This window comes from Trichormus sp. NMC-1, assembly GCF_001858025.1.
Classification (GTDB): domain Bacteria; phylum Cyanobacteriota; class Cyanobacteriia; order Cyanobacteriales; family Nostocaceae; genus Anabaena.
Genome location: NZ_LZQD01000002.1, coordinates 400120 through 515462, shown reverse-complemented (window position 1 = coordinate 515462; position 115343 = coordinate 400120). Strand labels below are relative to the sequence as shown.

The window sequence follows — 115343 nt, the reverse complement described above, 5'->3', positions numbered from 1 at the left end:
GCAATGGTAAATCCTCCTTTATGACTATCAATATCTAGGCGAATACGTATTAATGTTCTCACATGGGCGCTTTGGACAACAATATTCAAATGGGGATATTTTTCCATCAAGATTTTCAGAAGTTTAATACCGTTATCCGGTCGTGCATTCATTCCCATATCTTCGGGAATAGAAAGATCCATAACTATTAGATCAGGTTGTAAACTAGTAACTTGCTCAAGTGTATTATTAGCATTTATAGCAGTTATAAACTCAGCCCTAGGATAGTTTTTTCGGAGGATATCAACCGTGCCACTTAAAACTGATTCATGGTCATCAATTACCAGAATTTTTAGCAATTCCTTTGCTGATAAAAGTTCTTGCATATTTAACAAATACCCTGATAAATAAACAGATCAGTATTTTTTAATTGACCGCTATGAATATCAATTAATTAGATTTTACTAGATTTTATTACTTCTGGATTATAGAATATGAGGTGTATCAACCTTAACCTATAAATTCGCACTAACCAACGTTATTATTACTGCATCTAGTACTTAGAAGACACAGTATTTTCAGTGAAAATTAGTTTAGTATTTATCATATATTTCACTGATATAAAATTTTGCATACTGTTAGTTAATTAGTCATGTAAAGTACCTACCAATAAAAATGCCAAGATGACCGAAGATTCCTTTTATAGTACAAGCATTTACCCGATATTAAAAATTTAAAGCTATGGTAAAGATATTCTAACTCTGGTAACTGAGAATGAAAAATAAGAGTAGATATATCAGGATAGGAAATTTTTACCACTAATTGCCCCATATTTCCTATTTGTCTTAATTTAATATACACAGAAAAAGCTATTAAAAGTTCTGATTCGGGTAAAGCTAGTATCAGTAATTCTTCTAAAATTCTTAAAATTATTAAGCTGTATTCAGTAGGTTCATGTCGCCAGTAATCTGGCATATCAATATGAAAATATAAATGGGGATGGGAGGATAGCCAAGGTTCTAATAAGTACTCTATAGATAAAGGTAAGCTATCTTGAATAAGTGTTGGACACAAGCGATCGCTCAATTGTACTAAAGAATGATGAAAATTATCGACTTTTTTGATATGTTCTTGAATTCCATCGATTGACAAACTCAAATTATCTATCATCAATACATCTAAACTACGACGAATGATGAATGATTCTTGTAATAAGCCATCTCGGATTCTTTCAGCTTCTAAAAATAGTTTTATAGATTGTCTATAAGACCACCACTGTAATGCTTTTTGAATCATTTCTTCAGATGTCATAAGCTTTAAAATGGTTATGCCTTGAATAATTCAGTAATACTTTATTTACATCTTGCACCTTTTTTACTAGTTGTTTAATCCAGAAATAATCATATTCTCTGGATTGATCAGGGAATAATCTACTTGTATTATAGGATTTGACAATACATAACACTGATAATTACTCATAAATCAGTAATTAACCTTGCCTTTCTCAGCATAAATTTCAATGCAGTTTCTTCTCTGGAAATAATGTCAGCTTTTACTTCCATTCCTGATTGAATACGACACTGATGATGCGTATTACCAAATTCAAGTCTTTCAGGTTGAATAGTTGCTTCAAAGTAGCTATTGGAAGTTGTTACAGTGGCATTTTTCCCCTGGGTTGTGATTACATCTGGAGAAATGCTTTTGACAACACCTTTAAGAGTGCCATAATCTGGATAAGGACAGGCATCAAAACGGAGTTGCACTTCTTGATTTACAGCAACCTTTTTAAGGTCAGCAGTAGGAATCATAGCTTTAATCACTAAAGAAGCATCATCAGGAACAATTTCAGCAATAGATTCGCTAGTACGCACTACTTGACCAGAGTTTCGTAAATTTAGCTTGAGAATGATCCCGTTACTAGTGGCAATAATAATACTTTTTTGTAATTGCTTTTCTAGTTGTTGGAGTTCTTTTTGAGATTGATTGAGTTGGGTTACAAATTCAACACGCCTCTCAATTAATGCTTGTTTTTCTTTCTTTAAAGTAGAGATACTGGCTTGGCCTTTAGCAGTTTCTTGAGCGATGCGTTCTTGTGCTATCGTCACCATTGCTTTAGTTGGATTAACCGCAACTTTAGCTGATTGAACTTGGATTTTAGCTATTTCAAAAGATTTTTGTTCTGCTCGCTGTGTTAATTTTGACTGCTTAACAAGCAGTAGTTTTTGCTCATATTCTCGCTGTCCAATAGCTCCTATTTGTGACAATTGCTTATAGCGATCGCTATCTATCTCGGCAAATGCTAAACCAGCTTCAGCCTTATCTAACTCTGTCTTGGCTTTTTGCAAACTTTCTTTAGCTGAAAGAAATTGATTTTGAGTATTAATTTGCTTTTCTTTATATTCCCTTTCGTTGCGTAAAAGATCGGCTTTTGCAGAAGCAATAGTCCGTTCTATAACTGTTTGTTCTGCTAAAATCTGACTTTCTAAAATCCGAATTTGGGCATCAATTTGGATTATTTGTAATTTACGTTGTTGGATATTAACTTGTAGTTGGCTCTTTTTGATTAGTAATTCGTCTGTATCCAGATTCGCAATGACATCTCCCATTTTAACAACCTGATTTTCTTTAACCAAAATACTTTTGATAGCACCTTCTATTTCTGGTTGCACCACACGAACTTCACCTGTAGGACGGACAGTAGCATTAGCTTTGACTGTGACATTATATTTCACCCATGAAGAGAGGGTAATCCCAGTAGCAACAGTTCCGACGAGGAACATTCCTGTTAATGATGTCCAACGACTAATAGGAGGAAGAAACTCATCATTTTTCACTGAAGAGATAAGTTTTTGATTATGGGTGTAGAGCATAATTACCTGATTATTATCAATAGTTAGGGAATTAAAAAATCTAAATGTTCCCCAGGTTTAGTTTTCAATTCCTCTAAAGAACCTTGTATTTTTAACCTTCCCTGATCTAGCAAAACTATCCAATCAGCACGATTAATTACCTTGGGACGGTGAGTAATTAAAATTGTGGTTTGACCCCGACGATGATGCAATAATTGGTCTAAAACTTGTGCCTCACTCACAGGGTCAAGTCCACCTGTAGATTCATCTAAAATCAAAATTGGTGGTTCTGTAATCATAGCTCTAGCTATGGCTAATCTTTGACGTTGACCACCGGAAATATTAGCGCCAAATTCACCTAAAATAGTTTGATATTTTTCTGGAAGTTTACTGATAAATTCATCAGCACCAGAAATTTGGCAAGCTCTGACAATCTCCTCAAATGTAACGTAAGGCGATCCTAACCGAAAATTTTCGACAATAGAACGACTCCAAAGATGAGCATCTTGAGGAACTAAAGTAACCTGTTGACGCAGACATTCTAAGGAAAGGTCTTGGAGGTTATAAAGTCCAATGCGAATATTTCCAGATTGGAGAGTATATAATCCAGCAATTAATTTAGCAAGGGTACTCTTACCACATCCAGATTTACCAATTAAAGCAACTACTTGACCACCGGGAATTGTTAAGGAAAAGTCTTCTAAAAGTTCAATTCTGCCTGCATAGTGAAAGTTAATATTGGTACAAACAATATCAGCATTTTCGGAAATTTTAGCAAAAGGCTTTTTTCCATCTCTTTCATTTTCTGGAGTAGCATCAATAACTTCTGTTAAGCGTTGTACAGAGGTTTTGGCACGAGTAAATTCTTCAACAAAGCTGATAACAGTACCAATTAAACCCAAGAAGTTACCGTTCATTGAGTTAAATGCAAGTAGCTTACCAATGCTAAGATTTTCAGCAGGTTCAATTACTAAATAGCCACCAAACCACAGCAAAATAACGCCACCAATACCAGAAACAAAACCAGAAAAAGTATTATTAATGATGCTAATTTGAATGGTGCGATATGTGAGATTAGCTAGACGACCAAAACGGCTTTCTAATTCATCCCAGAACTGTGGTCCTGCTGTAGTTGTTTTCAGAGTTAATGCACCTTTAAAGGTTTCAACTAAAACACCTTGATTTTCAGCATCTTGAACTAAAAGCTCACGAGTTTTTTGTTGTAATGTTGGCTGGAAGACAATAGTAGATAAAGTCATTATCACGGAAATCAATAAAGCTACTGTTGTCAGTTTCCAGCTATAAAAAATCATGAACCCTAGAGAAATCACCGCAATAAAAAATCGGCTGGGTAGACTGACAACTAATTGAGTAACTAATTGATTAATTTGCTGAATATCTTGCAAGCGGCTCACAATTTCGCCACTGCATCGAGCTTCGTAATAACTTAAAGGTAAGCGAAGAATTTGCCGCCCAAAATCTAAAACTAATCCTAATTGTAAGCGTTGAGCAAAGTGAGCAATTAAGTTAGATTGCACAAATGAAAGGCTATTAGAAATAAAGTTCATTACTACTACAGAAATTGCTACAGTAGTAAGTAACTTTGTGTCACCTCTAACTAATACATCATCGGTGAGAATTTGCAGTAAGAAAGGAGAAGCTAAAGATAGCAAACCCAAGACTAAATTGAGAGGTAAAGCTTGGACTAAAATAGCGCGATAAACCCAAACACGTTTGAAGAAACGCCAAAAGCCTCCAGTTTTATCACTTTTTTGTTCAAAAAAGCGGATGGGATCTGGTTCTAATAAAAGAATTAACCAATCTGTCCAACCATCAATTAAATCTTTTCTAGAAAGATGACGAACCCCGATTGCAGGATCTGCAATAAGAAAATTTTTGCCTTTTTTACCGTATAAAACAACCCAATGATTTCCTTTCCAGTGAATAATTGCTGGTAAGGGGGCTTCATTCATTCGGTCAAGCATTTCTACTGATGTTTTGACTGGATTAGCTTTAAAACCAAGTGTTTCTGCACCTCGTCTTAAGCCTAATAATGTAGTTCCAGTTTGTCCAGTTCCGACAGCTTCACGAATGCGGTTAAGGGTAAAAGTATGACCGTAATATTTAGCAATTGCAGCTAAACAAGCTGCACCACAGTCTTCTGCACTGTGCTGTTTAACAAATTGGAGTTTCATAAGTTAAGTAAAAAACTATAGAAAATAAGACAAATAATATATTTTTATTTTTTCCAAATAAGTAGGTTAACAGAAAAATTTAAAGGTATGTGAAGAAAAGTAAAATCGCCCAAAGCTCTCTTCCTGTTCCCTGTTCCCTTGCCCCAACGACAATTTTTAACGCCCACCTACTTAGGTGGTAAACACTGGTGAATATAAATAATCGGAATTTTATGCACAAAATTATGTGGTTATAATTCTGATTTTGTGTTATAAAAAACTCCAAATTCTGTATAACAAGCCACTACCTTGGATTTGGTTATTAAGCTGACCGCTACCACAACCAAAAAATGAAGCTAAAACAAAGGTTATCTGAGAGAATTGATATTCAGTTTCATTCGTCGCAGATTCGCTCAAGCTTCCTTGGGAAATATTCAAATCACTAATTCTGCTAGTGTATACATTCGTATGATCGTAGAACATATAAAACATTCCACAGGGTAGAGATAATATGCCCCCAGATACAGACTCTTGTTCCTTTTCTGATAAGTTTACGAATAAATTGGAGTTTTTGCTTGTCATATTATTAGACATTTTACAATCTTTTCTTACTTAAAAAATGATTTTACGGTGTGGAATTGTGCGGTAGATAAGTTAGACATGATAGAAATCTCCTTGATCTTGATCTGAGTTAGTTATCGCTTGGAGTTGGTTTAGTTTTGCGTGCTGCTCAACCCCTCACTTGTTAATATAATATCGAGAACTAACCTTTGGAGTCATGCTCAATTTCTGCAAACTTAATTACCAGATTTAGAAGTATCTATTTCACATTTATGTCAGCCCTATTTCCGAAAAATACACGCTCCAATTAACTGCCGAAACGTCCGCGCCATCTGCACATCAGCGGGAAAGGTTGATTGCAACGATTGCAGTAAAGCTTCTACTGCTTTTGTCACCGTGGGAGTGTCAACATCAGGCTGTTTGTTAATCATCATCACTACAGCCGGTTGCCCATTAAAACTAGCATCTCCCCGCTTCAGTGCTGCACCCATCAATTTCAACTGATAAATCGAGATGAAATTCTCAACAACTTTTTTGCCATCACTGCGTCTTCTACCTGATATTTCGTATTATTTCCAGGTTTCCTTTCATCAGGTAAGTCATGTAATGATGACCGTAAAAATTGTATTAATTCAGGAATTTATAGGGTCTCTGCCAAATGATCCATGTTTGAGTAATTTGACGCAAGTAAAGGATTTTTAACTCACCGAGTTTACATGATCTGACAACAATTATACATTTTTATTTCCCTTGAATTCCCTATTCTAAAAACCGAACGATGAACTGGATTTCCCCCGTTCCTTGTCAGGCAATCCCTCTATTTTATTGAGTATTTATACCTGTTTTTGCTCCATCTGTTTTTTCAGCCAGAGGCAATGGCTGAAAAACTAGTTACTTTGTACTATATTTTGAACTCCAAAATCGGGGTTAATACTCTATTGTTTTCAAAATGAGAATTGCTGGGTGGTAAGGCTGTGCGTAGCCCCCTTGATTAGAAATACTGGTGATTAGAAATACTGGCATATATTTTACATGAATTTTGAACACCTAAAATAGTACAAAGTTAACACCCTAGCTCATAGCCATAACACCACACAGCAGGCAAGTGGATTGCCGATGGGTATTCTGCTTCATCTTCCACCAGTAAAATTCGCATCACTTCAGGAAAATCAACCACGAGCTTGATCTTACAAAAACTTTTGCCATTTCACCTGGATTTCATCTGTCCTTTGGTAAACTATGGAAAACTTTTATTTAACCCCGTATTCATTGTGAGGAGTGATTATGAAACCTTTTATGCTAATGAGTTCCATTCTGGCAACCAGTCTAATGATCAGTGCGCCCACAGTTGTATTTGCTCACGTTGGGCATGGTGATGAATTTCAAGCAACAGGCGGCATTAATCGCGTCAAAGTCAACCCCCAAACCGATCAACTATTAGGCATTGTGGTAACACCGATCGCCTCCTCTGCCAAATCTGGATCTGCGGTGATGATTCCGGTGACGGCATTGGTTGATACTGATGGTAAGCAACTAGTCTTTGTGCAGTATGAGAATTTTTATGAGCCAGTGGAAGTCACCACCGGCGCGACAAAAGGCGAACTAATCACTGTTACCAAAGGATTGTCCGTTGGCGAAAAACTTGTTACCCAAGGTAGTTTGTCGCTCTATGCTGAATCGCGTAAAACTAAAACCGCCGATACAGCACCCAGTCCAGCAGCGAGTCCCACTCCTAAAACTGATACAGCCCATGCTCAGGCAGATGCTAAAGGAATACCTCATAGCCATGATACAAGCGGTAATCTCGTCTCACAGGCTGGTGAAACAACTCAGCAATCAGGCGGATTGCCAATGGGTATTTTAGCAGGAGTCGGTGGTGGAGTGGTGCTTGTGGGTGGAGCGATCGCTGTTGTCGTAGGTATGGGTAAAAAGAAAAGCGATTTATCTGAATAAAACAGGACTTACGCAAAATCATAAAAAAATGAACCACATTTTTATATCTCACGCAAAGGCGCAAAGGCGCAAAGAAAGAAATACAGATATCAGTGTGTGGTCTAAATACATGAAAACTGCTGTAAGTCCTATAAGAAAGGAGATTTTTAATTGAAATGTTTAATTCCATTCTGAATCAGATTCTCAAAAACTCAATTACCCAGCGTTGGTTCATAGTTATCTGTGCGATTTTAGTGACGGTGTGGGGAGTATTCACTGTCACTCAGATGCCACTGGACGTTTTTCCCGAATTTGCACCCCCCCAAGTGGATATTCAAACCGAAGTGTCAGGACTAGCTCCAGAGGAAGTAGAATCACAAATTACCGTGCCGATTGAAAGTGCGGTAAATGGTTTGCCGGGGGTGACTACGGTGCGTTCTTCCTCTAAAGTTGGGCTGTCTATGGTGCAGGTGGTGTTTGACCAGGAAGCGGACATTTATAAAGCTCGGCAATCAGTGACAGAACGACTCCAGCAGGTGACAAATCAGTTACCTGAAGGGGTGCATCCACCGGAAATTTCACCGTTGGCATCGCCCTTGGGTACGATTTTACAGTATGCCTTTACGGTGAATGGGCAGGGGAAAACCTCGCTGATGGATTTGCGTCGTCTAGTGGATACTACCCTGAGCAACCAAATTTTGTCCGTGCCAGGAGTCACTCAAGTTACGATCTACGGTGGGGATGAACGACAGGAACAGGTGTTAGTTGATCCAGCCAAATTGCGATCGCTCAATGTTTCCCTGACTGAAGTTACCAATGCTGCTAAGGGCGCAAGTTCTAACGCTCCTGGTGGATTCTTAATTGGTGGTGGTCAAGAACTTTTGGTACGCGGTATTGGGCAGGTAAAATCAGTTGCAGACTTACAGCAATCTGTGGTCAAGGTGCAAGATGGGAAACCAATTTTGCTCAAAGATGTGGCGGAAGTAAAAACGGGTGCAGCACTGAAGCGGGGAGATGCTAGTTTTAATGGGCAACCGGCTGTAGTGATGATGATTAACAAACAGCCTGATGTTGACACTCCCACGGTGACAAAAGCAGTAGAAGCTTTACTGCAATCGTTGCAATCAACCTTTCCCGCTGATGTGCAGATGGCGCGGACGTTTCGGCAGTCTAACTTTATTGATACTGCCATTGGTAATGTCGGCCGTTCTCTAATTGAAGGCATCATCATCGTGTCGGTGATTATGCTGTTATTTTTGATGAATTGGCGCACCGCCGTAATTACTCTGAGTGCAATTCCTCTTTCACTGTTAATTGGCTTAATGTTCATGAAAGCTTTTGGCTTGGGCATTAACACTATGACTTTGGGCGGTTTAGTTGTAGCCATTGGTTCAGTTGTGGATGACTCAATCGTGGACATGGAGAACTGCTATCGCGGACTCCGAACCAATCAGGCACAGGGCAACCCCAAGCATCCTTTTGAGGTGGTGTATGACACATCAGTGGAAGTGCGGTTAGCCGTAATTTTTTCCACGGTGATCATCGTAGTCGTGTTTGCACCAATTTTTAGTTTGACGGGTGTTGAGGGTAATATTTTTGCACCAATGGGTTTTGCATATTTGCTTTCTATCTGTGCGTCTACTTTGGTGGCTATGACCCTTTCACCTGCTTTGTGTGCCATTCTGCTGGCAAACCAAACCCTACCCCAAGAAGATACATTTATCTCACGTTGGGCAGAACGGTTATATCGTCCATTGTTAAATCTGTCGCTGCGATCGCCCCAAATTATTCTAGGTGTAGCACTTGCAGCTTTGGTTGCTGCAAGTGCCATCGTTCCCTCCCTGGGACGGGTGTTTCTGCCGGAATTTCAGGAGAAATCATTGGTCAATTCAATGGTTTTATTTCCAGGGGTTTCCCTCGATATGACCAATCGGGCAGGGATAGCACTGTCTAGTGCGCTTAAAGATAATCCTTTGTATGAGTGGGTGCAGATACGGGCAGGACGCACTCCAGGAGATGCAGATGGGGCGGGAGTGAGTATGGCTCATGTGGACGTAGAATTGAGCGATCGCGCCCTCGAAGACCGCGAAGCCAGTATTAAACAATTGCGGCAAGAGTTCAATAAACTGCCTGGTGTGGCATCTAACATTGGTGGATTTATTTCTCACCGTATGGATGAAGTGCTATCGGGGGTCAGAAGTGCGATCGCTGTGAAAATCTTTGGACCGGATTTAATCGAACTGCGAAAGATTGGCGAACAAGTACGAGATGTGATTGGTCCCATTGCAGGGGTTGTAGATTTGCAGCTTGAACCCCAACTACCCATTCGTCAAGTACAAATCCATTACGATCGCACGGCTGCGGCTACCTATGGATTGAGTATGGAGCAGTTATCAAACGTTGTCGAAACTGCTTTAAATGGTAGTGTGGTGTCCCAAGTGGCAGAAAATCAGCAGCTTATTGATATTTCTATCTCTTTGACGGATAAAGCCCGCAATAGTTTAGATGCCATTCGTGCTATTCCCATCACTACCCCTATTGGGCAAATTATCCAACTGGGTGCGGTTGCGAAAGTAGAGTACGGTATGGGAGCAAATGTTGTCAATCGGGAAGATGTCTCACGGCTGATTGTTGTTTCGGCAAATGTGGCCGAGCGTGATTTGGGCAGTGTCGTCGGCGATATTCAATCCCAAATTCAACAGAAAATCAAACTCCCTAATGGCTACTTTATCCAGTACGGTGGACAGTTTGAATCGGAGCAACGTGCTACTAATAATCTACTGGTATTTAGTATCTTGGCAGCGATCGCCATTGCGGTGTTGATGTTTTTCTCTGTTAAATCGCTTTCCGCGACAATCGCTATCATGCTCAATCTGCCTTTGGCTTTGGTGGGTGGCATTGTTTCCATTGCCTTGAGTGGTGGTGTGATGTCGATCGCTTCTTTGATTGGTTTTATTACCCTATTTGGCGTTGCTGTCCGCAATGGCTTGTTGTTGGTAGACAACTATAATAATAAGTTTGCTCAGGGAATGCCTCTTAAAGATGTGATTGTCAACGGTTCTCTAGAACGAGTGAACGCCATTCTGATGACTGCACTCACTTCCGCATTGGGGATGTTGCCTTTGGCGATCGCTAGTGGGGCTGGAAATGAAATTCTGCAACCCTTGGCAATTGTAGTTTTGGGTGGTTTGTTTACTTCTACAGCTTTGACTTTATTGGTTATTCCGGCTCTTTACGCTAAGTTTGGCAAACAGTTGATGCCTCAACAGAAACCTGTTTTGGTTAACCAAACATGGTCAAACTAATAACGATGATGTTGTGATTGGTACTATAAAAACATCTTTACGGTGAGTTAAAAATCCTTTACTTGCGTCAAATTACTCAAACATGGATCATTTGGCAGAGACCCTATAAATTCCTGAATTAATACAATTTTTACGGTCATCATTACATGACTTACCTGATGAAAGGAAACCTGGAAATAATACGAAATATCAGGTAGAAGACGCAGTGATGGCAAAAAAGTTGTTGAGAATTTCATCTCGATTTATCAGTTGAAATTGATTTTTCATGGACAAATTTCTTAAAACCTGTTTATCTCCAACGTTGGATGATAATTATCTGTCAAAAAATGATGCTTCGACACAACTTCTTTATTTAAATAACAGAATTTTCTCTGATTTTTTTCAAAATGAGAATTGCTGCAATGGGAGTTGTATTATTGGCATTTTTGGCATTATTTAATCAAAAACATCAGATGAAAGATGCTTTATCCAAACAAGTCTAGATAAAAAGATGACTCATGTAAGGGTTTAGCAATGGTAAACTTCTACTGAATTAAAAAACTTTTCTTGATTCCAAATGAGCCTTAATTTCCGGTTTTGTTCGCCACACAGGACGCAATTTTTTCTCAGCAAATAGTGGCAATTGGTCGCTAATATGAGATGAACCAGGTTGAGTTGCATTTCCGTAGCTGGTAAGTGCCATTGCACGGACTGGCTGAGAAAACTCAACTGCTGCGACAAAGGAATCACCACCCACAGCTTGAAAACGTCCCTCCGCTGGGGCAAAATTAACAACTTGAAATGTTCCTAAATATCCCTCAGCACCGTTAGCTGGTAAATCTAAATTACCAACTTTCAGGCGAAAAACTTCTCCCCAACTAACATCTAAGCTACCGTAGTTTGTTTTGATTTCTTGTGCAACTTTTTCTAATAGTTCTACAGCCGCTTTCGGATTAGCTAAACCATCGGGAGTTGTGCGTGGTTGGGTTTCACTCCAAGGTTGACTAAATGCTTGATCAAAGTCTAATTTATCTGCCCAAGCTGTAAATAAAACTGCACCTTTACTATTAGCATTGGCTTGTCTATCCCATTTTTTTAGAACCTCAGCCGCTTGTTTTGCTAATTCATTTCCTTGTTGTGCAACCGGAATTAAATCATCAAGAATTCTGTCTGCTAATTCCATTCGCGTGGAATGTTTGTAGGTAATCATTTCCTCAAAGGAAATACTTTCATCTTCAGCTAACATTCTGGCAGAATGCTGGGCGCGGAAATCCATTGGACCCCGTGGTGCTATATAAGCTGGATAATTATCTGCTTTGATAGCGGTGGGAAAAGTAGTTGTCCAAGGTGCATCATTAGCATTTTGCAACCAACCACTAGGCGGATCAATTACTTTTGGTAAATCTTGATAGGGGTGAAATTTAGTCCACAATGTTTTGGATGTATCCCCAGGAATCATGCCTTGCCAATATTTAAAATCTCCATCTTGCCGCACGGGAACTAGACCGTTAAATAGATGCATAATATGTCCTTTCCGGTCGGCATAAATGATGGTAAACATCGGTATCTGCAACCGTTGTACTACTTTCTGAAATGCGGTGAGATTTTTAGCGGTTGCCATATCCCACAACTGTTCTAATATGCCTGCACTATCTTGACCAACTACTCTTAATGCTACGGATTTACCATTTTTTTCCCTAATTACAGGACCGTGAATAGAGTTTTTAACTGTTAATAATTGCTCTCGGAAAGAGCCTTTTTTTTGTTTGACTTTTAGTAAAGATGTTGTTGTTTGAAAAGGGAGAATTTTGTCATCGAAAAGATAACCATCTTTTTGCAATTTCAGTTCGTAGGCATCCCAGCCATCATGGGTGTTAACGGTGTGAGTCCAACCTAAATTATCATTGAAGGCGATCGCTAATACGGGAATACCTACCAATGTTGACCCGTAAGCATCAATACCTGGTGCAGTAATTTGGGCTTCGTACCATAAAAATAAATTTCCCCAAGGGGTATGGGGATTCGCTAATAACATCGCTTTACCATCAGCAGAACGTTTTGGTGCGATCGCCCATCCATTAGAACCAGGCGCAGACTTGGTATCATTAATATCTGCCACTCTTCCTGGATCAACGACAAACGTATACAGCAGTACCCTTTGCAGGTGACTGAGTACATCCTGGGGTGTAACAGGTAATACTACTTTTACTTGTTCGTCAATTAAATCAGGATGTTCTTTAGCATAGGCATTAATTCCCGCTGCAAAAGCATCTAGATAACTGCGAAACGCAGAACTTTGTGCTTCATACCAAGAACTAGCACGTTTGGGTACACCCATTGTTAGTACCCACTTATCTGATTCTAAATACTTCTCTCCCCAATATTCAGCCGCCCTTCCTCGTGCTTGTCCATAGAGACGTAAAAGCAAGTTACCGTGACTTTGCATTTGCGCCCAACCAAAAGCTTTAAAAGCACCCTGATGGTTATTACCATAAATATGGGGAATACCATAAGTATCCCACAGGATTTCTGTTGATTTGGGAACAGCACTAAAACTTTGACTACTCACCACCAAAGTAAAGATGATGCTGAGTAAAAAAGGTAAAAATCTGCGTAATTTTTGTTGCCAGTCTAGAGAATAATCAAATTTAGTTTTTGCCGCAATAAACATTGTATTCATTTGTTATAAAAATCATAGACTTCTTCTGTACAGAAGAATTGATAAACTTGAAAATTAGATTTTATCATATCACTAAATAATAATTATTCTTAATAAGCAAATGTAAATTATCTGGATTTTGGTATAATTTTATGGTATGAATCCCAGACGTTCTATAGAACGTCTCCATATTCTTTTTCACCAAATGTCTAATACCCAAATTAATTAGCGGGACTTAAAGAAAAATCTGATCAAATTTACCTTGGGTTTCTACTCTCCCTGCTTTCATGACAATAATCTGGTCAGCGCGACGCAACACAGAAGGACGATGAGAAACAACAAGACAGGTTGGTGTCCAAGGATTTTCTCTCTGTTCTGTATTAACAAATATCTGCGACCATAAAGCCAATTCTGTCTCCACATCCAAGGCGCTAGAAAGGTCATCAAATACCATTAATTCGGTTTGACGGATAAACATCCGCGCGGCTGCTACTCGTTGCATTTGTCCACCAGAAAGCCGCACACCTTTAGAACCAACTAAAGTTTCTAGACTTTCATTCATAGTTGCTAAATCTTGGTCAAATACAGCCATGTTTAAAGCTGTGGCGATATCTTGATCATCTTTAGATAATCCTAATAAAATATTTTCCCGCAGGGTATAACTAAAAAGTTGGGGAATTTGAGAAGTATAAGCACTGCGAGGGGGAACAAAGAAAGTAGCAGGGTTTTCAACTATATCTCCATTCCAGTAAATTTCCCCGCTTTGCTTAGGTAATAATCCTAATAATAAACGCAGTAATGTAGTTTTGCCAGAACCAATCTGACCAGTAATTACAGTCAAACTACCGCGCTGAATTTCAAAGCTAATATCTGTAATTCCTTGGTTAGTACCAGGATAAATATAAGTGAGATGAGAAACTTTCAAAGATTGAAGATGATCTTTTTGATTCCGCAAAGGTTGTTCTATTTTTGGTAAATCTTTTTGAGAACCATTCAAATCATTTAGATGCGTTTCCCCTGGTTCTGATGGTGTAGGTGTTTGTGTTGTTGAGACAGCAGGTGTAAAGCTAAAAATCAAACCCTCATCACTATCAAATAATTCCAGTGTGGGAACTCCTGACTCTCCTTGTATCTTTATCTGAATAGTATTAGCAGTAGCTTGGGTAACATTAACAGAAATAATCCCCGCTACAGGATTAGCTATATTAACATCTTTACCATCTGGTAGTGCTAGTACCGCATTAGGAATATCTGCAATATAATTATTTGCCTCAGTTTTAGTTACAGGTTGTAATGCGTCGGTCTATTTTTTAGCTGTAATTTATTGCCTAAATTGATCAATTAGGAATCTATATTTACTTTACCTTTACGTCCTATTGGCACACACATCGGTGTTCCCACAACTGGATCAGCAACAACACGACAATCTAAGCCAAAAACCTCTTTTACCATTTCCTCATTCATGACTTCTTGTGGTTCTCCAGCAGTAAAAATCCTACCTTCTTTAACTGCTACTAAATAATCAGCATAACGACAAGCGTGATTTAAATCATGCAACACCATGACAATAGTTCTGCCCTGAAGTTTGTTCAACTCATACAACAAATCTAAAACTTCTATTTGGTGTGTCAAATCTAAAAAAGTAGTCGGTTCATCTAATAGTAGAATATCCGTATCTTGAGCCAATGCCATAGCAATCCAAGCTCGTTGTCTTTGTCCACCAGATAAAGTATCTAATGCTCGTTCTGAAAACTTGACTAAATTGGTAATTTCTAACGCCTGTTGCACAATTTTTTCATCTTTTTCTGACCATTGTTGTAACCAACTTTGATAAGGATAACGACCTTGAGCAACTAAATCTTTAACTGTTAAACCTTCTGGTGCTACTGGACTTTGAGGTAAAATTCCTAATTGTTGAGCTACCTCTTTTGTAGAGAGTTTAAAAATTGATTCTCCATCCAAATATACAGCACCATTGCTAGGTTTCAGTAATCTGGCTAAACCTCTTAATAATGTGGATTTTCCACAACCATTAGCACCAACTAAAACACTAATTTTACCCGTAGGAATAGCTAAATTTAAGTCCCGGATGATGGTGTTACCATCATAAGCTAAAGATAAGCTTTTTGTTGATAATCCTTTCATAACAATTTTGGATTTTGGATTTTAGATTTTAGATTTTGGATTTTAGATTGGTAATAGGTAATTGGTAATGGGTAATGGGTAATTGGTAATTGGTGATTAGGAAAATACAAATAATTTCCCCCTGCTCCCTGCTCCCTGCTCCCCTGCTTCTTCCCCAGTCACCAGTCACCAATCACCAATCACCTATTTTTTCTGATTCCGAATTAACAAATCGAGAAAATAAGGCGCACCGACAGCAGCAGTCACTACACCGCAGGGAATACTGATTAGTAAATATTTGCAACTGTTGTCCAAGCTGTGGCACTCAAAAATCCCATCAGCTTACTGAGTCGGTTTCTGCTTTTGAGTCTCAAACCCAGTTATGGGAGTAGTAAGTTTAGCACAAAGGACACAGTCTAATGCGATGTATTCTCTATTGTAAATCACCTCATAATTGTTGTAAATTAAACATTAATCTTTTTCTTAGTTAAGAACTAATTGCAATTAGTTTAGCAGAATTGCCGTTAAAATATGACAAATATCCTGACGGAAGAGCAAGTTAGTCAAATTGAACAGGAAACTCTAGAGATTTTAGAGGTATCCTACAATACTCATGGATTTGATGAAATTCGGAGAATCCGTAATAGTTTATACAAAAATAATTATCAATTAGTTGAATTTTGCCCGGGATTAAGTCTAGAAATTTTTGATGATTATTACTACCAGCACGTAAACAGTAAAATTAATCACTATGGATTATACGCGCTAACAGCCAAATTTTATTTAGCAGGTAATCATAGTGTGATTTGTCCGGGTATTACAGGGGTGAAGAGCAATTACCAAGAAACAGTAGGAAATAATTACTTATTTTACTTACCAGATATTGAGGAAATCGAACAATATTTTGCAGGCGATCGCATCTATATAATTAAAATATGTATAGATTTAGACTTCCTGAAAACTTTCATAGATGGACTAGAACATTTACCAAAACAATTACAGCCTTTCTTAGAAAGCGACTCTCCACCAAGGTTTCACACTCCAGTCGGTAAAATTACCCTTTCCATGCAGACAGCATTACAGCAAATTCTCAATGCCCCCTATCAAGGAATGATACAAAAAATGTATCTTGAAGGCAAGGTACTAGAATTACTAGCTTTGCAACTTGCACAAATCATAGAAGTTGAGGGAGATAAACAACCCTTGATTAATCTCAAAGCAGCTGATATTGAGAGAATTTATCAAGCTAAGGATATTTTAACCAAAAACTATGATCATCCACCGTCATTAATTGAATTAGCAAAAAAAGTTGGTATTAACGACAACAAACTCAAGTATGGGTTTCGGGAAATATTCGGTACTACAGTATTTGGTTATTTGCGTGATTATCGCCTAGAAATAGCGCGAAAGTTGTTACAGGAACAAAAACAAAATGTGAGAACTGTTGTCAACACTGTTGGTTATGCCAATCAAAGCCATTTTGCAGCCGCATTTAAGCGTAAATTTGGGATGACTCCCCAAGATTGTCGTTTAGGTAAAAAAGCTATCTAAACCTATGCAGCTAATTCTAGCCTACTTGCAGGTTATTATCAACAATTAATCATACTCTCCGTTAAGGGTTCAAAACTCTCCCTCTACTATATAGACTTACACTGTAGAAATTACATAAACTCATTCCACAGACAGTTGCAAATTATTTGCAATATTGAGCTTATTTTTGTGGAGTGAAGGGTATGGTGTATCGGCAATCAAAAGAGATAATTTCCGCAGGAATCGTGTTTGCATTCGCATCATTGCTTATCCAACCTGCTGCGGCAGAAACTAAATTACATAATTCTACCAATACAGCAAAGTTACTACTGGTACAACAAAATAATAAGGCATCAGTAAAAGTTACAGGTGTCAAAGTCAATAAGACAGATAAGGGTATCGAAATTATTTTAGAAAGTGCAAACCCAGATGCACTTCAACCCACTAATAAAAGTACAGAAAATAGTTTTATTGTTGATATCCCTAATGCAGTATTAGCACTACCAGAAGGCAAAGATTTTAACATTGCTAATCCAGTACAGGGGATTATTTCTGTGAGTGTTACTCAAGCTGATAATAACACTGTAAAGTTAACAGTAAAAGGTGAATCTGGTTTACCAGCAGCAGAATTATTTGATGGTGAAGAAGGTTTAATTTTTGAAGTTGTACCTAAAGCTGCAACGACACCACCACCAGAACAACCAGAAGAACCGGAACAACCAGAAGAACCGGAACAACCAAGAAGCGAAACACCGCCAGAACAACCTATTGAATTGGTAGTTACAGGTCAACAAGACACCTACCGAATACCTAACGCCTCCACTGGTACAAAAACTGACACCCCAATCCGCGATATTCCTCAAGCAATTCAAGTCATCCCGAAGCAAGTCCTTCAAGAACAGCAAGTACAACGTTTAAGTGACGCATTAAAAAATACTGCTGGTGTAATTACTAACTCTTCAGAACGGAATGTATTTGATGGTTTCAATATTCGAGGATTCACAAATCGTACTATTATCCGTAATGGATTGAGAGATGACACCAACACTACTGCTGGTTCTGGAATTGCCAACATTGAGCAAATAGAAGTTCTCAGAGGTCCGGCTTCGGTTCTCTTTGGTCAAGGTGGAGCAGGGGGTACAGTAAATATTGTTACTAAAAAACCTCTGGAAACACCCTTCTATTCAGTAGAAGGATCAATTGGTAACTACAATTCATATAGTGGTTCAGTTGATTTTACAGGTCCTCTGAATGATAGTAAAACTTTGTTGTATCGTTTCAATGCTTCCGCTTCTAGTACAGATACCTTTGTAGATTTTGTTGACATTCAACGTTACTTTATTGCTCCAGCTTTAACTTGGAAAATTGGTCAAAACACAACATTAAATTTAGAAGCAGAATATTTCGATACACAACAACGAAACGACCGGGGTATTCCAGTATTGGGTACTATCTTACCCAACCCCAACGGCAAGATACCAAGAAATCGGTTTACCAATGAGCCTTCTATTGATAAAAACAATCGCCAAGTATGGCGAGTAGGCTATAATTTAGAACATCGTTTTAATGAAGATTGGCAAATACAAAATAGCTTCCGTTCTTCCTTTCAAACAAATCAGCAAAATTCTGGCGCTCCCAGATCATTAGCAGCTGATAATCGCACTTTAAACCGTAATCTAAATACCTCTGATGCAAGCGTCACTAGCTACATTCTAGATACTAACTTGATTGGTAACTTTAATACTGGAAATATCAAGCATAAACTGTTATTTGGCTTTGATTTATCTAGAGAGATATTTGAAGGTACTGGTCAGCGTGTTGCAGTTAGTCCTCTAGATTTATTTAATCCTATATACGGTTCACAAAACATCGGTGATGTACTTGCTGAATTTCCTAATGAGCCATTTACTCAAGAAGGTTTAGGATTGTATTTACAAGACCAAATTTCCCTATCTGATAATTTTAAAGTAGTCATTGGGGGACGTTTCGATATTGTTAATCAAAAGTATGACGCATCTGATGATGAATTTGATTCTTTTCAGGAAGATACAGCATTTAGCCCCCGCATTGGTATGGTTTATCAGCCAAGCAAATTAGTTTCACTGTATGCTAACTACAGCCGTTCATTTGAGCAGGTAACAGGAACAACTTTTGATACTGCTTTATTTACCCCAGAACGAGGTACTCAATATGAAGTAGGTGCTAAGTTTGATTGGACAGATAAACTTTCATCAACAGTTTCTCTGTATCAAATTACCCGTTCAAATGTTCTCACATCTGATCCCAGAGATGCGGATTTCTCTATCCAAACTGGTGAACAAAGAAGTCGTGGCTTTGAAGTAGATATTGTTGGTGAAATACTACCTGGATGGAAAATAATTGGTGGCTATGCTTACACTGATGCACAAGTAACTAAAGACAATGATATTCCAGTTGGAAACCGCATTAATAACGTTCCAGAACACGCTATTAGTTTGTGGAATACCTATGAAATTCAAAAAGGAAATCTACAAGGTTTAGGTTTAGGTTTAGGTCTTTTTTATGTAGGAGAAAGGGAAGGAGATTTAGACAATACCTTTAGTTTACCCAGTTATTTACGCACTGATGCAGCATTATTTTATCGCCGAAATAACTTCCGAGCCGCTCTTAACTTACAAAATTTGTTTGATACTGAGTATTTTGAATTGGCTGAAAACCGCTTGCGTGTTTTTTATGGCGCACCTCGATCTATAAAATTTACTTTGGGCTGGCAATTGTAATTTTTAAATTACTCAAATGGGTAGTTTTTAAAACTGCGCGTTATGACAAATTACATACAGCCCTTGAATGTTATAAGGGCTGTTTTATTACCCAATTCATCACCCAGATATTCAATGATTAGAAAATGTTTGTATTACCTCAAATTATTTTTGATAATAACGCTGTCTGTGATATTTATAAAGGGTTGTTATAACTTTCCTAATCAAAAAATTTTATCCTCTAAATCCCAAGTAATCAAATCCAAATGTCGAATTATTAAGCATGAATTAGGTGAAAGCTGTATTCCTTTACAACCTCAACGCATTATCGCATTAGATGAAACTTCTATGGAAGCGTTGTTAGCACTGGACTTAAAACCAATAGCAGCAACACAGCCGAATATTGCAGGTAGTATTATACCCAAGTTGGGTAAAAAGGCTGAGGGAATAATTTCTTTAGGAAAAAATAGTCAACCAAATATAGAAAAAATGGTACAGTTAAATCCAGATTTAATTTTGGGTTTTTCTCTCAGTTCAGAACAATATAAATTATTTTCACAAATAGCACCAACAGTCACATTTAATTATATTCAATTCGGTTGGAAAGATGCTTTATCACGTATTGCTGAAATCATAGAAAAAAGGGAACAGGCAAAAAAATTACTTGAGGAATATCAGCAACGAGTTGAAAAATTACGCGCATTTACAAATCATAACCTCAAAGGAAAAACAGTTTCTATTAGTCGTTTTTATGCTGGTAATCAATTTACAGAATTTCGCACTAAATATTCGTTTCCTGGCAGTGTAATTACAGAGGTGGGAATACCTCTGCCAGAAATTCAAAATCAACTTACTACTAATGAAAATCAGCCCCTAGTTTCAGTGAGTTTAGAACGTCTGGATTTAATCAATGCTGATATTTTATTTATAGTTTTAGATCCGGGTGCAGAAGAAAATTTTAAAAAATATCAGAATAGTCCACTTTGGCAAAACCTGAAAGCTGTTCAAAATCAACGAGTTTATACTGTTAATTCAAGTTACTGGATTTTCGGAAATATCCTGTCAGCAAATGCCATATTAGATGATTTATTTAAATACCTGGAGACAAATTAATGCTAGTTAATTATCATCAAAAAACATTGCCAATATCTCAAAAATTAGATAACACAATTGTGATCAATTTTTTAAAAGAAATATTTACTCTTGCTCAAACAAATTTAGATAATTTCTATACAAATCTGATAATTGTGACTCAACCTCCTGATGATGTTGAGGTGATTTCAGTTAATGATTATCTACAACCAGATAGACTTTTATATCAATGGCAAACCAGCGACATATACCAAAAAACTCAAGACATTCGCATTGCTGCATCCATCTGGAACAAAGTTTATAGCTGGAAAACATTACCAGGTGTGTTAGCTTTGATGACTTGGGCAGGAATTGGATTAAATTCAGAGATTGATAATGTGAGTTTTGTGTTAGAAAATGGTGAACCCAAGGCGTTATATTTTCATGATTTAAGTGGTACTGTAATTTATCCGCCAAGATCACCTATACCCATTCCCCAAGATTATCCAGGTAAAATAGTTGATAGTGTAGAAGATTTATATCAAGCAGTATTTACTAGCTTATTCCAGCGCAATTTTGCCCCGATGATAGAACGGGTTCATAGTTTAACTAAACTTTCTCAAAAAACTATGTGGGGTAATGCGGTAAATGCTTCAGAATGGCAGTTTGCGGAAATTAGTAAATGTACAAATTTAGAATCAATAAAAACAGATTATTCCGTTTTATATGAACAACCCGATAGTTTAGTTATGCCAGGACGTAACCCACTTTATAATTTAGTCCGTACTGAAGAAATTAACGAACCTGGTTTGCCAGCTAAAACTACAGTCCGTCTTACCTGTTGTTTATATGCTTTTATTCCTCCTGGTGATGAAAAATGTACAAACTGTCCTTTATTAAAACCAGAGGAAAGAATTGCCCAAATTAAAGAATATATGACAGAAACCGACTGAAATCATTATTAGTAAGGTTGTAGAAAAATGCTAGAAGAACAACAACCAGCCAGTATGCGTAATTTTCTCATTGTGTGGCTTGGTCAATTAGTGTCTACTATTGGTAGCAGCATGACCAGCTTTGCAATTGAAATTTGGGCATGGGAAATTACAGGACAAGCAACAACTCTAACTCTGGTAGGGTTTTTTAGTTTACTTCCCAGCATTATTATTACTCCCATCAGTGGTGTCATTGTCGATAGATTTAACCGCAAATTTTTAATGATGGTGGGTGATACAGTTGCCGTTTTCAGCACAATTATAATTTTGTTGTTACATCTGACGAATAATTTACAAATTTGGCATTTTTATTTGACAGGTGCAATAGTCGGAACTTTTAATCAATTTCAGTCTTTGGCGTTTGAGTCATCAATATCATTAATGATTCCCAAACAACACTATACCCGTGCTAGTAGTTTGGGATTTGTATCTAGTTATGGTAGTCAAATTATTGCACCTGCTTTAGCAGGATATCTTTACACAATCATTGGTTTTTCAGGAATTTGGTTAATTGATATTTCGACGTTTGTTGTTGCTATTAGCAGTTTACTGTTAGTTAGTATTCCGCAACCACCAACTACAAACAACGAAAATATAGTTAATATTTGGCAAGATTTGGGATTTGGTTGGAACTACATCACTACCAACAAAAGTTTATTAGCATTGCTATTAGTTAACTTATTATTTTGGCTACCCCATGACATTGGTAATTCACTATATACACCAATGATTTTTTCACGTACTAATAATAATACTGTAGTGCTAGGTAGTTTAGCTGCTGCTGCTGGTTTTGGTGGCGTGACAGGGGCGATCATTGTTAGTATTTGGGGCGGTTTTAAACGCAAAATTAAAGGCGTTTTACTGGGAATGATAGGTGCTGGTATCAGTAAAATTGTTTTTGGTTTGGGTAGAACACCTTTAATTTGGATTCCTGCACAATTTTGTTCTTCTGTTAATTTCCCTTTAAATGGCAGTTCTGATAATGCTATTTGGTTAGCGAAAGTACCAGCAAATGTGCAAGGAAGAGTTTTTGCAGCGCGATCGCTACTTTTACAAATAGCTTCTGCTGTAGGTTATTTAATAGCAGGTCCTTTGGCAGATCGTGTTTTTACTCCTGCTTTACAATCAGGGGGTATTTTGGTTGGTATTTTCGGAGGATTATTGGGAACTGATACTGGTGCAGGAATCGCGTTTTTATATGTGATTTGTGCAGTATGTATGTTGCTGGTTGGTTTACTTGGTTTCTTGATACCTGTACTATGGTATCAGGATTAGTGATTTTATTTTTCAATAAATACCAAACAGCTATTAACTCTAATTTAGCAACCGCCTTGCCATGATCCGTTTACCCAATCACCAGTCCCCTATTTTTTCCGATTACGAATTAATAAATACAAAAAATAAGGAGCGCCGACAGCAGCAGTAACGACTCCACAGGGAATTTCAATAGGTGCAAATAGAGTTCTTCCTAATAAGTCTGCAACAGTAACAATCATTCCTCCTAACAGTGCTGAAGTGGGAATCAAACCTTGATTATTTGTACCTACTAATTGCCTTCCTAAATGGGGTGCAATTAAACCTACAAAACCGATCATTCCCGCAGTCGCCACTGATGCACCTGCTAAAGCTACTGCTACCAACAGCAATAAACTACGTTGAATGTCTACGGAAATTCCTAAACTTCTCGCTACATCATCTCCTAAATTTAAAGCATCCAAATGTCTAGCTAATGTCAACGCCATTGGGACAAAAATAATTAACCAAGGTAAAAATGAAAATACCTGTTCCCAAGTACGTCCGTACACACTACCAGCCAACCACACCAAAGCATCACTGACGCTGTAAATTTCGCCGAACGTAATCATTAAACTGGTAAAGGCGCTGGCGATCGCAGATAAACCCACACCCATTAAAATTAATAAAATCGGCGAACTGCCATTATTCCAAGCTAACCAGTAAATTAAAGCCGCCATCAACAAAGCACCGCAAAAAGCTGATAAAGGCAAGATGTAAACTGGTGCGGCAGGAAATAAAACAATAACTGTAACTGCGGCTAGACTTGCCCCAGAATTGATCCCAATAATACCAGGATCAGCCAAGGGATTGCGTGTTAAACCTTGGAAGATAGTTCCAGAAATAGCCAGCGCCATTCCCACCATAAAAGCCACAACGGTACGAGGTAGACGCAGGGTATTAATAACGAATAAATGGTCAGGGTTTCCCGTATTTACACCCAAGAGAGTTTTAATAATATCTAAAGGAGAGATAGGATATTCACCTCTGCCCACATTTAACACCATTGCCACCCCAATCACTGCGAGTAAAAATAACAGCATTACTGGTACACGCCGATCTATGCGAAAAGATATTGTTGAGGAACGAATAACCAACCAATCAACCTTCATTTTTTCACCTTTGATTTAGCCAGGTAGACAAAAAAGGGAGCGCCAACCAGTGCAGTCATCACACCTACAGGTAATTCTTGGGGTTTGAGGAGGATACGGGCAGTAATATCTGCTACTAACAGCAAAGTTGCCCCGACAACGGCGGAATAAGGCAAAATCCAGCGATAATCGGTTTTAATGAAAAATCGGACTATGTGAGGAACAACTAAACCAATAAAACCGATAGGTCCAGCCAGGGCTACGGAACTTCCTGCTAGTAAAACTACGCTGATGGCAGTCAAAATTTTTATCCAGGCTGTTTTTTGACCTAAACCTTTGGCTACATCGTCACCTAGACTCATGGTAGTAATTTGTCTACCTAAAGCCAGGGCAATTACTAAGCCGATAAGGACAAAAGGTAGTGCGGAAAGCAGGATAGGCGCATCTCTACCAGATAATGAACCAGCTAACCAAAATCTAATTTCTTCTAATGTGCGTTGACTGATGATCAAAATGGCAGTGGTGAGGGAAGAAATTAAAGCTGTTAGGGCTGCACCTGCTACTGTGAGATTAAGCGGGGTTGCACCTCCCTTTCCTAGTGAACCCAGGAAGTAGACTAAAATCGCTGTGACTCCCGCACCCAAAAAAGCCGCAATTGTTAAAGTAGTAATTGATGTACTACCAAATATAAAAATTGTCACAACTACGGTGAGTGCAGCACCGGATTCAATGCCCAAAATACCTGGATCTGCTAAGGGGTTGCGCGTTAAACCTTGCATCAATGCCCCGGAAACCGCTAGGGATGCACCAACTAAAATGGCAATGAGCGATCGCGGTAATCTGACTGTTTGAATAATTAGGTGTTGATATGAACCATCAAAGCTAACAAAAGATGTCAAAATCTCATCTATTGGTATTTCTGCTGCTCCTAATGTGACACTAGATACTAAACAAACTAGCAGCAGCATCAAACACCCAACTAAGCTAAATACAGGTTTAGCTGCTAAATTTATCAAAATTCCGAACTCCTGAACTCCTCAATTATTTGCGTGTAGCTATCCCTAACTTCACTCCTTCTACCTGTCGCACTTTATCCATCACTGCTACTACTTGTCCGTGATTAACAGCTTCATCTGCATTTAGTATCACCATCAAAGGTTTTTCTGGTTCTACTTTTTCTCTTACCTGGGCTGCTAATTGCTCTAAACTAACTGCTTCTTTATTCAAAAATATCTGTCCAGTATTATTAATAGTTAATGTTACCTGTGCAGGACGATCTGTTTTTCCCGTAGCAGCTTGAGGTAAATTAACTGGTAAACCCTCAGAACGAGTGAGATACAAAGTTGACATAATAAAAAATGTCAAAATCGCAAAAATCACATCAATCATTGGCACAATATTAATCTGTGCTGGCAATTCCGGCTCATCTTGTAGACGCATAGGTTTTTTCTCCTCTTTCGTAGCGACGACGGTATAGTAGTTCTAAGTGACCACCATATTCTTGAATCAAAGCAATTTGCGTTTGATAAAATCCCCGGAAAGTATTAGCAAAAACCAGGGTAAAAATTGCCACAATTAAACCTGTAGCGGTAGAAACCAACGCCTCACTAATACCGCTAGTTACACCGGCGGCTTTAGTTCCGCCAACATCACCAATATTTAGAGAAGCAAAAGAACCAATTAATCCCAATACAGTTCCCAGTAATCCTAACAAGGGTGCGAGGGCAATAATAGTATCAAAGATTGTATTAAACCTTTTGAATAAAGGTATTTCTGCCTGAGCTTCACTTTCTAACGCCAAACGAAATTCTTCTGGATTTGGTTCTTCTAACTCTAAAGCCGTCAAAAAAATCCGTGCAATTGGTAGATCTGCATTTTTTCGCAGTGTATCAATTGTACTTACCACATTATCCTGACGATAGAGATTTAATACATTTCTAACTACCCGTTGCTGACGGCTACTGATTGTTACCCAAAACTTGATCCGTTCAATAATTAGCCCTACCGCCAATACAGAAGACAGTAGCAGCGGCCACATCACCACACCACCTGCTGTAAACAGATTTTTGATATCCATGTCCGATTTTCAAGCCTTTCAATAAAATTTCTTAACTAGTTCAGCAAGAATAGCTGATATAAGTTCTCAACTTAAATTAGAGCAAATGAGAATATATGTCAATCTTTTGCTACATCTGAGCGTCAGAATAAGTTCTAGATTAGGGTTAAAATCGCTGTAATTATTTGCCAGGAAAAGATTTGGGCTAAAATCTGCAAATACAAGAAGTCAAAATTATTGATTGACATTCGCATATAATTTCTGTTATTCTACCGGAGTTACTAAAAATTACTAGCAATAAACTAAATAATAAGAAATATAACCATGAGTTTTTCCAGCATAGCCATAGAGCAGCGAGAAAAAGAATTAAAGACACTGACAACCTTTTTGACTTATAGCTTGATTGGCTCTTTGGCTATACATATTGGGTTGCTGGCTTCTGGTATTGGTAGTGTACTTACAAAAGTCCCGGAAGAAGAGCCAGTAGAAATCACTTTTGTGGAGACTCCAGTAGAAGAAATAAAACCAATAGAAGAACCGGAAGAGGAAACAAAACCTAAAGTTATTGATAATTCGCGGATTTTTACCAGTACAAATAATTTTGATACATCTCCATCAGTATTTGTACCGCAACCACAAAAAAGCACAGTAGTTCCGGCTCAAACTGCTGTAATCCAAAAACAGCAAGTTCCATCTCCTGTGATTCCTGAGCCAAAAATACAACCCCTGAAACCTTTACCGACGATTACAAAGGCAAATGTATCACCAAAGACAGTAGATACTCAGCCGCAAAAAGTCTCTCCGTTAACTACAAAGCTATCAGCACAGCAAGTAGATACTCAACCCTCATCTACTGATGCTACTGCTATTCAAACATCTTCAGAATCCGGTTCTAATTTAAGTAAGTTGTTAGCAGGAATCAGAGATGGGAGAGCAAATCAAGCAGGTTCACAACCATCTCAAGCTACTGCCGATAATGGTGGAAATACTGTAGGAAGAACCACAGGCTTACGTGTTCGTCGTGATCTGGGCGATATTGGTAGTGTAAATAATGAACAATCAAATACTGCCAAAGTTGCCACAGCACCCACACAGCCCAAAATAAATACTAATACTAATACTGGTAGCGGTAATGGTCGTGCTGCTTGCCGAGAATGTAATACAAATTATCCAGATTGGGCAAGAAGAAGAGGAGTAGAAGGCAGGGTTGAAGTAGCTGTTGATACGGATAATAATGGTAATGTTACTAAGGTTCGGTTGTTGAGATCCAGTGGTAACGAAAAATTAGATGCTGAACATTTAGAAAGAGCGCAAAAATGGAAACTCAAACCCAGTTCAGAGGGTAGACAAGGTGTTAGTATTGGGACTGAATATGCGATCGCAGGTTCTCAAAGATATCGCCAACTCCAAAAACGCAAGAAACAAAGAGAAACTGAACAAAGAAATAGTGAATCTACTAACAAAGCGAGTAATTCTGCAAGCGAAACACCCAGACGCAGACGAAGATTGGTAACATCTGTTAGTGAAAATATTCCCAGAGAGTCGAATACAGAAACCAGAAGAATTCGCCGCAGAAGAAATGTAGCAGCATCAACAGAATCTACTTCCACTTCATCAGCAACAAAAGGACAGCGTTTGGGAGAAGCTATTAGAAGAAGAAGAAGAACTGATCAAGCTGTAACTTCATCTTCAGGAGAAACAAGGAAAAGAAGACGAAGACGAGAAATAACCCCAGCTTCTTCAGTGAACAGCAATAATGAAAGTAGTCCTAAACCTACCAGACGGCGGCGACGTTTGGAACAACCTACGCCTTCAGAGCAAAATTAACAACCATCTTGGCATTGAGCCGAGATCCTGGTAATTTCCTGCAAGATGGTCTAAAATGCCTTATTCCGTCTGTTTTTGATAATTTGTTACATTATGGTTAAAAAGTTGTGTTTGGTAACGAGAAAACAAGCATTTTGAGGTCATCTTGCAAGTTTTTACAGCCATTTCGGTGCAATACCTTCATCACATTGAATTTTTTCTACTCCTTCATAAATAAAATTATTGTAGAGAAGTTAAACCTCTCTACAAATAGTAATTGAGAAATTATTTATGATTAATTTTTACTAGCAGCTTCCTCCATTTGCTTTCTTAAACTCAGAGGTCGCATATCAGTCCACACTTCCTTAATATATTCTAGACATTCTGATTTCAAACCAGTTTTACCTGCATCCTTCCATCCCAAAGCATTTTCTCTATCAGCAGGCCAGATAGAATATTGTTCTTCATGGTTAACTACAACTTTATAAATTGTGGTGTCTTCTCTATTTTCTCTACTCATTGGTAACTCCGAATTTTCTATTTATTGACAAACTTAGAACCAGCAAAAATAGCAAACTGATTACATTGATCATCGGCTAAATTTCCCTGCCGATCATAAACATTGATATTTGTAAACCCGACGTTTTTTAGTGCCGTGATTATTTCTGTTTGAGCATAAGGTTTTACCGAATTAATAATATCTAAACGCTGCCAGATATTTTCTACTAACTCAAAGATAGTGATTTTAAATTGCGCTGTTTTCTCATTTGCATTATAACTATCACAACAAGCCCAAGCATAATTATCTTGTACATCTCCATCTGTGAGAGAACCATTCCAAGATTTATAACCATCTTCCAAATTTAAGCCAAACAGAAAAACACCATTATCCAACAGTGCATCATACACCCTCAGAAAAACCTCCTTGAGTTCTTCAATATTCATAATATGGTTAAGGCTACCACTAGGAGAAATCACCGCATTAAAACTAGATGGTAAATTAAAAAACCTGGCATCATCATGGATAAATTTAGCATTTGGGGCATTTTTGTGAGCATATTGCAACATAGATTTAGAAAAATCAAGCCCCGTTACTTGATAGTCTTGTTCAATTAAATGTTGAGCCATTTGTCCAGTACCGCAACATAAATCAAGAAGTTTTGCACTAGGTAGAATATTATATTGCTTTAATAGCTTTTCAAAAGGAGGTAAATTTTGTTGGCAATATTCTAACCCCCAATATTGATTGTAAATTTTTGCCCAAGAATCATATTTTGAATCAATTTCTACTGTGATCATGAAAGTATCTCCTATTTATTTTCAACTTAATTATTGGCAGAATAATCAATTTATGGTAAAAAGCCACCACCTCTTAATTCTTTTACACTTTCTTTAATTGCTTGAATGACAAAATCTAAATCTTTATCAGTATGTGCAGTGGATAATAACCCACCACCAGGACGAAGAAACACTCCTTTATAGATGAGATGATAGTAAATCAAATCCTTATTTTCTGATATTACTGATTTAGGAGCATTACCAGAATTTCCAAAAGGAATAGCATTAAAAATTGAGCCACAGTTAGCCATTTTAATGGGTACACCATCCTCTTGAAAATAGGAATTTATTTCTTGAATTAACTCAGAAGATCGTTGATTTAATTTGTCTTGCAGAGCCGAACCTTGTGTTTTTAGATATTGCAAAACTGCCTTAGCTGCTACCATAGATAAAGGATGTTTACAATAAGTACCAGCAAAAAAAGTTGTTGCTACTTGTGGTGAAGAATCATCTCCAAAATTCCACATTCCCCCATCAATTCTATCCATATATTTAGCTTTACCAGCAATTACACCAATGGGCATTCCACCACCAATAATTTTTCCATAGGTGGCAATATCAGCTTCTACGCCAAACCATGCTTGCGCTCCACCTGGATGTAAACGAAAACCAGTCAGCATTTCATCAAAAATTAATACTATTCCTGCATCTTCAGTTAATTTTCTCAACTGATGTAAAAACTCTTTTGGTTGAATATCAGGACGACTATTTTGTACAGGTTCAACAATGACAGCAGCTAATTCTTCTTGATGCTGTTTGATGATTTCTAAAGATTGAGGATCACCATAGTTTAAAACTAACACATCTGCCAAAATACTGGTTGATACTCCAGGAAACATTGGCACTATTTCTGTAATTTCATTTTGAATTTTTGCTTGTACTAAAGTTGCATCAGAATGACCATGATAAGAGCCAGAAAACATAGCTATTTTATAACGCCCTGTTGTCGCTCGCGCTAGTCGTAAGGCTGTTATTACTGCTTCTGTTCCGGTATTACTAAATGTTACTCGCTCCATTCCTGTAACTTCAGAAAATAATTCTGCAACTTCACCAGCTAAATCTGATTGTGGTCCGATATGAATACCTTGCTCTAATCTTTCGCTAATAGCTTCTTTGATAAATTCAGGATTATAGCCAAATAAATTGACACCAAAACCCATTATTAAATCTACATATTCATTGCCATCAATATCCGTCATCCGCGCACCAGAGGCATATTTACCCACGATAGGATAAACAATTTCTTTAATAGGAGAACGAAAGCCGGCTGAACCGCGAACATCAGCTAAAACATGACGATAGGTTTGAGATTGTTGTTTAGATTTTGCTGTTTTCTGGTTATAGCGAGTAATAAAATCATTGAGATATTGTTGTTGATGATTGTTGAGACTAAGTTGATCAGATGGTTGTTCTTTTTTCAATTCTTGTGTTTGCATGATTTTGATTTTTTAGGGTAATTATTGTTAGTAGATGTTGCGATTAAGATTAGTTGATAAATCCCTGATTAGCTAAATAAGAAATGTAAGTAGCTAGTAACTTATCATCAATATCTGGACAGATAATAGAAGAATCAGCAAGTCCAGTAATTACATTTTGAGAATCAAACTGTAAAGTACCTGATTGCTCAGATTTACCTGGAGAAGTTTTAGCGGAAAACAATGGTATAAGTGGATATAAAGGATGTTTTGGCAAATCTCCAACAGTATTAATTAATTGCGATCGCCAATCTTGATATGGAACTTGTTTAACTTGATAACCATAGGAGTGAATTACCCTCAATAAATTATCTGTATGTAAAACTTGATTGTTGAATAAATGAAAGGCTTTATCCAAAGATTTCTCCTGTGTTGATAGATAAACTATGGCTTTACTGACATAATCAACAGGCATAATATCTTCCTGAATATCCCGATTGGGAACACTACCAAGTTGAATACAGCCAATGATTAATTTATATAGCAAGTCATTAATATTAAAAACTCCCGTTTGGCTATGTCCAGAAACACGACCTATTCTATAAATACTAATAGGAATACCTTTATTTCTAGCAGTAGCTAATAGTTTTTCACTCACCCATTTAGTTTGTACATAGCCATTAGTGTTGACTGGATAAGTATCACTATTATCTGCTTCAGTGATTATCTGAACCCCAGAAATACCTGATTGAGAAAAAATACTCGTAGTGGAAACAAAATGAACTGGTTTTGTTTTTCCTAAACAAGCTAATCTTAATATTTCTTGTGTGCCTAAAACATTAGCAGATTTTAAAACTGAATAGGGATAAATATGATTTACCCAAGCACCATTATGATAAATGACATCAACTTGATGAGCTAAATCTTGAAATTCACTTTTATTAAGTCCTAAATAGGGTTGAGATAAATCTCCAATTACCGGAATAATTCTCTGGTAAAAACTCTCATTTCCAATTAAATAAGATTCTAGGGTTTCTTGTATTTTCTTTTTACCTGCTACTATATCTCTAGCTCTAACTAAACAGTAAATATTAGCTTGAGTTTGTTGTAAAAGTTCCCACAGTAAAAAAGCACCTAAAAACCCGGTAGCACCTGTTAATAATATAGCTTGAGGTGTTTTTGCAGATTTTTGATAAGGATTTACTGGGTAAATTTGCGGGTCTAAAATAGTTTCTTGATCCCAATCTATTAGATTTTCTGGAATTAATGTATCAATAGATTCGGATTTGATAATTTTATCTAAATAAACTGCCAAACTCCCAATAGTGGGTGATTCAAACAGAAGCCGCAAAGGAAAATCTATTTGCAAAGTTGACCGAATTTTGAGCATTAATTTAGTTGTTAATAAAGAATTTCCTCCTAGTTCAAAGAAATTATCATTAATACCCACTTTTTCCACTTTCAGAATTTCAGCCCAAATTTGCGCTAATGTTAATTCTGTCTGAGTTTGAGGTGCAACGAAAGCTGTTTGTAGTTCTTGATATTCAGGCTTAGGTAAAGCACGACGATCAATTTTACCGTTAGGTGTCAGGGGAAAAGATTCCAGAATCACAAAAGCAGAAGGTATCATGTAGTTGGGTAACTGCTGTTTTAAAAATTCCTGGAATATGGTGGAATTTATATGATTAAAATCTGCCAATTCTGACACAATATAAGCAACTAATTGTTGTCGTTTAGGGTTATCTTCTCTAACTATCACAACAGATTCTTTTACTATTGGGTGTTTACTAAGTATGGCTTCAATTTCACCCAATTCAATCCGGAAACCTCTTAATTTAACTTGGTTATCAGTTCTACCAATCAATTCAATATTTCCATCTTTAAGCCAGCGTCCTAAATCACCCGTTTTATAAATAAAACTTCCTATTTCTTCACAAAAATGATTCGGTATAAATTTACTAGCTGTTAATTCTGGTTTATGTAAATAACCCCGTGCTAAACCAGCACCACCAATATAGATTTCACCAGGAATACCTACAGGTAAAGGTTGTAAATATTGGTCTAAAATATAAATTTGGGTATTACTGAAAGGTTTTCCTATCGGGACTAATTGATCTTTAGATAATTGAGATAAATTAATTGTATCTGTTTCAAAATAGGTACTATCAATAGTTGCTTCTGTTAAGCCAAAAGAATTAATTAATCTAGTTTTATCACCGCAATATTGACGGAATTTATCATATTCTTGAATATACCAACTATCAGAACCACAAATTAGTAATTTTAGAAAATCAAGACGTTTTTGAGTTTGTTCTAAATATTGAATTAAGTTTCTTAATACTCCCGGAACAAATTCTGCACAGTCTACTTTTTCCCGCAGCATCAGGTGATAAAGTTTATCAGGTTCAAGTAGCAGTTGACGAGGAGAAATTACTAATTTAGCACCAGAACAAAGAGTGCGAACTAAGTCACCTGAGAAAACATCAAAGGAGAAACTTGCCATTTGTAAATGTGCGGTAATGGCTGTTAATTTATAAGCTTCTTCCCAAGCAAAATAAGCATTTACTAAATTGCAATGTTCAATCATGACTCCTTTGGATTTACCTGTAGAACCAGAGGTATAAATCACATAAGCTAAATGATTTATATTTACCTGATTCACAGGATTTTCTAGAGATTCGTTAGTAATTTTTTGCCAATCAGAATCAATGCAAATAATTTGTTTATTTTCATTTGGTAAAACTGCTAATAGTTGTTTTTGCGTGAGAATAATTGATACTTGAGCATCTGTTAACATATATGTTAACCGCTCTTGGGGATACGCTGGATCAATTGGTAGATATGCTCCACCTGCTTTGAGAATTCCCAGCACTCCCACCACTAATTCTAGGGAACGTTCTAAGCAAATTCCTACTAAAATTTCTGGTTTAACTCCTTGTTTTTGTAAGTAATTTGCTAGTTGGTTAGCACGCTGGTTAAGTTCTTGATAAGTTAGTTGTTTTTCCTCAAAAACTACTGCTATTGCATCAGGATTTTTAGCTACTTGTGCTTCAAATAGTTGATGAATACACGTTTTAGGAATAGAAATTTGATGAGTATTTCCAGTCAAGAAAATTTGCTGCTGTTCTGATGTTGTTAATAGGGATAATTCAGAAATATTTTGTTGAGGATAAAGCACAATCCCCGCTAATAATGTTTGGAAATGTGCCAACATTCGGGTAATTCTGTCATCATCAAATAAATCAGTATTATATTCTAATGAACCTCTTAGTCCTGTTTCTGTTTCAACCATTGAGAGAGTTAAATCAAAGTTTGCTGTTTTCTTTTCTACTTGCAAAGGTTTGATGGTTAAATCTGGTAAATGTAAAACTTCTGTGGGTGCATTTTGCAGAATAAACATGACTTGAAATAGAGAACTATGACTTAAATCTCTTTCTGGTTGTAGTTCTTCTACTAATTGTTCAAAGGGTAAATCTTGATGATTATAAGCTGCTAAGGTTGTTTTTTTAACTTGGTTTAAAAGTTGTTGAAAAGTAGGATTTTCTTCTAAGTTACTTTTGAGAACTAAAGTATTAACAAAAAAACCAATTAATCCTTCTATTTCCGAACGATTACGGTTAGCAATGGGAGTACCAATAAGAATATCATTTTGCTGAGTATACCGATATAATAATACTTTAAATGCTGCCAGCAATATCATAAATAAAGTAACTTCTTCCTGCTGGGAAATATTTTTTAATGCTGCTGTTAAGGATGGAGAAAGGATAAAAGATTGGCTTGTACCTCTATCAGTTTGAATTGCTGGACGTGGACGATCTGTAGGTAATTCTAATATAGGTAAATTACCACTTAACTGTTGTTTCCAATAGTTTAATTGAGTTTGTAAAATGTCTCTTTGTAAATATTGACGTTGCCAAACTGCAAAATCTACATATTGAATAGATAATTCAGGTAAATTGCATTGTTGGTTACTATCAAACGCTTTATAAAAACTTGTTAATTCCCGGATAAGTATTCCTGTTGACCAACCATCTGAAATGATGTGGTGCATGGTGAATAAAATTACATTATCTGTTTCACCAAGACGTAATAAATTAACCCGCAGAAGTAAATCTTTTTCTAGATTAAAAGTTCTTTCTGATTCGAGTTTGGCTAAACGGATAGCTTCTGTTTCTCTTATGTTTTCAGGAATATTTTCTAAGTCAATTACTGGTATTTGTAGGTTTGTTTCTGCACGAATTACCTGGACTGGTTCGCCGTTTATAACTTGAAAGTTAGTGCGTAATATGTGATGACGACGCAATATTTGATTAATGCTATTTTCTAAGGCTGATACATTCAGATTTCCTGTTAATTGGATAGCAGCAGGAATATTATAGGCACTACTTTCTGGTTCTAATTGACTAAAAAACCATAGCCTTTGTTGGGCAAAAGATAAAGGAAATGTCTGAATATCTCGACTTTGAGGTTGAATTTTAGCAGGTGCAGTTTTTCCTTTTTGTTGATTAAGTTTTTGCAGCAGTAGTTGACGTTTTTCGGGAGAAAGTTCTGCAATTTTTTGTAGTAGGTTACTCATATAATTTTTAACCTTAGTTAATTAATTGGATATCTGCGTTAGATAATTCTTCTAATTCTGCAAGCGATCGCGCTAAAATGTCTTCATCTATATCTTGGGCTAATTTTTGGGTGATAATCACGGCTAAATCAGCTACAGTGGGATAATTAAAAACATCCTGTATCACTAATTCCACACCAATATCATCACGCATTCTAGATATTAACTGTGTCACTAGCAGGGAATGTCCACCTAAGCTAAAAAAGTTATTGTATATACCCACTTTTTCTATTTTCAGCACTTCTGCCCATATATTTGTTAACTGTTCTTCAAGAGAATTACGGGGAGCAATAAAAGATTCTTTCACCTCTGTATTTAGCTGATCTGGTCCAGGAAGTATCTTTCTATTTACTTTGCCATTGCTTGTTAAAGGTAAGGTTTCTAAAGGTACAAAAGCTGTAGGAATCATATAATCTGGAAGTTTTTCTTGCAAGAAACTCCGCAAACTCTGAATAGATAAAGAAGCATCTTTTCTAATAACCAAATAAGCAACTAGACGTTGATCTCCAGCTACATCTTCTCTTACCATCACTACTGCATCTTGAACAGTTTGATGTAAGGAAAGTAAAGATTCTATTTCTCCTAATTCGATACGAAAACCTCTTAATTTAACTTGATCATCCAAGCGTCCCAAAAATTCTAAATTTCCATCAATTCGGAAGCGCACTTGATCACCAGTTTTATATAAACGCGCTCCTAGTTCATTACTAAAAGGATGGGGAATAAACTTTTGGGCTGTTAATTCTGGTTGGTTGAGATAACCCCGCGCTAGTCCTGCACCACCAATATATAATTCACCTATTACCCCTTTTGGTACTGGTTGTAAATATTGGTCTAAAACATAAAGTTCGGTATTAGCTATGGGATAACCAATAGGAATAGAACCTAAATAATTATCTTGTTGTGATACTTGATAAATGCAGCAACCCACAACGGTTTCTGTCGGTCCATATTCATTGATTAAAATTGTTTTTGGGGCAAACTTTCGCCAAAAATTAATATGTTGTGTGGTTAGATTTTCTCCACCAATAATAAAAGCATTAGTCCGATCTGATACTTCCTCTGGTGATAGTTGTTGACTGAGTAATTCTAAATGAGCAGGAGTGATTTTGACTAAGCTTAAATTATTTCTTTGAATGAGAGTTTGAGCAAGATTTTCTATGCTTTGATTTTCTGGTAATAGTTCTACTTGACTACCTACCACCAAAGGAGAAAATAAACTGGTAATAGTTAAGTCAAATCCTAAAGAAGAATGTACCAAAGTTCCCGAACCTTGATCAACTTTATATGCCTTTGTACACCAATGCAAATAATTAACTAAACCCGAATGAGAAATTAATGTTCCCTTGGGTTTACCAGTAGAACCAGAAGTATAAATTACATAAGCGACATTCTGACTATTAGTGTTATGAATTGGGTTGTTTTGCAGTTGTTTGTTGATGATATACCAATCATTATCTAAACAAATAGTTCTAATATTATTTGTCTGTAAATCTGCTGCTAAACTGGCTTGAGTTAGCAATAATGGCATTTGTGTATCTGCTAAAATAAACGCTTTTCTTTCTGGGGGATAATTGGGGTCAATGGGTACATAAGCTGCACCAGCCTTGAGAATTCCTAAAACAGCAATCACCATTAAAGGAGAACGTTCTATACATATTCCGATCAGGGTTTCTGTTCCTACTCCTAAACTTTGTAAATAATGCGCTAGTTGGTTAGCACTGTTATTTAATTCTTGATATGTGAGTTTTTGATTTTCATAAACAACTGCAATATTATCTGGTGTCTGCTGACATTGAACTGCAAACCAATCATGAATACAATTATATGGTAATTCTGGTGTTTTGGTATAGTTGAAATTAATTACAAGTTGCTGTTTTTGTAATTCTGAAAGAAGATTGAGACGGAAAATGTTTAGTTGAGGATTTTCAACGGAACTTGCTAACAAAGTTGCAAATTGATCAGCAATATTTTCTATATTAGCTTTTGTGAATAAGTTGCTATCATAGTGAAATTCAACTTTTAGCTGTTCATTAAATCCACAAACACCAGCAAGTTTAACCTCAAAGGGTTCTAAATCAACACGATGCTGATAAAGTGACAGTGATATTTCCCCAGATATATGCTTTTCTGGTGTTTCTATAAACTCAAAACAGAAGGGGAAGAATGGTTTTTCAATTTCTTGACTCTGGTTATTTCCAGCAGTTTTCCAAGTAAAAGTTTCCTGGTAATCTGACATTTTGCTAGTAATTTCTTTAACTAAATTCAATATATCACAAAAGCATTTTTCGTCTTCTAGTTGGCAATTTAGAGGTAAATATTTAGCAAACAAACCTAAGCTAGATTTTAATTCATCATAATTGCGACCATCAAAGGAAGTACCAATAATTAAGTCACAATTCCCAGTTAAACGCCGCAGGAGAATTAACCAACAAGTTAATAGAAATACAGAAGTTGTAGTTTGATAAGTATTAGCAATTTGTTTTATTTGTCCAGTTAATTGTTGATCAATTTGTAAGTTGATCAATTGCGGTTGAAATTTCGCTGTTTCATCTGGTTGCTTTTCATGAATAATTTGGCAATTTCTACTTGTGGAAATATCTATTTTTTGCCAATACTTTCTTCCTGAATTTGTTTCTTCTGCTGCTAATAATTCATTTAGCCATGCTGCAATATCAGCATATTGTAAAGGTTCATCTAAAAGATTATCACCTTGTAAAACGGCAGTATAGCAATTACTAATTTCTGCAACTAAATTATTTAAAGTCTTTGTATCGGCACATAAAGACGGTAAACTCAGAAATAAAATATATTGATTATTGTCAGTTTTGACTAATTTTGTAGAAAATAAGTAGCCTGATTCTAAGTCCCAAGGCTGATTTTTTGCTTCAAGTAATAACTCGTCTATTACTTGCTCTAAATTGTGATTTGTTAGAAATTCATACTCGGTAAATAAGAAAGAATTATTACTATCTATCACCTGACTAGGAATTTTAATTCCTTGGGGACGATAAAAGCGAGTACGGAGTATTTCATTTCTATCTACAACTTTTTGCAGGGCTTGTTTAAAGACATCAATTTGTAAATTCCCCTCAATGAGAACTGCACCTAAAGCCCGATAAACAGAACTATCTTGTTGTAATTTCCACAAATGTTGTTGCTGTGGTGAAAGTTGAAATCCTTGAATTTGACTGAGCATTTTTCGCTATCCTTTTTTAAATATCCTTAATATCCAATTTGTGTATAATTTGTCATTTCGCCCATTGCTACTAATAATTTTCTTTCACCCACAAAGGAGTTTCTAGCATGGGCTGCTAAAATATTATCTAGTAGTAAAACATCTCCTTTTTCCCAAGGAAAAGTTACTTCTAATTGTTGATAAACACCACAAATTTCTTCCATGATTGAATCTTCAATGGGAGTACCATCACCGTAGTAACAGTTTCTTGGTAAATCTTCTGGTTTAAAAGATGCAAATAGTGTTTCTCTAGTTATCGAATCTAAACAAGCAGGATGCCAATGTTGAGCTTGATTAAACCAAGATAATTCTCCGGTTTGAGGATGTTTAATTACAGCCGGACGAATAGAAAGAGTTCTCAGCCGATTTTTTGATTTCCATGCAAATTTGATTGCATTTTTGGAGAATCTTTTTTCAACTTCTGCTTGATTTTGGGTTTGAAATACTGTTTGCCAATCTAACCCTAATCCATCCCCATAATTGCGAACATACATCACTTGTTTCTCAATAAATATATCACGGATTTTGGAATCTATTAATTGAAAAACTTTGCGGCTATCAACAATTGGTGTTTCCCCTCCCTGCTGTGCTGGTTGACGACAACCAAACATAATTTTTAAGGGGAATTGATGATTAAAAGAGTTTTCATTATGCCATAACAGTTTTCTATCGGCGGGATAAAATACTGGAGTGTAAACTTTTCCGCTGACTGTTTCGCGGGGATGTTCGCCATTTTCCTGGAAAAGTTCTTGACAAATAGCTAAACCAAATTTTTCAAATATAGCTGGTGTATCAATATTAAAGCCACGAAAAAGGATAGCACCATATTTGAGTAGTTGTTTATGAATAAAATCCTGATTGACAATTAACCAATGTGGTAAATAAATCTGATCAATTGTGGGTTTAATTACTAAAGGTAGACTTTCACTATGATTAAAAGTTTCCGTTGTAATTAATGCTTGTGTTTCTAAGTTGACAGTTTTTCTTTGTAGATTGGTGATTTCTAATTTCTTCATATTCTTATCTAGGATGTATGATTAATTGCTTTCCGCTTGATGGTTTGAATTTTTTGTTGAGTATCTTGTTTATGTTTGATTTTGACAAGATTTTTTTGTTCTTTGTCTACTGTTGCGATCGCATCAACTAATTCTTGTAATCTAGCAGTAGAATTATTTACAACTTGATTTAGAAATATTTCCCAAAATGCAAGCATTTGAGTAATAGTTACAGAGGTAAATATATCTGTGTTGTATTCTAAATTAGCAATAATACCTTGTGATGTTTCTGTTAACCTCAAAATTAAATCAAGCTGAGTTGAGATTTTAGCCATTTGGATCGAACTGATTGTTAAACCAGGAAATTCTAATGTTGGTGTTTGTGTATTATCGAAAATGAATTTGGCTTGGAATAAGGGTGACAGATTTAGATTACGTTCTGGATTGAGAGTATTTACTAAAACATCGAAAGGTAAATCTTGATGGGAATATGCACCTAAAGTAACTTCTCTTACTCTTTGTAAGAATTCTGAAAATGTTGGGTTACCGCTAACAGAAGTGCGTAAGACTAATTGATTTACAAAAAATCCAATTAACCCTTCAGTTTCCGATACATTTCTATTGGCAACATCAGTACCAACTACAATATCTTCTTGACCACTGTAGTAGTGCAGTACAGCTTTAAAAGCTGCTAATAGGGTCATAAAAATAGTAGTTTTTTCTCGCAAGCTCAGGCTTTTAATAGCTTCAATTAATGTTAGATTGAGCGTTAAAGTTTGTTTTGCACCCCGATACATAGCAATATCAGGTCGAGGATAATCTGTGGGTAATTTGAGGATTGGTACGTTTTTTAGTTGCTGTTTCCAATAACTTAATTGATTTTCTAATAACTCTTCTTTGAAACAGTGATTTTGCCAAATTGCAAAGTCTGCATATTGAATTGATAACTCTGGAAATGGAGAAGATTTACCTAGAGAGAAGGCTTCATATAATCCTACTAATTCTTTAATTAAAACTCCTGTAGACCAACCATCAGAGATAATGTGGTGCATAGTCAAAAGCAGTATATAATCTGCTTCATTTAAACGGACAAGAGTAACTCTTAGCAATGATTCTTTATCTAAATAAAAAGGCTTTGCAGCTTCTTGTTCAGCTAATTTATTGGCTGTATGCTCCCGTTGAGTATCTGGTAATTCGCTGAGGTCTAGGATATTGATTTTTAAAGTTAGAGATGGAGTAATAACTTGAATTGGTTCTCCCTGAACTACAGTAAAGTTAGTACGAAGAATTTCATGCCGGCGAACAATTTCATTAAGACTTTGTTCTAAGACTGAGATATTTAGTAAACCAACAATACGCACAGCATCAAAGATGTTGAAAGCATTGCTATTAGGCTGTAATTGGTCTAGATACCACAATCTTTGTTGAGAAAAAGACAGAGGTATCTTTTCTGATCTAGAAGCAGGTTTAATCGTTGGTAAGTTCAGTTTTAACTCTGCTTTTGTAGCTTTTTCTATTTCTTTAGCTAATTCTGATACTGTTGGTGATGCAAATAAACAACGCAGAGGCAATTCTATTTGGAAAGCTTTGCGAATTTGGGAAATAACACGAGTTGCTAACAGAGAATGACCACCTAATTCAAAGAAATTGTCATAAATCCCTACTTGTTTGATATCTAAAATATCAGCCCAAATACCAGCGAGCATTTCTTGAACTGGAGTCAAAGTTAGAGAAGTATTTGCTTCTGACTGCTGTATTCTTTCAGGTGCAGGTAAGCCACGACGGTTGATTTTGCCATTGGGTGTGAGAGGAATTTTTTCTAACACTACAAAGGCAGAAGGTATCATGTAATTTGGTAATTTAGATTTTAAAAAGTTACGTAATTCTAAGACAGAGATTTCTGTAGCATGGGGAACGACATAAGCGACTAGACGTTTGTTATCTGGGATATCTTCTCTAACTATAACTACAACTTCTCTGATTTCTTTGTATTGATTAATTGTTGCTTCAATTTCACCAATCTCGATGCGGAAACCTCTAATTTTAACTTGGTTGTCAATGCGTTGTAGAAATTCGATATTACCATCTGGCAAGTAGCGAACTAAATCACCAGTTTTGTATAAACGCTGGACAGAATTATGACTAAATGGGTTAGAAATAAATTTTTCGGCAGTTAAATCAGGACGGTGCATATAGCCTCTAGCCAGATTAAAACCACCAATATAAAGTTCTCCAGGAATCCCGATAGGTACTGGTTGTAAATGTTTATCTAAAATGTAGAATTGAGTATTAGGAAATGGGCGACCTATAGGTACTAATTGTTCAACGCTTAAATCTTTGGCTGTTGTTTCAAAATAAGAACTATCAATAGTAGTTTCTGTCAAACCATAGGAGTTGATTAACCGAGTTTGAGAACTAAAGAATTGTAAAAAGTTGCGATATTCTGCACCACTCCAGCTATCAGAACCACAAATTAGTAATCGCATGAAATCGAGACGCTGTTGGCTATTCTCAAGATACTGGATTAAATTTCTTAAGACTGCTGGTACAAACTCTGCACAATCTACTTTTTGTTTTTGCATTAGTTCATATAAATGTTCAGATGATAGCAATAAATCTCTTGGACATAAAACCAGTTTGCCACCAGAACATAAAGCCCGAATCAAATCTCCAGAAAAAACATCAAAAGAAAAGCTGGCCATTTGCAGATGAGATGTGACATTTGTACGCAATTGGTAGATTGTTTCCCAGGCAAAATAAGCATTAATAAGGCTGGAATGTTGAATCATTACCCCCTTTGATTGACCTGTAGAACCAGAAGTATAAATGATGTAAGCAAGATGATCTGGTTGTACTTGAGTATTAGCTAGGTTAGATGATGGTAATTGTGTGATTTGCTGCCAATCTTTATCTAAATTTATGAGTTTGGTAGGCAAAATAGGAAGACTTTGTAACAGTTTTGTTTGTGTAAGTAAAACATAAATTTGTGCATTTTGCACCATGAAAGCCAAACGTTCTTGGGGATAGGCTGGATCTAGAGGAACGTAAGCACCACCAGCTTTAAGAATTGCTAATATACCAATAACCATGAAGAGCGATCGCTCTACACAAATCCCTACCAATATCTCTGGACTTACTCCCAATTTTTGCAAGTAATGTGCCAGTTGATTGGCTCTTTCATTAAGTTCTCGATAGGTTAAAGATTCATTCTCAAATACTACCGCAACGGTATCGGGTGTTTTCTTTACTTGATCTTCAAATAGTTGATGAATACATTTGTCTTGAGGATATTCAACTTGGGTATGATTCCATTCTAGAAATTGCTTTTGCTCGGTTTTAGTTAATAGAGGTAATTCCTCAATTATTTGTTCTGGATTATTAATAATGCTCTCCAGTAAAGTTTGAAAATGACCCTGCATTCTGTGGATAGTGGCAACATCAAATAAATCAGTATTGTACTGCAAGTTGCCTATTAGCCCTTGTTCAGTTTCTACCATTGATAAACACAAGTCAAACTTAACTGTATGATTGTGGAACTCTAAACTTTCCCAAGTTAAACCCGGTATTTCTAATGTTTTATTTGGTGTGTTCTGCAATTGAAACATCACCTGAAACAAAGGTGTATGGCTAAAATTACGTTCTGGTTGAAGTTTTTCGACTATTTTCTCAAAAGGTAAATCTTGATGGGCATAAGCTTCTAAAGCTACTTGTCGAACCTGTCGCAATAGTTGACGAAAACTCGGTTTATTACTCAGATCAGTGCGTAAAACTAAAGTATTAACAAAAAAACCAATTAGCGTTTCTAATTCTTCTCGGTTACGACCTGCTATAGTTGTGCCAACTAAAATATCTGTTTGTTGGGTATAACGATAAAGTAAAACTTTAAAAGCAGTAAGTAAAGTAATAAATAAAGTAGCTTCTTCCTGTTGTGAAAGTGTTTTAAGAGCCTGGGTTAATTCTGGTGATAAACTAAAAGATAGTTGAGAACCCCGATTACTCATTACGGGTGGTCGAGGATAGTCCGTAGGTAGTTCTAGGACAGCAGGTGCATCTGCTAGTTGTTTTTCCCAATAGGATATCTGCTTTTCTAAAACTTCTCCTGTGAGGTAGTTTTTTTGCCAAATAGCATAGTCTGCATATTGGATTGGTAGTTCTTTGAAAGGTGAAATTTGACCTTTAGAGAAGGCTTGATAAAGAGTGGTGAGTTCTTGCAGCAGAATTGCAAATGACCAGCGATCGCAGATAATATGGTGCATGGTTAGCAGTAATACATACTCTGTTTCGCCTAATTGCAGTAGTTTAACTCGGATGAGTGGATCTTTACCTAAATCAAATGGTTGTAAAGCTTCCTCAATAGCTAGGCGTTTAACTTCAATTTTTTGTTCTGAAGGTGTTAGTAACTCAATGCTAACTATAGGTAAATTTAAGTTAAAGTGAGGAAAAATAGTTGGGATTGGTTTTCCTTCAACTGTAGTAAATATAGTTCTCAGAGATTCATGTCGGCGGACTATTTCATTCAGACTTTTTTGTAATGTAGCTATCTCAAGAATACCCCGTAGGTGTAAAGCTGTTGGCTCATTATATAGAGGCTGATTTGGATCTAACTGTTCTAAAAACCATAATCTTTCTTGGGCAAAAGATAAAGGAATTGAATCTGAGTGTTGACGACAAGGTATAGTATTATTCTGCAATTTACCTTGCATCAACTTTGCTAATAAAGCTTTTTTAGCTGTTGATAAATTAGCTTTTTTTTGTAATAGTAAATCAGATTCAGACATATTGCCACTCTCAGCTATTTAAAAGATTTTATTGATATCTAAAATTTAGGTTTGGTCTTAAAAATTTTCGGCGAATACAATTCACTACTACACAAGCTAAGTCCACCTGCGTGGACTAATGAAAAATTAAGGGTTTCAAACCTGCGTAGGCGTGATTTCTAATCGCCCAAGTTAGACTTTTAAAACATCCTCTTAGATATTAAACACCTAAAAGACGTTGTGCTTCTTCTTCCGATAAATCTGCAATTTTTTCTAAAATTAGGTGTTCTACTATCTCAGCTAGGTTGGCAATTGTAGAACCTTCAGAAAATAAACTACTGAGAGGAATTTCTATTAAAAAAGTTTTTCGCACTTGAGAAATTACCTGAGTCGCTAATAGAGAATGTCCACCTAATTCAAAGAAATTATCATATATACCCACCTGCTCTAAACCCAAAGTCTGTTGCCATAATTCCGTAATACTTTGTTCTATAAGGCTGCGGGGAGCAACATAAGGATTACTGAGATGAGGACGGGGATGGAGTTGTTGAGAAAACTTTATTTGGCTGACTTGTTGTTCTAGATTATTTAACTCTGTTGCCAAATTTACATTAGCATAACTTCTTTGAATTTGTTCCTCAATATTTTGTTTACTTACTACTACTTGAGATAAGCGACTATGCAAAATTCTGCTAAAAGCTTCTATCCCATTTTGGGGTGATATAGCTTTATTTAGATGCTGTGCGCGGCGGTTTTTTAGTTCCTCGGGAATAGCTGTATTTACTAACATTCCTACTTCTTGCCAACCACACCAATTTATAGTGATAGTCAGGGGTTTTTGTTGAAAATATTTGCTTTGGGCAAATCCATCTAAGAAAGCATTAGCAGCACAATAATCTACTTGTCCCAAACCACCAAGAATTGATGTTAAGGATGAGCAAAGAACAAATAAATCTAACTTTTCATCACAGAAAACAGTATCAATTACTAAAGTTCCTTGGACTTTTGGTGCTAGTACATTTTGGGCTGTTTCCGGTGTTTTGAGTTGAATAATACCACCACCAGGAACACCTGCGGTGTGAATTACACCGTTAATTTCACCAAATTTTGCTAATACTTGGTTTTTGACAGATTGCATTTGTTCTAGGCTGGTGACATCAGCAGTTAAAACTAGAACTTCAGCACCAATATTTTCTAAATTTTGTAACTTTTTGATGTTTTGACTAACAGGATTTTGGGGATCATTGTTTATTAGCCATTCTTCCCATTCATTACGCTTGGGAAATTGAGAACGCCCGATTAAAACTAACTTTGCTTTTACTGTTTGAGCTAAATATTCTGCTAGTGTTAAACCAATACCTCCCAGACCTCCAGTAATAACATATACTCCCCCTTGCCGTAGTGGCGAATTCTCTAAACTGGCTGTTTCTAACTGAGTTTTTTCAAAAGTTTGTATCCAGCGATGTTGTCCCCGATAAGCAATAATTAATTCCTGGAAATCAGATATTAATTCAGCTAAAATTTTCTCTATTAGTTGTTGTTTTTTAATTTCAGGTTGAGGAATTATAATATCAATGTTCCGGCAGGTAATATTAGTAAACTCCTGACCAATTACCTTACACGCACCCAACACAGTTGTTTTTTCAGGAGATAAATTTTCTTCTCCAGTCACATTATGCAGATTATTAGTAATAACTATAATTTGCACTTGATCATTAACAGGCTGCTGTCCTAATGCTTGAGCAAGAAAAAGTAAACTCCAAAAACCAAAATCAATTTCTGATAAAGATTGATTATTTGGAGTTATTCCCCAGCAATGAAATATGATTTCTGGGGTTTTATTAATCAAACAAAGGTCTTTGATTAAAGCATCATAATCAGCCTTAGCTTGAGGATAAATACTATAAACACCATCTCTGAACTTAGTAAATTTGTCTCCTGCTTGTACAATAATTACATCTTGTCTTTGTTGTTGTAATTCTTGGACAAGTTTTGTACCTATTCCTAAACCATCAATAAATACTAAACAACATCGTTTTTCCGGTATCATCTGTTTATTAACAGATGTTTTTAGAGGTATTGTTTGTTTCCAAACAGGAACGTAAAACCAATCATTGATATCTTGAGAAATCAGGTCTACTTTTGTTTGTGGTTCTATCCAAAATCTTTGTCGTTCAAAAGGATATGTGGGTAAAGGAACGCGATAACGACGCTGGGAATTATAAAATTCTGACCAGTTAATCTCAATTCCAGCTTGCCAAAGTTTACCAAGGGTGTTGAATAAAAATGCTACATCTGATTGTTGTTCTTGAGGATGGCGTAGAGAAGATAATATAGTTGGTGATGCTTCTAGTTGTTTAACTAAGTTACTTAATACCTTTCCTGGACCAACTTCTAAGAAAATTTGTGCTGATTTGTTCCCTAATTCAGTCATACCCTCAGCAAAACGCACTGTTTGCCGCAAATGCTGTCCCCAGTAGTAAGAATCAGTTGCTTGGGCGGTTGTAATCCAAGTACCTGTAACATTTGAAATAAAGGGAATTTGGGGAGATTGTAAGTTAATTTTGCTTAAATACTCTTGAAATTCATCAATGATAGGATTCATCATTTGGGAATGAAACGCGTGGGAAGTGTGCAAATTACGGCACTCCACACCTTTAGCTGCAAGTTGTTGATGTAATGCTTCTATGGCTGCATGAGTTCCCGAAACCACGCATAAATTGGGGGCATTATTGGCAGCTAAAGATAAATTTTCATTCAGTAAAGGTTTAATTTCTGCTGCTGACAAGAAAACAGCTAACATTGCGCCTGATGGTAGTTGCTGCATCAATTTTCCCCGCATAGCCACCAGTGCTAAAGCATCTTCGAGGGTGAAAACATCACCCAGACAAGCAGCCACATATTCCCCAATACTGTGACCAATCATTGCTTGTGGGTTGACTCCCCAGGTGATCCATAATTTAGCTAGTGCATATTCAATGACAAATAGCGCAGGTTGGGTAATAGCAGTTTGGGTTAATTGCTGTGTTGCTTCTGAAGTTGTTACGGTGGGATAGAGTATTTGGCGTAAATCTAATCCTAAATGGGGTTTGAGTAGTTCGCAGCAATTATCAACTTGTTCTCTAAAAATGGCTTCTGTTTCGTACAGTTCCCGACCCATATTTACATACTGAGAACCCTGACCAGGAAACATAAATATAATTGCAGGATGTTCGGCTTGAGAAAATGGGGTGTTTTGAGTTTCTAAAACTTGAATTGCATCCTCAATATTTTCACATATTGCTATACGGCGATGTTCAAAACTTTGACGACCTACACTTAAGGTATATGCAACATCAGCTAGATTAACATCAGGATTTTGTCTGAAGTAATTAGCTAAATTTTGCGTTGCAGTTTCCAGGGCAGAATTTGTCTTAGCTGAGAGTGGTAAAAGTTGCCATTGGCGCGATATTTCAGAAGTTATACCAGAATTTATAATATTTGGTGCTTCTTCGAGAATAATATGGGCATTTGTCCCACCAATACCAAAAGAACTGACTCCAGCGCGGCGTGGGTGGTTTGGTGAATGCCATTCTTTCAGTTGGTTATTGACATAAAAAGGACTGTTAGCAAAGTCAATTTGGGGATTAGGTGAGGCAAAATTTAAACTCGGTGGAATTTGCTTGTTTTTCAATGCTAAAACAGTTTTGATGAAACCAGCAATACCAGCAGCAGCATCTAAATGTCCAATGTTAGTTTTGACTGAAGATAAGGCACAAAAATTTTGTTTTTGAGTATAAAGGTCGAAGGATTTTTTTAAAGCCGCAATTTCGATAGGGTCGCCTAAAACTGTTCCCGTTCCGTGGGTTTCTATATAGCTAATTGTTTCGGGATTGACTCCTGATACTGCTAATGCTTCGGTGATGACTTTGGCTTGTCCATCAATACTAGGTGCTGTATAACCGACTTTGAGAGAACCATCATTATTAACAGCCGTGCCTTTGATGATAGCATGAATAAAATCCCCATCTCTCATAGCATCTTGCAAACGCTTGAAAACTACAACACCAACACCATTACCATTAAGAGTACCTTTAGCTTGTGCATCAAAGGCGCGACAATGACCATCAGGTGATAAAATTCCTCCTTCTTGGTAAAGATAACCTGTTGTTTGATTTGCAGATATGGAAACTCCGCCAGCTAAAGCAATATCACATTCATGATTTAGTAAGCTTTGACAGGCTAAATGAATTCCCACTAAGGAACTAGAACAGCCTGTTTGAACATTAATCGCTGACCCTTTAAAGTTTAATTTATAAGCTACTCTTGTGGCTAAGTTATCAGCCCGGTTATTATGTCTAATTTGGTCAAAGCCGACTAATTTAATTAATTCGGAATTGGGTAAAAGATTGAATAAAAAGTAAGTGTTAATACTAGAACTAGCATAAATACTAATTTGTTCTTGATCAGTTTCAGTGTTGTAGCCAGCATTTTCTAAAGCTTCCCAAGCAACTTCTAAAAAAATTCGTTGCTGTGGGTCCATAATTTCTGCTTCTCTGGGAGAGTAATCAAAGAAAGAAGCAGCAAATGATTCAACATCTTCTAATACGAATCCTGCTTTCACATAATGAGGATTATTTAGTAGTTGTGCATCTACACCCTGGGCTTGCAAATCTGTATCAGTAAATTCAGTTAAAGCCTCTACTCCCTCGCGGAGATTCTGCCAATAAGCATCAAGATTATTAGCTTTGGGAAATCTCCCAGCCATCCCAATAATGGCGATATCAGTTTCACAAATTTGGGTTTTGTTTTCTATGTTGTTCATGGCTTGATTTAAAGTTTTTGATTATTTAAGTTATGTTTAATTTCTTCTTTTTGAGTGAGCATTCTTGCGATTTGCTGCCCTTCGTTGAGTTTCTACTAATGTCGCTGTTTCTGGTTGAGCTTGTGTTAAATATTCAGATAGAGAACTAATAGTTGGATATGCAAATAAATGGGTAATGGCAATATCAACAGGAAACATATCTCGGAGTTTGGCATGAACTTGAACTAGCAGTAATGAATGTCCACCAATGTCGAAGAAGTTATCATTAATTCCTACTTTTTCTATTTGCAGAAGTTGTTGCCAAAGTTGAGCGATCGCTTGTTCTATTTCTGTTTTTGGTGGTTCATATTTTACTGCTAATTCTGAAAACAAACTTTCAATATTTGGTAATGCTTGACGGTCTATTTTACCGTTAACTGTTAAGGGTAATTTTTTCAGGATACCAAAGGCTGATGGCAGCATATAATCTGGTAGTTTTTGTTTAAGAAAACTCCGCAATTCATTAATATTTATTACTGCTTTTGGTTGGGGAACAAGATAAGATATTAAGCGTTGATTATTTTCTGATTGTTGAACTGTAACTACAGCTTGTTGTATAGTTGGATGTTGAGCCAGAGTTAGTTCTATTTCTGCTAATTCAATGCGAAATCCGCGAATTTTAACTTGGTTATCAACCCTACCCAGAAATTCTATATTACCACTTTCTAAATAACGGACGCGATCGCCTGTTTTATATAAACTTAATTCTTGACCGAGTAAAGAATGGGAAATAAAGCGTTGTGCTGTTAATTCTGGTTGATTTAAATAACCACGAGTTAGTCCTGCACCACTAATATAAAGTTCTCCTATTACTCCTAAAGGTACTGGTTTTAACTCTTCATCTAAGATATAAACTTGAGTATTAGCAAGTGGACGACCTAAAGGAACTGTCTCGGAAGTTAATTCATCATCTTGATTTTTTACTGTATAAGTTAAAACGCCAATAGTAGTTTCTGTTGGTCCATAATGATTAAATATTTGACAGTTTGGTGCTTGCTGTTGAATTTGAGAAATTAATTTCCAACTAGCTGTTTCACCACCCAAAATTAAGTATTGACGGGGGAGAATAGATACTGCTGATGGAGTTGCAGCCAGGAGTGCGGTGAGGTGAGAAGGGACAATTTTTAAACAATCAATGGGGTGTTGACGACAATATTCAGCCAACTTTACCGCATTTCCTATCCGTGCTGAGGAAATGATATGTAAACAGCCTCCTCTGCAAAGAGAAGGGAAAATCATTGTATTTCCCAAGTCTGCACTTAAACTAGAAACGGTGGCATAGTTTGCAGTTGTTGGTAAGTTGAGTTGATGAGCTATCGCATGGATATAATTGAACAATTGTCGGTGTTCTGTAGCCACTCCTTTTGGTTTACCTGTAGAACCGGAAGTAAAGATAACATAAACAAGATTTTCCGGTTTTACTTCCGTATGAAGATTTTCATTACTTTCGACTGCAATATTTTCCCAATCTGCATCAATAGCAATTACTTTTTCTTTTTCAAAACGATTAATTAATGATTGCTGAGTAATTACTAATGATGTTTTTGCCTCTTGTAATCGTAAGTTGAGAGCTTCTGTTGGTAAATTAGATTCAAGTGGTACATAAGCTCCACCTGCTTTGAGAATACCTAATAAACCAACAATCATTTCTAAAGAACGCTCTACGCACAAACCAACTACAAAATCTGGCTGTACCCCTTGCTTTTTCAGATAGTGTGCTAGTTGATTAGCTTTACAGTTTAATTCTTTATATGTGATTTCTTCATTTTCAAACACTACAGCAACTTGATTTGGTGTTTTTTCTACCTGCTCTGCAAATAATTCATGAATACATTTTTCACGATCATACTCAATTTTTGTTTGATTAAATTCAACTAACAATTGTTGACGTTCACTGTGGCTGAGGATTTCTAATTCACTGATAGGTATATGTAAATTATTGAAATTATTTATCAATAATGTTTGAAAATTTTTTGCTAGTCTTTGAATTGTTAATTGAGAAAAGTAATTAATATCATAATAAAATTCTGCAATTAAACTATGATTGTCTTGTAAACAAGATAATTTAACTTTAAAAGGTTCAATCAAGCTGTAGATTTCCTGTAAGGTGAATTTAACTTCTGTATCATCAGAGTTGTGAACAGAAATATTATTAAATTCAAAGCCAATAGGGAAAGCTATTAAACCATCAGTTTCTACAGCTTCAGGTACAAAATAATCTTGCCATTCGGTAGCATTTTCTAATGTTTGTTTTACTGCTGCTAATACTTCTATAAAGTTTAAATTGGCGGTAAATTTAGTTTTAATTGGTAGCCAAGTTGCTAATAAGCCAAATACATCATTAAGTTCTTCATATTCACGGCGACTAACTGCTGTACCAATGACAATTTCTGATTCTCCTGTGAGTCGCCAAATCAATATTTGCCAGCAAGCTAGTAATATAATATCAGGCGTTATATCATATTTTTTGGCAAATTCATCAATTTGAGTAAATAATTCCTGACTAATAACTAATTGATAACGCTCAGTGACAAATTGCTCATTATTTCTTTGTCGTTCATGAGGTAATTTTAATGCTGATAAAGAGTTAATTTTTTGTTGTTGCCAATATGCTTGTGCTTCGGCTGCATCTTCATCTGTAAGTAATTGATTCTGCCATTCAGAAAATTGGACATACTGTAAAGAATTCATAGTAAATTCCTTACCTTGAAAGCATTTTTCATAACCTTGACTAATTTGATTAACCAAGTTTTTGATTGTTCTATTATCTGCACATAAAGCAGGTAGAGAAATAATTAAAATATGCTGGTTATTCAACAATTTGATTAAACATAACCGCAGTGGTAAATCTTGAGATTTATTTTGATATTCCTGTCTTGCTTGCCAAAATGATTCTTGAATTTTCTCAGCAATATTTTCTTGACATAAATTACTTAAATCCAAATATTCCCAATTAAATAAACTCTGATTGCCAAATACCATAACTGGGTTTTTAGCTCCAGCTAAGTGATAGAAATTTGTTCTTAAAATATCATGATGATTAACAATTTCTTGAATAGTATTTTGCAGTATCTCTGCTTGGAGATTACCGTCAATTAAAATACTACATTGGGAGCAGAAAGCAGAACTCTTTTGTTGTAAATTCCACAGTCTTTTTTGTTGAGGAGCAAGTTGAAAGCCACTAATTACTTGAGTTTGCATAGTTTTGAAGAATACTTATTTTTGAATATCTTGACTATTAATCATTTCTGCCATTGCAACAACGATTTTACGCTCTCCCAAATAGGGGTTTCTAGCGTGAGCGGCCAGCATATTATCTAGCATGATAATGTCGCCTTTTTGCCAAGGGAAGCTAGTTTGCGATTGCTGATAGACTGCATTAATTTCGGCAATTTCTGCTTCTGTAATTGGTGTACCGTCACCAAAGTAAACGTTACGGGGTAATTTTGACTCTCCAAAGATAGATAGCAGCGATTCTCTAACATCTGTATCTAAATAGGAGATATGGTGTAATTGAATTTGGTTAAAAAATACAGGTTCGCCAGTTTTGGGATGTACTGCTAAAGCTGAACGAATTTGGCGAGTAACTAAATTATTATCATTATACCATTCAAATTCAATTTTTGCTTGACGACAATAATTTTCTACCTCTTTTTTATCTGTGGTTTGAAAGAAGTTCTGCCAACTTACATCTAAGCCTTCAGCATAATTCCTCACGTACATTAACTGTTTAGTTGCTAACTTCTCTCGTAATTGTGGACTAAGCAATTGATATGCTTTTCTACAGTCAACAATTGGGGTTTCTCCACCTTTTTCTGCTGGTTGAACACAGTAAAACCAAATCTTTAAGGGGAAGGAATGTAAATGAGAACTTTCATTGTGAAAAAGTATCGCTTTATCTGCTGGGTAAGGAGTAGAACCATAAACTTTACCACCTTCATCTGTGCGGGGTAAGTCGCCATATTCAGCAAATAAATTAGGAGAAATTGTTTGAGCGAAATTTTCAAACTCTGAAACTGATTTTACATCAAAACCTCTAAATAAAATCGCTCCATGTTTGAATAATTCAGTTTCCAGATATGCGCGGTTATTTTCTGTCCAAGATATGATATCAATTTCTGCACTATGGGGCTGAATTACGAGGGGGAATTTTTGCCCTGCTTGCAGATAATCTGTTTTAATTAATTGCTCTACTGATAGATTAACAGCCTGGGGAGCAATGCTCATGAATTTTTGTCTTTTAGCTGCTTTACGCTCCTGTTGTTGCATAGTTTGTTGTTCCTTTTCTGTTGCTGTAAGCATTTCTAATGTATTGATGTGGTTTTGAGGTTGGTTAACAATATTGTTAATTAATGTTTGCCAATGATTAGTTAAGTTAGTGATAGTATCTGAAGTAAATAAATCGGCGTTATATTGCCATTTACCTTTTATACCTTGCTCGGTTTCTGTGAGGAATAGGGCTAAATCGAATCTGGCTACTTTGCTTTCTACTTCCAATAATTTTAAGGTGAGTTCTGGTAATTCTAAGGCTGAGTTGGGTGTATTTTGCAGGACAAATAACACTTGGAAAAATGGTACTGTATTACTTACCTGACGTTCAGGTTGTAATTCTCTCACTAATTCGTCAAATGGTAAATCTTGATGAGCGTAAGCTGCTAATGTTTGGGTGCGAACTCGTTGTAATAATTCCAGAAAAGTGGGATTTCCTGTTAAGTCAGTGCGGAGAACTAATAAGTTAATAAAAAAGCCAATTAATGATTCAATTTCCGCCTGATTTCTGTTAGCAATATCTGTACCAACAACAATATCATCGTGGTTGCTGTAACGTTGTAATAAGATTTTAAAACTCGCCAGCAGTGTCATAAATAAAGTAACACTTTCTTGCCGTGATAACTGTTGTAATTGTTGTGATATTGTGGCAGGTATCACAAAACTATGACTAGCACCCCGGTTAGTTTTTACTTCTGCACGGGGACGAGTTGTAGGCAGTTGTAAAACAGGTAAATTAGCTAATTGCTGCTGCCAATAGGAGAGTAAAGTTTCTCGTCTTTCACCTTGTAAATGTTGACGTTGCCAAACTGCAAAGTCTGCATATTGAATAAGTAATCTTGGTAAAGGTGAAGTTTGATTTTGACTAAAAGCAGAATAGAGTGCTGCCAATTCTTTAATTATTATACCCGTTGACCAACCATCAAAAACAATATGATGGATGGTAAATAATAAGATGTATTTTTGTTTGTCTAGTTGTAATAGTTTACATCTTAATAATGGTGCTTGTTGTAAATCAAATCGTAGTTGAAACTCCTCTTCACTATAACATTCAATTGCTTCTTTTTGGGCATTTTTTGTCAATTTCTGTAAATTAATTACAGATATTTTTAACTGTACATCATCAACAAGTATCTGTAAAGGTTGCCCATCAACTAAAACAAAGCTAGTGCGTAAAACTTCATGACGGCGAATAATTTCATTGATACTTTTCTTTAATGCCTGTATATTCAATTCACCCACAAATTGAACGGCGGCGGGCATATTATAAATACCGCTATTTGGGTTAAGTTGTTCTAATAACCATAACCTAGTTTGAGCAAAAGATAAAGGTAGATTTCCATCACGAGAAACAGGTGTAATTGTCGAAATACTTTCACTATTTATTTGTTGAATTTCCTTAGCTAGTTCGGCAATAGTGGGAAATGTAAATAAATGTTGCAATGATATATCTACTGACAAGATTTTCCGAATCCGAGAAATAACTTGAGTTGCTAATAAAGAATGTCCACCGAGTTCAAAGAAATTGTCATAAATACCAACTTGAGAAATACCTAAAACTTGAGTCCAAATTGCAGCTAAAACTTCTTCGACTGGATAACGAGGAAGCACAAAATTATCTGTTTCCAATTGAGTATTTTCTGGTGCAGGTAACGCGCGACGGTTTACTTTACCATTAGGGGTTAAAGGTAAAGACTCTAAGAAAACAAAAGCACTGGGTATCATGTACTCAGGTAATTTTTGCTGTAAATATTGGCGTAGTTCACTTAAACCTCTCTCCAAACCTCTCTCCTGCGAGGAGAGAGGCTTTAATGTTCCCCCTTCTCTACTAGGGAAGGGGGTTAGGGGGTTAGGTTCTGCCACCAAATAAGCAACTAAACGCTGATTTCCTGGTACATCTTCCCGCGCTATCACTACACATTGATGCACTGCGGAATGGCTTTCTAAAACAGCTTCAATTTCGCCTAATTCAATGCGGAAACCACGAATTTTCACTTGATAGTCAATGCGTCCTAAATATTCAATTTCTCCATTAGCAAGATAACGGGCTAAGTCACCAGTTTTATAGAGTAATGTTTCGGGAATGAATGGATTAGAAATGAATTTTTCTTGAGTTAATTCTGGTTGCTTAAAATAACCCCGTGCTAAACCAGCACCACCAATATATAGTTCTCCAGGAACGCCGACGGGTAATGGTTGTAGAGATTTATCTAAAATATAAATTTGGGTGTTAGCTAGAGGACGACCGATAGAAACGGTTTTTTGACTATCATGAATTTGCTGAATTGTTGACCAAATAGTTGTTTCTGTTGGACCGTATAAATTCCAAAGTTGATAACATTTTGATAATAATTGATCAGCTAAATTTTGAGGTAAGGCTTCGCCTCCACAAAGGATTTTTAATTGTGAATTTCCTTCCCAACCGGCATCTAATAACATTCGCCAAGTTGCAGGGGTAGCTTGCATAATGGTTGCAGCAGAATTATTAAGTTGTTGTAATAACTGTGTACCGTCCGTTGCTATTTCTCGACTGACTAATATTAATTTAGCTCCTGTTATTAAGGGTAGAAAAATTTCTAAAACCGCAATATCAAAAGATAAGGTAGTGACTGACAGTAAACTATCTGTTTGAGTTAAATGTAAATGCTGGTGCATTGCAGTCAGAAAATTTACCACATTTCTATGAGTAATTTGTACACCTTTAGGTTGGCCTGTAGAACCAGAGGTATAGATAGTGTAAATCAAATCATCCGGCTGAATGCTGGTATTAGGGCTATTTGTATCTTGAATGGCGATAGTTTCCCAGTCCCGATCTAAACAGATAACTTGGGCGTTATGGGCGGGGATATGGGGTAATAAATGTTGCTGGGTTAGTAAAATTGAAATTTGTGAGTCTGCTAACATGAATCCTAAACGCTCTTGAGGAAATGTAGGATCTAGTGGGATGTATGCGCCACCTGCTTTGATAGTTGCAATGATGGCGATGATCATGGAGAGGGAGCGATCGCTACAAATACCCACTAACACTTCCTTACCTACACCCAAGCTGGTTAAATATCGTGCCAGTTGATTCGATTTTTTATCTAATTCTGCATAAGTTAACTGTTGAGATCCAGCTACCACAGCCACAGCATTTGGTGTCTTGGCTACCTGAGTGGTAAACAAATCATGAACGCAGACATGAGGATAATTAGCTTCTGTATAATTCCACTCCCTTAAAATTTGCTGCTGTTCCGCTGGTGTCAGTATAGATAATTCTGATATAGACTTATCTGGATATTTAACGATATCTGCTAACAAAGTTTCTAAATGTCCCACAATCCAGTTAATATTATCAACAGCAAATAAATCGCTGTTATACTCCAATTCTCCAACTAAACTTTCACCATTCTCTATAAAAGATAAACTCAAATCAAATCGAGCCGTATTATTTTCTATAGGCAAATATTCTAAATTTAAACCTGATAACTTTAAGCCATCCCCCGGCGCATTTTGTAGGGCAAACATCACCTGAAATAGTGGTGTATGAATCAGATTTCTTTCCGGTTGTAATTCTTCGACTAATAATTCAAAGGGTAAATCTTGATGGGTGTATGCTCCTAATGTTACTTCCCGGACTTGTTTTAACAAATCACTAAAACTCAGATTATCCTTGAGTTGAGTTCGCAATACCAAAGTATTGACAAAAAAGCCAATTAAACCCTCAATTTCTTGACGGTTACGGTTAGCAATAGGTGAACCTATTAAAATATCGTCCTGTCCTGTATAACGATAAAGCAGAGTTTTAAATGCTGCTAATAAAGTCATAAACAGCGTTACACCTTGTTTTTGACTCAAAGATTTTAATTCATTACTCAACATAGGAGACAGTGTAAATATCTGCTTTTTGCCAGTAAAAGTTTGTTGTTTTGGACGTGGTTTAGCTATAGGCAATTCTAATACTGGTAAATTACCATTTAATTGTTGTTTCCAGTAGTCCATTTGAACACCAAAGACTTCAGTTTGTAACTGTGTTTTTTGCCAAACTGCGAAATCAGTATATTGAATATTTAAACTGGGCAATTCATAACTTTTACCTGTACAAAAAGACTCATAAAGAACAGCTAATTCTTGAATAATTACCCCTGCTGACCAACCATCAGCCACAATATGATGGATTGTAAACAACAAAATATATTCTTGTTGTGTTAATTGTAAAAGGAGGACATTTAATAATGGTGTAGTAGTTAAATCAAAAGCATATTGTGCTTGATTTTTCACCCAAGCTTGAGTTTGGATTTCCCGTTCTTCGGGTGGTAAATTCTGTAAATTAACTACGGGCAAAGTAATACTAACTTCTGGAATAATTACCTGTTTGGGTTCACCATCTACACTGATAAAAGTAGTACGTAAAGCTTGATGACGGCGGATAATTTCATTAAAACTTTGTTCTAATGCAGCAATGTTTAAATACCCTTCTAGTCTTACAGCCCTAGAGAGATTGTAAGCAGAACTGGCTGGCTGTAATTGGTCTAAAAACCAGAGTCTTTGTTGAGCAAAGGACAATGGTAAATTATCTGTTTTTGTAACTTTTTCTATCGGTAAAATTGCAAAACTTTGTCCTGCTTTTAGTGCTGTTTCTAGACGCTGTGCCAGTTCCCCTATTGTTGGTAATTCAAACAAACTGCGGAGAGGTAATTCAACCTTAAAAGCTTCCCGAATCTGAGATATTACTTGTGTAGCTAATAGGGAATGTCCACCTAGTTCAAAAAAGTTTTCTGTAATTCCTACTTGTTTAATACCCAGAATTTTGATCCATATTGCCGCTAAAACTTCTTCTATGGGGGTACTTGGTGAAATAATAGTACCTTGTTTGTGCTGTAATAATTCTTCTGGTGCAGGTAATGCTTGACGATTCACTTTACCATTAGGTGTCAGGGGTAAGGCTTCTAAAATGACAAAGTGAGAGGGCAACATATAATTAGGTAATTTGTCCAACAAAAAGTTATTTAGTTGATGTAAATCTATAGTTTCTGAATTTTTGGCAACTAAATAAGCTATTAATTGTTTATCTCTGTTTTCATTTTCTCGTGCTATAACTACCGCTTCTCTAATTTGAGAATATTGAGTTAATAGGGCTTCGATTTCTGCCAATTCAATGCGAAAACCCCGAATTTTTACTTGATAGTCACTGCGTCCAATAAATTCAATTTTTCCATCTGGTAAATAACGTCCTAAATCACCAGTTTTATATAGTCTTACACCTGGTTCATAACTAAAAGGATCAGGAATAAATCTTTCCGCAGTTAAATCAGGACGATGTAAATATCCTTGTCCAACACCCCAACCACCTATATATAATTCACCAGTTACACCCATAGGTAATGGTTCTAGATGTTGATCTAAAATATAGATTTGGGTATTAGCAATGGGTTGACCTAAAGGAATAATTTTAGTAGGTGTTTCTGCTTCTAAATTAATAGGATAAGTAGCAACAATACCACAAGTTTCAGTTTGACCAAACATATTAATCAGACGTACCTGATGTTGCAGGTCAAATTTCCAACTAACAGGAATATCAGATAATAGTGGTTCACTAGCAGAAACAATTAACCGTAAATTATTATCTAACAAATAATTTTTAAAATCTGGGGCTAAATTAGCCAGGATGTAATTACAATTGCGCCAATAAGAAGGGACAATATCAATAACTGTGACCTGATCTTTCTTAATTCCTTGAAATAGTGCTAAGGGGTCTTGACGCTGTTCTTGGGTGGCAATTTTCACCGTTGCTCCCCGTGTTATAGGAACTAATAATTGTCTCACTGAAGAAGAAAAAGCGAGAGATGCTGTGTGTAAATAAATATCATCAGCGGTAATATCTAAAGCTTTTTGCATTGCTTGGACATAGTGGCACAAGTTAGCATGAGTGACACGCACACCTTTGGGTTTACCTGTAGAACCAGAGGTATAAATTACATAAGCTAAACTTTGATAATAGCTTATATCTGTTAAATTTCCTGGACATTCTTCATTGATAAAATTATCAATTTCATCTATATAAACTACCTGAATTTTATCTTTTGGTAGTTCTAGTTTAATATGTGATTGAGTTAATAAAACCTTGGGTTGGGAGTTTTCCAACATGAACGTTAAACGCTCTTGTGGATAAGTTGGATCTAGGGGTACATAAGCACCACCAGCTTTCAAAATAGCGAGAATACCTAACACCATTAATGGAGATCTGTCAACACATAAACCCACTAAAATATCAGAACCAACGCCCAATTTTTGTAAGTATCTTGCTATTTGGTTGGCACGGTTATTTAATTGAGCGTAGGTAAATGTTTCATTTTCAAAAATGAGTGCTATTTTATCAGGTGTATTAATTGCTCGTTCACTAAAGAGTTGATGAATACATTGATAGTAATTATAATTAACTTGAGTATTATTAAACTGTTGCAGTAATTTTTGCTTTTCTGTTTGATCGAGAATTTGTAATTGCGAAATTGGTAAACCAGGAAAAGTTATCGCACTTTCTAATAAAGTACAAAGTTGTTTTAATAGCTGCTGAATATGATCAGATGAAAATAAATTGCTATCATAACTTAGTTTTAACTCAAGAGAGTTATTTTGATCATAACCAGCAAGTTTGATTTTATATCTATCAGTATAAACAGCTTGCTGATAAATTGAAAACTCAATTTCATCACTATGATAATTAACTAATTCTGGTTCAAGTTCAAAAGCAAAAGGTAAAAAATCTGTTTCTTTGTTTAATAAAAAATATTCTTCATAACTAAAAGCCTCTACTAATTTTATTTGGATTTGCTCGCAAATCTCCAATAAATTATATGTTTCTTGGATATAAACAGAAATTGGTAAAGTTTTAGATAATAAACCTAAAGCTGATTCTAATTCTTGATATTTACGACATTCGGAAACAAAACCAATAATTAAATTATCTTGTCCTGTTAGTTTCCAAAGTAGCATACTCCAACAAGTTAATAAAAACTCACTGAGAGAAATATCATTAAATTGGAGATAACTATTAATTTTATTAGTTAACTCCAAGTCTAATTTACAGCTATAGCTTTCTGGTTTAAATTCTAAATTTGCAGTTTTTTCACCAGGTAAATGTAATGCTGTTAAAGCTGAAAAATCTAAATTACTCCAATATGATCTACCTGCTTGGGTTTCTACTCCTGTTAACAGTTCATTTTGCCACGCAGATAAATCAGCATACTGTAATACTTCATCATCTAATATATCTTCTTGATGACTGATAGCAGCATAAGATTCACTAATTAATTTAACTAAATTTTGTAATGTTATTTTATCTCCACAAATAGCAGGTAAAGCCATTAATAGAATATATTTGTTAGCTGCAATGTTTACCAAAGATAAATTTAAAACAGCACCTGTTTCTAGATTAAAGTTTAAATTGAGAAACTCGTTAAATATTTGTTGTAACTTATCCTCTTGTTCCTGAAAATTACAACTACTTAAATCATATTCTTCATACAAAAACTGACCTTGATGATTAATAACTTGTAAAGGGAAATTCATTTCCGTTATATCTTGATAATTGGTGCGGAGAATTTCATGATTTTTGATAACTTGATTTACAGCCGATTTTAAAACTTCTATCTGCAAATTTCCGTTAATTGATACAGCACCCACAACACAATAATTAAAACTATCACTTTGTTGTAAATTCCATAAATATTTCTGTTGTGGAGACAATTCAAAACCGTTAACTTTCATCAGCATATCTTACTCCCATTTGCTATTTATTTCTGTGTTATGACGTTTATTTCTTGACGTAGAGACGTTATATATAACGTCTCTACATAATTTATTATATAAAATTGGTATTACCAAATTGTGATAAGAACTTTTATTAAAATTAACTTCTCCAAGGTTCAGACATTCCTACTACAACCTTCCTCTTACCAACAAAAGGGTTTCTACCATGTGCAGTCAGCATATTATCTAACATCAAAATATCATTTTGTTGCCAAGGGAAAACTATTGTATTTTGCTGATAAATATCCCGCAGTTTATCTAATACATCTGCTGGAATTGGTGAACCATCACCATAGTAGGTATTATGGGGTAATTCTGCTTCTGAAAACTCAGATAATAACGCTGTTCTAATCCCCTTTTCTAAAGTTGAAATATGGAAAAATACAGCATGATTAAACCAAACAAAATCACCAGTGGAAGGATGTTTAGAAATGGCTGGACGTATTTGCCGAGTTCTTAATTTATTCCCTATTTTCCACTCAAATTCTATCCCTTGATCATCACAAAAAGCCTCGACTTCTTCACGGTTATGAGTTTGAAATACAGTTTCCCAAGGTAAGCCAAAACCCTCACCAAAATTCCGCACATACATTATTTGCTTTTGGGCAAAAGTCTCTCTAATTTCTGCTGGTATGCTTTGATATAAATTCCTTGTATCTGCTATTGGTGTTTCTCCTCCCTCCTGCGCTGGTGTCACACAGTAAAAGAAGATTTTGAGAGGATAGGTTGCTGCATAGGAATTCTCACTATGGAGAAAAATACTTTGATCAGCAGGATGATCTGTAGATGTGTAGATTTTACCATGAACTGCACTACGAGGGGAAGAGCGATCGCGGTATTCTATTAAATTTCCAGATACAGTTCTAATTAATCCTTCAAACTCCTCAACATCAGCAACTTGAAAATTACGAAATAAAATCCCACCATGCTGATACAAATAACTCTTCACCAATTCTAAATTACTCGCTACCCAACTGACAAGATTAACACCTGCAATATTAGCTTGAATTAATAATGGCAAAGTTTCATCAACTTTTAAAGGTGCTACTTGTACCAACTGAGTAACAGCTTGTCTTCTGATTTCACCAAAACTTTTGAGACTAGGCTTTACTGCAAAATTAGCATATTTAATATCAGGCATTATTCACACTCCTAAAAACTTTTTATTTCTTAGTAGTAGGGATAATTCATGAATTATCTCTACATTGCTTCAGTCGTGAAAATTTCATCACAACCAACGCATTTCAATCTTTATTAAACCCAGAAACAGCAGCGCGTTTGATTGACTTCAACTTTTGTTGACTAATATTTTGTAATTCCTGCTTTTGATTAGACTGTTGTTGCTGAACAATATTAATTAACTTATGAACCTGAATATCAGGATTTTCTATCACAGTCTGCAATATCAACTTATAATGGCTAACCATGCGTTTAATAGTTGTAGCTGCAAACAAATCTGTTTTGTACTCAAAAGATCCATTTATTCCCTTATCACTTTCCCAAAGACTTAGCTTTAAATCAAACTTAGAAGTGCCAATATCTACCTCTTCTGGTTGCCAAGTTAATTCTGAATTGTCAACCGTTGGTATCGGTGCATTTTGCAAAATAAACATCACTTGAAACAAGGGATTATAACTCAAGTTTCGTTCTGGTTTTAACTCCTCTACCAACTTCTCAAAAGGCAAATCCTGATGAGTATAAGCATCTAAAGCAACAGCACGTATTTGTTTAAGTAATTCTCGAAAACTGGGGTTGCTACTAAAATCACTGCGAAAAACTAAAGTATTAATAAAAAAGCCAATTAAGTTTTCAGTTTCTCGCCAATTTCTGCCCACAACAGGCGAACCAACTAAAATATCTTCTTGTTCAGTATAGCAGTATAGCAAGGTTTTAAACACTGCCAAAAGAGTCATAAATAAAGTTACGCCCTCCTGTTGATTTAATTTTTTGACCTCTGCTTTTATTTCTGCTGGAATGGTAAAAAATTCCTTTTTACCTATAAAAGTTTGTATTGCTGGTCTAGGTTTATCCGTGGAAAGATTGAGTAATGCTGCACTATTACTAAGTTGTTGTTTCCAATAATTTAGCTGCTTGTCATTAATATCAGATTGGTAATAATTTCTTTGCCAATAAGCATAATCTGCATATTGAATACTTAACTCTGGCAAAAGCGCAGGTTTATTAACAGTAAATGCTGTATAAACCGTTGCTAATTCTTGGACAAGTACCCCAATTGACCAACCATCAGCAATGATATGATGTATGGTAATTATCAGCAAATTTTCATCAGGTTTTAGAGTTAGTAACTTTCCCCTTAATAAAGGAAGTTCAGCTAGATGAAAAGGCTTTTGAGTTTCTTGTAAAATCAAACTTTGAATATCACCATCACAATTTTCCTGAGTTGTCAAATCAAGACATGAAAATTTTACTTCTAAACTCTCATGAATAAACTGAACTGGTTTCCCACCTACAGCAACAAATGTTGTCCTTAAACTTTCATGACGTTTAATAATTTCATTCAAACTGGTTTCTAAAATTACTCCATCCAGTTTACCATTTAATCTAATAGCGATCGCTACATTATAAAATGGATTACCTGGTTCTAATTGATCAAGAAACCATAAACGCTCTTGGGCTAAACACAAAGGTAATTCACTATTTCTAGAAACAGGTTGGATGGTTTGAATATTAGTTTGATTTGTTGACAAGATTTGTTTACCAATTTGTACAATACTAGTTTCAAATAAATCCACCGCCGAAAGTGTTACTCCTAAATCTTTCTGAATCCGATTTTTTAGATCAAATGCTTGTAAGGAATCAATACCCAAGTTGCTTAAAGGTTGTTGTAAGTTAATTTCATTTAAGGAGATTGATAATACCTGAGCTACTATTTGTTGTAAATAAGATTCAATATTTTCGGCTTTAACTTCTCCCAAATGTTCAATATTTAAAATACTACTATGAACAACTTGGAGATTACTAGCTAAAAATTCTGCTTTGGTAGCACGACGTTGAATTTTACCACTGGAAGTTTTAGGAATAGTCCCACCTTTAATTAAAACGACTGCATAAACTTGAATTTCAAATTGTTGGGAAACAGCTTGACGAATTGCCGCAATAACTTCGGCAAAATCTGGTTTAGCCCGAAATTCTAATTCTTGAACTATAACTAATTTCTCTTCATTTTCCACATCTATAGCAAAAGCTGCCCCACCACTGCGACGTAATGCCAAATGGCTATTTTCTGTTGTTAATTCAATATCTTGGGGGTAGAGATTACGCCCGCGAATAATGATTATATCTTTGCTTCTACCAGTAATGAATAGTTGCCCATTATGGAGAAAACCTAAATCACCAGTTCTTAAAAAATCACCTTCATTGCTATCTTTAAGTTGAGCTTGAAAAGTTTCCTTAGTTTCCTCTGGACGTTGCCAATAACCTTGTCCAACACTGGGACTAGATACCCAAATTTCCCCTACTTCATTTTCATGACAAAGAGTGCAATTTTCAGGCTCAACAATGACTATTTTCTGTCCTGGTATTGATAGGTTATAACCTACTAAATTAACAGCATTTTTACGTGAATTTTTAGTAATAATTTTGTGTTGTTCTAATGCTGTTTTCTCAACCGGTAAATTGGCGGGTAAAGCTGATTTCACAGTTCCTGAAACCATTAAAGTTGCTTCCGCCATACCATAGCAAGGATAAAAAGCTTCGGGACGAAAACCACAATCTGCAAAGGTCTGACTAAACAGTTCTAAGGTTTGCTGACGGATAGGTTCTGCACCATTGAAAGCGACATCCCAACTACTCAAATCCAAGGTAGCCCGTTGTTCAGGAGTGATTTTCTGCACACATAAATCATAGGCAAAATTTGGCGCACCGCTAGTAGTTCCCTGATAGTGAGAAATTGCTGCTAACCAACGATAAGGATTTTGCAAAAAGGATGCTGGCGACATCATAATACAAGGAAAACCACCGTACAAAGGTTGCAATACCCCACCAATTAATCCCATATCATGATAAATCGGCAGCCAAGTTACAAACTTGCTTTGTTGAGAATGTTCCATGCAAGTATGAGTCATGGTTGCATTATGGATTAAATTACCATGAGTCAACATCACCCCTTTAGGTGTACCCGTAGAACCAGAAGTATATTGCAGAAATGCCAGAGTATCTGAATTTATAGGCGGTTCGCGCCAGTCAACAGCGATATCAGCTTGTATGTCATCTGTCGTTAACCAACGCAGATTAGTGTCTGCTTTGGCGACTAATAAAGATTGTATCTGCTGTAAAATCTTGGTCGTGGTTAAAACAATTGCCGCTTGGGCATCTTTGAGAATTGACAAGATTCTGGGTGTGTTGCGATGGTTGCGCGGTGGATAAGCGGGAACAGCTACTACACCTGCATATAAACACCCAAAAAACGCTGCTAAATAATCTAAGCCCGGTGGATACAGCAATAACGCCCGTTGCCCAGTCAAATTTAATACTTGCAACTGAGAAGCAATTGTCCTACTTTGACAGTCTAACTCCTGGTATGTCAAAGACTTTGCTTGTGCTTCTCCATCAGGCAAAAAAGTAAAAGCCTCAGTATTCAGTTGTTCTAAACACCTGTAACGCAGTAATTCTACAACGGTAGAAAAATCATTGATAGATTGAGTCATTGTCCTTTCATAACCTTGACGCACACAAGAAAATTGAATTGAAGCCAGTTGAAAAACCTTAACAAAGAGCGATATCTCTAATACTGACCTGTTAGCTTACAGTTATTAGCAGCGTCTCATTCGCGTCTATTTAGTCTGTTACTTGCAGGTTGCTAATCTTTATTGCTATTTATTTTCAATTGTAAATTTTACCTTATAGCAATTAGTTGAAAATTACAATCAATAATTCATCAATAAATTTTATCATTATCTTCCTTAAGCATAAGTTTTTTACAGCCTCCTAAATTGCTGATTTAGATAGAACGCAAACTCTAATATCACAGAGCCATGACTAAAACTAACAGTCTTTTCGTCTCTATAATTATGTAAAAGCCTTTTCAAATAAGGGTTTTACCCCAAAAGTCTCATCTGTCCTATTGCCTCCCCGTCCGTCAGGACAGCTAGAATCGGTTTAAAAAAATACTTGCTTTATCAAAATCTTTATGATAATAGTTCTTAATAGTGATAGCCATAACTGCAAATAACTTGCAGCTATTTAGTGAGAAATCTTCTAAATAAAAGATAAAACACTATCAAGAAATTATTGCGTCATAGATTTGAGCGTGAAAGTTTTGCTGGATGTGGAAGCACACCAGTATAAAACTTAGGGAAAACTCTGTTTACAGGTGTAGGGTCAGGAGTAACGGGAATGAAATCTGAGTTAATTAATGAGATACGTTCAGTAGGATTAGCATTAGCTGTTATCAGCAGCTTAGTACAACCAGCTTACGCAGAACAACAAATACAAGAATTACCTGGCATTGAGGATAAAGAACAATACTCAACCAGTGCAGCGTCCTTATTAGCACAAAAAGGCAATACATCAGTTCCAAAAATTACAGGAATTAAAGTTAATACCACTGACAAAGGTATTGAAGTAATTTTAGAAACTCCTAACATAGAAGCACTCAAGCCAGTCAATAAAAGTCAAGGCAGTAATTTTATAGTAGAAATACCTAACACAGTCCTATCACTGGGTAAACAAAACAGTTTTAACCAAAAAAATCCAGTTGCAGGTATCACCAATGTTAGCCTCACTCAAACTAACCCTAACACCGTCCAACTAACAGTTACAGGTGAAAAAGGTGTACCAAAAGCCGAATTATTTGATGGTGATGAAGGCTTAATTTTTGAACTTGCACCTGTCGCATCTGCGATAACTCCACCACAACAAAGTCAAACATTAATCAAAATTAGTGAAGTTAAATTTAATAACACTAATAATGGTTTAGAAATAATTTTAGCGACTCCAGAAGCTGACAAATTACAAGTATCACCAAAAAAAGACGGTAATACATTCATTGTTGACATTCCCACCGCCCAACTTAGCCTACCCAATGGTGATACAGTTAGCCAAAAACAACCCATTGCTGGAGTTAGCGACATCACAGTTTCTAACTTTAATAGCAATACCATCAGAGTTACTGTTACGGGAACAGAAAATACACCCACTGTAGACTTATTTGATAGTGAGGAAGGTTTAATTTTTGGTGTTGCTGCAACTGCATCTACTCCCCAAGCAGAAACACCAACCACGCAACCAGAAACCCAACACACACCAAACACCCAGTCAGAAAATCAAACTCAACCAGAAGAACCAACTGCTTCAGAAAAACCAATAGAACTAATAGTTACAGGTGATAAAAATAGTGGTTACTTCATCCCCGAAGCTACAACCGCCGCTAAAATTGATGCACCATTGCGTGATATTCCTGCATCTGTACAAGTTATATCCAAAGAAGTAATTCAAGACCGACAAGTAGTTAGACTCAACGAATTAGCAGATAACGTTAGTGGTGTACGTCCTCAAGCAACCTATGGCGGACTTGCATCTCAAGGCTATTTTATTCGCGGTTTTTCTACAGGTTTTGAAACCTTGCGTGATGGCGTAAAAGATTCTGGTTTTTTAAGTCCTCGTGATGTCGCTAATATTGAGCGGGTAGAATTTCTTAAAGGTCCAGCATCAGTTTTATATGGTAGTGCCACCAGTCCCGGTGGTGTAGTTAATACTATTACTAAAAAGCCCCTTGCAGATCCTTTTTATCAACTTAACGGCACTATTGGTAGTAACAACTTTTACCGAGGAGCGATTGATCTTTCTGGGCCTTTATTAGAAAATCGCGCCGCACTTTACCGCCTCAATGCAGCTTATGAAAATGCTAAAAGTTTCCGTGATTTCGTAGATAATCAAAGTACCTTTATTGCCCCAATGATTACCGTCAAAGCGGGAGAAAGGACAAATCTTACCTTTGGTTATGAATACCAAAAATATGATTACACTTTTGATCGGGGTTTTCCTTCCGATAATAAAGTAGTTTTTGATCTGCCCATCAACCGCTTTTTAGGTGAACCTAATCTTAATCGTGGTGAATTAAAATCTAATAATTTTACCTACACATTAGAAAGTGAATTTGGGGACAACAATAATTGGAAATTCCGTCAAGGATTTAATGTTATTAATGTTAGTGGCAATACTAGAGGAGTACAACCAAGGTTTATTCGAGATGATGGAAGTTCAGTAGCGCGGAGATATCGCAATGTTGATGAAGAACAGAATAATTTGACATTTCAAAATGAAATTAGTGGTAAATTAAAAACTGGTTCAGTTAGCCATAATGTTCTTGTGGGATTAGAATTATCTAAGTATAAATCAGCTAACGACTTTTCTAGTGCCAATATTGGTGATTTAGATATTTTCAACCCAGTTTATGGCGCACTAGCACCTACGAATCTGAACAGAGATAATAGTGAGTATGGAGGTAATAATATTGCTCTATATTTGCAAAATTTAGTAGAATTAACACCACAAATTAAATTACTTGCAGGTGGTCGTTTTGATAATGTTGATTCTTTTTATCGAGATGTAGAAACTGGTACACTCTATAATGAAACTTCAGATTCTAAGTTCTCACCAAGAGTAGGTTTAGTTTATCAACCTACAGATTCTACATCTATTTATGCTAGTTGGACAAATTCTTTTAATCCGCAAATATTTGGCAGAAGTCAGAATGATCAAGCTTTTAAACCAGAAACCGCAGAGCAATTTGAAGTAGGAATTAAACAGGAGTTTTTGAATAAACGTCTATCAGCGACTTTAGCTTATTTTGATATCACCAAGAAAAACGTTTTAACGACAGATCCTACTGATGAAAATTTCCAAATTCAAACAGGTGAACAAAAAAGTCGAGGTGTGGAATTAGATATAGTTGGTGAAATTCTCCCCGGTTGGAAAATCATTGGTACTTATGCTTACACAGATGCGAATATCAGCCAAGATAATGATTCATCATTACTTAATAATAGGCTGGTTGGTGTACCTTATAACAGTGCAAGTTTATGGACTACTTATGAATTGCAAAAAGGTAACTTGCAGGGTTTCGGTTTAGGACTTGGACTTGTTTACGCTGGAGAAAGGGAAGCGAGTTTACCAAATAATTTGAAAATTCCTTCCTATCTCAGAACGGATGCTAGTATTTTCTATAAGCGGGATAATTGGCGTGCTGCTATCAATTTTAAAAACCTGCTAGATACTAAGTATTACGAGTCTCAAGGTTTCTTTATTGTTCCGGCTGCACCATTAACAGTGTTGGGAACTGTTTCTTTTGATTTGTGATTTGCACTGTGAATAGGGTTAAATAGTTAACCCCAAGGGGTGGGTTTTTCCCGCCTCTCAAACTTCACATATTAGTTCACAAATAACTAAATTGTCTTGATGATGAAAATAAGATGGTTGAAAATCACAGATGCTAATTCTGAAAATTAGGATTACACTGTAAATTTTTATAGACCCTTACCCCATTATTTCATTATGCTCAATTCCTTTTGTGCGCTAGAATCTCGTTATGTTGGAGAAGATCCAATTGCTAATGCTGAAAATTTTGATTTTTTTGTAATGATTGAATGTCCGACACCTTGGACTCAACAGGCATTTAATTCTAAGCCAATTCCCGATAATTTAAGAAATCTAGTTAAGGAATTTGGCGAATCCAAAACAACTGTAGAGTTCTTATTATTTTATAATGAAGAACTTAAACAACCGGATATAACGCGAGTTTTCATTTTTCATAAACCCACAGGTTTTACTCAAGGTTATAGTCAGTATGAATTTGCTGTATCTGATATTAATGAGGTAGCACCTGCTGTTAGAAAATGTTTACTTGATAAAAATTTAGAAGTTTATAGCCTAGAATCTACCACAAGAAATATTTTTATCTGTACTCATGGTAGCCGGGATAAATGCTGTGCTAAATTTGGTAATCCTTTCTATTGCCAAGCAAAAACTATTGTTAATAATTTAGGTCTAAATCATGTTAGAATTTGGCAAACTACCCACTTTGGTGGTCATCGTTTTGCCCCTACTGCGATAGATTTTCCTGATGCTAGATACTATGCCAGATTAGATGCTGAATCATTTACTGCTATTTTGACACGCACAGGTAATCTTGATTTTATCAAGCGTGTTTATCGGGGGTGGGGAATATTATCAGAAGCAGCACAGGTTTTAGAAAGAGAAATGATTTTGATGTATGGTTGGCAATGGTTTAATTATAAAGTTGCTTATCAAATAATTAATCAAAGTGATGATGATAAATTCAATCGGATTGAATTAAGTTTTATGAAACAAGATGGCAGTGTTGACATTGTGCAAGCTGATGTTTTGGTAAATGAAAATAAAACATTATATCTGAATAATTGCAGTGGTGGAGAAGTAGAAACTATTCCCCAATATTACGTAGAAAATTTACTCACCTCTGTTAATGCTTAGTTAATATTTCAAAATTATCTTCAATGAAAAAACGACATTTTGCTTATCTAAGGCTATGTATTTTAACTGCTATCTCTTTATTGATAGTTACTGCTTGCTATAGTGGTTTTTATCAAAATACTGGAGAAATAAAACCAAAGCCATCAGCATTAGCGGCAGAATGTCGGTTAGTTAAACATGAATTAGGTGAAAGTTGTGTTCCAATTCAGCCACAACGGATAATAGTAACTGAACAATTAGTTTTAGAGGTGGTCTTAGCATTAGGAATTAAACCAATAGCTGCACCAGAACCTACTTTTGTAGCTAATAAAGCTAATTTCTTGGGTAATAAAATAGCAGGGATAAATTATATAGGTAAGGAAAATCAATTAAACATTGAAGCCATTGTTAGATTAAAACCTGATTTAATTATTGGGTTATATGGTATTAATCCACAGACCTATAAATTATTTTCACAAATTGCCCCTACAGTACAGGTGAAATATTCTCAAAGTGGTTGGAAAGATTCTTTACAACAGATGGGAGATATTTTAAACAAAAGTGATGTTGCCAAAAAATTATTAACTCAATATCAGGAAAAATTAACAAATATCCGGTCTTTATTGGGTGATAAAGTTGAGAAAATCAAAGTTTCTGTGAGTCGCTTTCATGGACAAGTACAATTACCTGAATTTCGTTCTCAATATTCTTTTCCTGGCAGTATTTTGGCAGAGTTAGGAATTTCTATGCCAGTTCATCAACGTCAATTAATCAAGTCTCCTGATGATAATTTAGTCATACTCAGTTTAGAAAGAATAGATTTACTTGATGCAGATGTTTTATTTGTAGCTGTAGATCCGGGGGCTAAAGAATTATTTGAAAAATATCAAAATAGTCAGCTTTGGCAAACACTAAACGTAGTGAAAAATCAACAAGTTTATAGTGTTGATTCTAGTTACTGGATATTTGGTAATATTTTATCAGCTAATGCCATAATTGATGATTTATCGAAATATCTTACTGATCAAACATAGATAACATAATGTAAGGATTCAGGATACAGAATGTTTAATATAGCAGGGAACATAAGAGAAAAATATTCTTCTTCCTTCTTCCTTCTTTCTCCTAACTCCTCACTCCTAAATTATTAGAACATAATTAATCCAGAATGCGTACTTTTTTTATCATCTGGTTTGGTCAATTTATATCAAGTATTGGTAGTTCAATGACCCAGTTTGCTATTAAACTCTGGGCTTGGGAACTAACAAGTCAGGTAACTACTTTGGCTTTACTCAGTTTGTTTACTTTGATTCCTAGTATTTTGATTACATTAGTTTCAGGATTAATTGTAGACCGTGTAAATCGAAAAATATTAATGATTATTGGTGATGCAGTAGCAGCTATATCTACTGTATTTATCTGTTATTTTTACTTAAATAATCAATTGGAAACTTGGCATCTTTATTTAACTAGTGCTGTGAATGGGGCTTTTGGGGAAATTCAATCTCTGGCATATTCAGCATCAATTTCTATGCTAGTTCCCAAACAGCAATACACCCGCGCTACTAGTATGAATTCTGCTATTCATTACGGTTCAATCATTATTGCTCCAGGATTGGCAGGTGTACTCTATTATATGATTCACTTGAGTGGAATTTTAGTTATTGATCTTCTTAGTTTTACAATAGCGATCGCTACCATTTTTACAGTCCATATTCCCCAACTAAACATCAACAATAAATCTCATAATGCTATCAATTTTTGGCAAGAAATAATCTTTGGCTTTCGCTATCTCATAGCACGTCCGAGTCTTTTAGCTATGATCGCAACTGGTTCTTTATTTTGGTTCTTTCATGATATCGGTGCAACCTTGTCTTCTGCCATGATTTTGGCACGGACAAATAACAACGCTACAGTGTTAGGAAGTATCTCTTCGGCGGCTGGTTTGGGTGGCGTAACAGGAACTATTATTTTGAGTATTTGGGGTGGTTCTAAAGGGCGGATAAATGGCTTTTTGTTAGGAATGATTGGGGCTGGAATTAGTAAAACAGTATTTGGTTTTGCACAAGGATTAATGATTTGGCTACCCGCACAATTTTGTTCTTCTCTCAATTTTCCTATGTTGACAAGTTCCAGTACAGCTATTTTGTTGAGTAAAGTTAGACCAGATGTCCAAGGAAGAGTTTTTGCTACTGAATCTAGTATTCAACAGATTGTTTCGGCGATCGCTGTCTTCATTTCTGCTTTGCTTGCTGACCGTATTTTTGAACCCGCTATGATGCCAGGAGGTAGTCTGACAGCTTTATTTAGTGGTTTATTTGGCACTGGTAAAGGTGCAGGAATGGCACTTTTGTATGTGATTTCTTCCCTGGGTTTGTTGTTAGTTGGTTTGAGTGGATATACTAACCCAAAAGTGCGAAATGTGGAATATATTGTACTTGATCATGATGTTGAACACCCACAAGCAGCAAAAATACCCTAAGAGGATGTTTGAAAACCCACATTCCGCACCCCAACTGTCACAGCGGTAAATTCTTGAGGGGGCGACAAAAATGGTGAAAGTCAGCAATTCTCATTTTGAAAAAAATCAGAGAAAATTCTGTTATTTAAATAATTCATTTATCTGTTTAATTTGATTAACTCAATCATATTGTAAATCTAGTGCCGAATGCCTGGCTTTACATCATCGGATAACTTTAGCTAATGCTAGTCGTGAACAACCAAAGCGTCGTGGACGCAGATTAAGCATAATTGGGCTTCTTCAACCTTTAATCAGCTTTGTTTATGGCTTAGTTATTGGTGGAGTGAATCGCAAATCTTATATCCAAATGATTGTTAAAATTCCGTTACATAGTTATAAATTTCCCCGCCGACTTACTTAAGTCTTTACTATTTTTTCTCGCAAGTCAATTGAGTAAGCTTTCATTTGCACCGTTGATCCACTGATATTAGTGTACCTCATTTACCTGCAATCTGCTGTATGAGGGCGTATTGCAATACGCCCATAGCAAACAATTGATGTGATTAGGAAACGCTATATCTAAAGATATTTTTGTAATAGACCAATTACGACTTCTGGTGTTTCGAGATGTGGTAAAATTCCTGTGTGAGCTATAGCTTGAAAACCTCGAATTGCACTTTTATTTAAACTAGCCAAACGTCGTCCCAATGTGAGATTAGTAAATTGTGCTTCTTCACCCCAAAACATCACAGTAGGAATTTTGAGTTGCTGAATATATAAACTCAAATCAAAATAAAGATCACCACGCAAAAATGCTAAAGCAGCAAATTTGGCATTTGGTTGTTGTGCAGAAGTTAAATAAGCCTCTACTATTTCTTGAGTAAGTTTTTCTGGGTTTGTAAAGAGAAAACTTTCTAAAAAATTTCTGACTGCAATTTCATTTTCTGCACCTAAAGCATAAATTAAATTATCCAAAAAAGGCATATTGATAACTGAAAGTGGTAATCTACGTCCAGCACCCTGGCCAAAGTCATCAAACCCAGAGGGACAGACTAAAACCAGTTCTTTGAATAACTCAGGCTGATTAATAGCAAGACGAATAGTCAAAGCAGCAGTTAAAGAAGAAGCTATTACTGTTACTGGTTCATGACAAGTTTGGGTGATAAACTCAGTAATAGTAGTTAGGTAATCTTGAATTTGGTAATCTCGCACAGGATGAGCAGATTCTCCCCAACCAATTAAATCTGGGGCTAAAATCCGATATTCAGAAGCAAATGCAGGGTAAACTTTAGACCATTCGTAAGCAGATGCACCACCACCAAAGTTATGTAAAAACAATAGCGGAGGTAATTTTTGACTGTCAACAATCTCCCAAGGTGCGCTGGTTTGGGTATAGTAAACCATTGCTCCCAAAGATGTATTGATGACTTTTTGTCCAAAACCAGGAGGTTGAAACTGAAGCATATAAATTATGAATTATGAATTATGAATTATTCTGTTATCAACGTCAGTTGATTAAGATTATCACCACTGATATGGTAAGCGGCTCCAAAGCCAATTACAAATCTTCCTTCAGTTGGAGTTAGTTGGAAAATCCGAAAATCGGGTAAGCTGCGTAACATTTCAATAATTTCTCCAAAACGCTCTTGAAATTGTTCAACTATTTGATTCCATTGCTCAGTTTCTCTCTCTAGTAAAGTTGCGTTACAATCAAAGGTTAAGCGACGACGGGCAAATATTTGTTTAGTTTTACCTTCATCCTCAATAAATAAAATACTCACATGAGGATGATCATAAATATTTTTGGTGTGAGTAGAAAGACCACTAACGTAGATGTAGATATTTTTAGTATCATCTATGACGAAAGGAGTATAACTTGCGTTAGGGATTCCCTGTTCGTTAACAGTACTAATGATGATACTTTCAAATTCTTCAGTAAATTTTTCATACTCAGCTTGAGCTTTTTCGATTTTACTCATCTGTTTATTTACTTGGTAAGATTTTATTAGCTATTATAAAATAAAATGGTGATAATGCAATTGTGACTGACCAAAATCGTTCTCAATGGGATTTATGTAGGTTTATCAAAACCTTGACCTACTTTGAGGTATTTCCTGTTCTCAACTGGGTACAGCAGTTAATTCAAGGTCGTTCCCAAGATAATCAAGATAAACCAAATGGGGGAAGAAATATGGGTGTAATTCTGGTAGCGGGTGCGACTGGTGGTGTTGGTAAACGAGTAGTCAGACGATTGCGTGAACAGGGGTATAAATTCCGCTGTCTAGTGCGAGATATTGAAAAGGCAAGACTAGTTTTAGGTAACGATGTTGACTTAGTAGATGGGGATATTACTATACCTGAAACTCTGAATAGCTTGGTTATGGGTAATGTGGAAGCTGTAATTTGTTGTACTTCAGTGCGAGTACAACCAGTGGAGGGAGATACAGCAGATAGAGCCAAATACTATCAAGGTATTAAGTTTTACTTACCAGAAATTGTTGGTGACACACCAGAAAATGTGGAATATCGTGGTGTTAAAAACTTAGTCGAAGCAGCAAAAAAATATCTACCCACCGCAGGTGAAAAACTGATATTTGATTTTACTCAACCAACAGAGGAATTAAAAAATATCTGGGGTGCGCTTGATGATGTTGTCATGGGTGGTGTGAGTGCAAGTAGTTTTCAAATATTAGAAAATACAGCTTTATTTGCTGGTAATGTTTCCACCGCTAACTCTGGGGGATTTGCTTCTGTCAGAACTAAAAACTTTTCCCCACCCTTTGATTTATCTGGTTATGAAGGTGTTAAATTGCGAGTCAAAGGTGACGGACAGCGTTATAAAATCTTTTTGCGGACAGAATCAACTTGGGATGGTGTTGGTTACAGCTATTCTTTCGATACGGTCGCTAATACTTGGATAGATATTACTATTCCATTTGCAAATTTAGTTCCTGTATTTCGAGCCAAAATTGTGAAGGATTCTCCCAAAATTGATTCTAGCAAAGTTTGCTCATTTCAATTGATGTTGAGCAAGTTTGAATATGATGGGGCTTTAAATCCTAAGTTTACCCCTGGTAGTTTTGCGCTACATCTAGAATCAATTAAAGCTTATGGTAGTGAAAGTTTACCCCAATTTGTTTTGATTAGTTCTGCTGGGGTAACTCGTCCCGGAAGACCAGGAATTAATTTAGATGAAGAACCACCAGCGGTCAGATTAAATGACCAATTGGGAGGAATTTTAACTTGGAAGTTGAAAGGTGAAGATAGTTTAAGAACAAGTGGAATTCCTTACACAATTATTCGACCTTGTGCATTAACTGAAGATGCTGGAGGTAAGGAGTTTATATTTGAGCAAGGTGATAATATTCGTGGGAAAATCAGCCGCGAGGATATTGCCGAACTTTGTATTCAATCAATACAAAAAACCAAAGCTCGTAATCTCACCTTTGAAGTAAAAGAGGGAGAAAATACAGCTAATTCTGTTGATTTACAGGAGCTTTTTTCTAAATTACAACCTGATAAATAAATGTTGATTAGAAGATTATTATTCTCTATCGTTGTAGTGATGATTATTGGTAGTAGTTTCTTCTCAAAAACTGCTTCATCTCAGCAAGTAGATTTCCGGGTTAATAATTTGGAGTCTGATATGCGTCGTCTAGATTTGAGGTTAAACCAGATTGAGTTATTACTCAACCAAAACCGCCAATTTTCATCTCCCAAAATCACATCGACTCCGTCACAGTCCACAGGCGCTAGACGCACAGTATCACAATCAGAACGTGATAAAATGTTTGATAGACTATCAACTTTGGTGGTTGAATTGAAGCAACAAGTTAATCAATTAACAACGCGACTTACTAAACTTGAATCACGCTGAAAAACTTAACCCCCTTCCCTCGTAGGGTTGGGGGCTAAATATGAAATATATAAGGTAATTAAGATGACAAAAAATATTAATGAAATTGCTACTTATGAAGGTGGGTGTCACTGTGGTGCGGTACGGTTTAAAGTCATGGTTGATAACCATAAAGTTGATGATTGTAATTGTTCTATTTGTAGTAAGAAGGGATTTTTACATTTAATTGTACCGCGAGAAAAGTTTATTTTGTTGCAAGGTGAAGATGTGTTGAAAACTTACACATTTAATACGGGAGTTGCACAACATAAATTTTGCAGTATTTGTGGAATTCATTCTTTTTATATTCCCCGCAGTCATCCTGATTGTATTGATGTGAATGTGCGCTGTTTAGATGGAGATGTAATCGGTAATTTTGAGATTGTGCCGTTTGATGGTGCTAATTGGGAAGATAATATTCATAAGTTAGTTAATTGATTGTAAGCTGTTTATCTCGTTCCCAGTCTCTGACTGGGAATGCTATCATAGAGGCTCTGACTCCACTTTTACTAAAGGCAGATCCTTCTAGAATTCATTCCCATACAGAGTATGGGAACGAGAAAAAGTTCTAAAAACATCCAAATTATTGTAGACTTTGAAAGAATAAAATAGTTCTGGTTTAAAATGTTATCGACTTTGTTGGGAACACCTTTATATACTACAAATTATGGATCTGCTTATATTGGAGATGCTTTGGAATTATTAGAACACCTGGAAAGTGAATCAATTGATTTAGTAATGACTTCTCCCCCTTTTGCATTACAACGGGAAAAAGATTATGGGAATGTTGAACAAAAAGATTATGTAGATTGGTTGTTTAGTTTCTGCAAAAAGTTGTATCGGGTGCTGAAACCTGAAGGAAGTTTTGTAATTGATTTGGGGGGAGCTTATAAAAGTAAACGTCCTGTGCGCTCACTTTATAATTATCGCATCTTAATTAAGTTATGTGATGAGCTTGATTTTCGTTTAGCGGAGGAGTTCTTTTGGTACAATCCTTCTAAATTACCTTCTCCAATTGAATGGGTAAATAAACGTAAAATTCGCGCTAAGGATTCTGTAAATACTATTTGGTGGTTATCTAAAACTGATTTTCCTAAAGCTAATGTGAGTAAGGTTCTTGTTCCTTATTCTGAACGGATGAAAAAGCTGCAAGCTAATCCTGAAAAATATTATAAACCAAAAGCACGTCCTTCTGGACATGATATTAGTTCGGCTTTTGCGAATGATAATGGCGGTGCAATTCCTTCTAATTTATTACAAATTCCTAATACAGAAAGCAATTCTCGATATATGCAACTTTGTAAAGCTGCGGGAATTGCAACACATCCTGCACGATTTCCACAGAAATTACCTGCATTTTTTATTGATTTTCTCACGGACCCAGGAGATCTAGTTCTTGATATATTTGCAGGTTCTAATACTACTGGTGCGGCTGCGGAAGCTGTCGAGCGAAATTGGCTGGCTTTTGAACAGAATCCTGCTTATTTAGCTGCTTCTGCGTTTAGATTTATGGATGTTAATCAAGGTGTAGATGAGGCTACAAAAATATTTCAGAAGCTTCTATTAATGCCAGAAAATGAACATATAGCAGGAGTCAGGAGTAAAACCCTCTTGTAGTGAGAGTTTCATTTTTAAAAGTGGATGTTGGGTTACGACGCAGTTTTAGATTTATCTTTGAGCTTTATAAGTTAATTACAGCGTCTAACCCAACCTACAAGATGTTCACAACCTCTGCCAGAATGGCTCTATGTTTATACTTTCACATTATCGAAAGCGATCGCAGATTATTGAGAAATCTAGTACAGTGCGGCGGAAATAAAGCTACCATTAAAAATTTCTGAAAAGCTTATTTAATCTGCTTTTTTAATTTTTAATTTTTAATTCCGCCCTGCGGTACTAGCCTAACAACTCGATCTTAGAAAAGATAAATTCCTGAATGGAAACGTTACCGTCTACTTCAGTGCGAATTTCCCGACGATTCAAAATGAAATACTCACCAACTTTTTCATATTCATCGGTGAATTCACTTCTACCGCCCTTTTGTTCGCCAGTTTTGGGGTCATGATATACAGAATCATAGGTGTGAGACAGATATCCCGCCCCTGTATCAAGACTGCTAAAAGTGTCAATTGTCACAAAAGTACCATGAATTAAACGGTGTACGTGGCAAACTTCATTATTGCGAACTTTATATTTGTCGCCTTCAGCTTTCCCACCCATCAAAATTTCCACTGCACCACTTGCGTCAGTGTTACCGTAGCTAAAAGTATTGGCGCTGTGAGTGTCTTCAAAGGCGCGACGGACACGGTGAATGGCGATTTCCCAAGCTTGACCGTGAATTGCTTTTTTAGCTGCTTCGTCTTCTACACCCAAAACTTCGGCTTTGAGATTGGCATCAATACGAACTTGACCTGTAATCACCTGGCCATCATACTTATAAGTAATATCTGCGGTATAACCAGGGAAGCTTTTGTCCCAAGTGTAGCGGTTTTCATAAGCAGCCCGGAAAAGTTCTTGGGCAGAGATTTGTGTAACTGTCATGTGCTTCTCCTATCGCCACTAGTAATAATAGCGTTTTAATCTTGCTGGTATTAGCATAGAGATAATGATTGAGGTTCGCATAGTCCCCAAGTGGGTACTCTTATGGCTAAAACTCTCCACGCCATTTTTCAAGCGATCGCTAATGTCCAAAATGAGCAAGAATTAAAACAGGCTCTTATGGATACCATTGGCGACCATTTTGGAGTGCAACATTGGGGTATTTCTTTCCTAGATGACAATTCCCCCACCAAAATAAACTTTCCAGAAATGCCCGCAGCTTGTCTAGAAAGCAATCCTGTTGGTCAATATGTGGTAGAACGTCACGCCCCCACCCATGAGCAATTAATCTTATCTCCAAGTGATTGGAAGCATTTTTGCACCCGTCACGACCATGTGATGACTGGCCCAATAGTGTCCGATGGTCATTTGGTGGGAACGTTGAATTTTGCCCGTGACCAAGGCAGTCCACCTTTTAATAGTAATGATTTAGCTGACCTTAGCGCCTTATGTATTCATTTATCAAGCAAACTAGCCACATTACGGGCAAAACCAAAAACTTTCCCCTCTACTATACCCAGTCCTCTCACACCAAGGGAATTAGAAATTGCTGAATTGGTAGCCCAAGGTTTAACTAATGCAGAAATTGCAACTAAATTATGGATTACCCAAAATTCTGTTAAGCAAGCTTTGAAAAGAATGTTCCGCAAATTGGGGGTATCAGCGCGTGCGGAAATGGTAGCGAAATTGCAAAATCTCGTAGCTTAAGGGACTTCCAAATAAAAAAATCCCCAATTTGTAGGGTGGGTAAAGCCCTTGCGGGTATGACTAAGTGCAAAGCACACGCTGTGCGAACGCTAGAGCGCAGCGTAACCCACCATTATCCCCTAAATTTATGGTGGGTTACGGACTACCGTCCTATAGCCTGCGTGGCGTAGCCATACCCACCCTACTCAGAACTTCTTATTCCCCTCCTCGCTTGCGGGGAGGGGTTAGGGGTGGGGTCTTATTTTCAAGTCAGGGGGAGGAAAAGTCATTTTGATGCTGTGAAAACTTCAAGAAAAACTCTGCGTCACTTTGCGTTTACCTCAGCGAACCTTTGCGTTTAAAAGTAAAGTTTCCAACCGTTTTTAGTATCTATAATCCTAGCCAAGTTAAGAGATTTTCCCACCAAGAAGTAGTCTGAATTCCTACATTAAACTTCATTTTTTGACGAATATCTTGAATCTGCCAATTAGTTAATTTAGCAAGGGTTTGGGCTTCTTGTTCAAAACGCCCAGATAAAGTCCGTTTGTATTCCCTACCAGCAGAACATTGTAAATTACCTGTAAAGGGATGTTGTAAAATATAACGTCCTTGGAAAGATTCTTGATTAGAAGTTGCTTGAAACATCAAATCTTCAGGAAACTTATTGCGAGTGTAGCGGACGTGCAAACGAGTAATAAAAACATTACTTGTAGGAAAGGGACGACGAAATCCTGGCTGTGTTATTCCATTGAAATCAGAATTATTATCTAACCAAAACACACCAGCTTGTTTGAGTTCTTCGGAGTTGAGAGGATCAGCAGAACAAGGATCGCAATTACTCATATTCCAAGCATATTCTAGAAAAGCCACTTTTTTATCTTCTTTATTGTAAGAAGTTTGAAACATGGATTTATAAAATTCGCCAAATTCGTTTTTGACAAAAACAGGAATATTAACGTTAGAGGCAACTTTAACCGTCCGGTAGTTAGTGACTTCTGCTTGTCCTTTGGGTGAGAGAATATAAACAATCAAATCTTGCTCTGTGGTAGCATTAATCATACCCAAACGAATGGGCAACATAAACTTAGATGATTGGTAGGAGATTTGCAGAGGTCTGAGTAATTGATAACCAGATTCCTCAAATTTATCTAAGTTGACTTTAGCAACAAAGAATTTCATTGAAGAACGAATATAGGGTTTTAGTAGTTCTTTTGCCCCTCTGGGAATTTTGTAACCATTGCGGTTCAGCCAAGTTTCTAGTCCACCAGATTCTTTAGCACTGAGGATCACAATATCGTATTCACCAACATTGAAACGCGCCTCAACTGTCACTCCTAAACTGTTATCTCTTCTCCTACTTTCCTGTGCGTTTCTAGTTGCTAATGCGGATTGTGGTGCTGGCATATCCGCCATTTTGGAAATTGGGGCGCAAGGGTCAGAATCAAAATATTCTACTAATCTTGGGGCGCTAAAAGCATCTAATCGTTCGATAATTTTAGGTTCAGCAACACGCACTTGCTCTTTTTTGATCACTGTTGGCACAGGTATGACTACAGCAAAGTCTTTAACTTCACCTTGAAAGTCATTAGCCATTGTTAATACTGTTTTATCTCCTTCACGCGCAATTACAACTTGAGAAGCTTTGTTATATAGCTTGGTATCAGCTTTAGCGACATAAAAACCACAAAAAGCCCAAGCTGCCGGTGCAAAAGATAGCACTGCGACAACTGCTATTAATAAGGGGATGAATAATCTAAATTTTTTCATTTTTATAAAACCTGACTAATTTGTAATGAGTGATTTTCTTCCTGTATTTCTGCTTGCTTCTGCCAAGAAAATCTGGGTGCAAACCAGACAGTATCCAAGAAAATAGTCAAGGGTGCTAAAGCAAATAAAGCCCAAAAAACGGCAGTAGAAAGAAAGAAATAATTCCGCAAAATAAATGTGATTATGGCAATACACACAGCCCAAATAATCCGCCCTATGCGGCTATTGGGAATTGACCGAGGATCTGTCACCATAAATAAGGCAAATAATAGTAAAGACCCACTCATCAAGCGATGTAAGTAAACATCCCAAGTCCAACCTAGCCAAATATTACGTACTGCTTCCAATAAGGAGTAAGCACCTAAAAAAGCGGCTGTGGTATCCCAACGACCAACACGTTGCAGAACCAGTCCCCCAGTTCCAGCGAATAACAACCCATACCACCATTCTTCACCCCACTGTCCGGGGGAAACCCAAGCATCAGAGGTTAGTGATAAGACGGTAATAATGCCAAAATTGGCAGGGTTGAAGAAATGCTTATCGCCAATTTTGAAGATAAATTTGCTAGAAATAGCCATGACAGCGGCTAAAACCATTGTTGTCCAATGGTCAGCCCGTAGCAGTAAACTCAGTCCTAGAGAGGTAATTAAGGAACTGCGGAGATTGAACGTTGGTTTGATGTGAGTTGGTTCTGGACTAATTACCAATGACCAACGACTAATGACTAAGGAAAATATGAGTTGAGTTGTGATGCAGGTTGCGATCGCTATTACAATCAACTCAGGTCGCAGTGTCCAGTCTCTTGTCCCAATCCCGACAATCAGGAACAGGCTGAGAAAGAGAATTTGATAGTCTCGAATATCTTTAAACATTACCCCTTGACTCAGGGATTACCCTGTTATTTGTCATCAATTTAGACGAGATTTAGGGGAAATAATATTCTGGTTACAGTTTTCGCTACAGATTTTGTTACAAATCGAGAAGGAAGGGTGATCACAGGCTGATAGTAACAAAAAAAGTGCGATCGCTCTAAGCCATCGCACCCTAATTGATTTGATTAAAAAAACTTGCAGCGTTTAGCCAAGCCAACATTAACTAATAATAATAGGGTCTTGGTAGATGAAGTCTTGGGCTGTATTGATCTGATTCTTACCGATATCTTGGAGAACAGCGATTAAATCAGTGCCGGAGAAAATACGTGTATCCAAGGCGGTAGTACCTAGTCCAAAGTTGCCTTCTGTTAGGGTATAGTTACCTGTTAGTAGCTGAATTTTATCTACACCCACTTGCCAGTCAACAATCTTCGCATAGTCGTTAAAGCCACCACCAAAGTAAGAGACACCACTTATGCCGTCACCTAAAACGAAGGTATCAATACCAAGACCACCGATAAGGGTATCCACTTCGTTGACAGCGTTCCCATGAGCATCAAGGTAATCGTTGCCGCCTTTGCCATCGAGGGTATCATTGCCAAGACCACCGTATAAACTGTTATTGAGTGTGTTACCAGTGATGTTATTGTTAAGTAAGTTGCCACTACCTGTAACAGCAGCCCCTATCAATTCTAGGTTTTCTACGTTTGCTGTGAGGATATATTTATCCACTGAAGCTCGTACTGTATCTATTCCCTCTGCTGCGTTCTCCTCCACTAGATCAAACTTGGCAGTTGGAAACAAGTCTCCGGGAGCAGTAAAATACTGTACAGTGTTTACTACATAAATATCATTGCCAAGACCACCATATAAACTGTCTAGGGCATTGTCGAACTCGCCGCCATCTATTTGGTCATCTCCAGTACCACCATATATTGTGTCTGCACCTGCACCACCCACTATAATATCATTGCCACCTAGACCAAAAATAGTGTCATTGCCAGCGTAGCCATAAAGGATATTGTTGCCACTATTGCCTACAATGTAGTTATTTAAGTTGTTACCATATCCGTTGTTATTAGCAATTCCTAAAAGGGTGAGTTTTTCTACATCTGCTGTCAGGGTATAGGAGAAAAGAGAAGAATAAACAGTGTCTATGCCTTCATTCAAACTCTCAGTTACTACGTCGCCAATGTTATCCACATAGTAAATATCATCACCTGTGCCACCATACATTTTGTCTGCACCAGTACCACCATCAATAATGTCATTGCCACCGGAACCAAAAATAGCGTCATTGCCAGCGTAGCCATAAAGGATATTGTTGCCATTATTACCAGTAATTAAGTTATTCAAGGTGTTGCCATATCCGTTGATAGCAGCACTTCCTGAAAGTATCAGGCGTTCTACATTTGCTGTCAGGGTGTGATTGATAGAAGAATAAACAGTGTCTATGCCTTGATTCAGACTCTCAGTTACTACGTCGCCAATGTTATCAACATAGTAAATATCATCACCTGTACCACCAGACATTTTGTCGGCACCAATACCACCATCAATAATGTCATTGCCACCTAGACCAAAAATAGCGTCATTGCCAGCGTAGCCATAAAGGATATTGTTGCCACTATTACCTTGAATTAAGTTATTCAAGGTGTTACCATATCCGTTGATAGCAGCACTTCCTGAAAGGGTGAGGTTTTCTACATTTGCTGTCAGGGTGTAAGTGACAGAAGAATAAACAGTGTCTACACCTTCATTTAAATTCTCAGTTACTACGTCGCCAATGTTATCAACATAGTAAGTATCATTGCCAGCACCACCATACATTTTGTCTGCACCAGCACCACCAATAATAATGTCATTGCCAGCGTAGGCATAGATAATATTGTTGCCACTATTACCTGCAATGTAGTTGTTTAAGCTGTTACCATATCCATTAATAGCAGCAGCACCTGTAAGAAATAGGCGTTCTACATTTGCTGTCAGCGTATAATTGATAGAAGAATAAACAATGTCTGTGCCTTCATTCAAATTCTCGATTACTATGTCGCCAACGTTATCAACATAGTAAATATCATTATCTATACCACCAGACATTTTGTCTGCACCTGTACCACCGTTGAGAATATCATTACCACCGTTACCGACTAAAGTATCGTTCCCAGCTAGTCCAAGAATGGTATCAGCAAGTGCAGTACCTAAAAGTATGGGGTAAAATGTCCCAAATTGAATAGTACCGTCGTCATTAAAATTAGTTCCAGTAATGTTAGCCATTGTTCGATTCCTTGATCAAGATTAGGTTCAAAAAATTTTCGTCATCTAGATGATTTAGCAAATAATGCTTTACTATCATCTTCACGAAAGGCAACTACAGAAATGATTAACAACATTCCGGAAAAAAAGAAAAATATTTTTTGAATTGGGGAACAAAAGCTTGCAATCCTTGTCAATTAAGGCTGGCAAGAGTTTGATCATAAAATTTCCCATCAGATGTAGGTCAAACCAAAAGCTACAGTAGTTTGTCCGAGACGTAAAATGCACTTTGCACCTCTTTTCCCACTTGTTTACCGTATTCTCCAACCGAGTTTTCCTAACTGTCTTTGGGGTGGAGATGGTAATAAAAAAAATATCGCTCTTACGTTTGATGATGGACCACATCCCCAATACACACATCAAGTATTAGCAGTTTTAGATCGTTACAAAATTAAAGCTAGTTTTTTCTGGTTAGGTGTATGTGTCAACCGTTCACCACATATTGCTAAAGCAGTTAAAGATCGGGGACATTGGATAGGTCTGCATGGTTATGAACATTATTCTTTTCCTCTGCTTTCCCCAACTGAATTAAAGCAAAGTTTAGAAAAAACCCAAGTTGCTATTTACAATGCTTGTGATTTAGAACCTGAATTATTGCGAGATGTTCGTCCTCCAAATGGGTTTTTTACACCTGCAACTTTAAAGTTATTTCAACAGTGGAATTATCGTCCTGTGATGTGGAGTGTTGTCCCGGAAGATTGGGTAAGTCCGGGTGTTAATGTTGTAGTGCGGCGAATTTTGCAACAGGTGAAAAATGGTTCTTTAATTGTTTTGCATGATGGTGTTTGTGGTGGACAAGATGTTGCTGCTACTCTCGAAATCTTAATTCCGCAATTATTACAACAAGGCTATGAATTTGTAACTGTTGATAGTTTATGGAATCAGTTATAGCAGGTGACAGGGAACAGGTGACAGGTGACAGTCTGAAAAGTCTTTTGGTGTCTAGGTTTTATAATCAGTTGGTGTCCTAACCGCCCTGTCCGTTGCTATAACCCCTCTGGGGAATTACGAATTACGAATTACGAATTATTTTTTAGGTTTGAGTAGCAAATAAAATAGTTGTCCATTACTGACTGTGACACCTGCTCGATCTCCTGCTATTTCACCTGTACCTAAGAAGTAGTCTACTCTCCCAGCACCTTTAATTGCTCCTCCTGTATCTTGATCTAATACATAACGGCTAACTGTACGATGTTCTAATTCACCGTTTTGATTAGCAAAGGGAAAAGGTGCGCGAATTAATGCTAAAGCACCGGGAGGCATTAAAGATTTATCTGTAGCCCACATTACGCACTTCAAAATGTAATACAAAAGACTACATAACGATTTGCAAGTATAAGTAAATAAAGATACAGATAAATGTTCAGTAAAACCCCATTGAGAAATAAACGTGTGTGACGAAGACGGTGAGGCTAAAGAGAGGAAGGAAAAATTGATTACAAGCTTTTTATAAAACTAAATATACATTGTTAAGTCCAAGTGAGACAATCAAAAAAACTCAAAAATATTTGAGGGTGAAAAAAATTAGTTAAATCTGTAGAGATAGAAGAGATAAGTACAGAAGAAAGAGAGAAAAGAAGCCGGCAGATTTATTTTAGCGACTAATTTAGTTAATGATGAAAAATTAACACCAGAAGAAATTATTACAAATTATAAAAATCAACAGTCTTGTGAAAGAGGATTTAGATTTTTGAAAGACCCTTTGTTTTTTGCAGATAGTTTCTTTGTAGAAAACCCTGAGCGAATCGAGACGATGTTATTTTTAATGTCTTTATGTCTATTAGTTTATAATCTGGGTCAAAGAGAACTGAGAAATAGCTTAAAAAGAATCAAAGTCGGAATCAAAAATCAACTAGGAAAGTTAACATATTTTCCCACATTAAGATGGGTGTTTCAATGTTTCCAAGGAATTCATTTGTTGATTTTAAATGGGATTAATCAAATTATCAATTTAACGTCAGAACGCCATTTTATTTTGAATTGTCTGCCATCATCTTGTCAAAAATATTATTTACTTTCTTAAGCTAAATAATATTTTAAGAGTAAAGAAAAATTTATTAACATCCAGAAGAACAGTAATTGCTCTTCAAATTTTTAGTGCTTATATAACCTATTTTATTGGTCAAATAATTTATGTTTAATTATTTATCTTCATGTATTAGATTCATTTTCTACTCTAGTTCTTAACCATTGTAATTTTTTGCTTTTCTCTTACCCGTAATCTCTTTGTACTTCAAATTGAAGTGCGGAATGTGGGTTATATCAACTTGGCTCTTCCGAAAAGAAAAACAATCAGAGTGATCAACTATATTTAGGGGTAAATATAGCAAGCGTGTCATGAGGTTTTATCATCAAAAATCTTGTCACACAAATCTATCACTTTTTCCTTTGCAACCAAGCAAATAATTCCTCATTCTATGACTATTCTCAATAATAATATCGTTTGTATACTTCGCAAGGTTACAATTTGAGCTTTTGCTTAAAGGGAATACATGGATGTAAAAACACAAGTCATGACCTTCTTAAGTATATATAAATAATCGGCTATCGCTTATATTCTTGAAAAACAAAAACTTGAATACCTGATTTTGGTTGATTATTCTTTTTAATTCTAATTAGCCGATTAGCAAAATCTTGATTCTCACTCAGACAACTATGCAGTATTTGAGCTTGTCCTACATAATCCCGATCATCTTTACAAATTATAATACCAGCATGATAAATTCCTGTTTGATGCAGTGCAATAAAATCATCTCGATTTAATGTGAGTAAAACTCTTTTTTCCTGAGTTGCAAACGCCAAAACTTCATCATCTGGAATACCTTGATTTGCTTGTCCAGCTTCGTAGGAAGTCAGCACATCATATTGAATCTGCCGCAATTGTCGCACAATTGCTAGAGGAAAATTCTCATCAGCATACAGTCTGACCATTAATCATTCTCATTTTGAGCGACAATAGCCAAATCAATTTCTGAAGTATGCTGTCCATAATATTCCCAAGCTGCTATCAAATCTTCAGGTGTGAGATTGGGATAATTTTGCAGTAATTCTCTATCATTCGCTCCCTGCTGACGCAACGAAACTAACACCCATACAGGAATGCGGGTATTACGAATACAAGCATGTCCACCACAAACTCCGGGTGTTTTCTGCACTGCGTTTAGTTTAAGACGACTTTCTAAAAGTTTTCTTTCTTCTGGGGAAAGCGCCTCAATTACTTGCACAAGGGAATCAACCAATCGCGGATTCATAGTTTAAATTTTAGTGTATTGAAATTAATATTATATTTTGCATTATCAGTATTGTATCATGTTTCATAGTTCTTCCTAACTCAACATTTACAAAAATATTTAATAGCAATATTCATGAAAACCGATTCTATCTTTTATCGTATTTTTCAAACTTTACCTCAGTCTTTTTTTGAATTGATCAATTTACCAGCTAGTGAAGCAGATATTTATGATTTTGCGTCTGTTGAACTCAAACAAACAGCATTTAGAATTGATGGTGTATTTCTACCTACAAATAATCAAGAAAAAATACCTATTTATTTTGTAGAGGTGCAATTTCAAAGAGATGATGACTTTTATTCTCGCTTTTTTTCCGAGATTTTTCTTTATTTACATCTCTATGCTTCTACCAAACCCTGGCAAGCTGTGGTTTTATTTGCTAAACGTAGTATAGAACCGACGGAAATAGAACCCTATCGCTATTTGCTAGAAAGTCCATTGGTAACTCGGTTATATTTGGATGAACTGGTGGATATACAAACATCCTTGGGATTAGGTATTATTAAGTTAGTGGTGGAGAAGGAAAAAGAAGTTCCAGCTTTAGCAAGAAACCTACTATCACGAGCTAGGTCAGATTTACCGGATGAAAGATTGCAGAAAAATTTGCTAGATTTAATTCAGACTATTGTTTCCTATAAATTACCCCGTCTCAGTCCCCAGGAGTTAGCAAGAATGTTTATTATGAGTGATTTAAAGAATACTAGATATTATCAAGAAGTGCGCTATGAAGAGGCGTTCAATTACACTATGCGTCTAATTGAACGGCGTATGGGTGGAGTTAGTCAGGATTTACAAGTAAAAATTAATAAGTTGTCTGTGGAAGATTTGGAGAATTTAGGTTTAGCGTTGTTAGATTTTACTAGTAAAGCTGATTTGGTTGTTTGGTTGAATAATCAAGTGAGTTCAGCTAGTTAAAAATTAATGGTGGGTTACGCTGTCGCTAACCCACCCTACAAACTGCGCTTTTGTGCGAAATTTTCCTCAAGATGTGGTTCATTTACGTCAAAATGACGGTAAACTCAGAAATAGATTGATATTGCCCAACAATAATATGTCTTCTACCTCTACTCCCTCATTGCGTGAGCAACAACATCCCCTGATTCGTCAACTAGCTGATTGTATTGAGACAGTCTGGCATAAACATCTAGATTTATCACCTTACAATTTGCCTGCTGAGTTGGGATATGTAGAAGGTAGACTAGAAGGCGAAAAACTGATTATAGAAAATCGCTGCTATCAAACACCCCAGTTCCGAAAAATGCACTTAGAACTGGCAAAGGTGGGAAATATGCTGGATATCTTGCATTGTGTGATGTTTCCCAATCCAGAATATGACATTCCTATGTTTGGTTGCGACTTGGTTGGGGGTAGAGGTCAAATTAGTGCTGCGATCGCAGACCTTTCTCCTGTAAGCTTAGATAGAATCTTACCCGCAGAGTATAATTCTGCCTTGAGCGAGTTAACTTTACTCAATTTTTCCCAACCGCGAGAGTTACCAGAGTGGGGAAATATCTTTTCTGATTTTTGTCTCTTTGTTCGTCCTAGTTCCCCAGAAGAAGAAATCATGTTTCTCGCGCGGGTACAGGATTTCTTAGAGATTCATTGTCGTCAAGCAAGCTTATCTAGTCCCGTTGCCCCAGAAAAAGTCGCATCAATTCTGGCTGGACAACAGAACTATTGTAGCAAACAACAACAAAATGATAAAACCCGTCGTGTACTAGAAAAAGCCTTTGGTCAAGATTGGGCAGAAAATTACATGACCACTGTATTATTTGACTTACCACAATAATCATTTTCCATCTCCCTACCTTCTCATATCTTTATCTGTAAGCTGCGTTACGTTTTCCCATAACTGATAAATGTAGAATTCATTTAAGCCAGAGTTCAATGGAGTTAAAAACAGTAGCGGGAATAGTAACACATCTACTTTTTGGAATATATACTCAGAGATAATTTATTCTTTTCTTAGGTGTAAATAACCAAAGAAAGCTCACAGGTTAAGAATCAAGTTAAGGGAAGTTTGATGTTGGGAATGCTCTATTTCACAGATGTTTTTCAGTTGGTCTTTGACCATGCCAATTTTAGATTTCAGAAAAGACAATTTTAGATTTTTTGGCACATTCCCTGGTTGTAGAAACTCTTGGTTATATTCTACTACCTAAAAGATGTCTGCATTATCATAGCATCAGCATTCAGCCAACAGCTATCAGGATTGCTCAAGAATGTAGTATGTAAGATCATGTCGGGCTAATTGCTTATCAAAAAACTCTCCGCACGGTTCCCTAATGATAGGTCTTCAAGCAGACATGATAAAACTTTTCCCAACTCCAAACTAGGAAATAAGGTTTTCCTGGGATGATAGCTGAACTATTACATTAGGTAAGTCGGCACAATCCCAACTATGTAAACAAAGGTAAATAAGGCTAAAACCCTCTTTTCTCCTGCCTTATGCCCACGATAATTATTTACGCCGAGCTAATTTTATCTACCAAATTTATACCAGGTTGCTGTCAGAAATAAATACTATCTGAGTGCTGGAGTTTGTGAATTCAAGAGTTTGAATTCCCTTAACGAATAGTGCAATTACATCTCATACTCAGAAGCTATTCACAGTTATCAGTTGCGGCTAATTTGTTTTTTTTACTTCCATCAGCACAATTCAGATAACCGAGCAACATACCATGTCAAGGGTGACTGAAAAGCCAAAGTCAACGGAACAGGGACTGGAAAAATCTAAAGTTTGGTTGAAAGTTGCTGTAGCACTTCCCGTTGCGATCGCTGCTGGGTTCATAGCTACAGCCAAAATGGAGCAGTTAAAAAAACTCACCTCCTCTGTCACCATAGCACCATCTGTTAGTAGCATTAGTGCTGTGGGACGTTTGGAACCACGAGGAGAAGTGATTAAAGTCGCTGCTCCCAATTCCGGACTATCAGCAGGATCACGAGTGCAGCAACTTTTGGTCAGAGAAGGACAGCGAGTTCAGCAAGGCCAAGTCATAGCTATTTTAGACAGCCGAGATACTAACATGGCAGTAGTAGAAGAGGCAAAAGCCAAGCTGCAAGAATCTCGTGCTAATTTAGCTCAAATCACAGCAGTTTCACCAAGAGATATTCAAGCCCAAAGAGCAGTAATTGCTCGTTTACAAGCTCAGTTAGTCGGAGAAAAAAATGCTCAACAAGCAACAATTCAACGTCTTGCTGCCGAGTTAAGTGGTGAAAAAATTGCTCAACAAGCAACAATTCAACGTTTAGAAGCTGAACTCAGTGGCCAAAAAGATGGACTCAGAGCTACGATTAACCGAATACGCGCCGAACAGCGCAATGCTGAAGTTGATGCTGGACGCTATGACTTCTTATACAAAGAAGGCGCTATTTCTCAGCAAGAAAGAGATAGAAGGCGTTTGAGTGCGGTTACGGCTACTCAACAGCTGCGGGAAAGCCAAGCTAGTTTGAGACAAGCTTTAGGAACTTTGTCACAGCAAATTGCCGAAGCCAGAGCTACTCAAATCAAAACTATAGCCACTTTGCAGCAACAACTAATCGAAGCCACAGCTAACCGTAACAAAACTATAGCTACTTTGCAAAAGCAAATAGACGAAGAAAGGGCTAGGTTTAACAGGTTGGTAGATGTGCGTCCTACCGATGTGCAAATAGCACAATCCCAAATTACCAATGCGATCGCTCTGATTAGAAAAGCGCAAGCTGAACTCCAATTGAGCTATGTCAAAGCCCCAAGCCCTGGTGAAATTTTAAAAATTCACACCAAATCAGGCGAAGTTATGAGTACTAATGGCATTGCGGAAATTGGACAAACTGATCAGATGTTTGTCGTTGCAGAAGTTCCCGAAGACAGTATTGGTAAAGTTCGTGTTGGTCAACTCGCGACTATTACCAGTGATAATGGAGCATTTAACGGGCAATTAACGGGAACAATCGCTAGTATTGGCCGAAAAATTGGCAAAAAGGATGTACTAAATACAGATCCAGCAGCTGATGTTGATGCCAGAGTTATAGAAGTAAAAATTGCGATTTCCCCAGAAAATAGCCAGAGAGTTTCTGGTTTAACAAATGCTAAAGTTGTTGTCGAAATCAAGACTGATGAAGGCACAAGAAAACAGTAATCTTTCTGGGAAACCTATCAAGCTAATTCTCAATTCAATATCTCAAATCCAAACTTGGTATAACTGCTGGGGAATCTAAAAAATGGGTCAAAAAATCCCTCTGTCATGGCTACAACTGACAAGAGAAAAAACTCGCCTAGCTGTGGCTTTATCAGGTATTGCCTTTGCTGACATTTTAATGTTTATGCAACTCGGTTTTCGAGATGCATTGTATTACAGTAACGTGAGAATGCACGAGAGTTTAAAAGGTGACATTGTTCTCATTAACAGTCAATCTAATGCTGTTTTAGCAATGAAACCCTTTTCTCAACGGCGGTTATATAAAACTTTGGATTTACCAGAAGTACAGTCGGTATATCCTATATACTTAGACTATACAAGCTGGAAAAATCCAGTTACAGGCCGCCCTCGGAGTATTCTCACTTTTGGCATTAATCCAGAAGTTAATGTGTTTGATTTACCTGGTGTCGATGAAAATTTAAGTAAACTTAAACTGCCTGATGTAGTTTTATTTGACCGTTCTTCTAGATTAGAATATGGACCAATTGCTGAGGATGTTGATCAGGGAAAGGTGGTGTCAGCAGAAGTACGAAGGAGACGAATTAAAGTCGTAGGATTATTTACTTTAGGCGCATCCTTCGGCGCAGATGGTAATTTAATTACAAGTGATGTCAATTTTTTACGCTTATTTAGTAATCGACAGCGTGGATTAATTGATATTGGGTTAATTAAATTAAAACCAGGAGCAGATTTAGCCGTAGTTACTGAATATTTACGAACTTATTTGCCTACGGATGTGAATGTTTTAACCAAACAAGAATTTATTGATTTTGAAAGAAATTATTGGGCAAGTAGTACAGCTATTGGCTTTATTTTTACTTTAGGAACAATTATGGGTTTTATTGTCGGGACTGTAATTGTTTATCAGATTCTATATACAGAAGTAACAGATCACTTGTCTGAATATGCTACCCTTAAAGCCATCGGCTACACACAAAACTATTTGTTAACAGTAATTTTGCAAGAGGCTTTTATGTTAGCAGTTTTAGGATATATACCAGGATTTGCTTGCGCGCTTGTCATGTACAAAGTCGCCAGAGATGCGACACTTTTACCAGTAGCTATGAGTAATTACCGGGCTGTCATGGTACTTCTGTTAACTATAATTATGTGTTTTATCTCTGGAATAATTGCTATGCGTAAATTGCGTTCTGCCGATCCAGCAGATATTTTTTAAATCAAGTTTTAGAGGGAAATTGTATATGATAAAATTGAACAAATATGAAATAGATAAATATGTTATTACTCAGAGTCTATTATCTAAGATTTGAGAAATTTAAGCCCATAATTATTCTCAACGCTAAATTATCTAATGTCATCCTATATCCTCTAAGTTTATGATGAGTAAAGAACCTGTCATCTCCATCAAACATATTAACCATTATTATGGGAAAGGTGTCCTCAGAAAACAAATATTATTTGATATCAACCTCGATATATATGCCGGAGAAATTGTAATTATGACTGGACCATCAGGTTCAGGTAAAACTACATTATTGAGCTTAATTGGTGGGTTGCGGTCTGCACAAGAAGGCAGTCTGAAATTGTTAGGTGAAGAACTACTAGGTGCTAGTCAAAGCAAGCTGGTACGAATGCGACGCAACATTGGTTATATTTTTCAGGCTCATAATTTGTTGGGGTTTTTAACTGCTAGACAAAATGTCCAAATGGCAGTGGAATTAAATCCGAGAGTTTCTCAATCGTCTGCTATTCGTAAGTCAGAAGCAATGCTGGGGTCAGTTGGTTTAGCAGAACGGATGAACTACTACCCAGACAATTTATCAGGTGGACAAAAACAAAGAATAGCGATCGCTCGCGCCTTAGTCAATCATCCCCCACTAGTCCTAGCAGATGAACCTACAGCCGCATTAGACAAACAATCAGGACGTGACGTTGTGGAAATTATGCAGCGTCTAGCCAAAGAACAGGGAACAGCAATTCTGTTAGTGACCCATGATAACCGCATCTTAGATATCGCTGATCGGATCGTGGAAATGGAAGATGGTCTTTTAACTCGTGATACCCAAAACGTAGCTATCACTCACAAAGCTGAACAGGAAGTTGAACATCCTCACTAACTACATCTTGAAATCTAGATAAATTTCAAGATGTAGTCTAATTTGTTTCTGGAAAGCCCACTAGTTGCACCTTGAATACATAGTTATTGTTTACTTACTCAAACCTGATAGTTTCAAGTTTTCTTCTGTTCGGGTACAGACATATTTGGTTGGCGAGTAGTACGAAAAGTCACATTTACTCCTTCATTGGATTGTTCTAACACAAGCAGAGGTGTGGGTTTAGCCTTTTGATCCCAATGCATATAGACAATCCGACCTTGAATAGTTGGTTGCCATGTATCGTCATCTTCTCTCGGACTAAGGTAAGTTTCTATACAGTCCATGATTTGGCTAATAGTAGCAGAAGTAGCTTGTGTAGGTAACTTCATTAACCGAATTTGAATCCGAAACAGCACTCGTTTGACAATGTTGGGAGAAATACCAGTTTCATACTCAACATCAAAAGTTTCATCTACTTGTTTACCAGTGTTGCTGGCAATCCCAACTTGTCCCTGTTGAGATTGATTTGGGCGCAGTGCCAGAGAAATTTTATCTTTAATCTTGAGTTTAACTTGATTAACAATCCCAAAATGAAACACCTCCTCTGACATCCGCATTCGCAAATAATCAAGGTTAAAGTCTCGTGAGTGAACTAAATCTGGGTTAGTTTCCATTTTGCGAATGGTTTCCAGGGCTAACTTCAACTTTTTTTCTAGTTCTCGCGTGCGAAATTTTTCAAACTTGACTTTTTTATCGTACTTACGCACTAAAATTTTGCCATACACAATCACAGCAATTAGCGCTAAAAGCAGTCCTCCACTGGCAACCATCAATAACGGTGGTAGTATATCAGACTCGCTGGCTTGCACTACCTGGGTTGTCTTTTTTGGCTTGGAACCTGAAGACTGGGCCAGAAAAATTGTACTGAGCATGGTTAACAAACTGAAAGATTTGACTCCTAATGTTTAGGATGCCCCAATCTTTGATGTGAAATTACTGTAATGTTAATATTTTTTTACATCTTGTGGTAGTTTTCATATGTACAGACACATTAGCGACTCCGATGAATCTACAGCATTTGTCAAATATATCTACTGATTTGAGGAATATTCGTCTTGTAGCCACAGATATGGATGGTACTATGACGAATCAGGGAAAATTCACATCTGTACTCTTACAAGCCTTAGAGAATTTAGCTACTGCTGGAGTTAAGGTACTGATTGTCACTGGACGTTCAGCCGGGTGGGTAAGCGGACTCAGTAGCTTAATGCCCGTTGCCGGTGCTATGGCAGAAAACGGCGGTATGTTTTATCCATCTCCACATCTAGAACCAGTAGCTTTAACACCCATTCCTGATTTAGCTGTACATCGTCAACATTTGGCTACAGTCTTTGCAAAATTACAAATTCAATTTCCCCAAATCCGGGAATCTGCTGATAATCGCTTTCGTGTCACTGACTGGACATTTGATGTAGCTTCTTTGACTCTCAATGAACTGCAAAATATTGGTAATATTTGTCAGCAACTGGGCTGGGGATTTACTTACAGTAATGTCCAGTGTCATATTAAACCCCAAGGACAAGATAAAGCTGTGGGATTGTTGCAAGTACTGCGCCAATATTTTCCCGAATATTCACCTGAACAAATTGTGACTGTTGGTGATAGCCCCAATGATGAGAGTTTATTTAATCAGCGTTATTTTCCTTTTTCTGTAGGTGTGGCTAATGTGCTGCAATATGCAAATCAGTTACAGTATCAACCTGCTTATTTAACTACTGCGGCTGAAGGAGAAGGTTTTTGCGAGTTGTCTAGTTATATTTTACAAAGCTTTTCCACCCCAAAAAAAGCCTCAATAGAATTTGGTTAAAACTAAACAGTTAGACATCAGCTAAATGCTTGCGGTTTACTTATGCAACTCATATAACATTTTTATATATATAATTAGCCCTAAAATTAGTGATTATCATTGCTAAATATTTGCTAAAAGCAGGTAAGTTAGGACATAACCTGATAATAAAACTTAGACACAGAAAGACTTTAAAGCATTTTTCCTGGTATATATTGGGATGGCAATATTCAATATCAGTAATTAATAAGTTAAGGTAATACCATTTTTATTATTTCTTTGTTATTTTGTATTTAACGGGACAGTTCTTCAACATACTCTGAGTTTAAATAGCAATTAGTTAAACCTGTTCTCTGCTTATTCCATAGAAAAGATCCTACTTAAATTTGTCTTCCATCTTTTTATCAACACAACGCAGATTCGTGAAACAAATTACGTGGGAGTCAGTCAAAGAAGGTATATCTTTCATCAATCCAAGTACAACCGGATTTACAAATATGATCACCACAAATAGTCAACCTATCATTCTCCCTACCTTGATTAACCCTATGGGAGAAAGCCACCAAGCAGGTAATAAATCCGATTTTTTACAACCCATACGTCAAAAGTTGGATGGAATGGAGATTCAGAACCGCAAATTAGCTAAATTTATTGCCAAACTGATTCCCGCTCAGTGTCCATTTGAACGTGATATTATCGTCTTTGGTCGCAAAATCTGTCACATTCCCCCAATGTGCAAGCTAAATCCACTGTATGATCAATTTGTAGGCTTGCGTTTTCGTGCATTGTGCTATTTAGTAGATCAGTGCGGAGAAGATATCCAATCTTACTGCTAAATACTACTAGATCAAACATCGCATGGAAATTAAAATCGACCATCAACCTACTCAAGAACATCTCCACGATTTAGGTGTATACAAATGGGCAATTTGGCAAAAAGAAGTTTCCAAATTCCCGTGGACTTATGATTCTCAAGAAACTTGTTACTTCTTAGAAGGTGATGTAATTGTAACTCCAGATGGAGGACAACCAGTGCAAATGGGTAAAGGTGATTTGGTAACTTTTCCCGCAGGTATGTCTTGTATGTGGGAAATTATCAAAGACGTAAAAAAACATTATTGCTTTGATTAGTCAAGCGCCAATATTTTCTTTATTCCTTGGGATTGTTGACAATCCAGAAAACAAACATCTCATCATTTAGTTGGAGTTCGTTTTGTTTGGAGATTCGCAATGAGTTTTATTAGCTAAAGTTGCAGTATCGCTAAATTGTTTATATCCGTTTCGTTCAAAACTTGTTGCGACTCCATCCCCATCAATTAAAAATTAAAAATTAAAAATTAAAAATTTACAACGCCAGATAGATTAATTATTATGGTGTTCATTACAGCAGGTTGCAGGTAAATGAGGTACAGATATGAATCATAAAACTCTTGTGGTGCGGGCATCTTGCCCGCTACATATGTACCTCACTCACATAAAATCCGCTGTATAGCCCTTCTCGGTTGAGTGAGGTACTAGAAAATCATTTATAATCAATTTAAAGATAAATTTAAATACAAAATGCTATTACACTTAAGCACCTGGACAGAAGTCGAAACTTATTTACAGCAATCTCAAGGAATTATTTTACCAATTGGTTCAACTGAACAACATGGTCCAACGGGATTAATTGGTACTGATGCAATTTGTGCAGAAGCAATATCCCGTGGAGTCGGTGAAGTTACTCAAGCGATGGTTGCACCAACAATAAATGTGGGTATGGCATTACATCATACTGCTTTTCCCGGAACAATTAGTTTACGTCCTAGCACTTTAATTTTAGTAGTTAAAGATTATTTAACTTGTTTAGTAAAAGCTGGTTTTAGCAAGTTTTATTTTATTAATGGACATGGTGGGAATATTGCTACCCTCAAAGCGGCTTTTTCCGAAACTTACGCTCATTTAGAAGATTTACAAATTCCCAATTCCGCAAAAGTGCAATGTCAAGTTGCTAATTGGTTTATGGGTGGTTCTGTATATAAACTTGCCAAAGAATTGTATGGTGATCAAGAAGGTTCTCACGCTACCCCTAGCGAAGTAGCTGTTACCCAATACGTTTATCCAGAAGCAATTAAAAAAGCATATCTTTCTCCAGAAGTTGCAGGTGGACATAAAATTTATAGTGCTGTTGATTTTCGTTTACGTTATCCAGATGGCCGTATGGGTTCAAATCCAGATTTAGCAACTCCAGAACATGGTAAACAGTTTTATGATTTGGCTGTGGAGGAATTGAGTAAGGGGTATTTGGAGTTTGTGAAGGAGGAATAGAGTTTTTTTCTCACGCTCCAGACGCAGAGGCGCAGAGAGGTTTTAAGATGATACAAATTCATGTATACTCAAAACGGTTAGGAACTGTACTGATGTTTATGCTTTAGCCGCGACACTATATAGTTTGTTAACGAATAGAGTTCCCATTCCTGCTAATTATCGCGCTGAGGAAGATGTCAAGTTATCACCACCGCAAAAATTTAATCAGAATATTAGTGATAAAGTAAATGCTGCTATTCTCAAAGGGATGGAATTAGAACCAGTCAACCGTCCCCAAACAGTGAGGGAGTTTCGGGAGTTATTGGGTTTGGTGGTTAAACCTGTTGTGAATATTCCCACACCACCACTTGTTAATTTTGATATTCAACAACCAATTAATAATGTAGAGACGTTCCATGGAACGTCTCTATACACACCACCAAATAACCAAGAAGTACAATTAAAATCATCCTGTGGAATGGACTACAGGAAACTGCGTGACTACCTCGCACAAGAGAAATGGAAAGAAGCCGACGAGGAAACAGCACGGGTAATGTTAGCGATTGCGAAACGGGAAAATGAAGGTTGGTTAGATAGCGAGAGTATTGATAATTTCCCGTGTGAAGACCTTCGCACCATTGACCAGTTGTGGGTAAAATACAGTGATGGTAAATTTGGTTTTTCTGTGCAGAAACGCATTTATCAAGGTTTAGGTGGAACGAGAGAATATAACTCAGACATTTGGGATAAGTTCGGGGACAAGGTAGGATGGAGAAAAGGAGACAACTGGCTGTACTACAAAGATATTACTTTTGATAAGAAAGCACCAGAAGGCAACCTCCCGGTGGGACAACTTGACAATTTTTTTTGTAAGTGGGAAAGGGCTTTCTTTCTTTTATTCTCTCGCGTCGAGACTTGTAGATTGTAACATTTAAAGGTTACAGAAAATTATTAAGTCTGAATCAGGATATCCAGGATTTAAGGATTTACAGGATATTGGGTTGCATCTAAAGATCCCAGACTTCTGCGATAATTAATATGATAAATGAGAAGATTTTTAAAGAAGTCGGGGATCTGAATTTCTCAATTGTCAGAATCAGGATATCCAGGATTTGAGGATTTACAGGATATTGGTTTGAAATGTGATGTTTTAGATATTTATTTAATCATCAATTTTCAAATTGAAAATGTGAGAGTTTAAATAGAATTACCCAACAATCATTAACTTACATAATAAAATTAATATCTAAAAAATCCCCACATCGCCAAAATCCTAACATCAAAAAAACTCAATCTCAACCCACATCCTGTAAATCCTCAAATCCTGTAAATCCTGATTCTGACAAATAAAATCACCAACTCCCCATCAAAAATCATTCAATAACATCCTGTAAATCCTCAAATCCTGGATATTATCTCGACTTCGCTCGATAACCACCTGATTCAGACAATTAAACCTACTTGTCTATCTCAGATTTTAACCATGTTTCCAAGTCATTAATATCTGTAAAATCTAATAATGCTTCTCCTAGCTTTTCCAGTTGTTCTATGTTCAGACTGTTGATATTTTCGATGTAAATATCTTTCAATTTTCCAAATCTTTTCGATAACTGACGTATCAATAAGATCATCTCACCATCTTGTCTCCCTTCTTCTCTCCCTTCCTGCTTTGCTTCTTGATATACCCTTGTTTGCTTAATATCACTCACTAAAAACATTGCTTCTATCTCCTGACGGCTTAATTGTGAAAATTTGGACAATAAAACAGTCTCCAACAATTCTATAATACCTTGTTTTTCTCTGTCATTCTCAACTTCTGTCTTAGTTCTTGCCATGAGGGTTTTAACTAATTCCGGTGCTTGTGCTTCCTTACTGACAATTAACTCAATTAACCCCATACCAATTGAACCTGGTGGTAATTCATCTAAATAAATTCGTTTAATTCTCCCACTATTAATCAATTCTTGTTGATAAGCAGTCAATTCTTCTACATCTAAACTCCGTTTCGCAAATAACGCTACCCCTTGCCAATCTTGTACTGGTTTAAATTGATTGAGATAGATATTTATCTCTGCTATTAATTCCCAGTAAAAATCTGGTTTTGGTTGAAATTGCACTTCTACAAAATAGATGGGTTTTTCTACGCTATCTGCCATAAAAATTCCATCAAACCGAAATGCTTTTTCTTTCACTTCCACAGAAGTAAATTGATAATCTTTAGCATTTTCCGTAGGTTCACCCAAAATTTCAAATAATAGAGTGTGGAAAGTAAGGAAAATTTGGTAGAATATCGTGTCTGTGTGCATTATTCCTGATTTTGATATTTCTTAAATTACTTATTCATCTGGTGATTTTAACCATATTTCCCAATTCTACATCTACCGTAATTGCATCTTCATCCTGAGATACAAGATAACGTCTTGGTATTTTGGTTATGAGGACAAATATTATTTTCTTATTTCCCTGCTTCTGCGATTTATTTGGGAAATAATTATTTTGATAAATAAAAGCCTTGTATATATGGGCGCACACTTTCCCACTCATACCATTAGCATACCCGAAACTCGGAACACTGTCAACCCCCCAAGCTGAAATAACCAAAACTCGTTGTTTTATTGATAAAATTTTCAATAATAATGAGAATAGACCCCGCTTTATTGAGAAAGTTTTTTTTGCCAAAATCCTATACAAATAACTTATATCCTCTCAATGTAGGTTGGGTTGACGCAAGGAAACCCAACATGATGAAAAGTTACATCATTACATCATGAAAATTTAATTGGCTGGTTTTGTTGGGTTGCGTTATCACTTAACCCAACCTACAGAGTATAATATTTACCACAACCTTAAATAATTAATTATTAGAAAAATGCCATCTACCGTTACCCTCACCATTACCACAGGGAAACTTTGAAATGATGCTGTCCCCATTCGTGAACGTGATAGTAGTATTCCTGAAAAATTAGCAGAAGTGATAGATTTAGCTTTAATAGAAAAACCGCAAATTCATTTTCAAACCGCAGCAGAATTTAAAGAAGCCTTGTTAAAAACTTTATGAATAAACAAAAAAATGTAGCGATATTCTATCAAACATATGTACAAATTTTTCAGAGAACGCATATTCAATTTTTACAGATGTCTAATGACAAAATAAGTATCTGAAAAATTGGAACATTCAAAAACTCAAACTTTGCGTCTGGAGCGTGAGACAAAATTAAATCTGTTTTCACAGGGACAGGCAAAACGCCCATCCCACAAATTAACTAACTCTAACTCTGAGCAATACCTTCTTCCCGTGCGGCTTGTTGGACAGCACCAGCCACAGCGGTAGCAACACGTTTATCAAAAACAGAAGGTATAATATGTTCCCGATTCAAATCAGAGGGTTTAACTAAAGAAGCGATCGCACTGGCAGCTTCTAAACACATGGTAGTAGTAATCGTACTAGCGCGACAATCTAAAGCCCCACGAAACACCCCAGGAAACGCCAAGACGTTATTGATTTGGTTGGGGTAGTCACTCCGACCCGTAGCCATGACAGCGACGTTTTTAGGGGCTAATTCTGGCTGAATTTCAGGAATCGGATTAGCCATTGCAAAGACAATTGCATCTTTCGCCATTCCTTGTACCATTTCTGGTGTCAAAACTCCCGGTGCGCTGACACCGATAAACACATCTGCACCTTGAACTGCACCGGCTAAAGTTCCTTGGGCTTTAACTGCAAATTCCTGTTTTTCTGGGGTTAAATCTGTACGAGAAGTGGATATAATACCTTTAGAATCGCACATCCAGATGTGTTCTGCTCCAGCTTTGCGGAGTAAACGAGCGATCGCTACCCCAGCCGCACCAGCACCATTAATAACAATGCGGATGTCTGCAATCGACTTCTGTACCAGTTTCAGAGAATTAAACAATGCGGCCAAGGTGACAATTGCTGTACCATGTTGGTCATCATGAAAAATCGGGATGTTTAATTCGGCTCGCAGTCTTTTTTCAATTTCAAAACAGCGCGGTGCAGCGATATCTTCTAAATTCACACCACCAAATACAGGGGCGATATTTTTCACTGCTTTGACAATCTCATCGGTATCTTGGGTATCCAGACAGATAGGAAAAGCATCAAGCCCTGCAAATTCCTTAAACAGCATGGCTTTTCCTTCCATTACTGGTAAAGCAGCAGCAGGCCCCAAATTGCCTAAACCCAAGACAGCACTACCATCAGTGACGATCGCAACAGTGTTGTTTTTGATAGTTAGATTGTACACTTCCTCTGGATTTTGTGCGATCGCTTTACAAATTCGACCGACTCCTGGAGTGTAAGCCATTGCTAAGTCAGAAACACTTTTTAAAGGAATTCTGCTGACAATACTAATTTTGCCACCGCGATGTAAATTAAAAGTGCGGTCGTAAACATCAATTACCTGAATATCCGGTAATTCTTTTACGGCTTGAACAATGGTTTCAGCGTGTTCCGTACTAGCAGCATCAACTGTAATATCACGGATTGATTCTTGACGAGTTTGTTCAATTAAATCAATTTGTCCCAGATTACCACCACTAGTAGCAATGGCCTGTGTTACCGATGCTAACATCCCCACCCGATTGGGAATCTGCAAACGCAGGGTGACACTAAAACTAGAATTAGGAGTTAGATTTGTCATTGTGCTTTGTGCGATTTTAAATTTTAGATTTTATAGTGAATTGCAAGTTAAAATTCTATTTCCACAATTAAATATGACATTTAATCTGTATAATTAGGCATTTGCTGTAAAAAATTGATTTTTAATTGTATTTAAATACACTCTTATCATTTCTGGCTTTCACGGTTGAATATTGTCTGAATCAGGATTTCCATGATTTAGGGATTTATGGCTAACGCCACGCTACGCGAACAGGATGTTGTTGATTGATGATTAATTTTCATAAATAATCCTGTTAATCCTTTAATCCTGAGCATCCTGATTCTGACAAAAATCCTGATTCAGACAACCACCGCAAAATCCCCAGCAGTTAAAGTTGCAGGTATATTAAATAAATTCGCAAAAGCTGCACCAGTTCCTAATCCCGCCGTGATACCATTTTGGTTATAAAACAAATTACCACTACTGCTACTATAGACAATGACAGCCCCTTGAGTCGCTACCAAACTATCATCACCGACAACAGCAAAATTAGCAGACTGACTAAAACCATTTCCCACCACACTGGTAAGAGCGGTAAAAGTAACTTTACTTAAAACGATTTTGTCACTTCCTACCGTAAAATCAAGAATAGTATCTAAACCTATATCAGTAGCGGTGAACACTTTCCCACTACTGTAAATAAACTTATCATTACCTGCATTACCAGCTAGAATATCATTACCTGCACTACCAGTTAAACTATCAGCACCGTCACCACCACGCAGATTATCATTACCTAATCCTCCCATCAGGCTATTATCAAGTACATTGCCAGTTAAGTTGTCAGCACCATTTCCACCGATGACATTTTCAATCACGTTATTAGCGGAAAGCTTCAAACTCAGATTAGTAGTCACAACAGTTTGAGTAGTAGTCAGTCCTAAATTGAGGGTGGTGGCCGCAGTTGTTCCTGTAAAATCAATGGTATCAATTCCACCAATAGCAGTTTCTTGGATGGTATCACTACCCAAAACTGTGGTAGCATTAAAGCGATAAGTATCACTACCATCACCACCTGCTAGGATATTATTAGCACTGTTACCAGTAAGAATATTGTTAGCTGTATTACCTGTCCCATTAATAGCAGCAGTACCTGTGAGTTGGAGATTTTCCACACCAGCAGGTAATGTAACGGTTGTACCGCTTGATAGGGTATCAGTAATAGTAATGACAGTAATTGTATTATTGAGAGCTACACCCACAGGATTAGATAATACCAGATTAAAAGTTTCGTTAACTTCGTTAGTAGTGTTATTAACAATGGGGATAGAAACAGTACCAGTTAGGGTATTAGCAGGAATAGTTAAAGTGCCACTTACAGCAGTATAATCGCTGTTAGCTGCGGCAGTGCCGGCTGTAGTGCTGTAGTTGACGCTAACCGATTGACTGAGGAGACTGCTGAGAGTAAAGGTAACAATTGCGTTGTTATCCAATCCTTCCACAACGGTAAGATTATTCACAGTTAAAGTCGGAACTTCATCATTGATAATCGTGCCAATACCTTCTCCATCTGCTATGGTGGCGTTAACAGGAGTTTTCAGGGTAACTTTAAAAGTTTCGTCGCTTTCAGATATCGTATCTCCATTAATCACCACACTCACTGTTTTGCTCGTTTCACCAGAATTAAATGTGATTGTTCCTGTTTTCGCAACATAATCAGAACCAGCAGTAGCAGATATATTACCAGTTTGATAAGCGACTGTAATTGTTTGGGTGCTGGCATTGGAGAGTGTAACAGCAAAGTTAGCGGTTTTTGTGCCACTGTTGCCTTCAGTTAAAGTAACATCGTTAATGCTTATTTGGGGTTGGGATTCATTATCGACAATGGTAATAGTGCTACTATTGCTTGCTCCCACAGTGTAACCTGTACCTGTCAACAGGCTGAGGATAGCGGTTTCGTTACCTTCAAAAAATATGTCTTCAGTGGGATTGACAAAAACTATCGCTGTGCTGCTTCCTATTGCAAAGGTAGCTGTACCATTCAGCAAAGCGTAATCTGTACCGTTGGTTGCGGTTCCTGATAAGCTGTAGTTAATGTTGAGAGATTTGGTTGTGCTACCAGTGCGGTTGAGTTGGAAAATACCCGGAACTCCTGACTCGTTGGCTTGGGTATAGATGGGAGTAACGGTTACACTTGGTAAGTCATCGTTTCTAATAATGCCGATACCTTCATTTTTAACTAAGGTGGCGTTAACAGCATTACTCAAGAGAACAGAAAAGGCTTCGTTAATTTCACCAACGGTATCACCATTAATAGTAATTGGTAGGGTTTGGGTTGTTTGTCCGGGGGTGAAAGTAATAGTTCCGGTTTTGGCTACATAATCATTATTAGCGGTTGTGGCATCATCATCAACGGTTTGGTAATTAATGCTGATAGTTTTAGTGCTGGGGTTAGAAAGGCTGAGAATAAAGTTAGCATTTTTTGTACCGCTATTGCCTTCGCTGATGATGACATCGTTAATGGAGAGTTGCGGAATAGCATCGTTATCTGCAATGGTGACGGTGGCAGTTTTAGCAGTGCCAATATTATAACCTGTACCAGAGGTAAGGGTGAGAATTACAGTTTCGTTACCTTCAAAGATGAAGTCGTCGGTAGGTGTGACGGTGATAGTGGTGGTGTTACTTCCAGGTGCAAAGGTAGCTGTGCCGGTTAATTGCAGATAGTCTGTACCGTTGGTTGCTGTGCCGGTGATGGTATAGTTTACGGTAGGGTTGACATCGCTGGCTGTGCGGGTGAGGGTAAAAACGCCTCGGTTGGGAGTACCTGTGGTTTCTGCGGCGTTAGCATCTGTGGCAGTTATGGTGATGGTGGGTAGGGGTTTAGGTGGTAGGGTAGCTTGATAAATTTCCAGACCAGGTTTGTCTGTGCCATTGCCTGAAACTGCGCTACTGTACCATACTATCTTGTTACCAGATATTTGGGGATAATTATCTTCATAGTCGTTATCAGTTAGTTGGAATATATCTGTACCGTTGTAATAGAAAACTTCTCTATCCCCTGTTGAGTAGTCCCCACCGTTGTCTCTACCTGTCCAAACAATATTGTTACCAGAGATTTGGGGATATCCATAGTAATATGCATCATACGTAGTTAATTGGGAGGTAATACCGTTTTTATATAAGTAAATACCCCTATAATTGTCATTGTTGCCGCCATCCCAAACTACATTGCTACCAGAAATTTGAGGGCGAAAATCGTCATAGCTATTATTGGTTAGTTGAGTGGTACTTGTACCGTTGTAAAGGTAAATTTCATAGTCTGTTCCATCGTAGCTGCGCCAAACCACATTGTTACCAGAAATTTGGGGAGAACTATCTTCATAGCTATTATTGGTTAATTGAATGGTACTTGTTCCTTTGTAAAGGTAAATTTCATAGTCTGTTCCATCATCGCCACGCCAAACCACATTGTTACCAGAAATTTGGGGAGAACTATCTTCATAGCTATTATTGGTTAATTGAATGGTACTTGTTCCTTTGTAAAGGTAAATTTCTGAGTCTGTACCATCATATCCAGTCCAAACTACATTATTACCAGAGATTTTGGGATTATAATCTCCACGGTTGTTGTTGGTTAATTGAATGGTACTTGTTCCGTTGTAAAGGTAAATCTCTGAGTCTGTACCATCATATCCAGTCCAAACCACATTATTACCAGATATCTCAGGGGAATAATATTCCGAGAAATCAGAGACGCTGTTATTATTGGTTAGTTGAATGGTACTTGTACCGTTGTAAAAGTAAATTTGACGATATGAGCCATCAATGCTCTGCCAAACCACATTATTACTAGAGATTTGAGGAGCATAATCAATACCACCAAAGTATTTAATATCAGCTAGTTTATTGACCACAAGCTCATTATCTGCAATGATCAGGGTTGCTGTATTATTAGTTCCAACTGTATAAGTAGTTCCCGTGTTCAAACTGAGAATAACGCTTTCTGCAAACTCATATAAATTATCATCAAGAGGATTAACTACCACAGTTGCGGTTGCACTTCCCGCAGCAAAAGTCACCGTTCCCGACAAATTACTATAATCTGTACCATTAATAGCTGTACCGCTAAGATTATAATTAACTGTAATAGAATTACTAAAATCACTATAACGGGTGAGAGTAAAAATCCCTGGTGTACTATTTTCAATAGCATTTGTAGGAGTAGTTCCCACGGAAATCACAGGTAGACTTTGTTCTATTTCTACCGCTTGTCCTGCTAAAGTAACTACAACCTTGTCATTCTCAGTTTGCAAACGAGAGATATCCGACACACTCAAAGTTTTTCCTGTCACCACCGCAGCAAAATATTCACCTTCATCTCCATCTCTGTCTTGCTGATTCAGGATACTATCAAGATAATGTCCGTATTCTTCTAAGAAAACTTCTGTAATAGCTTGTAAATTACGACTTTTAATTAATTCTGACGATAAATATATAGTATTATTTGTAGCTGCAAAAGCACCCAAAGCACCGTTTATTTGACTTGAAGCAATAATTTCTAAGTTTGGTAATGTGAGGAATGTTCCTTTTAACCAAGCCTGTCGGAGTTCACCGCTTTGAATATCAGCACCAAATACTTGTTTGAGGGAAGTGTCAAAATCAGCACGACGGGCAAATTTCCGCAGTTTAGCAAGTGCAGATTTAAGAATAGGCTGCCAAGTATTGTTAAGCATGATAGTAGATACCTGATACGTTGTTAATATCCTATGCTGGTATCTACTAATTTGGCAATCTGTATATTTACTGATAAATGTCAGAATCAGGATGTCCAGGATGGGAGAGAAATTAAAAATCTGCGTTCATCTGCGTTTAATTATATAATAGTCTCACGCAAAGGCGCAAAGGCGCAAAGATAAGAGGTTTAAAAATTAAAGGAAGAGAATTTCATACCTGAATTCAGCAACGCCGAAAAACTTTACCCCGTACTAGCACTATAGCCAAGTTAATGTAAACCTTTCGCATCCCCAAAATCAAAATTCACACCAAAAAACCACATCCTGTAAATCCTTAAATCCTGGATATCCTGATTCAGACAAAAATACCCCCCATTTCTGGAGGGTATCTTTTATTTATCTGAAGATTTCAGAATGGATGCCTTTCGCGCCACTTTGGAGGAAGTCACAGAAGCTGATGCTCTACTACATTTGGTAGATTTGTCCCATCCTGCTTGGTTGAGTCATATTCGCTCAGTTAGGGATATTCTTGCCCAAATGCCTATTGCTCCTGGCCCTGCCTTGGTAGCTTTTAACAAAATTGATCCGCTGTTCCTACTGCAATTTCCGCACAGATCCCGGTCAAGATCCCTGGTTGACTCTGGCAGAAGCCAAGAGTATTTTACAACAACTGCAAAGTCAGAATGTCTGTGAAATCCTCATCCTCAGTGGGGAAGTTCATCCGCATTCACCAAGGCGTTCGGCGTGGTTACAGCGAATTTATGATTTGTGTGCATTAGCAATAGAGATGGGATTTTTACCACATACCAACGTCGGTCCCCTCAGTTTTGAGGAAATGCGAAAGCTGAAAAATGTAAATGTGTCGATGGGGTTGATGTTGGAACAGTTAACACCACAATTACTAAATACAGTGCATCGCCACGCGCCTAGTAAAATACCAGAAGTCAGGCTGCAACAATTAAAATGGGCAGGAGAGTTGCAAATTCCTTTTACTACTGGACTGCTTTTGGGAATAGGCGAAACTGAAAATGATTGGTGGGAAACTTTAGCCGCTATCTCAGATTTGCATCAACGCTACCAGCATATACAAGAAGTGATCATGCAACCCCACAGTCCGGGAAGTCAGCAAAGCTTTGATGCATCGCCTTTTGACCCTCATCAATTACCCGAAGTCATCGCCAAAGCCAGGCAGATTTTACCAAGAGATATTACAATTCAAATTCCGCCCAATTTAATTCAAGATCAAGAATGGTTACTTGCTTGTATAGCTGCGGGTGCGAGGGATTTGGGGGGAATAAGTCCTAAAGATGAAGTGAATCCTGATTATCCTCATTTGCAAGAACAGGCATTGAGAGAAATTTTACAGCTTGGGGGATGGGAGTTAGTACCAAGGTTGCCAGTATATCCTCAGTTTGCAAGTTGGTTGAGTGATCAGCTTTTGTGCGATCGCATTAGCATTAGTTAGCTTTTTTGTATCGGTTAGGCAAAAAACTTGCAGGTGTACTCATCGCTGTTAAATACATGATTTTTACAAAACGCAAAAGCATCTGCCAACAGATAGACCTGACAACTCACTCTCTGTTGTAAAATAGACAATAGAGCAATAGAACGATTAGGGGGGGCCAGTTCACTGGTCATAAACGTCTATAGAGACCATCTTCGGTAATCTCCAAGGTTTAAAGTCCAGCCAGCTGAAACAACTACAGCGGCTGTACCACCAGCGCATATCGGGCAATCTCATCACAACATCGGAGTTCGCCCAGCGTCTGGCCGCCATTAGTACGGAACTAAATCAGCCTGTATGTGCCTACCTCAACCGTCGCGGACAAGTGATTCGGGTGGGGGTAGGCAGTCCACGTCAAACTCAAATTCCACCTCTAGAACTACCCCGTTACGGTGCAGAACGTCTGAGTGGGATTCGTTGTATAGCTACCCATCTCAAGCCAGAACCACCAAATGAAGCGGCATTAACCGCCATGGCACTACAACGCTTAGATGCTTTGGTAGTATTAAACATTACTGGATCGGGATTTACCCGACGAGGCGGTGGTGCGACAGGTTACGTCAAAGAAGCTTATTTGGCACATTTAGTAGCCAATAATAGCAAACAGTTAGTTGATGAAGCAGGTGGTAGCAGCTAACAGGGTAGGGATCATCAAGACTCCGAACCAACCGATGTAGATACGGTTTTCGGTGCTGGTGATCCACTCGCAAAAGCGATCCCATACGTTAGCGTTTGAGCGCTGTTGTAAGGTTGTGGTCATTTTATGAGTGCTTTATTTTTGTATGATGTTGATAGGTTGTTTTGCCTATCTACATTCAAGATTAAAGCCTAAGTTGATTTTTGTAAAGATACTTAAAATTAGTATTCGTTATATCAGTTATATGTTTTCCTAATGTATTGAGATTGACAGAATGCAGAAGTCAGCAGTCGTAAGGGTGAAGCATTCGGTTGATAAATTATCGGTTTTTTCCCAAGTTTATTTTCCGAATTCAGAAGTCACCAGTCGTAAGGGCGAAGCATTCGGTCGATAAATTATCGGTTTTTTCCCAAGTTTATTTTCCGAATTCAGAAGTCACCAGTCGTAAGGGCGAAGCATTCGGTCGATAAATTATCGGTTTTTTCCCAAGTTTATTTTCCGAATTCAGAAGTCACCAGTCGTAAGGGCGAAGCATTCGGTCGATAAATTATCGGTTTTTTCCCAAGTTTATTTTCCGAATTCAGAAGTCACCAGTCGTAAGGGCGAAGCATTCGGTCGATAAATTATCGGTTTTTTCCCAAGTTTATTTTCCGAATTCAGAAGTCACCAGTCGTAAGGGCGAAGCATTCGGTCGATAACTTATCGGTTTTTTCCCAAGTTTATTTTCCGAATTCAGAAGTCACCAGTCGTAAGGGCGAAGCATTCGGTCGATAACTTATCGGTTTTTTCCCAAGTTTATTTTCCGAATTCAGAAGTCACCAGTCGTAAGGGCGAAGCATTCGGTCGATAAATTATCGGTTTTTTCCCAAGTTTATTTTCCGAATTCAGAAGTCACCAGTCGTAAGGGCGAAGCATTCGGTCGATAACTTATCGGTTTTTTCCCAAGTTTATTTTCCGAATTCAGAAGTCACCAGTCGTAAGGGCGAAGCATTCGGTCGATAACTTATCGGTTTTTTCCCAAGTTTATTTTCCGAATTCAGAAGTCACCAGTCGTAAGGGCGAAGCATTCGGTCGATAACTTATCGGTTTTTTCCCAAGTTTATTTTCCGAATTCAGAAGTCACCAGTCGTAAGGGCGAAGCATTCGGTCGATAACTTATCGGTTTTTTCCCAAGTTTATTTTCCGAATTCAGAAGTCACCAGTCGTAAGGGCGAAGCATTCGGTCGATAAATTATCGGTTTTTTCCCAAGTTTATTTTCCGAATTCAGAAGTCACCAGTCGTAAGGGCGAAGCATTCGGTCGATAAATTATCGGTTTTTTCCCAAGTTTATTTTCCGAATTCAGAAGTCACCAGTCGTAAGGGCGAAGCATTCGGTCGATAACTTATCGGTTTTTTCCCAAGTTTATTTTCCGAATTCAGAAGTCACCAGTCGTAAGGGCGAAGCATTCGGTCGATAACTTATCGGTTTTTTCCCAAGTTTATTTTCCGAATGCTTCGCCCCTACACAAAAATGTAATATCGCAACATCAAAAGTTAGAGTCTAAACGATTGGCGAAAGCAGCTACTGCAATCATCGGTAAGCCAACAACTAGACATATTAACCACTGATTTAAATCCAATGGGGCTGTATAAAATAATTTATTCATCAAACCCCATTGGCTGAAAATAATCTGCAAAATAATAGTGCTGGCAATTCCTACATACATTGCCTTTTGATCGCCGATTTCTCGATTAATTCCGCGAATTTTATCAAAAATAGCAACGCCTAATTGGGTAATACTTAACAGGTAAAAAATTCTGCCTACCACTAAAGCTTGAATTGCCATTGTTCTAGCAACAGCAACATCTCCAGTTGTTTGTTTTATCCACTCAAATACGCCAAAAATTAAAATCCAGTTAAAGATAGAAATGAGGACAATACGTTTAACTAGACTAGGAGAAAGTAATTTTTCGTTGGGGTTACGTGGTGGTTGTTGCATTACTTGATCAGACTTGGGTTCAAATGCTAAAGGAACTGTCATAGCAATGGAATTTACCATATTTAACCACAGCACTTGTAAAGAAAGAATTGGTAAATCTCTAGCTAACAAAACGCTAATTAAAATCGTCATAGATTCACCACCATTCACAGGGAGAATAAAGGCGATCGCTTTCAACAAATTACTGTAAACTGTTCTTCCTTCCTCAACCGCAGCTTCTATAGATGCAAAATTATCATCTGTCAAAATCATATCAGCGGCTTCTTTGGCAACTTCCGTACCCGCCCCACCCATTGCAATACCAATATCCGCTTGTTTCAACGCTGGTGCATCATTGACACCATCCCCCGTCATAGCAACTATTTCACCTTTAGATTGCAGTGCTTCCACAATTCGCAATTTCTGTTCTGGTGCTACACGGGCAAATACTACCCCATCTTCTATGGCTGTAGCGAGTTCTGGTTTGTCCATTTTCGCCAGTTCCGCACCTGTAAAAGCCCTCACTTCCCGATGATGATTAAAACCCATGCGAGAGGCGATTGCAGCAGCCGTCACAGCATGATCACCTGTAATCATTTTCACCTGGATACCAGCTTGTTGACAGGCTTGCACCGCCCTTATTGCCTCAGCACGGGGTGGATCGATCATCCCCTGTAAGCCTAAGAAAATCAAATCATTTTCGATATCTGCGTGATCCAATGAATCTTGATTCTCAGAAACTGATTTTTTCGCAAAAGCTAACACCCGTAAACCCTGATGCGCCATTATATCAACTTGCTGATTTACAGTTTCCGCATCCACAGGAGAAAGTTCCCCAGAGGAATTTAACATCTGTTGACAACGTTTGAGAATCGCCTCTACTGAACCCTTAACATAAATAATTCGTTCTTGTTGTTCAATTTCATGCAGAGTTGTCATGTACTGATACTCTGACTCAAAGGGGATGACATCAAGCCGGGATATAGTTGCTTGTAAGTTTTCACGGGTTAACCCGACTTTATTTGCAGCAGTTATTAATGCGCCCTCAGTAGGATCACCAACTACTATCCATTGTCCATCTTTATCTTCCAAGTGGGAATCATTACATAACAAACCAGCTTGTAAACATTCTGCTAGAGGAGGAACATCATGAATATCTACAGGATTTTCGTCTAGTAAAATTTCCCCACTTGGTGCATAGCCTGTACCCGTGACTGTATAATTTTGATTACCTGCATAGATAGCTTGTACTGTCATCTGGTTTTCAGTCAGAGTCCCAGTTTTATCAGAACAGATCACCGTAGCACCTCCCAGAGTTTCCACTGCGGGTAACTTGCGAACAATGGCGTTTCGTCGTGCCATGCGGGAAACACCAATGGCTAAAGTGACAGTAACTACAGCAGGTAATCCTTCAGGAATGGCACTCACAGCAAAAGCTACCGCAGGTTCAAACATTTCTACCCAGGTGTTACCGTATCCTAAGCCGACGGCAAATGTTAAAGATGCAATTCCTAAAATAATATAAAGTAAGGTGCGACTAAATTTGTCAAACTTCCGGGTTAAAGGGGTTTTGAGGATGTTTCCCTGTTCCATTAATTGAGAAATACGCCCGGTTTCTGTGGCTGTACCTATCGCAACAACAATGCCTTTACCAGTGCCAAAAGTGACAAAACTGCCAGCATAAGCCATATTAGTGCGTTCTGCTAGAACTGCATCTACTTGTACTGCTTGGGTATTTTTTTCTACAGCGACAGATTCCCCTGTTAATCCTGATTCGTTAATTTGTAAATTCCGTGTTTGTACAAGTCGTAAATCTGCTGGTACTTTATCACCGGAAGTTAATAATACGATATCACCGGGGATTAATTCAGTAGAAGGAACTTGGAGTTTATTTCTATTACGAATAATAGTGGTGTTAGTTTTAACTGAAGATGCTAAGGCAGCAATAGCACTTTCTGCTTTTGATTCTTGCACAAAACCAATAATAGCATTAATTAAAGTTACACCCCAAATTACTCCAGCATTTACCCATTGTCCCAAAAATGCTTTAACCGCACCAGCAATTAATAAAATATAAAGTAGCGGTTGATGAAATTGCAATAAAAATCTTAGTAAAGAACTTTTTCCGCGTTTTGCTTTCAGTTCATTAGTTCCAAAAGTTTCTTTACGTTTGGCTACTTCAGCAGCAGTTAAACCTGCTTCGATATTACTGTTTAAATATTGACTTACTTCCTGTACAGGTAAGTTATGCCATGTATATTCTGTTAATTGATTTGTAGATGATGCTGTCATAATTCTTTGCTCCAGAATCTTACCCTAATAGGATATACTTACAATGGCATTATTATTAATTGTGCTGATTGGCATCAAATTGAAATATCCCAAAAATCTGTCTTTAGGATGAGATTTTCAACAAAGATTAATTATGGCGATATCATCCTGGATGGATGTAAGTAGGTGGGCGTTAAAAATTGTCGTTGGGGCAAGGGAACTCTTAACAGGGAACAGGAAGAGAGCTTTGGGCGATTTTACTTTTCTTCACATACCTTTAAATTTTTCTGTTAACCTACTTAGTACACAACTGTGGTAGTTAGGTTTAAGAGATTAAATTTGGTTTTTTAGTTTTTGCAGTGAGTGATAAACTGACAATAATTTGCTAAAAATCAAAATAGATATAAGGTAAGCTACCTTCAGGAGCGAGTATCCAAACAGCATAGAAACATAAAGGCACAAAAACAAGTTTGATTGGCCAGCTAAACTCTAACTTCATTAACAGGAAGAGAGC

At 37.0% G+C, this 115343-nt stretch carries 66 protein-coding genes and 8 pseudogenes (1 of these 74 running past the window's edge); 33 read left to right on the top strand and 41 right to left on the bottom strand.

Translation table 11 applies throughout. From position 1 onward, the window contains the following. The 6 genes from A9Y75_RS09000 to A9Y75_RS08975 all read right to left on the bottom strand — a co-directional run. A protein-coding gene (locus tag A9Y75_RS09000) for a response regulator transcription factor (protein ID WP_071189223.1) crosses the window boundary here: on the bottom strand, positions 1-365 show its 5' portion. The gene continues 313 nt to the left of window position 1, outside the view; only the first 365 of its 678 coding nucleotides appear in the window; its start codon is at positions 363-365; its stop codon lies off the left edge, out of view. Between the two features lie 277 nt (positions 366-642). Next, positions 643-1290, bottom strand: coding sequence for a hypothetical protein (locus A9Y75_RS08995; protein ID WP_143046384.1), 648 nt, complete (start codon positions 1288-1290; stop codon positions 643-645). A gap of 164 nt (positions 1291-1454) precedes the next feature. Further along, on the bottom strand, positions 1455-2849 hold the full coding sequence (locus A9Y75_RS08990; RefSeq protein WP_071189221.1) for an HlyD family efflux transporter periplasmic adaptor subunit: 1395 nt from the start codon (positions 2847-2849) through the stop codon (positions 1455-1457). A gap of 23 nt (positions 2850-2872) precedes the next feature. Continuing rightward, entirely contained in the window at positions 2873-5023 is a 2151-nt protein-coding gene (locus tag A9Y75_RS08985) for a peptidase domain-containing ABC transporter (RefSeq protein ID WP_071189220.1), read from the bottom strand. Between the two features lie 249 nt (positions 5024-5272). Next, positions 5273-5485, bottom strand: coding sequence for a hypothetical protein (locus A9Y75_RS08980; protein WP_143046383.1), 213 nt, complete (start codon positions 5483-5485; stop codon positions 5273-5275). A gap of 359 nt (positions 5486-5844) precedes the next feature. Next, entirely contained in the window at positions 5845-6054 is a 210-nt protein-coding gene (locus A9Y75_RS08975) for an efflux RND transporter permease subunit (RefSeq protein WP_071189218.1), read from the bottom strand. A 793-nt stretch (positions 6055-6847) separates the two neighbouring features. On the opposite strand from A9Y75_RS08975, the gene A9Y75_RS08970 reads away from it, so the two are divergent. Both A9Y75_RS08970 and A9Y75_RS08965 read left to right on the top strand, forming a co-directional pair. Further along, a complete protein-coding gene (locus tag A9Y75_RS08970) occupies positions 6848-7516 on the top strand; it encodes a cobalt transporter (protein WP_071189217.1) in 669 nt (222 codons plus the stop codon). Between the two features lie 155 nt (positions 7517-7671). Next, on the top strand, positions 7672-10800 hold the full coding sequence (locus A9Y75_RS08965) for a CusA/CzcA family heavy metal efflux RND transporter (protein WP_071189216.1): 3129 nt from the start codon (positions 7672-7674) through the stop codon (positions 10798-10800). A 532-nt stretch (positions 10801-11332) separates the two neighbouring features. On the opposite strand, the gene A9Y75_RS08960 is transcribed toward A9Y75_RS08965, so the two are convergent. From A9Y75_RS08960 to A9Y75_RS08950, 3 genes and pseudogenes are all read right to left on the bottom strand, one after another. Then, the gene (locus A9Y75_RS08960; protein WP_071189215.1) at positions 11333-13450 is read right to left on the bottom strand and encodes an acylase; all 2118 of its coding nucleotides are present in this window, start codon (positions 13448-13450) and stop codon (positions 11333-11335) included. Positions 13451-13673: 223 nt separating this feature from the next. Then, positions 13674-14738 (bottom strand): annotated as a pseudogene (locus A9Y75_RS08955) (ATP-binding cassette domain-containing protein); the annotation flags it as partial. A 41-nt stretch (positions 14739-14779) separates the two neighbouring features. Beyond that, positions 14780-15583 carry an ABC transporter ATP-binding protein gene (locus A9Y75_RS08950; protein ID WP_071189214.1) on the bottom strand — a complete coding sequence of 268 codons (804 nt, stop codon included), beginning with the start codon at positions 15581-15583 and terminating at the stop codon, positions 14780-14782. A gap of 510 nt (positions 15584-16093) precedes the next feature. Between A9Y75_RS08950 and A9Y75_RS08945 the strand changes: the two genes are divergently transcribed. The 5 genes from A9Y75_RS08945 to A9Y75_RS08925 all read left to right on the top strand — a co-directional run bounded on the left by A9Y75_RS08945 (position 16094) and on the right by A9Y75_RS08925 (position 23168). Further along, positions 16094-17113, top strand: a complete 1020-nt coding sequence (locus A9Y75_RS08945) for a helix-turn-helix domain-containing protein (protein ID WP_071189213.1) — start codon at positions 16094-16096, stop codon at positions 17111-17113. A gap of 182 nt (positions 17114-17295) precedes the next feature. Further along, entirely contained in the window at positions 17296-19851 is a 2556-nt protein-coding gene (locus tag A9Y75_RS08940; RefSeq protein WP_071189212.1) for a TonB-dependent siderophore receptor, read from the top strand. A gap of 114 nt (positions 19852-19965) precedes the next feature. Continuing rightward, on the top strand, positions 19966-20943 hold the full coding sequence (locus tag A9Y75_RS08935) for an iron-siderophore ABC transporter substrate-binding protein (protein ID WP_071189211.1): 978 nt from the start codon (positions 19966-19968) through the stop codon (positions 20941-20943). Next, positions 20943-21854, top strand: a complete 912-nt coding sequence (locus A9Y75_RS08930; RefSeq protein WP_236721361.1) for a ferric iron reductase — start codon at positions 20943-20945, stop codon at positions 21852-21854. Before A9Y75_RS08935 ends, A9Y75_RS08930 begins: the two co-directional genes overlap by 1 nt. Positions 21855-21881: 27 nt before the next feature. Beyond that, complete coding sequence (locus tag A9Y75_RS08925) at positions 21882-23168, top strand: MFS transporter (RefSeq protein ID WP_071189210.1); 1287 nt, start codon at positions 21882-21884, stop codon at positions 23166-23168. 89 nt (positions 23169-23257) lie between these two features. On the opposite strand, the gene A9Y75_RS08920 is transcribed toward A9Y75_RS08925, so the two are convergent. From A9Y75_RS08920 to A9Y75_RS08905, 4 genes are all read right to left on the bottom strand, one after another. Then, positions 23258-24298 carry an iron ABC transporter permease gene (locus A9Y75_RS08920; protein ID WP_071189209.1) on the bottom strand — a complete coding sequence of 347 codons (1041 nt, stop codon included), beginning with the start codon at positions 24296-24298 and terminating at the stop codon, positions 23258-23260. Further along, positions 24295-25245, bottom strand: a complete 951-nt coding sequence (locus A9Y75_RS08915; RefSeq protein WP_236721377.1) for an iron ABC transporter permease — start codon at positions 25243-25245, stop codon at positions 24295-24297. The genes A9Y75_RS08920 and A9Y75_RS08915 overlap by 4 nt, the downstream gene beginning before the upstream one ends. 73 nt (positions 25246-25318) lie before the next feature. Then, on the bottom strand, positions 25319-25717 hold the full coding sequence (locus tag A9Y75_RS08910; protein ID WP_071189207.1) for a biopolymer transporter ExbD: 399 nt from the start codon (positions 25715-25717) through the stop codon (positions 25319-25321). Then, a complete protein-coding gene (locus tag A9Y75_RS08905) occupies positions 25701-26354 on the bottom strand; it encodes a MotA/TolQ/ExbB proton channel family protein (RefSeq protein ID WP_071189206.1) in 654 nt (217 codons plus the stop codon). Before A9Y75_RS08905 ends, A9Y75_RS08910 begins: the two co-directional genes overlap by 17 nt. A 303-nt stretch (positions 26355-26657) precedes the next feature. On the opposite strand from A9Y75_RS08905, the gene A9Y75_RS08900 reads away from it, so the two are divergent. Beyond that, positions 26658-28160, top strand: a complete 1503-nt coding sequence (locus A9Y75_RS08900) for an energy transducer TonB (protein ID WP_071189205.1) — start codon at positions 26658-26660, stop codon at positions 28158-28160. A gap of 274 nt (positions 28161-28434) precedes the next feature. Here the strand turns inward: A9Y75_RS08900 and A9Y75_RS08895 are convergent, their stop codons facing one another. From A9Y75_RS08895 to A9Y75_RS08840, 12 genes are all read right to left on the bottom strand, one after another. Further along, complete coding sequence (locus A9Y75_RS08895; RefSeq protein WP_071189204.1) at positions 28435-28659, bottom strand: MbtH family protein; 225 nt, start codon at positions 28657-28659, stop codon at positions 28435-28437. A 17-nt stretch (positions 28660-28676) separates the two neighbouring features. Continuing rightward, the gene (locus A9Y75_RS08890; protein ID WP_071189203.1) at positions 28677-29438 is read right to left on the bottom strand and encodes a class I SAM-dependent methyltransferase; all 762 of its coding nucleotides are present in this window, start codon (positions 29436-29438) and stop codon (positions 28677-28679) included. A gap of 50 nt (positions 29439-29488) precedes the next feature. Further along, positions 29489-30913 carry an aspartate aminotransferase family protein gene (locus tag A9Y75_RS08885; protein WP_071189202.1) on the bottom strand — a complete coding sequence of 475 codons (1425 nt, stop codon included), beginning with the start codon at positions 30911-30913 and terminating at the stop codon, positions 29489-29491. A gap of 49 nt (positions 30914-30962) precedes the next feature. Continuing rightward, on the bottom strand, positions 30963-35468 hold the full coding sequence (locus A9Y75_RS08880) for a non-ribosomal peptide synthetase (protein WP_071189201.1): 4506 nt from the start codon (positions 35466-35468) through the stop codon (positions 30963-30965). Between the two features lie 13 nt (positions 35469-35481). Continuing rightward, positions 35482-38706, bottom strand: coding sequence for a non-ribosomal peptide synthetase (locus tag A9Y75_RS08875; RefSeq protein ID WP_071189200.1), 3225 nt, complete (start codon positions 38704-38706; stop codon positions 35482-35484). Between the two features lie 26 nt (positions 38707-38732). Further along, a complete protein-coding gene (locus A9Y75_RS08870) occupies positions 38733-39761 on the bottom strand; it encodes a TauD/TfdA family dioxygenase (protein WP_071189199.1) in 1029 nt (342 codons plus the stop codon). A gap of 8 nt (positions 39762-39769) precedes the next feature. Then, entirely contained in the window at positions 39770-44518 is a 4749-nt protein-coding gene (locus A9Y75_RS08865; protein WP_071189198.1) for a non-ribosomal peptide synthetase, read from the bottom strand. A gap of 199 nt (positions 44519-44717) precedes the next feature. Continuing rightward, positions 44718-49301 (bottom strand): type I polyketide synthase, encoded by a 4584-nt coding sequence (locus tag A9Y75_RS08860; protein WP_071189197.1) that lies wholly within the window; start codon positions 49299-49301, stop codon positions 44718-44720. Between the two features lie 36 nt (positions 49302-49337). Continuing rightward, positions 49338-52541, bottom strand: a complete 3204-nt coding sequence (locus A9Y75_RS08855) for a non-ribosomal peptide synthetase (RefSeq protein ID WP_071189196.1) — start codon at positions 52539-52541, stop codon at positions 49338-49340. Between the two features lie 15 nt (positions 52542-52556). After that, positions 52557-61361, bottom strand: coding sequence for a non-ribosomal peptide synthetase (locus A9Y75_RS08850; RefSeq protein ID WP_071189195.1), 8805 nt, complete (start codon positions 61359-61361; stop codon positions 52557-52559). 136 nt (positions 61362-61497) lie between these two features. Then, positions 61498-62538 carry a TauD/TfdA family dioxygenase gene (locus A9Y75_RS08845; RefSeq protein ID WP_071189194.1) on the bottom strand — a complete coding sequence of 347 codons (1041 nt, stop codon included), beginning with the start codon at positions 62536-62538 and terminating at the stop codon, positions 61498-61500. 103 nt (positions 62539-62641) lie between these two features. Then, positions 62642-66064 (bottom strand): condensation domain-containing protein, encoded by a 3423-nt coding sequence (locus tag A9Y75_RS08840; protein ID WP_071189193.1) that lies wholly within the window; start codon positions 66062-66064, stop codon positions 62642-62644. A 688-nt stretch (positions 66065-66752) separates the two neighbouring features. Here A9Y75_RS08840 and A9Y75_RS08835 point away from each other — a divergent pair. The 5 genes and pseudogenes from A9Y75_RS08835 to A9Y75_RS29500 form a co-directional block, all read left to right on the top strand. Then, positions 66753-69716 carry a TonB-dependent siderophore receptor gene (locus tag A9Y75_RS08835; RefSeq protein ID WP_083389529.1) on the top strand — a complete coding sequence of 988 codons (2964 nt, stop codon included), beginning with the start codon at positions 66753-66755 and terminating at the stop codon, positions 69714-69716. A gap of 195 nt (positions 69717-69911) precedes the next feature. Next, positions 69912-70868 carry a sucrase ferredoxin gene (locus tag A9Y75_RS08830; protein ID WP_071189192.1) on the top strand — a complete coding sequence of 319 codons (957 nt, stop codon included), beginning with the start codon at positions 69912-69914 and terminating at the stop codon, positions 70866-70868. A gap of 23 nt (positions 70869-70891) precedes the next feature. Next, positions 70892-71881: an iron-siderophore ABC transporter substrate-binding protein gene (locus A9Y75_RS08825; protein ID WP_071189191.1), complete on the top strand. Its 990-nt coding sequence runs from the start codon at positions 70892-70894 to the stop codon at positions 71879-71881. A 134-nt stretch (positions 71882-72015) separates the two neighbouring features. Then, positions 72016-73329: an MFS transporter gene (locus tag A9Y75_RS08820; protein WP_071189190.1), complete on the top strand. Its 1314-nt coding sequence runs from the start codon at positions 72016-72018 to the stop codon at positions 73327-73329. A gap of 232 nt (positions 73330-73561) precedes the next feature. Beyond that, a pseudogene (locus tag A9Y75_RS29500) lies at positions 73562-73681 on the top strand (IS630 family transposase); the annotation flags it as partial. A gap of 206 nt (positions 73682-73887) precedes the next feature. Here the strand turns inward: A9Y75_RS29500 and A9Y75_RS08815 are convergent. Next, a complete protein-coding gene (locus A9Y75_RS08815; RefSeq protein WP_071189189.1) occupies positions 73888-74772 on the bottom strand; it encodes an alpha/beta hydrolase in 885 nt (294 codons plus the stop codon). Positions 74773-74798: 26 nt separating this feature from the next. Continuing rightward, positions 74799-75287, bottom strand: coding sequence for a pyridoxamine 5'-phosphate oxidase family protein (locus A9Y75_RS08810; RefSeq protein ID WP_071189188.1), 489 nt, complete (start codon positions 75285-75287; stop codon positions 74799-74801). A gap of 62 nt (positions 75288-75349) precedes the next feature. Here A9Y75_RS08810 and A9Y75_RS08805 point away from each other — a divergent pair, with 62 nt between their 5' ends. From A9Y75_RS08805 to A9Y75_RS08790, 4 genes are all read left to right on the top strand, one after another. Next, on the top strand, positions 75350-76834 hold the full coding sequence (locus A9Y75_RS08805; RefSeq protein WP_071189187.1) for a CIA30 family protein: 1485 nt from the start codon (positions 75350-75352) through the stop codon (positions 76832-76834). A gap of 3 nt (positions 76835-76837) precedes the next feature. Further along, positions 76838-77185 (top strand): hypothetical protein, encoded by a 348-nt coding sequence (locus A9Y75_RS08800; RefSeq protein ID WP_177176160.1) that lies wholly within the window; start codon positions 76838-76840, stop codon positions 77183-77185. A 63-nt stretch (positions 77186-77248) separates the two neighbouring features. Continuing rightward, a complete protein-coding gene (locus tag A9Y75_RS08795; RefSeq protein ID WP_071189185.1) occupies positions 77249-77641 on the top strand; it encodes a GFA family protein in 393 nt (130 codons plus the stop codon). Positions 77642-77827: 186 nt separating this feature from the next. Further along, positions 77828-78820 (top strand): site-specific DNA-methyltransferase, encoded by a 993-nt coding sequence (locus A9Y75_RS08790; protein WP_071189184.1) that lies wholly within the window; start codon positions 77828-77830, stop codon positions 78818-78820. A gap of 279 nt (positions 78821-79099) precedes the next feature. On the opposite strand, the gene A9Y75_RS08785 is transcribed toward A9Y75_RS08790, so the two are convergent. Then, on the bottom strand, positions 79100-79744 hold the full coding sequence (locus A9Y75_RS08785; RefSeq protein ID WP_071189183.1) for a DUF3386 domain-containing protein: 645 nt from the start codon (positions 79742-79744) through the stop codon (positions 79100-79102). 102 nt (positions 79745-79846) lie between these two features. Here A9Y75_RS08785 and A9Y75_RS08780 point away from each other — a divergent pair, with 102 nt between their 5' ends. Then, positions 79847-80509 carry a LuxR C-terminal-related transcriptional regulator gene (locus tag A9Y75_RS08780; RefSeq protein WP_071189182.1) on the top strand — a complete coding sequence of 221 codons (663 nt, stop codon included), beginning with the start codon at positions 79847-79849 and terminating at the stop codon, positions 80507-80509. A gap of 369 nt (positions 80510-80878) precedes the next feature. Here the strand turns inward: A9Y75_RS08780 and A9Y75_RS08775 are convergent, their stop codons facing one another. The 3 genes from A9Y75_RS08775 to A9Y75_RS08765 all read right to left on the bottom strand — a co-directional run bounded on the left by A9Y75_RS08775 (position 80879) and on the right by A9Y75_RS08765 (position 85404). Then, positions 80879-82255, bottom strand: coding sequence for a DUF2330 domain-containing protein (locus tag A9Y75_RS08775; RefSeq protein ID WP_071189181.1), 1377 nt, complete (start codon positions 82253-82255; stop codon positions 80879-80881). A 2-nt stretch (positions 82256-82257) separates the two neighbouring features. Then, positions 82258-83127 (bottom strand): RnfABCDGE type electron transport complex subunit D, encoded by an 870-nt coding sequence (locus A9Y75_RS08770; RefSeq protein ID WP_071189180.1) that lies wholly within the window; start codon positions 83125-83127, stop codon positions 82258-82260. Between the two features lie 219 nt (positions 83128-83346). After that, on the bottom strand, positions 83347-85404 hold the full coding sequence (locus A9Y75_RS08765; RefSeq protein ID WP_071189179.1) for a calcium-binding protein: 2058 nt from the start codon (positions 85402-85404) through the stop codon (positions 83347-83349). Positions 85405-85665: 261 nt separating this feature from the next. On the opposite strand from A9Y75_RS08765, the gene A9Y75_RS08760 reads away from it, so the two are divergent. Next, positions 85666-86334 carry a polysaccharide deacetylase family protein gene (locus A9Y75_RS08760; protein WP_071189178.1) on the top strand — a complete coding sequence of 223 codons (669 nt, stop codon included), beginning with the start codon at positions 85666-85668 and terminating at the stop codon, positions 86332-86334. Positions 86335-86469: 135 nt separating this feature from the next. On the opposite strand, the pseudogene A9Y75_RS08755 reads toward A9Y75_RS08760, so the two are convergent. Next, positions 86470-86724, bottom strand: a pseudogene (locus A9Y75_RS08755) (3D domain-containing protein); the annotation flags it as partial. Between the two features lie 283 nt (positions 86725-87007). Here A9Y75_RS08755 and A9Y75_RS08750 point away from each other — a divergent pair. After that, positions 87008-87466 (top strand): annotated as a pseudogene (locus A9Y75_RS08750) (IS1634 family transposase); the annotation flags it as partial. Positions 87467-87987: 521 nt separating this feature from the next. Here A9Y75_RS08750 and A9Y75_RS08745 read toward each other — a convergent pair. Together A9Y75_RS08745 and A9Y75_RS08740 are read right to left on the bottom strand one after the other, a co-directional pair. Next, positions 87988-88374, bottom strand: a complete 387-nt coding sequence (locus A9Y75_RS08745; RefSeq protein WP_071189175.1) for a DUF5615 family PIN-like protein — start codon at positions 88372-88374, stop codon at positions 87988-87990. Continuing rightward, positions 88374-88694, bottom strand: a complete 321-nt coding sequence (locus A9Y75_RS08740; RefSeq protein WP_071189174.1) for a DUF433 domain-containing protein — start codon at positions 88692-88694, stop codon at positions 88374-88376. The genes A9Y75_RS08745 and A9Y75_RS08740 overlap by 1 nt, the downstream gene beginning before the upstream one ends. A gap of 114 nt (positions 88695-88808) precedes the next feature. Between A9Y75_RS08740 and A9Y75_RS08735 the strand changes: the two genes are divergently transcribed. From A9Y75_RS08735 to A9Y75_RS08715, 5 genes are all read left to right on the top strand, one after another. Continuing rightward, entirely contained in the window at positions 88809-89648 is an 840-nt protein-coding gene (locus tag A9Y75_RS08735) for an Rpn family recombination-promoting nuclease/putative transposase (RefSeq protein WP_071189173.1), read from the top strand. Between the two features lie 136 nt (positions 89649-89784). Beyond that, positions 89785-90522: a phycocyanobilin:ferredoxin oxidoreductase gene (locus tag A9Y75_RS08730; protein WP_071189654.1), complete on the top strand. Its 738-nt coding sequence runs from the start codon at positions 89785-89787 to the stop codon at positions 90520-90522. A gap of 892 nt (positions 90523-91414) precedes the next feature. Then, positions 91415-92854, top strand: a complete 1440-nt coding sequence (locus tag A9Y75_RS08725; RefSeq protein WP_071189172.1) for an HlyD family efflux transporter periplasmic adaptor subunit — start codon at positions 91415-91417, stop codon at positions 92852-92854. Positions 92855-92936: 82 nt separating this feature from the next. After that, positions 92937-94091, top strand: a complete 1155-nt coding sequence (gene devC / locus A9Y75_RS08720) for an ABC transporter permease DevC (protein WP_071189171.1) — start codon at positions 92937-92939, stop codon at positions 94089-94091. A gap of 160 nt (positions 94092-94251) precedes the next feature. After that, a complete protein-coding gene (locus tag A9Y75_RS08715) occupies positions 94252-94992 on the top strand; it encodes a DevA family ABC transporter ATP-binding protein (protein WP_071189170.1) in 741 nt (246 codons plus the stop codon). A gap of 113 nt (positions 94993-95105) precedes the next feature. Here A9Y75_RS08715 and A9Y75_RS08710 read toward each other — a convergent pair whose 3' ends face one another. Continuing rightward, on the bottom strand, positions 95106-95903 hold the full coding sequence (locus tag A9Y75_RS08710; RefSeq protein WP_071189169.1) for a hypothetical protein: 798 nt from the start codon (positions 95901-95903) through the stop codon (positions 95106-95108). A 131-nt stretch (positions 95904-96034) separates the two neighbouring features. On the opposite strand from A9Y75_RS08710, the gene A9Y75_RS08705 reads away from it, so the two are divergent. From A9Y75_RS08705 to A9Y75_RS29495, 5 genes and pseudogenes are all read left to right on the top strand, one after another. Beyond that, entirely contained in the window at positions 96035-96838 is an 804-nt protein-coding gene (locus A9Y75_RS08705) for an HAD family hydrolase (RefSeq protein ID WP_071189168.1), read from the top strand. A 476-nt stretch (positions 96839-97314) separates the two neighbouring features. Further along, positions 97315-97653: a Mo-dependent nitrogenase C-terminal domain-containing protein gene (locus A9Y75_RS08700; protein WP_071189653.1), complete on the top strand. Its 339-nt coding sequence runs from the start codon at positions 97315-97317 to the stop codon at positions 97651-97653. 22 nt (positions 97654-97675) lie between these two features. Next, on the top strand, positions 97676-97948 hold the full coding sequence (locus A9Y75_RS08695) for a cupin domain-containing protein (RefSeq protein WP_071189167.1): 273 nt from the start codon (positions 97676-97678) through the stop codon (positions 97946-97948). 429 nt (positions 97949-98377) lie between these two features. Then, positions 98378-99124: a creatininase family protein gene (locus A9Y75_RS08690; RefSeq protein ID WP_071189166.1), complete on the top strand. Its 747-nt coding sequence runs from the start codon at positions 98378-98380 to the stop codon at positions 99122-99124. An 88-nt stretch (positions 99125-99212) separates the two neighbouring features. Beyond that, positions 99213-100031: pseudogene (locus A9Y75_RS29495) on the top strand (GUN4 domain-containing protein); the annotation flags it as partial. A gap of 529 nt (positions 100032-100560) precedes the next feature. On the opposite strand, the gene A9Y75_RS08680 reads toward A9Y75_RS29495, so the two are convergent. From A9Y75_RS08680 to A9Y75_RS08665, 4 genes are all read right to left on the bottom strand, one after another. Beyond that, positions 100561-101409: an Rpn family recombination-promoting nuclease/putative transposase gene (locus tag A9Y75_RS08680; RefSeq protein ID WP_071189165.1), complete on the bottom strand. Its 849-nt coding sequence runs from the start codon at positions 101407-101409 to the stop codon at positions 100561-100563. Between the two features lie 34 nt (positions 101410-101443). Next, complete coding sequence (locus tag A9Y75_RS28355) at positions 101444-101782, bottom strand: hypothetical protein (protein ID WP_071189164.1); 339 nt, start codon at positions 101780-101782, stop codon at positions 101444-101446. Between the two features lie 590 nt (positions 101783-102372). Then, the gene (locus tag A9Y75_RS08670) at positions 102373-103764 is read right to left on the bottom strand and encodes a malic enzyme-like NAD(P)-binding protein (protein WP_071189163.1); all 1392 of its coding nucleotides are present in this window, start codon (positions 103762-103764) and stop codon (positions 102373-102375) included. Positions 103765-104084: 320 nt separating this feature from the next. Beyond that, positions 104085-108458, bottom strand: coding sequence for a Calx-beta domain-containing protein (locus tag A9Y75_RS08665; protein WP_071189162.1), 4374 nt, complete (start codon positions 108456-108458; stop codon positions 104085-104087). Positions 108459-108872: 414 nt separating this feature from the next. Here A9Y75_RS08665 and A9Y75_RS27425 point away from each other — a divergent pair. The 3 genes and pseudogenes from A9Y75_RS27425 to A9Y75_RS26320 form a co-directional block, all read left to right on the top strand. Further along, a pseudogene (locus A9Y75_RS27425) lies at positions 108873-109043 on the top strand (GTPase HflX); the annotation flags it as partial. After that, the gene (gene cofG, locus A9Y75_RS08660; RefSeq protein ID WP_083389527.1) at positions 109039-109923 is read left to right on the top strand and encodes a 7,8-didemethyl-8-hydroxy-5-deazariboflavin synthase subunit CofG; all 885 of its coding nucleotides are present in this window, start codon (positions 109039-109041) and stop codon (positions 109921-109923) included. The pseudogene A9Y75_RS27425 and the gene cofG, both read left to right, overlap by 5 nt. 181 nt (positions 109924-110104) lie before the next feature. Beyond that, positions 110105-110566: pseudogene (locus A9Y75_RS26320) on the top strand (GTPase HflX); the annotation flags it as partial. A gap of 9 nt (positions 110567-110575) precedes the next feature. On the opposite strand, the pseudogene A9Y75_RS27420 reads toward A9Y75_RS26320, so the two are convergent. Beyond that, a pseudogene (locus A9Y75_RS27420) lies at positions 110576-110722 on the bottom strand (photosystem II q(b) protein); the annotation flags it as partial. A 1404-nt stretch (positions 110723-112126) separates the two neighbouring features. Then, entirely contained in the window at positions 112127-114850 is a 2724-nt protein-coding gene (locus A9Y75_RS08650; protein ID WP_071189160.1) for a cation-transporting P-type ATPase, read from the bottom strand. Positions 114851-115343: the final 493 nt, after the last annotated feature.

Excerpts from the sequence above, each read along its gene's own strand:
- A9Y75_RS08995 (WP_143046384.1), bottom strand. The coding sequence starts at position 1,290 with ATGACATCTGAAGAAATGATTCAAAAAGCATTACAGTGGTGGTCTTAT.
- A9Y75_RS08990 (WP_071189221.1), bottom strand. The coding sequence starts at position 2,849 with ATGCTCTACACCCATAATCAAAAACTTATCTCTTCAGTGAAAAATGAT.
- A9Y75_RS08985 (WP_071189220.1), bottom strand. The coding sequence starts at position 5,023 with ATGAAACTCCAATTTGTTAAACAGCACAGTGCAGAAGACTGTGGTGCA.
- A9Y75_RS08980 (WP_143046383.1), bottom strand. The coding sequence starts at position 5,485 with ATGTTCTACGATCATACGAATGTATACACTAGCAGAATTAGTGATTTG.
- A9Y75_RS08975 (WP_071189218.1), bottom strand. The coding sequence starts at position 6,054 with ATGGGTGCAGCACTGAAGCGGGGAGATGCTAGTTTTAATGGGCAACCG.
- A9Y75_RS08970 (WP_071189217.1), top strand. The coding sequence starts at position 6,848 with ATGAAACCTTTTATGCTAATGAGTTCCATTCTGGCAACCAGTCTAATG.
- A9Y75_RS08965 (WP_071189216.1), top strand. The coding sequence starts at position 7,672 with ATGTTTAATTCCATTCTGAATCAGATTCTCAAAAACTCAATTACCCAG.
- A9Y75_RS08960 (WP_071189215.1), bottom strand. The coding sequence starts at position 13,450 with ATGTTTATTGCGGCAAAAACTAAATTTGATTATTCTCTAGACTGGCAA.
- A9Y75_RS08950 (WP_071189214.1), bottom strand. The coding sequence starts at position 15,583 with ATGAAAGGATTATCAACAAAAAGCTTATCTTTAGCTTATGATGGTAAC.
- A9Y75_RS08945 (WP_071189213.1), top strand. The coding sequence starts at position 16,094 with ATGACAAATATCCTGACGGAAGAGCAAGTTAGTCAAATTGAACAGGAA.
- A9Y75_RS08940 (WP_071189212.1), top strand. The coding sequence starts at position 17,296 with ATGGTGTATCGGCAATCAAAAGAGATAATTTCCGCAGGAATCGTGTTT.
- A9Y75_RS08935 (WP_071189211.1), top strand. The coding sequence starts at position 19,966 with ATGATTAGAAAATGTTTGTATTACCTCAAATTATTTTTGATAATAACG.
- A9Y75_RS08930 (WP_236721361.1), top strand. The coding sequence starts at position 20,943 with ATGCTAGTTAATTATCATCAAAAAACATTGCCAATATCTCAAAAATTA.
- A9Y75_RS08925 (WP_071189210.1), top strand. The coding sequence starts at position 21,882 with ATGCTAGAAGAACAACAACCAGCCAGTATGCGTAATTTTCTCATTGTG.
- A9Y75_RS08920 (WP_071189209.1), bottom strand. The coding sequence starts at position 24,298 with ATGAAGGTTGATTGGTTGGTTATTCGTTCCTCAACAATATCTTTTCGC.
- A9Y75_RS08915 (WP_236721377.1), bottom strand. The coding sequence starts at position 25,245 with ATGCTGCTGCTAGTTTGTTTAGTATCTAGTGTCACATTAGGAGCAGCA.
- A9Y75_RS08910 (WP_071189207.1), bottom strand. The coding sequence starts at position 25,717 with ATGCGTCTACAAGATGAGCCGGAATTGCCAGCACAGATTAATATTGTG.
- A9Y75_RS08905 (WP_071189206.1), bottom strand. The coding sequence starts at position 26,354 with ATGGATATCAAAAATCTGTTTACAGCAGGTGGTGTGGTGATGTGGCCG.
- A9Y75_RS08900 (WP_071189205.1), top strand. The coding sequence starts at position 26,658 with ATGAGTTTTTCCAGCATAGCCATAGAGCAGCGAGAAAAAGAATTAAAG.
- A9Y75_RS08895 (WP_071189204.1), bottom strand. The coding sequence starts at position 28,659 with ATGAGTAGAGAAAATAGAGAAGACACCACAATTTATAAAGTTGTAGTT.
- A9Y75_RS08890 (WP_071189203.1), bottom strand. The coding sequence starts at position 29,438 with ATGATCACAGTAGAAATTGATTCAAAATATGATTCTTGGGCAAAAATT.
- A9Y75_RS08885 (WP_071189202.1), bottom strand. The coding sequence starts at position 30,913 with ATGCAAACACAAGAATTGAAAAAAGAACAACCATCTGATCAACTTAGT.
- A9Y75_RS08880 (WP_071189201.1), bottom strand. The coding sequence starts at position 35,468 with ATGAGTAACCTACTACAAAAAATTGCAGAACTTTCTCCCGAAAAACGT.
- A9Y75_RS08875 (WP_071189200.1), bottom strand. The coding sequence starts at position 38,706 with ATGCTCAGTCAAATTCAAGGATTTCAACTTTCACCACAGCAACAACAT.
- A9Y75_RS08870 (WP_071189199.1), bottom strand. The coding sequence starts at position 39,761 with ATGAAGAAATTAGAAATCACCAATCTACAAAGAAAAACTGTCAACTTA.
- A9Y75_RS08865 (WP_071189198.1), bottom strand. The coding sequence starts at position 44,518 with ATGTCTGAATCTGATTTACTATTACAAAAAAAAGCTAATTTATCAACA.
- A9Y75_RS08860 (WP_071189197.1), bottom strand. The coding sequence starts at position 49,301 with ATGAACAACATAGAAAACAAAACCCAAATTTGTGAAACTGATATCGCC.
- A9Y75_RS08855 (WP_071189196.1), bottom strand. The coding sequence starts at position 52,541 with ATGCAAACTCAAGTAATTAGTGGCTTTCAACTTGCTCCTCAACAAAAA.
- A9Y75_RS08850 (WP_071189195.1), bottom strand. The coding sequence starts at position 61,361 with ATGCTGATGAAAGTTAACGGTTTTGAATTGTCTCCACAACAGAAATAT.
- A9Y75_RS08845 (WP_071189194.1), bottom strand. The coding sequence starts at position 62,538 with ATGCCTGATATTAAATATGCTAATTTTGCAGTAAAGCCTAGTCTCAAA.
- A9Y75_RS08840 (WP_071189193.1), bottom strand. The coding sequence starts at position 66,064 with ATGACTCAATCTATCAATGATTTTTCTACCGTTGTAGAATTACTGCGT.
- A9Y75_RS08835 (WP_083389529.1), top strand. The coding sequence starts at position 66,753 with ATGAAATCTGAGTTAATTAATGAGATACGTTCAGTAGGATTAGCATTA.
- A9Y75_RS08830 (WP_071189192.1), top strand. The coding sequence starts at position 69,912 with ATGCTCAATTCCTTTTGTGCGCTAGAATCTCGTTATGTTGGAGAAGAT.
- A9Y75_RS08825 (WP_071189191.1), top strand. The coding sequence starts at position 70,892 with ATGAAAAAACGACATTTTGCTTATCTAAGGCTATGTATTTTAACTGCT.
- A9Y75_RS08820 (WP_071189190.1), top strand. The coding sequence starts at position 72,016 with ATGCGTACTTTTTTTATCATCTGGTTTGGTCAATTTATATCAAGTATT.
- A9Y75_RS08815 (WP_071189189.1), bottom strand. The coding sequence starts at position 74,772 with ATGCTTCAGTTTCAACCTCCTGGTTTTGGACAAAAAGTCATCAATACA.
- A9Y75_RS08810 (WP_071189188.1), bottom strand. The coding sequence starts at position 75,287 with ATGAGTAAAATCGAAAAAGCTCAAGCTGAGTATGAAAAATTTACTGAA.
- A9Y75_RS08795 (WP_071189185.1), top strand. The coding sequence starts at position 77,249 with ATGACAAAAAATATTAATGAAATTGCTACTTATGAAGGTGGGTGTCAC.
- A9Y75_RS08790 (WP_071189184.1), top strand. The coding sequence starts at position 77,828 with ATGTTATCGACTTTGTTGGGAACACCTTTATATACTACAAATTATGGA.
- A9Y75_RS08785 (WP_071189183.1), bottom strand. The coding sequence starts at position 79,744 with ATGACAGTTACACAAATCTCTGCCCAAGAACTTTTCCGGGCTGCTTAT.
- A9Y75_RS08780 (WP_071189182.1), top strand. The coding sequence starts at position 79,847 with ATGGCTAAAACTCTCCACGCCATTTTTCAAGCGATCGCTAATGTCCAA.
- A9Y75_RS08775 (WP_071189181.1), bottom strand. The coding sequence starts at position 82,255 with ATGAAAAAATTTAGATTATTCATCCCCTTATTAATAGCAGTTGTCGCA.
- A9Y75_RS08770 (WP_071189180.1), bottom strand. The coding sequence starts at position 83,127 with ATGTTTAAAGATATTCGAGACTATCAAATTCTCTTTCTCAGCCTGTTC.
- A9Y75_RS08765 (WP_071189179.1), bottom strand. The coding sequence starts at position 85,404 with ATGGCTAACATTACTGGAACTAATTTTAATGACGACGGTACTATTCAA.
- A9Y75_RS08760 (WP_071189178.1), top strand. The coding sequence starts at position 85,666 with ATGCACTTTGCACCTCTTTTCCCACTTGTTTACCGTATTCTCCAACCG.
- A9Y75_RS08745 (WP_071189175.1), bottom strand. The coding sequence starts at position 88,374 with ATGGTCAGACTGTATGCTGATGAGAATTTTCCTCTAGCAATTGTGCGA.
- A9Y75_RS08740 (WP_071189174.1), bottom strand. The coding sequence starts at position 88,694 with ATGAATCCGCGATTGGTTGATTCCCTTGTGCAAGTAATTGAGGCGCTT.
- A9Y75_RS08735 (WP_071189173.1), top strand. The coding sequence starts at position 88,809 with ATGAAAACCGATTCTATCTTTTATCGTATTTTTCAAACTTTACCTCAG.
- A9Y75_RS08730 (WP_071189654.1), top strand. The coding sequence starts at position 89,785 with ATGTCTTCTACCTCTACTCCCTCATTGCGTGAGCAACAACATCCCCTG.
- A9Y75_RS08725 (WP_071189172.1), top strand. The coding sequence starts at position 91,415 with ATGTCAAGGGTGACTGAAAAGCCAAAGTCAACGGAACAGGGACTGGAA.
- devC (WP_071189171.1), top strand. The coding sequence starts at position 92,937 with ATGGGTCAAAAAATCCCTCTGTCATGGCTACAACTGACAAGAGAAAAA.
- A9Y75_RS08715 (WP_071189170.1), top strand. The coding sequence starts at position 94,252 with ATGATGAGTAAAGAACCTGTCATCTCCATCAAACATATTAACCATTAT.
- A9Y75_RS08710 (WP_071189169.1), bottom strand. The coding sequence starts at position 95,903 with ATGCTCAGTACAATTTTTCTGGCCCAGTCTTCAGGTTCCAAGCCAAAA.
- A9Y75_RS08705 (WP_071189168.1), top strand. The coding sequence starts at position 96,035 with ATGAATCTACAGCATTTGTCAAATATATCTACTGATTTGAGGAATATT.
- A9Y75_RS08700 (WP_071189653.1), top strand. The coding sequence starts at position 97,315 with ATGATCACCACAAATAGTCAACCTATCATTCTCCCTACCTTGATTAAC.
- A9Y75_RS08695 (WP_071189167.1), top strand. The coding sequence starts at position 97,676 with ATGGAAATTAAAATCGACCATCAACCTACTCAAGAACATCTCCACGAT.
- A9Y75_RS08690 (WP_071189166.1), top strand. The coding sequence starts at position 98,378 with ATGCTATTACACTTAAGCACCTGGACAGAAGTCGAAACTTATTTACAG.
- A9Y75_RS08680 (WP_071189165.1), bottom strand. The coding sequence starts at position 101,409 with ATGCACACAGACACGATATTCTACCAAATTTTCCTTACTTTCCACACT.
- A9Y75_RS08670 (WP_071189163.1), bottom strand. The coding sequence starts at position 103,764 with ATGACAAATCTAACTCCTAATTCTAGTTTTAGTGTCACCCTGCGTTTG.
- A9Y75_RS08665 (WP_071189162.1), bottom strand. The coding sequence starts at position 108,458 with ATGCTTAACAATACTTGGCAGCCTATTCTTAAATCTGCACTTGCTAAA.
- A9Y75_RS08650 (WP_071189160.1), bottom strand. The coding sequence starts at position 114,850 with ATGACAGCATCATCTACAAATCAATTAACAGAATATACATGGCATAAC.